This is a genomic window from Leifsonia lichenia, assembly GCF_054780215.1.
Window position 1 is genome coordinate 1 of sequence record NZ_BAAGWT010000003.1, and the last position, 114,958, is coordinate 114,958.

96 protein-coding genes, 1 tRNA gene, 1 pseudogene and 1 riboswitch (1 of these 99 cut by a window edge) are annotated in these 114,958 nt (G+C 69.8%); of the genes and pseudogenes, 55 read left to right on the forward strand and 43 right to left on the reverse strand.

All coding sequences use genetic code 11. From position 1 onward, the window contains the following. Positions 1–90 precede the first annotated feature (90 nt). Both ACYVGI_RS09805 and ACYVGI_RS09810 read right to left on the reverse strand, forming a co-directional pair. Positions 91–426, reverse strand: coding sequence for a hypothetical protein (locus ACYVGI_RS09805; protein ID WP_460632437.1), 336 nt, complete (start codon positions 424–426; stop codon positions 91–93). A 145-nt stretch (positions 427–571) separates the two neighbouring features. Beyond that, the gene (locus ACYVGI_RS09810; RefSeq protein ID WP_460632438.1) at positions 572–1,405 is read right to left on the reverse strand and encodes a DsbA family protein; all 834 of its coding nucleotides are present in this window, start codon (positions 1,403–1,405) and stop codon (positions 572–574) included. A gap of 191 nt (positions 1,406–1,596) precedes the next feature. On the opposite strand from ACYVGI_RS09810, the gene ACYVGI_RS09815 reads away from it, so the two are divergent. Continuing rightward, entirely contained in the window at positions 1,597–2,223 is a 627-nt protein-coding gene (locus ACYVGI_RS09815) for a class I SAM-dependent methyltransferase (RefSeq protein ID WP_402851263.1), read from the forward strand. On the opposite strand, the gene ACYVGI_RS09820 is transcribed toward ACYVGI_RS09815, so the two are convergent. After that, positions 2,224–2,982: a C40 family peptidase gene (locus ACYVGI_RS09820; protein ID WP_460632439.1), complete on the reverse strand. Its 759-nt coding sequence runs from the start codon at positions 2,980–2,982 to the stop codon at positions 2,224–2,226. A gap of 145 nt (positions 2,983–3,127) precedes the next feature. Further along, positions 3,128–4,561: an MFS transporter gene (locus ACYVGI_RS09825; RefSeq protein WP_460632440.1), complete on the reverse strand. Its 1,434-nt coding sequence runs from the start codon at positions 4,559–4,561 to the stop codon at positions 3,128–3,130. Between the two features lie 103 nt (positions 4,562–4,664). Here ACYVGI_RS09825 and ACYVGI_RS09830 point away from each other — a divergent pair, with 103 nt between their 5' ends. From ACYVGI_RS09830 to ACYVGI_RS09845, 4 genes are all read left to right on the forward strand, one after another. Then, positions 4,665–5,264, forward strand: a complete 600-nt coding sequence (locus ACYVGI_RS09830; protein WP_460632441.1) for a helix-turn-helix domain-containing protein — start codon at positions 4,665–4,667, stop codon at positions 5,262–5,264. After that, positions 5,261–6,523, forward strand: coding sequence for an MFS transporter (locus tag ACYVGI_RS09835; RefSeq protein WP_460632442.1), 1,263 nt, complete (start codon positions 5,261–5,263; stop codon positions 6,521–6,523). Before ACYVGI_RS09830 ends, ACYVGI_RS09835 begins: the two co-directional genes overlap by 4 nt. A 112-nt stretch (positions 6,524–6,635) precedes the next feature. Further along, on the forward strand, positions 6,636–10,361 hold the full coding sequence (locus ACYVGI_RS09840) for an AAA family ATPase (protein ID WP_460632443.1): 3,726 nt from the start codon (positions 6,636–6,638) through the stop codon (positions 10,359–10,361). A gap of 83 nt (positions 10,362–10,444) precedes the next feature. Then, a complete protein-coding gene (locus ACYVGI_RS09845) occupies positions 10,445–10,636 on the forward strand; it encodes a hypothetical protein (RefSeq protein ID WP_460632444.1) in 192 nt (63 codons plus the stop codon). A 14-nt stretch (positions 10,637–10,650) separates the two neighbouring features. Here ACYVGI_RS09845 and mscL read toward each other — a convergent pair whose 3' ends face one another. Genes mscL through ACYVGI_RS09860 form a run of 3 tightly spaced genes read right to left on the reverse strand, consistent with a single transcriptional unit; the run spans position 10,651 to position 12,075 of the window. After that, on the reverse strand, positions 10,651–11,079 hold the full coding sequence (mscL, locus tag ACYVGI_RS09850) for a large conductance mechanosensitive channel protein MscL (protein ID WP_460632445.1): 429 nt from the start codon (positions 11,077–11,079) through the stop codon (positions 10,651–10,653). 39 nt (positions 11,080–11,118) lie between these two features. Continuing rightward, on the reverse strand, positions 11,119–11,436 hold the full coding sequence (locus ACYVGI_RS09855) for an FmdB family zinc ribbon protein (RefSeq protein ID WP_460632446.1): 318 nt from the start codon (positions 11,434–11,436) through the stop codon (positions 11,119–11,121). 54 nt (positions 11,437–11,490) lie between these two features. Further along, positions 11,491–12,075, reverse strand: coding sequence for a 5-formyltetrahydrofolate cyclo-ligase (locus tag ACYVGI_RS09860; protein ID WP_460632447.1), 585 nt, complete (start codon positions 12,073–12,075; stop codon positions 11,491–11,493). Between the two features lie 58 nt (positions 12,076–12,133). Between ACYVGI_RS09860 and galU the strand changes: the two genes are divergently transcribed. From galU to ACYVGI_RS09885, 5 genes are all read left to right on the forward strand, one after another. Beyond that, positions 12,134–13,105 (forward strand): UTP--glucose-1-phosphate uridylyltransferase GalU, encoded by a 972-nt coding sequence (gene galU, locus ACYVGI_RS09865; RefSeq protein ID WP_460632448.1) that lies wholly within the window; start codon positions 12,134–12,136, stop codon positions 13,103–13,105. A gap of 22 nt (positions 13,106–13,127) precedes the next feature. After that, positions 13,128–13,790, forward strand: a complete 663-nt coding sequence (locus ACYVGI_RS09870; RefSeq protein WP_460632449.1) for a GNAT family N-acetyltransferase — start codon at positions 13,128–13,130, stop codon at positions 13,788–13,790. A 123-nt stretch (positions 13,791–13,913) separates the two neighbouring features. Continuing rightward, positions 13,914–15,011: a hypothetical protein gene (locus tag ACYVGI_RS09875; RefSeq protein ID WP_460632450.1), complete on the forward strand. Its 1,098-nt coding sequence runs from the start codon at positions 13,914–13,916 to the stop codon at positions 15,009–15,011. 52 nt (positions 15,012–15,063) lie between these two features. Beyond that, positions 15,064–15,139 (forward strand) — tRNA-Ala (locus ACYVGI_RS09880). Between the two features lie 343 nt (positions 15,140–15,482). Then, positions 15,483–16,406, forward strand: coding sequence for an FRG domain-containing protein (locus tag ACYVGI_RS09885; RefSeq protein ID WP_460632451.1), 924 nt, complete (start codon positions 15,483–15,485; stop codon positions 16,404–16,406). Between the two features lie 54 nt (positions 16,407–16,460). On the opposite strand, the gene ACYVGI_RS09890 is transcribed toward ACYVGI_RS09885, so the two are convergent. Next, entirely contained in the window at positions 16,461–17,078 is a 618-nt protein-coding gene (locus ACYVGI_RS09890) for a LysE/ArgO family amino acid transporter (protein ID WP_460632452.1), read from the reverse strand. A 71-nt stretch (positions 17,079–17,149) separates the two neighbouring features. On the opposite strand from ACYVGI_RS09890, the gene ACYVGI_RS09895 reads away from it, so the two are divergent. Next, a complete protein-coding gene (locus ACYVGI_RS09895; RefSeq protein ID WP_460632453.1) occupies positions 17,150–18,025 on the forward strand; it encodes a LysR family transcriptional regulator ArgP in 876 nt (291 codons plus the stop codon). Between the two features lie 106 nt (positions 18,026–18,131). On the opposite strand, the gene ACYVGI_RS09900 is transcribed toward ACYVGI_RS09895, so the two are convergent. Together ACYVGI_RS09900 and ACYVGI_RS09905 are read right to left on the reverse strand one after the other, a co-directional pair. Beyond that, positions 18,132–19,292, reverse strand: a complete 1,161-nt coding sequence (locus ACYVGI_RS09900) for an epoxide hydrolase family protein (protein WP_460632454.1) — start codon at positions 19,290–19,292, stop codon at positions 18,132–18,134. Between the two features lie 64 nt (positions 19,293–19,356). After that, positions 19,357–22,317, reverse strand: a complete 2,961-nt coding sequence (locus tag ACYVGI_RS09905) for an aminotransferase (RefSeq protein ID WP_460632455.1) — start codon at positions 22,315–22,317, stop codon at positions 19,357–19,359. A gap of 96 nt (positions 22,318–22,413) precedes the next feature. Here ACYVGI_RS09905 and ACYVGI_RS09910 point away from each other — a divergent pair, with 96 nt between their 5' ends. Beyond that, the gene (locus tag ACYVGI_RS09910; RefSeq protein WP_460632456.1) at positions 22,414–22,797 is read left to right on the forward strand and encodes a DUF3054 domain-containing protein; all 384 of its coding nucleotides are present in this window, start codon (positions 22,414–22,416) and stop codon (positions 22,795–22,797) included. A gap of 183 nt (positions 22,798–22,980) precedes the next feature. Here the strand turns inward: ACYVGI_RS09910 and ACYVGI_RS09915 are convergent, their stop codons facing one another. The 4 genes from ACYVGI_RS09915 to ACYVGI_RS09930 all read right to left on the reverse strand — a co-directional run bounded on the left by ACYVGI_RS09915 (position 22,981) and on the right by ACYVGI_RS09930 (position 27,431). Next, entirely contained in the window at positions 22,981–24,252 is a 1,272-nt protein-coding gene (locus ACYVGI_RS09915) for a DUF445 domain-containing protein (protein WP_460632457.1), read from the reverse strand. Further along, on the reverse strand, positions 24,249–25,361 hold the full coding sequence (locus tag ACYVGI_RS09920) for a M24 family metallopeptidase (RefSeq protein WP_460632458.1): 1,113 nt from the start codon (positions 25,359–25,361) through the stop codon (positions 24,249–24,251). The genes ACYVGI_RS09915 and ACYVGI_RS09920 overlap by 4 nt, the downstream gene beginning before the upstream one ends. Continuing rightward, positions 25,358–26,536, reverse strand: coding sequence for an acyl-CoA dehydrogenase family protein (locus ACYVGI_RS09925; protein ID WP_460632459.1), 1,179 nt, complete (start codon positions 26,534–26,536; stop codon positions 25,358–25,360). Before ACYVGI_RS09925 ends, ACYVGI_RS09920 begins: the two co-directional genes overlap by 4 nt. A gap of 139 nt (positions 26,537–26,675) precedes the next feature. Next, positions 26,676–27,431: an SDR family NAD(P)-dependent oxidoreductase gene (locus tag ACYVGI_RS09930; RefSeq protein ID WP_460632460.1), complete on the reverse strand. Its 756-nt coding sequence runs from the start codon at positions 27,429–27,431 to the stop codon at positions 26,676–26,678. Positions 27,432–27,491: 60 nt separating this feature from the next. Between ACYVGI_RS09930 and ACYVGI_RS09935 the strand changes: the two genes are divergently transcribed. Together ACYVGI_RS09935 and ACYVGI_RS09940 are read left to right on the forward strand one after the other, a co-directional pair. After that, positions 27,492–28,115 (forward strand): TetR/AcrR family transcriptional regulator, encoded by a 624-nt coding sequence (locus ACYVGI_RS09935; RefSeq protein WP_460632461.1) that lies wholly within the window; start codon positions 27,492–27,494, stop codon positions 28,113–28,115. A gap of 13 nt (positions 28,116–28,128) precedes the next feature. Further along, positions 28,129–28,923 (forward strand): alpha/beta fold hydrolase, encoded by a 795-nt coding sequence (locus ACYVGI_RS09940; RefSeq protein WP_460632462.1) that lies wholly within the window; start codon positions 28,129–28,131, stop codon positions 28,921–28,923. A 24-nt stretch (positions 28,924–28,947) separates the two neighbouring features. Here the strand turns inward: ACYVGI_RS09940 and ACYVGI_RS09945 are convergent, their stop codons facing one another. Beyond that, complete coding sequence (locus tag ACYVGI_RS09945) at positions 28,948–29,541, reverse strand: TetR/AcrR family transcriptional regulator (protein ID WP_460632463.1); 594 nt, start codon at positions 29,539–29,541, stop codon at positions 28,948–28,950. 101 nt (positions 29,542–29,642) lie between these two features. Between ACYVGI_RS09945 and ACYVGI_RS09950 the strand changes: the two genes are divergently transcribed. Together ACYVGI_RS09950 and ACYVGI_RS09955 are read left to right on the forward strand one after the other, a co-directional pair. Then, entirely contained in the window at positions 29,643–30,746 is a 1,104-nt protein-coding gene (locus ACYVGI_RS09950; protein ID WP_460632464.1) for an ABC transporter permease, read from the forward strand. Positions 30,747–30,837: 91 nt separating this feature from the next. Next, positions 30,838–31,821 carry an aldo/keto reductase gene (locus tag ACYVGI_RS09955; RefSeq protein ID WP_460632465.1) on the forward strand — a complete coding sequence of 328 codons (984 nt, stop codon included), beginning with the start codon at positions 30,838–30,840 and terminating at the stop codon, positions 31,819–31,821. 748 nt (positions 31,822–32,569) lie between these two features. Here the strand turns inward: ACYVGI_RS09955 and ACYVGI_RS09960 are convergent. Further along, entirely contained in the window at positions 32,570–33,781 is a 1,212-nt protein-coding gene (locus tag ACYVGI_RS09960) for an MFS transporter (protein WP_460632466.1), read from the reverse strand. A gap of 282 nt (positions 33,782–34,063) precedes the next feature. On the opposite strand from ACYVGI_RS09960, the gene ACYVGI_RS09965 reads away from it, so the two are divergent. Together ACYVGI_RS09965 and ACYVGI_RS09970 are read left to right on the forward strand one after the other, a co-directional pair. Next, the gene (locus ACYVGI_RS09965; protein WP_460632467.1) at positions 34,064–36,535 is read left to right on the forward strand and encodes a ribonucleoside-diphosphate reductase subunit alpha; all 2,472 of its coding nucleotides are present in this window, start codon (positions 34,064–34,066) and stop codon (positions 36,533–36,535) included. 110 nt (positions 36,536–36,645) lie between these two features. After that, a complete protein-coding gene (locus ACYVGI_RS09970) occupies positions 36,646–37,635 on the forward strand; it encodes a ribonucleotide-diphosphate reductase subunit beta (protein WP_460632468.1) in 990 nt (329 codons plus the stop codon). A gap of 74 nt (positions 37,636–37,709) precedes the next feature. On the opposite strand, the gene ACYVGI_RS09975 is transcribed toward ACYVGI_RS09970, so the two are convergent. Next, on the reverse strand, positions 37,710–38,696 hold the full coding sequence (locus ACYVGI_RS09975; RefSeq protein ID WP_460632469.1) for an AraC family transcriptional regulator: 987 nt from the start codon (positions 38,694–38,696) through the stop codon (positions 37,710–37,712). Between the two features lie 64 nt (positions 38,697–38,760). Between ACYVGI_RS09975 and ACYVGI_RS09980 the strand changes: the two genes are divergently transcribed. The 4 genes from ACYVGI_RS09980 (at position 38,761) to ACYVGI_RS09995 (ending at position 43,578) form a co-directional block, all read left to right on the forward strand. Then, positions 38,761–39,627, forward strand: coding sequence for a sulfurtransferase (locus ACYVGI_RS09980; RefSeq protein ID WP_460632470.1), 867 nt, complete (start codon positions 38,761–38,763; stop codon positions 39,625–39,627). An 87-nt stretch (positions 39,628–39,714) separates the two neighbouring features. Then, positions 39,715–40,752, forward strand: coding sequence for a PLP-dependent cysteine synthase family protein (locus ACYVGI_RS09985; protein ID WP_460632471.1), 1,038 nt, complete (start codon positions 39,715–39,717; stop codon positions 40,750–40,752). Positions 40,753–40,778: 26 nt separating this feature from the next. Further along, on the forward strand, positions 40,779–42,080 hold the full coding sequence (locus tag ACYVGI_RS09990; protein ID WP_460632472.1) for an NtaA/DmoA family FMN-dependent monooxygenase: 1,302 nt from the start codon (positions 40,779–40,781) through the stop codon (positions 42,078–42,080). Between the two features lie 13 nt (positions 42,081–42,093). Beyond that, positions 42,094–43,578, forward strand: coding sequence for an aromatic amino acid ammonia-lyase (locus tag ACYVGI_RS09995; RefSeq protein ID WP_460632473.1), 1,485 nt, complete (start codon positions 42,094–42,096; stop codon positions 43,576–43,578). Here ACYVGI_RS09995 and ACYVGI_RS10000 read toward each other — a convergent pair. Next, on the reverse strand, positions 43,551–44,057 hold the full coding sequence (locus ACYVGI_RS10000; RefSeq protein WP_460632474.1) for a GNAT family N-acetyltransferase: 507 nt from the start codon (positions 44,055–44,057) through the stop codon (positions 43,551–43,553). The genes ACYVGI_RS09995 and ACYVGI_RS10000 overlap by 28 nt on opposite strands. Positions 44,058–44,289: 232 nt before the next feature. Between ACYVGI_RS10000 and ACYVGI_RS10005 the strand changes: the two genes are divergently transcribed. Genes ACYVGI_RS10005 through ACYVGI_RS10015 form a run of 3 tightly spaced genes read left to right on the forward strand, consistent with a single transcriptional unit; the run spans position 44,290 to position 46,951 of the window. Then, entirely contained in the window at positions 44,290–45,189 is a 900-nt protein-coding gene (locus ACYVGI_RS10005; protein WP_460632475.1) for an ABC transporter substrate-binding protein, read from the forward strand. 5 nt (positions 45,190–45,194) lie between these two features. Beyond that, positions 45,195–46,178, forward strand: a complete 984-nt coding sequence (locus ACYVGI_RS10010; protein ID WP_460632476.1) for an amino acid ABC transporter permease — start codon at positions 45,195–45,197, stop codon at positions 46,176–46,178. Next, on the forward strand, positions 46,175–46,951 hold the full coding sequence (locus tag ACYVGI_RS10015) for an amino acid ABC transporter ATP-binding protein (protein WP_460632477.1): 777 nt from the start codon (positions 46,175–46,177) through the stop codon (positions 46,949–46,951). Before ACYVGI_RS10010 ends, ACYVGI_RS10015 begins: the two co-directional genes overlap by 4 nt. A 75-nt stretch (positions 46,952–47,026) precedes the next feature. On the opposite strand, the pseudogene hrpA reads toward ACYVGI_RS10015, so the two are convergent. After that, positions 47,027–50,899: pseudogene (gene hrpA, locus ACYVGI_RS10020) on the reverse strand (ATP-dependent RNA helicase HrpA); the annotation flags it as partial. 64 nt (positions 50,900–50,963) lie between these two features. Between hrpA and ACYVGI_RS10025 the strand changes: the two are divergent. The 3 genes from ACYVGI_RS10025 to ACYVGI_RS10035 all read left to right on the forward strand — a co-directional run bounded on the left by ACYVGI_RS10025 (position 50,964) and on the right by ACYVGI_RS10035 (position 54,224). Next, positions 50,964–51,593: a hypothetical protein gene (locus ACYVGI_RS10025; RefSeq protein ID WP_460632478.1), complete on the forward strand. Its 630-nt coding sequence runs from the start codon at positions 50,964–50,966 to the stop codon at positions 51,591–51,593. A 5-nt stretch (positions 51,594–51,598) separates the two neighbouring features. Beyond that, the gene (locus ACYVGI_RS10030) at positions 51,599–51,889 is read left to right on the forward strand and encodes a winged helix-turn-helix domain-containing protein (protein ID WP_434949071.1); all 291 of its coding nucleotides are present in this window, start codon (positions 51,599–51,601) and stop codon (positions 51,887–51,889) included. 754 nt (positions 51,890–52,643) lie between these two features. After that, positions 52,644–54,224, forward strand: a complete 1,581-nt coding sequence (locus ACYVGI_RS10035) for a long-chain-fatty-acid--CoA ligase (protein WP_460632479.1) — start codon at positions 52,644–52,646, stop codon at positions 54,222–54,224. Here the strand turns inward: ACYVGI_RS10035 and ACYVGI_RS10040 are convergent. From ACYVGI_RS10040 to ACYVGI_RS10050, 3 genes are all read right to left on the reverse strand, one after another. Next, positions 54,221–54,703, reverse strand: coding sequence for a hypothetical protein (locus ACYVGI_RS10040; protein WP_460632480.1), 483 nt, complete (start codon positions 54,701–54,703; stop codon positions 54,221–54,223). The genes ACYVGI_RS10035 and ACYVGI_RS10040 overlap by 4 nt on opposite strands. Positions 54,704–54,752: 49 nt before the next feature. After that, positions 54,753–55,163 (reverse strand): hypothetical protein, encoded by a 411-nt coding sequence (locus tag ACYVGI_RS10045; protein WP_460632481.1) that lies wholly within the window; start codon positions 55,161–55,163, stop codon positions 54,753–54,755. Between the two features lie 155 nt (positions 55,164–55,318). Then, a complete protein-coding gene (locus tag ACYVGI_RS10050) occupies positions 55,319–56,152 on the reverse strand; it encodes an aldo/keto reductase (RefSeq protein ID WP_460632482.1) in 834 nt (277 codons plus the stop codon). A 164-nt stretch (positions 56,153–56,316) separates the two neighbouring features. On the opposite strand from ACYVGI_RS10050, the gene msuE reads away from it, so the two are divergent. Both msuE and ACYVGI_RS10060 read left to right on the forward strand, forming a co-directional pair. Further along, a complete protein-coding gene (gene msuE, locus ACYVGI_RS10055) occupies positions 56,317–56,937 on the forward strand; it encodes an FMN reductase (RefSeq protein ID WP_460632483.1) in 621 nt (206 codons plus the stop codon). 46 nt (positions 56,938–56,983) lie between these two features. After that, entirely contained in the window at positions 56,984–58,378 is a 1,395-nt protein-coding gene (locus ACYVGI_RS10060) for an NtaA/DmoA family FMN-dependent monooxygenase (protein ID WP_460632484.1), read from the forward strand. 33 nt (positions 58,379–58,411) lie between these two features. Here ACYVGI_RS10060 and ACYVGI_RS10065 read toward each other — a convergent pair whose 3' ends face one another. Beyond that, positions 58,412–59,518: a fatty acid desaturase family protein gene (locus ACYVGI_RS10065; protein WP_460632485.1), complete on the reverse strand. Its 1,107-nt coding sequence runs from the start codon at positions 59,516–59,518 to the stop codon at positions 58,412–58,414. Positions 59,519–59,695: 177 nt separating this feature from the next. Between ACYVGI_RS10065 and ACYVGI_RS10070 the strand changes: the two genes are divergently transcribed. Continuing rightward, positions 59,696–61,549, forward strand: coding sequence for a thioredoxin domain-containing protein (locus ACYVGI_RS10070; protein WP_460632486.1), 1,854 nt, complete (start codon positions 59,696–59,698; stop codon positions 61,547–61,549). Between the two features lie 33 nt (positions 61,550–61,582). Here ACYVGI_RS10070 and ACYVGI_RS10075 read toward each other — a convergent pair whose 3' ends face one another. The 3 genes from ACYVGI_RS10075 to ACYVGI_RS10085 all read right to left on the reverse strand — a co-directional run bounded on the left by ACYVGI_RS10075 (position 61,583) and on the right by ACYVGI_RS10085 (position 63,288). Continuing rightward, on the reverse strand, positions 61,583–61,918 hold the full coding sequence (locus ACYVGI_RS10075; protein ID WP_460632487.1) for a hypothetical protein: 336 nt from the start codon (positions 61,916–61,918) through the stop codon (positions 61,583–61,585). Positions 61,919–62,056: 138 nt separating this feature from the next. Continuing rightward, the gene (locus tag ACYVGI_RS10080) at positions 62,057–62,947 is read right to left on the reverse strand and encodes an aminodeoxychorismate lyase (protein WP_460632488.1); all 891 of its coding nucleotides are present in this window, start codon (positions 62,945–62,947) and stop codon (positions 62,057–62,059) included. Between the two features lie 65 nt (positions 62,948–63,012). Continuing rightward, complete coding sequence (locus tag ACYVGI_RS10085; protein WP_460632489.1) at positions 63,013–63,288, reverse strand: acylphosphatase; 276 nt, start codon at positions 63,286–63,288, stop codon at positions 63,013–63,015. Between the two features lie 75 nt (positions 63,289–63,363). On the opposite strand from ACYVGI_RS10085, the gene ACYVGI_RS10090 reads away from it, so the two are divergent. After that, complete coding sequence (locus tag ACYVGI_RS10090; protein WP_460632490.1) at positions 63,364–64,983, forward strand: DUF7059 domain-containing protein; 1,620 nt, start codon at positions 63,364–63,366, stop codon at positions 64,981–64,983. A gap of 33 nt (positions 64,984–65,016) precedes the next feature. Here ACYVGI_RS10090 and ACYVGI_RS10095 read toward each other — a convergent pair whose 3' ends face one another. Then, positions 65,017–65,526: a metallophosphoesterase family protein gene (locus ACYVGI_RS10095; protein ID WP_460632491.1), complete on the reverse strand. Its 510-nt coding sequence runs from the start codon at positions 65,524–65,526 to the stop codon at positions 65,017–65,019. A gap of 116 nt (positions 65,527–65,642) precedes the next feature. On the opposite strand from ACYVGI_RS10095, the gene ACYVGI_RS10100 reads away from it, so the two are divergent. Beyond that, positions 65,643–66,674, forward strand: a complete 1,032-nt coding sequence (locus ACYVGI_RS10100) for an aldo/keto reductase (RefSeq protein ID WP_460632492.1) — start codon at positions 65,643–65,645, stop codon at positions 66,672–66,674. A 145-nt stretch (positions 66,675–66,819) separates the two neighbouring features. After that, positions 66,820–68,244 carry an MFS transporter gene (locus ACYVGI_RS10105; RefSeq protein ID WP_460632493.1) on the forward strand — a complete coding sequence of 475 codons (1,425 nt, stop codon included), beginning with the start codon at positions 66,820–66,822 and terminating at the stop codon, positions 68,242–68,244. Here the strand turns inward: ACYVGI_RS10105 and ACYVGI_RS10110 are convergent. Beyond that, positions 68,219–68,812, reverse strand: coding sequence for an NADPH-dependent FMN reductase (locus tag ACYVGI_RS10110; protein ID WP_460632494.1), 594 nt, complete (start codon positions 68,810–68,812; stop codon positions 68,219–68,221). The genes ACYVGI_RS10105 and ACYVGI_RS10110 overlap by 26 nt on opposite strands. 145 nt (positions 68,813–68,957) lie before the next feature. On the opposite strand from ACYVGI_RS10110, the gene ACYVGI_RS10115 reads away from it, so the two are divergent. Both ACYVGI_RS10115 and ACYVGI_RS10120 read left to right on the forward strand, forming a co-directional pair. Continuing rightward, a complete protein-coding gene (locus ACYVGI_RS10115; RefSeq protein WP_460632495.1) occupies positions 68,958–69,431 on the forward strand; it encodes a hypothetical protein in 474 nt (157 codons plus the stop codon). A gap of 146 nt (positions 69,432–69,577) precedes the next feature. Next, on the forward strand, positions 69,578–72,574 hold the full coding sequence (locus tag ACYVGI_RS10120) for a helix-turn-helix transcriptional regulator (protein WP_460632496.1): 2,997 nt from the start codon (positions 69,578–69,580) through the stop codon (positions 72,572–72,574). A 119-nt stretch (positions 72,575–72,693) separates the two neighbouring features. Here the strand turns inward: ACYVGI_RS10120 and ACYVGI_RS10125 are convergent, their stop codons facing one another. Further along, positions 72,694–73,179 carry a TraR/DksA family transcriptional regulator gene (locus ACYVGI_RS10125; RefSeq protein WP_460632497.1) on the reverse strand — a complete coding sequence of 162 codons (486 nt, stop codon included), beginning with the start codon at positions 73,177–73,179 and terminating at the stop codon, positions 72,694–72,696. Between the two features lie 96 nt (positions 73,180–73,275). On the opposite strand from ACYVGI_RS10125, the gene ACYVGI_RS10130 reads away from it, so the two are divergent. Further along, entirely contained in the window at positions 73,276–73,566 is a 291-nt protein-coding gene (locus ACYVGI_RS10130) for a hypothetical protein (RefSeq protein ID WP_460632498.1), read from the forward strand. Positions 73,567–73,641: 75 nt separating this feature from the next. Here the strand turns inward: ACYVGI_RS10130 and ACYVGI_RS10135 are convergent, their stop codons facing one another. From ACYVGI_RS10135 to ACYVGI_RS10145, 3 genes are all read right to left on the reverse strand, one after another. Beyond that, positions 73,642–74,130, reverse strand: a complete 489-nt coding sequence (locus tag ACYVGI_RS10135; RefSeq protein WP_460632499.1) for a glutathione peroxidase — start codon at positions 74,128–74,130, stop codon at positions 73,642–73,644. A 362-nt stretch (positions 74,131–74,492) separates the two neighbouring features. Next, a complete protein-coding gene (locus ACYVGI_RS10140) occupies positions 74,493–75,581 on the reverse strand; it encodes a sulfurtransferase (RefSeq protein ID WP_460632500.1) in 1,089 nt (362 codons plus the stop codon). Between the two features lie 165 nt (positions 75,582–75,746). Beyond that, entirely contained in the window at positions 75,747–77,132 is a 1,386-nt protein-coding gene (locus ACYVGI_RS10145) for an L-serine ammonia-lyase (protein ID WP_460632501.1), read from the reverse strand. Between the two features lie 145 nt (positions 77,133–77,277). Between ACYVGI_RS10145 and ACYVGI_RS10150 the strand changes: the two genes are divergently transcribed. The 6 genes from ACYVGI_RS10150 (at position 77,278) to ACYVGI_RS10175 (ending at position 82,269) form a co-directional block, all read left to right on the forward strand. After that, entirely contained in the window at positions 77,278–77,517 is a 240-nt protein-coding gene (locus ACYVGI_RS10150) for a helix-turn-helix domain-containing protein (protein WP_055895431.1), read from the forward strand. Beyond that, complete coding sequence (locus ACYVGI_RS10155; RefSeq protein ID WP_460632502.1) at positions 77,510–78,064, forward strand: Clp protease N-terminal domain-containing protein; 555 nt, start codon at positions 77,510–77,512, stop codon at positions 78,062–78,064. Before ACYVGI_RS10150 ends, ACYVGI_RS10155 begins: the two co-directional genes overlap by 8 nt. 185 nt (positions 78,065–78,249) lie before the next feature. After that, a complete protein-coding gene (locus ACYVGI_RS10160; protein ID WP_460632503.1) occupies positions 78,250–79,251 on the forward strand; it encodes an ATP-binding cassette domain-containing protein in 1,002 nt (333 codons plus the stop codon). After that, positions 79,248–80,066 carry an ABC transporter permease gene (locus ACYVGI_RS10165; protein ID WP_460632504.1) on the forward strand — a complete coding sequence of 273 codons (819 nt, stop codon included), beginning with the start codon at positions 79,248–79,250 and terminating at the stop codon, positions 80,064–80,066. Before ACYVGI_RS10160 ends, ACYVGI_RS10165 begins: the two co-directional genes overlap by 4 nt. A 74-nt stretch (positions 80,067–80,140) precedes the next feature. After that, a complete protein-coding gene (locus tag ACYVGI_RS10170; protein WP_460632505.1) occupies positions 80,141–80,653 on the forward strand; it encodes a PH domain-containing protein in 513 nt (170 codons plus the stop codon). Continuing rightward, a complete protein-coding gene (locus tag ACYVGI_RS10175; protein ID WP_460632506.1) occupies positions 80,650–82,269 on the forward strand; it encodes a PH domain-containing protein in 1,620 nt (539 codons plus the stop codon). Before ACYVGI_RS10170 ends, ACYVGI_RS10175 begins: the two co-directional genes overlap by 4 nt. 324 nt (positions 82,270–82,593) lie before the next feature. Here ACYVGI_RS10175 and ACYVGI_RS10180 read toward each other — a convergent pair whose 3' ends face one another. Beyond that, the gene (locus tag ACYVGI_RS10180) at positions 82,594–86,010 is read right to left on the reverse strand and encodes an ATP-binding protein (RefSeq protein WP_460632507.1); all 3,417 of its coding nucleotides are present in this window, start codon (positions 86,008–86,010) and stop codon (positions 82,594–82,596) included. Positions 86,011–86,108: 98 nt separating this feature from the next. On the opposite strand from ACYVGI_RS10180, the gene ACYVGI_RS10185 reads away from it, so the two are divergent. Further along, positions 86,109–86,693 carry a class I SAM-dependent methyltransferase gene (locus ACYVGI_RS10185; protein ID WP_460632508.1) on the forward strand — a complete coding sequence of 195 codons (585 nt, stop codon included), beginning with the start codon at positions 86,109–86,111 and terminating at the stop codon, positions 86,691–86,693. A gap of 171 nt (positions 86,694–86,864) precedes the next feature. Here the strand turns inward: ACYVGI_RS10185 and ACYVGI_RS10190 are convergent, their stop codons facing one another. Together ACYVGI_RS10190 and ACYVGI_RS10195 are read right to left on the reverse strand one after the other, a co-directional pair. Next, the gene (locus ACYVGI_RS10190) at positions 86,865–87,395 is read right to left on the reverse strand and encodes a CoA-binding protein (protein ID WP_460632573.1); all 531 of its coding nucleotides are present in this window, start codon (positions 87,393–87,395) and stop codon (positions 86,865–86,867) included. 95 nt (positions 87,396–87,490) lie between these two features. Further along, positions 87,491–88,789: an O-acetylhomoserine aminocarboxypropyltransferase/cysteine synthase family protein gene (locus ACYVGI_RS10195; RefSeq protein WP_460632509.1), complete on the reverse strand. Its 1,299-nt coding sequence runs from the start codon at positions 88,787–88,789 to the stop codon at positions 87,491–87,493. Between the two features lie 92 nt (positions 88,790–88,881). Further along, a riboswitch (guanidine-III (ykkC-III) riboswitch) is annotated at positions 88,882–88,947 on the forward strand. Between the two features lie 10 nt (positions 88,948–88,957). On the opposite strand from ACYVGI_RS10195, the gene ACYVGI_RS10200 reads away from it, so the two are divergent. Then, entirely contained in the window at positions 88,958–89,278 is a 321-nt protein-coding gene (locus tag ACYVGI_RS10200; protein WP_460632510.1) for a DMT family transporter, read from the forward strand. 85 nt (positions 89,279–89,363) lie between these two features. Here ACYVGI_RS10200 and ACYVGI_RS10205 read toward each other — a convergent pair whose 3' ends face one another. From ACYVGI_RS10205 to ACYVGI_RS10220, 4 genes are all read right to left on the reverse strand, one after another. Continuing rightward, a complete protein-coding gene (locus ACYVGI_RS10205) occupies positions 89,364–90,380 on the reverse strand; it encodes a YeiH family protein (RefSeq protein ID WP_460632511.1) in 1,017 nt (338 codons plus the stop codon). A 25-nt stretch (positions 90,381–90,405) separates the two neighbouring features. Beyond that, positions 90,406–92,181 carry a cell wall-binding repeat-containing protein gene (locus ACYVGI_RS10210; protein WP_460632512.1) on the reverse strand — a complete coding sequence of 592 codons (1,776 nt, stop codon included), beginning with the start codon at positions 92,179–92,181 and terminating at the stop codon, positions 90,406–90,408. Positions 92,182–92,260: 79 nt separating this feature from the next. Then, positions 92,261–93,850 (reverse strand): S53 family peptidase, encoded by a 1,590-nt coding sequence (locus ACYVGI_RS10215; protein WP_460632513.1) that lies wholly within the window; start codon positions 93,848–93,850, stop codon positions 92,261–92,263. Positions 93,851–93,893: 43 nt separating this feature from the next. Further along, positions 93,894–95,507 (reverse strand): dolichyl-phosphate-mannose--protein mannosyltransferase, encoded by a 1,614-nt coding sequence (locus tag ACYVGI_RS10220; RefSeq protein WP_460632514.1) that lies wholly within the window; start codon positions 95,505–95,507, stop codon positions 93,894–93,896. Positions 95,508–95,551: 44 nt separating this feature from the next. Between ACYVGI_RS10220 and rsmI the strand changes: the two genes are divergently transcribed. From rsmI to ACYVGI_RS10260, 8 genes are all read left to right on the forward strand, one after another. After that, positions 95,552–96,367, forward strand: coding sequence for a 16S rRNA (cytidine(1402)-2'-O)-methyltransferase (gene rsmI, locus ACYVGI_RS10225; protein ID WP_460632515.1), 816 nt, complete (start codon positions 95,552–95,554; stop codon positions 96,365–96,367). Between the two features lie 54 nt (positions 96,368–96,421). Then, positions 96,422–98,011 carry a methionine--tRNA ligase gene (metG, locus tag ACYVGI_RS10230; RefSeq protein WP_460632516.1) on the forward strand — a complete coding sequence of 530 codons (1,590 nt, stop codon included), beginning with the start codon at positions 96,422–96,424 and terminating at the stop codon, positions 98,009–98,011. Then, complete coding sequence (locus tag ACYVGI_RS10235) at positions 98,008–98,937, forward strand: TatD family hydrolase (protein WP_402851110.1); 930 nt, start codon at positions 98,008–98,010, stop codon at positions 98,935–98,937. Before metG ends, ACYVGI_RS10235 begins: the two co-directional genes overlap by 4 nt. Continuing rightward, on the forward strand, positions 98,934–99,782 hold the full coding sequence (gene rsmA / locus ACYVGI_RS10240; protein WP_460632517.1) for a 16S rRNA (adenine(1518)-N(6)/adenine(1519)-N(6))-dimethyltransferase RsmA: 849 nt from the start codon (positions 98,934–98,936) through the stop codon (positions 99,780–99,782). The genes ACYVGI_RS10235 and rsmA overlap by 4 nt, the downstream gene beginning before the upstream one ends. A gap of 31 nt (positions 99,783–99,813) precedes the next feature. Further along, positions 99,814–100,746 (forward strand): 4-(cytidine 5'-diphospho)-2-C-methyl-D-erythritol kinase, encoded by a 933-nt coding sequence (locus ACYVGI_RS10245; RefSeq protein WP_460632518.1) that lies wholly within the window; start codon positions 99,814–99,816, stop codon positions 100,744–100,746. 283 nt (positions 100,747–101,029) lie between these two features. Continuing rightward, positions 101,030–101,746, forward strand: coding sequence for an Ig-like domain-containing protein (locus ACYVGI_RS10250; RefSeq protein ID WP_460632519.1), 717 nt, complete (start codon positions 101,030–101,032; stop codon positions 101,744–101,746). Beyond that, complete coding sequence (locus ACYVGI_RS10255) at positions 101,737–102,744, forward strand: Ig-like domain-containing protein (RefSeq protein ID WP_460632520.1); 1,008 nt, start codon at positions 101,737–101,739, stop codon at positions 102,742–102,744. Before ACYVGI_RS10250 ends, ACYVGI_RS10255 begins: the two co-directional genes overlap by 10 nt. Positions 102,745–102,946: 202 nt before the next feature. After that, the gene (locus ACYVGI_RS10260) at positions 102,947–104,317 is read left to right on the forward strand and encodes an Ig-like domain-containing protein (RefSeq protein ID WP_460632521.1); all 1,371 of its coding nucleotides are present in this window, start codon (positions 102,947–102,949) and stop codon (positions 104,315–104,317) included. A gap of 60 nt (positions 104,318–104,377) precedes the next feature. Here the strand turns inward: ACYVGI_RS10260 and ACYVGI_RS10265 are convergent, their stop codons facing one another. Together ACYVGI_RS10265 and ACYVGI_RS10270 are read right to left on the reverse strand one after the other, a co-directional pair. Beyond that, the gene (locus tag ACYVGI_RS10265; protein WP_460632522.1) at positions 104,378–105,211 is read right to left on the reverse strand and encodes an undecaprenyl-diphosphate phosphatase; all 834 of its coding nucleotides are present in this window, start codon (positions 105,209–105,211) and stop codon (positions 104,378–104,380) included. A gap of 243 nt (positions 105,212–105,454) precedes the next feature. After that, positions 105,455–108,307 carry a helix-turn-helix transcriptional regulator gene (locus tag ACYVGI_RS10270; protein ID WP_460632523.1) on the reverse strand — a complete coding sequence of 951 codons (2,853 nt, stop codon included), beginning with the start codon at positions 108,305–108,307 and terminating at the stop codon, positions 105,455–105,457. A gap of 145 nt (positions 108,308–108,452) precedes the next feature. On the opposite strand from ACYVGI_RS10270, the gene ACYVGI_RS10275 reads away from it, so the two are divergent. Further along, on the forward strand, positions 108,453–110,297 hold the full coding sequence (locus ACYVGI_RS10275; RefSeq protein WP_460632524.1) for an ABC-F family ATP-binding cassette domain-containing protein: 1,845 nt from the start codon (positions 108,453–108,455) through the stop codon (positions 110,295–110,297). A gap of 95 nt (positions 110,298–110,392) precedes the next feature. Beyond that, entirely contained in the window at positions 110,393–112,027 is a 1,635-nt protein-coding gene (locus ACYVGI_RS10280) for an acyl-CoA dehydrogenase family protein (RefSeq protein ID WP_460632525.1), read from the forward strand. Positions 112,028–112,318: 291 nt separating this feature from the next. Here ACYVGI_RS10280 and ACYVGI_RS10285 read toward each other — a convergent pair whose 3' ends face one another. Together ACYVGI_RS10285 and ACYVGI_RS10290 are read right to left on the reverse strand one after the other, a co-directional pair. Beyond that, positions 112,319–114,811 (reverse strand): CDP-glycerol glycerophosphotransferase family protein, encoded by a 2,493-nt coding sequence (locus tag ACYVGI_RS10285; protein WP_460632526.1) that lies wholly within the window; start codon positions 114,809–114,811, stop codon positions 112,319–112,321. A gap of 58 nt (positions 114,812–114,869) precedes the next feature. Next, a protein-coding gene (locus tag ACYVGI_RS10290) for a MarR family winged helix-turn-helix transcriptional regulator (protein WP_460632527.1) crosses the window boundary here: on the reverse strand, positions 114,870–114,958 show its 3' portion. The gene runs 415 nt beyond the window's last position; the window shows 89 of its 504 coding nt (coding positions 416–504); the start codon falls outside the window, past its right edge; its stop codon occupies positions 114,870–114,872.

Sequence of the window (114,958 nt, forward strand, 5' to 3'; positions counted from 1 at the left end):
AGGGTTTTTCACCGCTAGAACGTCGTTTGCGGTGAAAAACCCTGGGCTCGATTGCTTCGGCGCGGGCGGGAACTGGCGGGGAGGCGCTGGTCAGGCGTCGGGGTCGGTGGCCGCGTCCGGAGCGTCGGGGTCCGCGTCCACGTCTGCGGGGGAGGCGTGCTCGTCGTAGACAGGGGAGGCCTCACCGGGGGAGCCGCCGGTCGGGCCCTCGTTGCCGTCGCCCGCGCCCGGCCAGACCGTCTCACCGGCGACCGCATCCGTGGTCACCAGGTCGTCGGCGAAGTCCGCGGCTGCGATCGGGTCGTTCGCCGCATAGTCGACGTCGCCGTCCGCAGGGTCGACCCACCCTGCCGTGTCGCGCGCGTCGGCGTCGCCGAGCAGGTCGTCGTCGAGGCCCTCGATGCCGTCGTCCGGGATGCGGTCCATGGTGGTTCCCTTCGCCGTCGGAGTGCTGGTGCTGGTGCTGCGAACGCTACACCGCCCCGCGGCAACCGAGAAGGCGGAGCAACCCGCCGCGGGAACGACGAAGCGCCCGGTCGGGATGACCGGGCGCTCCTGTCGTGCGGGTGTCCTACTTCTTGGGCGTCGGCGTCGGGAACGTCACGCTTCCGCTGCTGCCTGCGTCGTTGACCGCGGTCTGCACGAACGAGGCGAACGCGGTGGCGTCGGTGAAGCCGCCGGAGTATCGCTGGCCGTTCACGAACACGGTCGGCGTTCCGAAGCCGTTCGCACCGCGCAACTGCGGGTCGGCGACGGCCGAGGTCGTCCGGTTCGTGACGAACTTCGCGAAGCGCTGGTCGTTCACGCAGTCGGTGATCTGCTGGGACGACGCCCCAGCACCCTTGAACAGTTTCAGCATCTCCGCGTTCGTGAGCCCTGACCCTGTCTGTTCATCCGGTTGGTTGGCGAACAGCGCGCTGTTGACGTCGAAGAACTTGTCCGGCTGATAGTTCGCCACGCAGGACGCGGCGGCCGCAGCCCTGGTGGAGTACTTCTTGTTGGTCGACGAGTCGAGGATCGCGACAGGGTGGATCTCCAGGGTCGCCTGGCCGTCCGCCATCCACTTCTTCATCTGGTCGGAGTTCGTGGTCTCGAACTGGTCGCAGTACGGGCACTGGTAGTCGAGCCAGATCTGGATGTGCGCCGTCTTGCCGTCGAGGGTCTGCTTGGTGGGTGTCGGGTCTGCGCCCTTCGCGATCGCCGGCGTGGTCACCGCCTTGTCCGATGCCGTGAGCAGGATGCCGCCGCTGAGCATGTTCTTCGGGTTGGCGACGTTGTTGGCCGCGCTGACCCCGGCGAAGATGAACCCTCCGACGATGGCGAGCACCGCGACGATTCCGACGATCACGGAGCCCTGCACGATGATCTTGCGACGCTTGGCCTTTTTGGCGGCTTCTTCGCGCATGAGGCGAGCGTGTTCCCTCGCCTCTTCCCGGCGGTCGCGTTTATTCGGCCCCGAAGCGCCCCTGCCTGTTGCCATTCGGCTCAATCCCATCAACGGTGAACAGTTCCGAGACGATGTTATTGGCTGAATGCTTTGAAGGGGCTGTGCCGGTGCCGTACCGTTGCAGGGGTGCGAGACGAAGGTGGGCGACTGTGACGGCAGCGAAAGCTGAAGAGCCGGGAGGCTCCGGCAGCGGAACGGCCGGCCTCGAGTACGCCGAGCGCCTGCGCAGGCTCGACAACTCCTGGTGGAGGAGGACGCTGAACGTCCAGGCGCCGTACCGGTACAACATCCGGCACATGCACCTCGGCAGGGTGCTGGACATCGGATGCGGTCTGGGCCGCAACCTCGCGCACCTCGGCAACAACGGGGTCGGCGTCGACCACAACCCGGAGTCGATCGCCACCGCCCGCGCCCGCGGCCTGACGGCGTTCACGAGCGAGGAGTTCCCGCACACCGAGTACGCGGTGCCAGGCGCGTTCGACGCCGCCCTCGTCGCCCACGTGGTCGAGCACCTCGACCCCGATTTCGCCGTGGAGCTCATCCAGAGCTATCTGCCCTACATCCGCTCGGGCGGACAGGTGGCGTTCATCACACCGCAGGAGCGCGGATACGCCAGCGACTCGACCCACGTCACGTTCGTCGACTTCGACGGCCTGCGCGCCCTGAGCGTGAAGCTCGGCCTGACCCCGATCCGTCAGTACTCGTTCCCGTTCCCGCGCGCGGCAGGCAAGGCGTTCCCGTACAACGAGTTCGTGATGCTGGCGCGCAAGCCGTAGCTACGGCAACAACCGCGTGAAGTGGTGCGGGACCCCCTGCCACACCGTGGTGATCTCCACCGGCCTCCCCACCTCCGGTGCCTGGATGAGGACGCCGCCGCCCAGGTAGAGGCCGATGTGCTCCTCGTCGTCGAAGACGACCAGGTCGCCGGGCTGCGCGTCGGCCTCGCTGATGCGTGTGCCGGCGTCGTCTTGCAGGTGTACCAGGTGACCGAGCTGGATGCCCGCTGACGCGTACGCGACGAGGACCAGGCCGGAGCAGTCGATGCCGTCGTGGCTGGCGCCGTCGAGTACGTACGGGTCGCCGAGGTAGGTGAGGGCGGTCGCCACGATCTGCTGTCGGGGACCGGAGGCGGAGAGGGCTGCCGTGATCGCGGTCGCCGCCTGCTGGCCGGCCGCGCCTCCCTGCGCGGTGATGACGCCGGCGATGGCTCCGGCGACCGGGTCGTCCCTGTCGCGACGGCTGTCGGAGGCGTCCGTCGTCGCCGCCCCGACCGTCAGCGACTGCAGGTGCTGCTCCGCGGCGGCGACCAGCACAACGGGCGCCGCCTCCGCCGCGATGGCCGAGTTCGTCGGCATGGCGATGAGGGCCGTGCCGACGAGGGCGATGGATGCGGCGGACGCGGCCAGTGCGCTGGTCTTGGACGGAGCAGCGGCGTGCCGGTGGCGCACCGCGGGGCGGGGACGCGCATCCAGATCGGGGGTTTCTGCGCGGTGACGGCCGCGCTCACGCCTGCCTGTCGGGACTGCGGTGGGCATACGCTCCTCGGATTGTGCAGCCCCCGCGCACGTGGTCGGTGTGCTCGCCCCCGCGTTCCAGCCTAGGAAGCGCATCCTGAGCGGAACCGGTGGATGCGGGCGGTTTGCGCGCCCGATGTCTGACGGTCCTCTCAGACCGCCGCCGTCACGCCGCCGGCGTGAACGCGACGTCCTCCACGCGCGAGCGCGGCATCGACGCACCGGCCGCGATGGTGAGCGCCGCCACCACCGCCACCGACACGAACACGGCCGTGGCGGCCGCCTGCACCGTGCCTGGATCGTGCTCGCCACCGGTGGATCCGCTGATGATCGAGTTGGCGATCGCACCGAAGACGGCGACGCCCACGGCGCTGCCGATCGACCGTGCGAACATGTTGGTGCCGGTCACGACGCCGCGCTCGTTCCAGTCGACGCTGGACTGGGCGGCGATCAGCGTCGGCGTGGCGATCAGGCCCATCCCGAGTCCGACGATGAAGCAACTGATCGCGACGAACGCGACACTCGGATGCACAGACGTGGCCGCCAGGGTGATCGCGCCGATCAGCGCGATGCCGGAGCCGAGCAGCGCGGTGTTGCGGAAGCCGATGCGCAGATAGAACCGCCCGGACTGCGAGGCCGCGATCGGCCAGCCGATGGTGAGCGCCGCCACCGCGAGCCCGGAGATCAGCGGCGTGACGTGCACGGTCCCTTCGAGATACGTTGGCACGTACGAGGTGAGGCCGATGAGGATCGCGCCGACGCCCAGGGAGACGAGCGTGGTCGTCACGAGCAGGCGCCGCGAGAACACCCAGAGCGGCAGCACGGGCTCGGCGGCCCGGCGTTCCACGATCACGAACGCCACCAGGATGAGGCCGCCGACCACGAACGAGCCGATGCTCCACACGGAGTTCCACGCCCAGCCGGTCCCGCCCTCGAGCACGGCGAGGATGAGCAGCGTCATGCCGGAGGTGAGCAGGATCGAACCCGCGTAGTCGATGCGGTGCGTGCGGCGCTCGATCTTCTCGTGGAAGGTGCGCATCAGCATCCACCCGGCCAGGATGCACAGGGGCACGTTGACGAAGAAGATCCACCTCCACGTGGTGAACTCGGAGAACAGCCCGCCGAGCGTCGGGCCGACCACGGAGGAGATCGCCCAGACGCTCGCCAGGTAGCCCTGCGCTTTGGCGCGCTCGGCGACCGTGTAGATGTCACCGGCGATGGTGACGGCCATCGGCTGGATGGCGCCGGCGCCGAGACCTTGCACGGCGCGGAAGGCGATGAGGGCCGGCATACTCCAGGCGAACCCGCAGAGCACGGAGCCGACCAGGAACAGTCCGATGCCGATCAGGACGATGGGCTTTCGTCCGATGGTGTCGGACAGTTTGGCGTAGAGCGGCACGGACACCGCCTGGGCGAGCAGGTAGACGGAGAACAGCCAGGGGAACTGGGCGAAGCCGCCGAGGTCGGCCACGATCGACGGGACGGCGGTGGCCAGGATGGTCGAGTCGATGGCGACCAGACCGGTGGTCAGCATCAAGGCGATCAGGATGGGACCGCGCTCGGATCGGAACCCGATATTGGCTGTGGTGGTGCTCGACATCGTTCTCCAGCTCTGTGCGTGTAGTTAACCCTCTACAACAACACGTCGCCTGGTCAACCATTCCCGCTTGACGTGAAAGAGGAGGGCGCCGACAATGTGAAACATGTCTTTCACATCGAGTAGACCCGAGAACAGGCGGCAGATCACCGACGCCCGCGCGCTGCGCGCCCTCGCGCATCCCCTGCGGCTCGCCCTGCTCAACCACCTGATGGCCTTCGGCACCCAGACCGCCAGCCAGTGCGCGGAGGTCGTCGGCTCGACCGCATCCAACTGCAGCTACCACCTGCGCTCGCTGGCGCGCTTCGGTCTGGTCGAGTCCGTCGACCCGGAGGACGGTCGCGAGCGACCGTGGCGCTCCACCGCGACCGGCCTGCAGTTCGGCAGCACGGACGACCCGGCCGCCGCGCTCGGCGCCGACACCGTCGAGCGCGTCCTGGTCGAGAAGCAGATCGACGACGAGGCCGCGCTCACCCGCCGCGCCGTCGCCGGCCGCGACGCGCTGCCCGACGACTGGAAGGACGCCATGACGCTCTCCGGCTACGCCCTGCGCATGACGCCCCAGGAGCTCCGCGACCTCGGCGAACGACTGGATGCGCTCATCCGCCCCTACATCGGCCTCACCCGCGAGGACGCCCCGGAGGGCAGCGACGTCGTCGCCATGCACCTCAACGCATACCGCCACCCGGATGCGAGGACATCGTGACCGACACCAGGCCCACACCCGCCGAGGCGGGGGAGCGGAAGCGCTCGCCGCTTCTCCGTCGCGACTTCGCCCTGGTCTGGGCGAGCAGCTTCATCTCCGACACGGGCGACTGGCTGCTGATGATCGCGCTGCCGCTGTTCGCGTTCGCGGTCACCGGAAGCGCGCTCGGCGCATCCACCGTGTTCCTCGCCGAGCTCCTGCCGATGCTCGTGCTCGGCAGCTTCCTCGGCGTGCTCGTCGACCGCTGGGATCACCGCAGGACCATGATCGTCGCGAACCTGCTGCAGGGCGCTCTGCTGCTGCCCCTGCTGGCCGCGTCGGGCGACCGGATGTGGATCGTCTACGTCGTCGCCGCGCTCGAAGCCTGCCTCGGCGCGATCGTCAACCCCGCCAAGCAGGCGCTCGTGCCCCGCCTCGTCGACGAGGAGCAGCTCGGCCAGGGCAACGCGCTCATGGCGGTCAGCGACAACCTGGCGCGCCTCATCGGCTCCCCGCTCGGCGGCCTCGCATTCGTGCTGGTCGGTCTGCCGGGCGTGGTGGTGGTGGATGCGGTGAGCTACCTCGTGAGCGCCGGGATCGTCGCGCTCAGCCGGCCCCGCGCATCCACTGGAGACACGGACGCGCCGCTCCCGCGCGTGCACTTCCTCCGCCAGTGGCTCGACGGTCTCGTCACCATCCGGCGGGTGCGGCCGCTCGGCGCGGTGACCGCGATCACCACGCTCGGCCAGTTCGCGCAGGGCATCTTCCTGGTCCTCTTCATCGTGTACGTGACGAACCAGCTCGGGGCGAACGGCACAGAGGTCGGGCTGCTGCGCGGTGTGCAGGCGATCGGCGGGGTGCTCGGCGGCCTCCTCAGCGGCGTGCTGCTCCGCCGGTTCACGCCGCGCACGCTCGTCGGCGCCGGCTACCTCGTGTTCGGCGCCATCTCGCTCCTCACCTGGAACCTGTACCCGGTGACGACCGCCGTCGGCGTGTACATCGGACTGTTCATCGCGGTCGGAATCCCCGCGGTGGCGACCACCACCGGCATGATCACCATCGTGCAGCGCGTCACCCCGCCGGATGCGCTCGGCCGCGTGTTCGCGTCCGTCACCACGTTCGGCGGCGCTGCCCAGGGCGCCGGGCTGCTGGTGGCCGGTTTCCTCGCCGAACGCTTCGACGTCGTCGCCATCCTCAACGGGCAGGCGCTCGTCTATGTCGCCTGCGGGATGCTCGGCCTCACGCTGCTCGGGGAGAGGGGTCGTCGCAGCGAGGGGTAGCCTGGACCGTGCCCTTTAGCGCGAAACTCGCCCGTATTGCAAGGGGAATACTGGATTCAGCCCGTAGGGTGGCCGTGTGTGGCGACTGGACAGGAAGAACGAGGATGACGACATGATGTCGGACATTCCGGACGATGACGCCCTCAATCCGCAGAACACCACGTCACCGCACGCGATCAGCCTCGGTGACCCTGCTCTCGTGGCCGGCAACATCGCCGAGCCCGTGTGGCACAGGTGGCGTGAGGAGATCGCGGCCCTCGGCGGCGCATCCCCACTGCTGCATTTCGAGGACAGCCCGCGGACCCGCATCGAGCTGAGCTCGACGCATCCTGGCGGGCTCCCGCAGTTCATCACGGGCCAGTCGACGCTGCTGTCGAGCCTGATCCGCGACGAGCTCGCCCTGCGCACGGCGCGCGCCGCCGCCAACGCGATCACCGCGAAGGGCATCGAGTTGCGCTCGGTGCGCGGCATCGAGTCCGTGCACCTCGCGATCGGGCTCGCCCAGTGGCGGCACGGCGGCGAGGAGTACACGGCGCCGATTCTGCTGCGCCCGCTCGCGATCCGTCGCTACGGCCGCGACTTCGAGCTCAAGCTCAAAGGCCAGCCGTACCTGAACCCCGAGCTGGCGCGCGCGCTCGCAGAACAGTTCCAGATAACGCTCGACGCCGATGCGTTCGTCGCCCTCGCCCTGACCAACGGCGTGTTCAAGCCCCAGCCGGTGATCGACCGGCTGCGCGGCCTGACCTCGCACCTGCCCTGGTTCAACGTGCAACCCCGGCTCGTCGTCTCGTCGTTCGCCGACGTCGCCACCGCCATGCGCGCGGAGGCGGAGGACCTCGACACGGTCGTTCTGGATGCGCTGGCCGGCAACCCAACGGCACGCCGCACGGTCGAGAGCGCCTTCAATCCCGTGCAGCCGGTCCGCCAGGACGAGCGCCCGCCCGCCACGGACACCCTGCTGCTGGATGCGGACGAAGAGCAGGAGAACGTCGTCGCCCAGATCGCGGCCGGCAACTCCATCGTCGTCAAGACGCTGCCGGGCACGGGCGGAACGCAGACCATCGTCAACGCCATCGGCGCGCTGGTCGCCCAGCACAAGCGCGTGCTGGTCGTGACCCCTCGCCGGTCGAGCATCGAGGACATCACCCACCGGCTCACCCAGGTCGGCCTGCCCGGCCTCGCCGTGACGCCGCGCTCGCTGCGCCGCGACGTGATCCAGTCGATCGGCCGCAACGAGAAGGCCACCCAGCCGAAGGTCACCGACGTGGACGAGGCGCTGGTGCGCCTGCGCAAGGTGCTGCTCGACTACCGTTCAGCGCTGACCCGCCGCGACCCGGTGCTCAAGGTCTCGGTGCTGGACGCGCTCGGCGAGCTGTCCCGCCTGTCGCTGCTGCCCACCCCGCCGTCAACGACCGCCAGACTGGACCGCGCATCCATCGAGCTGCTGGCAGGCGACAGGCCGTCCGCCGCCGACGCGCTCATCCGCGCGGCCAGGCTGGGCGAGTTCCGCTACGGCCCCAACGACTCGCCCTGGTACGGCGCCTCCTTCGGCACGACCGCGGAGGGCAACGCAGCGCACGAGCTGGCGAAGAAGCTGAACCGCTCCGAGCTGCCGCGACTGATCGAGAGGGCGAAGAGCCTGATCGGCCAGACCAGGATGCGGCCGTTCGAGTCAATCTCCGAGCTCGGCGTCTACCTGCGCCTCCTCCTCGACGTGCGAGAGACGCTCGACAAGTTCCAGCCCGCGGTCTACGACCGGTCGATCGCGGAGCTCATCGCGGCCACCGCGACGCGCCGCGAATCCCCGTCGATGTCCGGCGCGAACCGCCGCCGCCTGCGCAAGCTGGCGCTGGAGTACGTGCGCCCCGGCGTGCACGTGACCGACCTCAACGAGAGCCTGCGGCGCATCCAGCAGCAGCGCATCCTGTGGCAGCGGTTCGCCGCGGCAGGTGTGGTGCCGGAGGTTCCGGTGGGCATCGCGGACGTGCAGGTCGCGTACCAGCGCGTCGCGGAAGACCTCGCGCGCCTCGACATCCCGCTGCGCCGCACCGGGACGCCGTACTCGCTGTCCGTGCTGCCGATCGACGAGCTCACCCGCCAGATCGCCGGCCTCGCCGCCGAGTCCGAAGTGCTCGCCAACCTGCAGGAGCGCACGGCGCTCCTCACCGAGCTGCGCGAGCGCAAGCTCGACCCGCTGCTCTCCGACCTGTCCCAGCGCCACGTTCCGGAGACGCAGGTCTCCGCCGAGCTCGAACTCGCCTGGTGGCAGTCCGTGCTGGAGTCGCTGCTCGCCTCCGACCGCGCCCTGCTCAACGGCAACACGGGCGTGCTCGACCGGCTCGAAGCCGACTTCCGGCTGGTGGACGAGGCGCACGCGTCCGCCACCGGCCAGCAGCTCGCGTGGATGCTGGCCGAGACCTGGAAGATCGGCATCGTCGACTGGCCGGACGAAGCGGCAGCACTCAAGAAGCTGCTGAAGAGCGACAGGACGACGGCCGCGACCCTCAACGAGGTCGCGCCGCACCTGGCGCGCCCGCTGGCGCCGGTCTGGCTGGTGTCGCCGTACGAGGTGACCTCGATCAGCCAGGATGTGGCGTTCGACGCGGTCCTGCTGGTAGACGCGGGCGCATCCCTGCTGTCGGAGAACGTGCCGGTGATCCGCCGCGCCCGCCAGATCGTGGCGTTCGGCGACCCGGTGACGCAGACCCCGTCGCCGTTCGACATCGGAGCCCACGAATACGGGACGACCGTCGACCAGGTGGATGTGGATGCTGCCCACGCGGGTTCGGCACTGGCCGAGCTCTCCGAACTGCTCCCCGTCTACACGCTCACCCGCAGCTACCGCGCCGGGGGAGAAGACCTCGCCGATCTGGTCAACCGCCGCTTCTACGGCGGGATGATCGACTCCCTGCCCTGGGCGGGAACCTACCTCGGTCACGGCAGCCTCACCCTCAACTACGTCACGGGCGGTCAGGGGATGCCCGACAGCGACACCGGCGCGGTGGAGAGCACGGACGCCGAGGTGTCGAAGGTGGTCGAGCTGGTGCTCGAGCACGCGACGGAGCGTCCCCGCGAATCCCTCATGGTCATCACGGCCAGCGATCGGCACGCAGTGCGGGTGAACCAGGCCGTTCTCGCGGCGTTCGCCAAGCGCACGGAGCTGGCCGACTTCATCCTGAAGGACAACGCGGAGCCGTTCACGGTCGTCACGCTGGAGCAGTCGGTGGCGCAGAGCCGCGACCGCGTCATCTTCTCGATCGGCTACGGCCGCACCCCGCACGGCCGCCTGCTCTCCAACTTCGGAGCGCTCGCGGAGCCGGGAGGAGAGCGCCTGCTCGCCGTCGGCATGACCCGCGCGCGCCGCGGCATGGACATCGTCTCCTGCTTCAAGCCGGAAGACATCGACGACACCAGGATGCGCCACGGCATGGCCGCGCTCGCCCAGGTCCTCGGCGAGGCGGACCAGATCCAGGCGGCCACGGCCCAGTACCTCAGCCACGACGCCGACCCGATGGTCCTCGACCTCGCCAAGCGCCTCACCAGGCGCGGTCTGGATGTGCAGCTCGGCTACCGGGGCAAGCTCGCCCTGGTCGCCTCCCACGCGGGCCGCGCCGTCGCGGTCGAGACCGACGACGACGTCAACAAGGGCAGCCTCCGCGAGTCGCTGCGCCTGCGCCCGGACGTCCTCCGCCGCCTCGGCTGGCACTACCTCCGCGTGCACAGCTTCGAACTGTTCGCCGACCCTGACGCGGTCGCCGCCCGCATCGCGCGCCTCATCGGCATCCACGAGCCGGACACGCAGACGGCGCCGATCGCCATCCCGGTGCAGCAGCCGTAGCCATCGAGCCCGCAGTTCTGCACCGTATTCGGGTCGTTTGCGGTGAAAAAGCCTGGGATCGATGGCGACGGTACCCTGGAGGGGTGAGCGAGACGAGCAGGCGGAAGCATCGGCGCGTGCAGGTGGGCGCCGCGCCGGGGAGCGACCCTGCGCCGCAGAGCGGGCAGGGCGGGCCTGCGCCGCAGCGCGCGGCCGAGGATACCGACCTGGCCTGGAACGGCGGATCGGACAGCAACGACGAGCGGCTGCGGCAGGACGTCCCGCCGCACTGGTGAGCGGCCGCTGAGCGCTACTCCGCGTGCTTGCCGGACGCGGACGGCGGTGCGGCCTGGGTCTGCAGCAGGTCGCGGATCTCGGTGAGGAGGTCGAGCTCGGTGATGGGTGCGTCCGGCTCGACGACGCCCTGATTGCGGAGCTTCTGCGCGCGGTTCTTCGCGAGGTTGATCGGGTAGACGAAGACGAAGTAGACGACGACCGCCACGATCAGGAACTGGATGATCGCGCCGACCACAGCGCCGAACTTGATGTGGGCGTCACCGATCACCAGCGTCATGGAGTTCTCCAGGCTGTCGGCGCTGAAGATCGCTCCGATGAGCGGGTTGAACACGTTGTTGACGATCGAGTTCACCACAGCGGTGAAGGCAGCACCGATGACGACGGCCACTGCCAGGTCGATCACGTTCCCGCGGAGGATGAACTCCTTGAATCCTTTGAGCATGGCCGGTCCTTTCGGTCTGTGGGTCAGGGTTCAGTGGGACTAACTGGACGACGTGGATGCGGCGGGCGCGCTCGACGAGCCGGAGCCCGACGAGGACGAGCCCGACGAGCCGGACCCCGACGATGAACTAGAGCCCGAGGATCCAGACGACGACCCGGACCCCGTGCTCGACGACTTCGTGCCGCGCGAGTCCGTGCGGTAGAAGCCCGACCCGTTGAACGTCACGCCGACCGCGCCGAACACCTTGCGCAGGCTGCCGCCGCAGGTGGGGCAGACGGTGAGCGCGTCGTCGGTGAACGCCTGCTGGATGTCGAAGGCGGTCCCGCAGTCGCGGCACGAGTACGAATAGGTGGGCATTGTGTCAGGCTCCGGAAAGGTCGGGGTGGCGGGCGGGTTCGCCCGGCGCTGCCGTCATGAGAATTGCACGATCCTGGTCGGGGTGACAGCACCGTCGACCGGCTGATCGTGTCGTTCGCGCGGGACGTCGTCGACGAGTTCGGCATCGAACAGCACAGCGTACACCGGGGGACATTTTTCCATGCTGCCGAGGGTCTTGTCGAAATAGCCCCTGCCCCAGCCCATCCGCATTCCGGAGGCGTCGACCGACGCGGCGGGGATGACGATGAGGTCGACGTCGTTGATCGCGATCGGCCCGAGCAGCTCGCCGACCGCCTCGGGCATCCCGAACAGGCCCTCGGTCTCCGTCTCTCCGTCGCCCGTCGTCCAGTCGAGCAGGCCGTCCTCGCGGGAGATCGGCAGCAGCACGCGGATGCCCTGGGCGTGCATCCAGTTGAGGAACGGGCGCGTGTCCGGCTCGATCGGCGTCGACAGGTAGCAGGCGACGGAGCGCGCGGACAGATCGGTGGCGAGATCGATGAGGTTGCGGGTGATGCCCGCCGTCGCCGCAGCACGCTCGGTGCTGGTGAGGTTCTGTCGTCGTTCGCGGAGTTCTGCGCGCAGAGCGCGCTTGCGATGGGCGGCAGTATCCGAATCCATACGCCAATCCTAGGAGATTGCATCCAGGGGTGCCTGGAATTGCCGATACCCTGAGCAGATGGCAACGCACGTCACCAAAGCAGTCATCCCAGCAGCGGGGCTCGGCACCCGCTTCCTTCCGGCCACCAAGGCGATGCCGAAGGAGATGCTCCCCGTCGTCGACAAGCCCGCCATCCAGTATGTGGTGGAGGAGGCGGTGGACGCCGGTCTGCACGACGTCCTCATGATCACCGGCCGCAACAAGAACGCGCTCGAGAACCACTTCGACCGCAACGCCGAACTCGAGGAGACGCTCACCAGGAAGGGCGACACCGACCGGCTCGAGAAGGTCAACTACTCCACAGCCCTCGCCGACATGCACTACGTGCGCCAGGGCGACCCCAAGGGTCTCGGCCACGCCGTGCTCCGGGCGAAGATGCACGTGGGCCGCGAACCGTTCGCCGTCCTTCTCGGCGACGACATCATCGACTCGCGCGACGAACTTCTCTCCAGGATGCTCGAGGTGCAGCAGGAGCGGAACACCACCGTCGTCGCGCTGCTCGAGGTCGACCCCAGCCAGATCCACCTCTACGGCGCCGCCGCCGTCGAGGAGACCGAGGACGACGATGTCGTCCGCATCACCGGGCTGGTCGAGAAGCCCGACCGCGAGCACGCGCCGTCGAACTACGCGATCATCGGCCGCTACGTGCTGCGCCCGGAGGTCTTCGACGTGCTGGAGAAGACTGAGCCGGGCAAGGGCGGCGAGATCCAGCTCACGGATGCGCTGCAGTCGATGGCGCAGGCGCCCGACTGGACCGGCGGCGTGTACGGCGTCGTCTTCCGCGGCCGCCGCTACGACACCGGCGACCGGCTCGACTACATCAAGGCGATCGTGCAGCTCGCCTCCGACCGCGAGGATCTCGGCCCCGACCTTCGCCCCTGGCTCCGCGAGTTCGCGGCCGGGCTCGAGGACGAGCCGGAGGAGATCCTGCCGGAGATGCCAGCGGAGCCGGCCGAACCCGTCGAAACCGTCGCCGACCCGGCCAACTAGCCGCACCACGAAGGAGAGGTCCGTGGCGATCGTCGTACCGTCACTCAGCGAGGGCAGGGTGGGGCTCAGGCCCATTCGCCTCCGCGACGCCCGCGGTCTGGAGCGTTCCCTGCTCGACAACCGGAGCTGGCTGCGCCAGTGGGAGGCGACCAGCCCGTACGCGCCGACGTCGTTCGACACCCGGTCGAGCATCCGGTCGCTGCTGGCGAACGCGCGGGCAGGGCACGGTCTGCCGTTCATCGTCGAGTACGACGGGCAGTTGGCCGGGCAGCTCAACGTGTCGTCGATCACCTACGGTTCGCTGTCGAGCGCGACCATCGGCTACTGGGTCTCCGAGGAGTTCGCCGGGCGCAACATCACGCCGACAGCGGTCGCCCTGGCCACGGACTACTGCTTCTATCAGCTCGGGCTGCACCGGATGGAGATCTGCATCCGGCCGGAGAACGGTCCGAGCCTGCGCGTGGTCGAGAAGCTCGGCTTCCGCTACGAGGGGCTGCGCCGCCGGTACATCCACATCAACGGCGACTGGCGGGATCACTTCTGCTTCGGGCTGGTCACGGAGGAGCTGACCCAGGGCGTCCTGCGCCGCTGGCTCGACGGCAACGCCCCGGTGGATGCGGCGACCATCCCGGCCGAGGACAGAGCGGCCGCCGCGATCCCCATCCCGATCGCACGACAGCACTGACGACACCGGGCCGGATGCGGCTGCGCTGAGTCGCCCCTGCATCCGGGCTGAGAGAACTCTCCATCGCGAACACACCCGGCGCGCTGCCGGGCTGCGGGACACGCCGCCCCCTACCGTAGAGGCATGACAGGGGACGTGATGGGCGGTGGGGTGGTCGTTGCCATCGCCGCTGCGCTGTGGCTGGCCTATCTCATCCCGGTGTGGCTGCGCAGGCGTGAGTATCTGGCGACCGAACGCAACGCGGTGCGGCTGCAGCAGACGCTGCGCATCCTCGCCGAGACGAGCGAGGTGCCGGAGCAGGTGCGCATGGAGGCGACGGCGCGCACGGTGGCAGAGCAGCAGCGCATCCTGAAGCGCGCAGAGCAGAAGAAGCTCACCGAGGCCCGCGCCGCCGCCGCTGCGCACGCTCGCCGCGAGCAGGCCATCGCGGAGGAGGAGCGCCGCGTCGCAGAGGAGGCGGAGGCTGCCGCTGCCGACGCCATCGCCCTCGAACGCGCCGCCCGGGCCGCAGCAGCCCAGCGCGCCCGCGTCCTCGCGGCAGCGACCGCGATCCCGAAGCTCTCGCCCCAGCGCCGCCGCAGGCTGCGCCGTTCGCGGGGTCTGAGCACGCTCGTCCTCGTCGCCGCCGTTGTCGGGGGAGTGATCGGCACGGTCTCGCTTGTCGCCACCGGCGCGTGGCTCACGCTCGCGGTCTCCGCCGTCGTCGGGGTCCTGGCCATCGGGATGCTCGTGCGTCTCGCCGGAGCGGAGCGCACGGCCGCGGTGTCGACCGTGGTGCCGCTCGCCGCGCCCATCGCACCCGCGCTCTACGACGACGCCAAGCACGACGTTCAGCAGGTCAGCCGGCCCCGTCAGGAGAGCTGGACCCCGCGCCCGCTGCCCAAGCCGCTTCACCTCTCCCGCGGAACCGTCGCGGCGACGGCCATGGCGTCGATGGATGCGGCCACCGCACTGCGCCGCTCTGCCGCCCTGGCCGAGGTCGAGCGCAAGGCGGCGGAGCGCGTCCCCGCTCCGTTGCCTCTGCGGCCGGTCGCGACGGTGGCCGCCGCCACGGCGCAGGCGGCGCCCGCCATGCAGACCGCTCACGCGGCTCCTTCGTCCGTCGCCGTTGCGCCGGCGCAGGAGCCCAGCCGGTACGCGGCCATGGGCCTCGTCGGCGACCTCGACAGCAACGCGATCGACCTCGACGCCGTGCTCCGCAGGCGACGCGCCGCAAGCTAGCCCCGATTCGATTTCGTCCCCCCTGGGATGATATTGTTTGGGAGCAGTTCACGGGGCTATGGCGCAGTTGGTAGCGCGCTTCGTTCGCATCGAAGAGGTCAGGAGTTCGAATCTCCTTAGCTCCACCACCACACGGGCCGCACTTCCTAGGAAGTGCGGCCCGTGTTCTTTTAGCGCCAGTTCGATTACATTCCTTGCTTGCGATATTTAAGGCGTAGGTTCTGCGCTGCGTGCAGGTCGCCGGCTTCTGAGTAGGGTGGCAGCGGCCCGGGTCCTGAGCTGGAGGCGATCGTAGCGCGAACTTTCAGGTCGCCCTAGTGTTGGCATCATCGCTCAAGAAGCGTCTGTGGAGGCGTAGCGCGAGATCGGTTTCGCGGGAGGACGTGTGGGATGAAGAGTCAGCCTCAACCTTGGCGGCATTCACGGGACTTTGCATCGCCGAGTTCGTACTTCGCCGAGACGGAATCGCTGGTGAACTCATTCGATGAACTCAACATTGTCGTGAGCGAAATCCAAAGTGCTCATCGGGGAAAACTGCTTTGGCGGGGGCAGGAGGATGCCAGATGGGGGCTTCACAGCTCACTTTTCAGGACGCTTGCCGAAAAACAAGGGGTCCAACTTGTCCGAGAGTTCCCGGGCGAAATAATGTACGTCGACAAGCAACAATTTCCAGACGAGGATGACCTAGTTGAGGCCGAGAGACGAACGCTAGAAATCGCGAGGAAAGACTGGAGATTTGATTCCCTCGCCGCCCTGGAGATTCTGGCGCGGGTGCAGCATCACGGCGGTCCAACTCGATTAATAGATTTCAGTTTCAATCCATATATTGCGGCTTGGTTTGCAACCGCGTCCGCCAACTCGACGGACGGAAGGCTCTTCGCCCTTGCGACTCATGGTCCGGCTCAGAATTCTTCCGAGCCGCAAGTCATGCTCGATGAAGAATGGGGAGGCCACAGGCTCCCATGGCACGACTGGCTGACCAAAGAGCGAAGAAACGACCACAACTGGGGAAACGGTTCCCTTAGGCGTTTCTGGGTGCCCCCGGTGTACGACAGCCGCATGCTTGCGCAGAATGCTGTGTTCATCGTCGAAGGGGTACCTATCAGCGGGATGCAAATTCAGTCGAGTTTCAGAAAGCGCAATAGTCCGAAGAGCAACGACAACTGGAGGATGGCAGATTTGGTTGCCTCCGGGTCCATCTACATGAAGTTACTCAAGCCCGACGAAGTCAATCAGAGCACGGCGCGAAACTTGGCGTCGACGTACACGGTGAGAATCAGCGCCGAGGGAAAGGAAAGTACTCGAGACCGTCTTCAGAATCTATTTGGCTATAGCGATTCGACGATCTATCCAGACATTGAGGGGCTGTGCAGACACTTGGCAGTGAATCTCTAGTCTCTTTGTCTGACCAGCGACAAGAGTGTCGCCGCTGCGCCGTCTCCCCGGCGCTCACACCACCAGCAGCACCGCCAGCACCACCATCAGCACCGCGATGCACCCGTCCAGGATGCGCCACGCGACGGGCCGCGCGAAGACCGGGGCGAGGTAGCGTGCGCCGAAGCCGAGCATTCCGAACCAGAGGATGCTGGCCGTCACCGCGCCCGCGCCGAACACCCAGCGGCCCGGGTCGCCGTGCGAGGCGCTGAGCGAGCCGAGCAGCAGCACGGTGTCGAGGTAGACGTGCGGGTTGAGCCAGGTGAGCGCGAGGCAGGTGCCGACCGCGGCAAGCAGGGAGGTCGCCGCGGCGCCGGTGCCGGCGTCGAGGCGCTCGGGGCGGAGCGCGCGGCGGGCGGCGAACAGCGCGTAGAGCAGAAGGAACGCGAAGCCCGCCCAGCGGATGATCTCCAGGGTGATGGGCGCGGAGCGGATGATCGCGCCGATCCCCGCCACGCCGGCCGCGATCAGCGCCGCGTCGCTCGCCACGCAGATCAGCACGATCGGGAGCACGTGCTCGCGCCGCAGCCCCTGCCGCAGCACGTAGGCGTTCTGCGCGCCGATCGCGATGATCAGCGAGGCTCCGGCGCCGAGGCCGGTCAGATAGACGGCGAAGGCGGAAGCGGGGGTCACACATCGAGACTAGGCATCGACGTGCGTGCAGGGAAGCTCATGATTCTTACCTTCCATTAGCATTGCTGTCGATGGATGCCAGCACCGATCAGCTCCGCACGCTCGCCGCGGTCGTCGACCACGGCACCTTCGACCGCGCCGCCGCCGCCCTGCACATCACGCCGTCCGCGGTCAGCCAGCGGATGCGCTCCCTCGAATCGCAGGTGGGCCGCGTGCTCGTCCGCCGCAGCAAGCCGATCGAGCCGACAGAGGCAGGCCGCGTCCTGCTCACCCTCGCGCGTCAGGTTGCGCTGCTGGAGAGCGAAGCAGTGGATGCGCTCGGCGGTGACGAGGCGGGCGCCGTCCCGCGCATCCCGCTGGTGGTCAACGCCGACTCCCTCGCGACCTGGGTGCTGCCCGCGCTCGCAGAGCTCGGCGACATCGCGTTCGACATCGTGCTCGACGACCAGGAGCACACCCTCGACCGGCTGCGGGACGGCACGGCGATGGCCGCGATCAGCTCCGACCGCGAGCCGGTGCAGGGCTGCACCGTCACCCGGCTGGGGGCGATGCGCTACCGGGCGGCGGCGAGCCCGGCGTTCGCGGCCCGCTGGCTGCCGGACGGCTGGACGGCGGAGGCGATGGCCGCCGCGCCGATGCTGGTGTTCGACCGGAAGGACGCCCTGCAGGACCGCTACCTCGCCGCTCACGCTCCTGGCGCGCATCCACCGCGTCACTACGTGCCTGCGTCGAGCGAGTTCGTGCGGGCGGCCGAGCTCGGGCTCGGCTGGGGGATGCTGCCCGACCTGCAGACCGCCGCGCAGCTCGCCTCGGGCGGCCTCGTGGTGCTCGACGATGCCGACCCGGTCGACGTGCCGTTGTTCTGGCACCAGTGGTCGCTGCAGTCCTCGACGCTCGCCGCTGTCGCATCCACGCTGGCCGCCGCCGCCGCTCGCGCTCTCCGGTAGCCCGCGACGGCACGCCGAGGCGGTAGGCGGCAGCAGGCAGGCGGCAGGCGGCAGGCGGCGGGCAGCAGGCGGCGGGCGGCAGGCAGCAGGCAGCGCCCCAGCCCGCTCAGGCGGTGGCGCGCACGATCTCGAAGAACGCGCGCATGTCGGCCGCGACGAGCTCCGGAGTCTGCTTGGCGGTGAAGTGACCGCCCGTCTGCAGGTCGTTCCAGAAGCGGATGTCGGTGTACGTGCGCTCGGCGTAGCTGCGCGGGAAGCCGCGTTCGCCGTACTGGATCGAGACGCCGACCGGCACGTGGATGCGCGGCATCGGCGGCTCCTGCGCGTCGTCGTAGTACGCGCGGAACGAGGTGCCGATGGACCCCGTGAACCAGTAGAGCGCGATGGTGGTGAGGAGTTCGTCCGTCGTCCACCAGGTGTGCACGTCGTCGGAGCCGCTCCACTCGCGGAACTTCTCCAGCAGCCAGGCGGCGAGCCCGGCCGGGGAGTCGGTGAGCCCGACGGCGAGGGTGTCCGGGCGCGTTGACTGCTGCGCCGAGTACGCGCTCGCCCTGGCCCACTTGCGGTCGAGCCACGCCACGAACGCCTGCTCGTCGTCGGTCAGATGGGCCGCGCGCTCCTTCGGCGGGAACGCTGCGTGCGTCGCGAACAGGCCGAGCACGGCGTCGGGGTGCAGGGCGGCGAGGCGGTCGCTGGTCCAGGTGCCGACATCCTCTCCGTAGGTGGCGTAGCGCTGGTAGCCGAGCACGTCGGTCATCAGCGTGTGCCAGCGTTCGGCGACGACGTCGGAGGTGAACGGCTCGGCCATCGGCGCGGAGAAACCGAATCCGGGAAGCGACGGCACGACCACGTCGAACGTCTGCCCGGAGCCGTCGTCGCTGCTGAGCAGGTGCGCCAGAGGCAACATCTCGATGAACGAGTACGGCCAGCCGTGGCTCAGCACGATCGGGATGGGGTCTGCAGCACCCGCGCTGCGCTGCCCGCGCAGGTGGGCGAAGTGCACCAGGTCGCCGCCGATCACGGAGGTGTACTGCGGCACCGCGTTCAGCCCGGCCTCGGCCGCTCGCCAGTCGTACCGGTCGCGCCACTCGTCCATCAGCGCGCGCAGGGTCGGGATGTCGACGCCGGCCGCCCAGGGTGCGGCGGGGGTCTGCGCCGGGTAGCGCGTGCGGTCCAGCCGCGCGTGCAAGTCGGCGAGGTCGTCGTCGGGCACGGCGATGCGGAACGGGACGGCCTCGGTGAACGAGACGGCGGGTGCGGCGGCCATGGGCCGAGCGTACGCCGAACCACCGACACGACCGCGGGCGGAGTCCCCGGCAGCGCTGCTGTCGTCAGAGCGTCGCCAGCACCAGGTCGAGCGCATCCACGAACCGGTCGGCGCTCTCTCGCGTGATGCACAGCGGCGGCTTGATCTTGAGCACGTTCTTGTGGTCTCCCGTCGGCTGCACCACGCACCCCTCCGCGAGCATCCTGTCGCAGATCGCCGCGGCCTCGGCCGTGGCCGGTTCGAGGGTCTCGCGGTCGCGCACGAGCTCGACGCCGAGGTACAGCCCGAGCCCGTGCACCGCCCCGATCAAGGCGTGGCGTTCGCCGAGCGCACGCAGCTGCGCGGCGAGGTGGTCGCCGACCTCGGCGGCGTTCCGCTGCAGCTCCTCATCGCGCATGATGTCGAGCACGGTCAGCCCGACCGTGGCGCTCACGGGGCTGCCGCCCGCGGACGAGAAGAAGCTGCCCTCCGCCGCGAACGAGTCGGCGATGGCCTTCGTCGTGATCACGGCACCGAGCGGGTGCCCGTTGCCCATCGCCTTGGCAACGGTGATGATGTCCGGCACCACGCCCTGCTGCTCCGAGCCCCAGAAGGAGTGCCCGAGCCTGCCGTAGCCCACCTGCACCTCGTCGGCGATGCACACGCCGCCGCGATGCCGGATGCGCTGGTACACGCCGTGCAGGTAGCCGTCCGGGAGCATGACACCGCCGGCGTTCCCGAACACCGGCTCCGCGATGAAGCCGGCGACGGTCTGCCCGGAGGCGTCGAGTGCGGCGAGGTCCGCATCCAGGTCGGCCAGGTATGCGGGGGCGGAGTCCGCTCCCCGGTGGCGGCCCCGGTAGGCGTGCGGCGAGGCCACCAGCCGCACCCAGTCCGGGCGCGTCTCCAGCGCGCGCGGGTTGTCGCCGATCGACGACGACACCGCGTCGGCACCGACCGTCCAGCCGTGGTAGGCCTCGGTGACCGCCAGGACGGTGCGGCGCCCGGTGTGCGTCTGCGCCAGCCGCAGCGCCAGGTCGACGGCCTCGCTTCCGCTGTTGACGAGGAACACCGTGTCGAGCGGTGCGGGGGCGAGCTCGGCCAGGCGCGCGGTGAAGCGCGCGAGTTCCTGGTAATGGAACCGCGAGTTCGTGTTGAGCAGCGCCCACTGGTCGCGCACGCCGGAGACGAGCCGCGGATGCGCGTGCCCCACCGCTGTCACGTTGTTCACCATGTCGATGTAGCTCTGCCCGTGCGTGTCGACGAGGTGGTGTCGCCAGCCGCGCTCGATCAGCGGCGGCTCCGCGAAGTAGTGCTCCTGCACGGTCGCGAACGTGTCGTCGCGCTGGGCGAGCGCGACCGCGGCGTCGCTCTCCGGCGCGGCGAGGTCGGCGCCGAACAGCGGAGACGGGTCGGGAGAGAGCTGCTCCCACAGCGATCGCGGGACGCTCGGGGTCACGAACGACGGAGGCCGTCGCCCGCGCACCCTGCTGAACTGCACGGTGAGGGTGACGGCCGCGCCGATCGCCTCTCCCGCCGTGACGTGCGCGGTGGTGAGCGGGCGGCTGAGACCGTCGAGCCACAGGTCGACGTCGTCACCGCGCAGCCGCCACGAGCCATCGACCAGGGCGAGCTCCCCGGCGAACGGGGCGGTCACGTCGACGCCGCCCGGCGCATCCAGGGTCACCGAGAGCGCACGGGTGGCGGACGCTGCACGCCGGTCGATGGATGCGCGGGTGAGGCGGTTCTCCGCGTAGCGGGTGACGGCGTGCCCGTGCTCGCGGCAGATGGCGGCGAGCACTCCGGCCTCTGCGGCGTCGTCGAGCCAGCGGCCGGCGTCGAGGGCGTGCGAGGTGACGGAGAGATCGGCGACGTGCCGCACCTCGGTGGCGAGCCCGACCAGTGGCGAGCCGGCGAGCGGAGCGGCGGTCAGGACCGGGGAGCCACCGGCCGCGTGCTCCAGCCGCCACCGCAGCGCCGCTTCGAACTCGGCGGCGTCGATGCGCCGCGCCACGTCGAAGGCGAGCCACTCGTGGGCGCGGTTCTCGTCCGCGTACCTGTTGTCGCCGTCGAGCGCGACCTGCTGCTCGCCGCTCACCACGAGCACGGCCCCGCGCAGCACGACGAGCGGCCAGAGCGCCGCGATGTCGGCGTCGTCGAGCGGAGACTCGGCAGCGAACGCCTCCACAACGTCGAGCACTGCCAGCGGATCGGCGGGCACGTGGTGCAGCGCGCTGGTGACTGTGGCGGCCAGCTCGCCCACCAGCCAGCCGTCTGCCACGTCGCCGAAATCGATCACCCCTGCGCTGCCTGCCCGGCCGCCGGCGTCCGCGCCGTCTGCGCCGTCTGCACCGTCCGCGCCGCCGTGGCCCGCGTCACCCGGCGCCAGCACGATGTTGTCGTCCGTCACGTCGCCGTGCACCGCCTGCACCCGCAGCCGCGTTCGCAGTGGGGCCAGGCTGGCGAGCGCCGCATCCACTGTCTCGCGCACCACGCGGCGTTTGGCGGGGTCGGCGACGTGGTCGAGGAGGAGGTCGACGACCTCGCCGCCGATCCGCGCATCCCACTGGGTGGTGCGCGCGAGCCCGGGGTGCCGGAGAGTGGCCAGTCCGGCAGCCACTGTGCCTGCGAGTGTGCCGAGAGTGCGCAGTTGCTCCGTGGACGGCTCTGCGACGCCGGTGAGTGGTTCGCCGTCGAGGTAGCCGAGCAGCCGGACGAGCAGCGAGACCCCGCGCACCTCGACCGCGACCAGGTCGCTGCCGTCCGTCGCCGTCAGCACCTCGGGGATGCGCACGCCCGACCCGGCGAGCGTCGCCATCGCCGCGTTCTGCGCGCGCAGCTCGTCGGCGGAGAACACCGGATTGGCGAGCTTCAGCACGTAGCGGGCCGTCCCCGTGTCGATGAGGAAGTTGCGGTCCTGCTGACTGCCGAGCTCGGTGACGGTGCCCGTCAGGCCGTAGTGCTCCGCGGCGATCGCGGCGGCGTCGTCGCCGGTCGCGTCTGGCCGTGGGAGCGACGGCTGGGCGAGGAAGTCGAAGTTCGGCACGGGGGACTCCAGGGCTCGGCGTCAGGGTGTCGACAGTCTACTGACGGCCAGGTGGCTACCAGCCAACGCACGGGTGTGCGCGCGTAGCATCAAGCCGTGAAATCCTGGAAGACTCCCCTGCTGGCGTTCGTCATCGACGCTGTGCTCGTGCTGGTCTTCGTGCTCATCGGACGCCGCAGCCACGGCGAGGCGGCGAGTCTCACCGGGATCGTCGACACATACTGGCCGTTCCTCGTCGGCCTCCTGGCCGGGTGGCTGGTGACCGTCGCGTGGCGTCGCCCGCTCGCGATCCTCTGGCCGGGCATCCCGGTCTGGCTGATGACCGTGGCGCTCGGGATGCTCATCCGCACCTCGGTGGGGCAGGGCATCGAACCGAGTTTCATCGTCGTCGCGACGGTCGTGCTCGGCGTGTTCCTCGTCGGATGGCGGCTCGTCGCCATCCCGCTCGTGCGGCGTCGCCGCCGCGCGCTCGCCCGCTGACGCTGCGCCGCCCCGCCGCGCCGTCGCCCCACGAGTCGTGTGAAAGGCGCGGTCGTGCGCGCTCCGACCGCGTCTTCGGCACGAGTCGTGCGACGTGCGGTCGCGCCGTCGCCCCACGAGTCGTGTGAAAGGCGCGGTCGTGCGCCCTCCGACCGCGCCTTCGGCACGAGTCGTGCGACGTGCTCAGCGCGGCAGAAGCGCCGTGGCGACGGTGAAAATGGCCACGCCCGCGAGCGCGCCGACGACGGTGCCGTTGATGCGGATGAACTGCAGGTCTTTCCCGACCTGCAGCTCGATCTTCTCCGTGGTCTCCTTCGGATCCCACGCGGTCACCGTGTCGCCGATCACGCTCGCGATGTCGTGCCGGTATGTGGCGACGAGGTGCACGGCCGCGTCGGTGAGCCACACGTTCACCTTGGCGCCCAGCTCCCGGTCCGAGGCGAGCCGCGCTCCCGCGTCCGCGAGCGCCGCCTCCGCGCGCTGCCGCAGCTCGCTCTGCGGGTCGGCCAGCGCATCCACTGCTGCGGTCTTGGCCGCCTGCCAGGCGGAGCCGGCCAGCTCGCGCACGCGCGGGTCGTCGAACGCGTGGTGCTTGGCCGCCTCGAGCTTCGCGATGGTGGCCTGGTCGTTCTGCAGACGGTCGACCAGCTCCACGAGATAGCCGTCGATGGCCACGCGCAGCTTGTGCTGCGGGTCGGAGCGCACGTCCGCGAGGAAGCGCCGGACCTCGGTGTACACCCGGTCGTCCACCAGCCGGTCGACGAACGACGGCAGCCAGGACGGCAGACGGGCGGAGACGAGGGCGCCGAACGCCTCCGGGTTGGCGGCGACCCAGTCGTCCAGCCGGTCCACGAGCAGGTCGACCGCCTCGTGGTGTCCGCCGGACTCCAGGATGCGCGCCCCGAGCCTGCCGATCGGCGGCGCCCACTCCGGCTCGATCAGGTGGGTGCGCACCACGGCCTCGATGGCGTCGCGCATCGTCTCGTCGTCGAGCATGGTCGCCAGCCCGCGCACCGCGGTCGACGCCTCGGCGACCACCCGCCGCGCATTCTCCGGTCTGGCCACCCAGGAGCCGAGCGCTCCCGCGATGTCGATGGAGCCGAGCTTGCCTGCGACCACCTCGTCCGACAGGAAGTTCGTCTCCACGAACTCGCCGAGGCTCGCGCCGATCTCGTCCTTGCGGTTCGGGATGATCGCGGTGTGCGGGATGCGCAGCCCGAGGGGATGCCGGAACAGCGCCGTCACCGCGAACCAGTCCGCCAGCGCTCCCACCATGCCGCCCTCGGCCGCCGCGCGCACGTAGCCGAGCCACGGGAACCTGCCCTGCAGTGTGAACGCGATCACGAAGATCACCGCCATCAGCACGAACAAGCCGGTCGCGATCAGCTTCATCCTGCGCAGCGCCCGCAGACGCTCCGTATCGGACGGGCTCAGGATGCGCGTGGCCGTGGTCACTGGACGATGTGCAGTTCTCGGCTGGTGTTGTTGAGTCGCTTCGCCCCGGACGCGGTGGCGACGACGATGTCCTCGATGCGCACGCCGAAGCGGCCGGGCAGGTAGATGCCCGGCTCGATCGAGAAGCACATCCCCTCCTCGATCGGGCGCTCCTCACCCTCGACCATGTACGGCGGCTCGTGCGTGGTCATCCCGATGCCGTGACCGACGCGGTGGATGAAGTAGTCTCCGTAGCCCGCATCCCGGATCACGGCCCTGGCCGCCCTGTCGATCTCCTGGCAGGCGACGCCGATCGCGACGGCCTCGAACGCCGCCTGCTGGGCGCGTTTCACCGTCTCGAACACCGTGCGTTCCTCGTCGGTCGGCTCGCCGACGTGGACGGTGCGGGTGGTGTCCGAGCCGTAGCCGTCCATGATGCCGCCGAAGTCGAGCACGACCATGTCACCGTGCTCGATGGTGCGGTCTCCCGCCTCGTGGTGCGGGTTCGCGCCGTTCGGGCCGCTGCCGACAACCGTGAAGTCGACCTGGGAGTGACCGTGCTCGCGCAGCAGTCTGGCGAGGTCGGCGGCGACCTCGTTCTCGGTGCGCCCGGCGAAGCGGACGGAGAGGATCTGCTCGAAGGTCGCGTCGGCGGCGGCGCCCGCTGCGGCGAGCCGGTCGATCTCGTCAGCGCCCTTCACCGCGCGGAGCATCGGCAGCGCGTGCGAGATGGACTCGAATCGCGCGTCGGGGAGCTTCTGCTGCAGCGCGAGCAGGTGCATCGCCCAGGCGGCGTCGGAGATGACGTAACGGCCGTTCGGCTTCAGGAGGGCGGCGGTCGGGACGTACTCGTCCGTGCCGTCCGACCAGTCGAAGATGCGGAAGGCGTCCGCCGCACGCGTCGCGGCGGCGCTGTCGTGCTCCAGGATCGGCACGATCATGGCGGGGTCGCCGTCGGAGGGGATCACCAGCAGGGTGATGCGCTCCGTGGTGGCGATCGGAAGATAGTCGGCGAAGTATGCGAGGTCGGGGCCAGGGGCGATCAGCAGACCGTCGAACCCCGCTGAGGCCGCGCTGCGGGCTCCCCGCTTCAGTCGCTCGGCGAAGTCGTCGGGAGAGAGCTGCTTCATTCGGTTCCTTTCGAGGGTGCCTCTGCCGGGCCGAGCCAGGCGTTCGCGACGGTGGAGTGCGCCGACTCGTCGTCGGATGGGTGGAAGATCCCGGCCAGCACGTCGCGGTACAGGCGACCGAGCTCGTTTCCGGCGAAGTACGTCGAGCCGCCGGAGACGCGGATGGCCTGGTCCACCACCTGCCGCGCGGTCTCGGTGGCACGCACCTTCATCCCGACCAGCTTCGGGAACCACTGGGCTCCGTGGTCGGCGAGCTGGTCCACATCCCGTGCGATGGCGTCGAGCTGGGGGAGCAGCGCGTCCTGGGCGATGGCGGCGTCGGCGACGCGCCACCGGATGTCCGGGTCGGCTGCGTAGCTGCGGCCGTCGTTCTTGAGGCTGGTGCGGCGGTGGGCGGCAGCGACGGCGAGGTCGAGCGCGCGGGCGCCGATGCCGGTGTAGACGGCGGCGAGCAGGATCTCGAAGTTGGCGAAGATGGCGAAGACCAGGGAGTCGGGGTTGGGGCCGGGGTCGAGGCGGCGCACGATGCGGTCGGCCGGTGAGACGGCGCCGTCGAGCACGGTCGTGTTCGACTGGCTGGCGCGCATCCCGATGGTGTCCCAGTCCTCTCGGATGGTGAATCCGCCGCCGTCGCGCTCGACGAAGCCGTAGACGATCTTGGGGGCGTCCGCGCTGGTGGTGTCGATGCCCATTGTGCCGAGCCGCGTCCAGGCGGGGGAGAGGGAGGTGAAGATCTTGGTGCCGTGGAAGCGGTACGAGCCGTCCGGCTGAGGACGCGCATCCGTCGTCGAGCCGAACAGCACGAGGTCGTTGCCCGCCTCGCTCAGGCCGAACGCGAACACCTCGCCGGCACCGGCCTCGCGCAGCACGAAGTCGAGGGAGGCGTCTCCACGGTCGTGCAGGACCTTGGCCACGCCGGTCCAGACCAGGTGCATGTTGACGGCGAGGGCGGTCGCAGGGGCGGCTCCGGCGAGACGGACCTGCTCGCGGGCGACCTGTTCGAGGCCGAGGCCGCCTCCGCCGAATCCGGCTGGAACCAGGGCCTTCAGGTATCCGGCGTCGACCAGTTCTGCGAAGTCGTCCGCGAAGAAGGCGTTCTCGGCGTCGTAGCCGGCTGCCCGGGAGCGGATGCGCTCCAGCAGCTCGTCGCTCAGCAACGGGATGTGCTCGGTCACGCTCCCCAGCCTACGGGAGGCCGCCCGGCGCCGCCCGGGCGGTCTCCGTCCGAACGGAGTTCCGGCCGAAGCCGGCCGGTCTCTCCGTCCGAACGGAGTTCCGCACGGCGCGTCGGCCGACTTCACCTTCGGACACCCCCTACTGAGCGGTGTAGCCGCCGTCGACCAGGTGGTAGCTGCCGGTGATGAAGCTGGCGGCGTCGGAGGCGAGGAACGCGACGAGGGCCGCGACCTCCTCCGGCTCGCCGAGGCGGCCGAGGGCGTGCTTCGACTCCAGGAAGTGGAGGGCGTCCGCATCCATCGCAGACTCGACGAGCGGGGTGCGGATGAAGCCGGGGCCGACCGCGGTGACGCGCACCTTCTGGTCGGCGTACTCGAGCGCGGCGTTCTGGGTGAGACCGAGCAGGGCGTGCTTGGCCGTGACGTACGCGGACGAGTTCGGGAAGCCGACGCTGCCGAGGATGGATGCCATGTTCACGATCGAACCGCCGCCGTTGGCCGCGATCGCGTCGAGCTGCGGGCGCAGCGAGTAGAACACTGCGTTGAGGTTGATCTCGATGACCTTCCGCCAGCTCTCCAGCGAGTAGTCGCCGACCTTGTTGGCCTCCCCGCCGATTCCCGCGTTGTTGACCGCGATGCGCAGTGGCGCCAGCTCGTTCGCTGCGGCGACGCTCGCGATGGCGAATTCGGGGTCGGTCACGTCTCCGATGAGCGCGGCGGCGGTGCCGCCTGCGGCCTGGATCTCGCCGACGACCGCGTTGGCGTTGGCCTCGTTGAGGTCGGTGACGAGCACGGCTGCGCCGCTCGCCGCCAGCGTGAGAGCGACCGCGCGTCCGATGCCGGAGCCTCCTCCCGTCACGATCGCGGAACGGCCTGCGACGTCGTACTGAGCCATGAGTGAATCTCCTTTCAGTTATCCGACACCTGTCGGATAACTCAATTGTACGATCGAAACATGGATGCACGCCAAGAGAAGACGATCGCGCGCTTGAGCGACGCCATCCTGGAGCTCGCCACCGAGCGTCCGGTGACCGAGATCACCGTCTCCGAGCTCGCCCGCACGGCCGGGGTGCACCGCTCGACCGTCTACACATACGCGCCGTCGCCCACCGAGCTCCTGCAGCAGGTGCTGCGTGGCGAGCTCGACGTGCTCCGCGCCGGCTACCTGCTCGACGTCGGCCCCGATGACGCGTTCGCCGCGGTCGTCGGCGTCACCCGCGCGGTGCTCGTGCACGTCGACGAACACGACGCGATCTACCGTCGCGGCCTTGGTCCGGACAGCGGCTCCGCCAGCCTGCACGCGATGCTGAGCGCGCACTTCCAGGGCTCCATCGAACTGCTGCTCGACCAGCACAGTCTCACCGTCCCCGCCGCGGACGCCGCCGAGCGCCGCATGATCGCGCGCTACCTGGCCGACGGCACCATCGGCGCGATCGACGCCTGGCTCGACAGCGAACGCCCGAGGGATGTGGATGCGCTGCTCGACGTGCTCGCCCGCGTCCGGCCGCCGTGGTGGCCGAACCGTGCGGAAGGAAGCGCGGCGGAGCGCCCTGCCGGGAGCGCCCCCGGACCGGTGTGAGAGGGTGGGGCGCATGGGGAGAGTCGCTGACGCGTTCGGTCGGATCTTCCGGCGCGCCCCGCTGCTGCACGTCGCGGGCGATGAGGGCACCGGCCCCGTCGTGGTGCTCGTGCACGGGATCGCCTCCTCCTCCGTCACCTTCCAGAACCTCGTGCCGCTGCTCGAACCGTCCCACCGGGTCATCTCCATCGACATCCTCGGCTTCGGTCGTTCGCCGACCCCGCCGGATGCGACGTACACGCTGGAGGAGCACGTCGACGCCCTGCACGCGACGCTGCGGTCGCTGAGGATCGCGCATCCGTTCGTCCTGGTCGGGCACTCCCTCGGCAGCCTGATCGTGGCGCGGTACGCGGCCGAGCATCCGGATGCGCTGACCAGGCTGGTGCTGGTCGGCCTGCCGATCTACGGCACCCCCGCCGAGATCGGGGACAGGAGGGTGCGCAGCAGGGTGAGCGCCTACCTGCGCGCCTACGAATTCCTGCGGAACAACAAGGAGTTCACGATCCGCAACGCCGGGATCCTGGCGCGGCTCCTGCCGATCAAGGGCGTCTTCGAGATCACCGAGAAGAACTGGTCGCCGTTCGTGCTCTCGCTTCAGAACTGCATCGAGTCGCAGACCGTCGTCAGCGATCTGGCGCGGGTGCGCGTTCCGGTGCAGGTGGTCTACGGCACTCTGGATGCGTTCATCGCGCCGGGCAGCCTCGCCGTGGTCGAGGCGATGCGGCACGTCACGATGCACAGGGTGGAGGCGAACGACCACATCATCCGCAAGCGCATGGCGCGCGTGGTGGCCGCCGCCTGCGGTTGACGCGGGCGAGGGGAGCGGCCCGCCTCAGGCGGGGCGGATGCTCGACGCGGCCGCGAGGTAAGCCTCGCCGTCGAAGCCGTCGAACAGGGTGGACTGCGTGACGTAGCCCTGCACGATCCCGACGTACAGTGACGCGTACCTCTCGGCGAGTCTCGCGGCCTCGTCAGCGTCCGCGCCGAGCGAGTGCGCGTACCAGGCTCGGAGGTAGTCGGTGAGCATCCCGCTCACGCGGACGCCGATGGCGTCCGTCATGGTGCGCAGCTCCGGTTCGTGCGCGACCTCGCCCCAGACCTGGACGAGCATCCCGAGGTCGCCGACCTGCGCCTTCATGCCGGTGAGCAGCAGCCCGATGATCTCGCCGGGGGAGGGGAGGGGTGAGTGTGCTCTGGCTTCGGCGAGCTCGAGGAAGCGGGCGTCGAGCACCTCCATGATCGCCAGGTGGATCAGCTCGCTCTTGCTGCTGTAGTGGCCATAGATGGCGCCGGCGGAGAGGCCGGACTCGGTGATGATGTCGGCCATGGACGTGCCCTGGAAGCCGTTCCTGGCGAAGCAGCGCAAGGCGGCCTGCGCGATCTCGTGGCGTCTGGCCGTGCGGTGGGCCTCGCTGACCTTCGGCATCGTCGGCTCGCTCTCCTTGGAAAAAAGAATGTTCGTTCTTGACAGTAGCCGATGCCTCGCTCACAATAAAGAACGAACATTCTTTTTATTTGGAGGTCATCGTGACCACACCCACCCAGCAGCAGCCCATCCGCATCCCGCACACCCCGTGGGGTCGGGCCATCGCCGTCGCCGTCGCGGCCGCCGTCATCGTCGGCGTCGTGCTCCTCGCCTTCGTCTGGCCCACCATGACCTCGTCGGTGAAAGACGTCCCCATCGCCATCGCGGGCGACAGTGCCCAGGTCGCCGCCGTGCGGACCACCCTCGACACGAACGCGCACGGGGTCTTCGACGTGACGACGGTGGACTCCCGCGCCGCGGCCGTCGACCGCATCCAGACCAGGGATGCGTACGGCGCCATCGTTCTGGGCGCTCAGCCGGAGGTGCTCACCGCGTCGGCCAACGGAGCGGCCGTCAGCCAGCTCCTCGGCCAGCTCGCCGGTCAGCTCCAGACGCAGGCGAACGCGCAGGCCGCCGCGGCAGTGCAGAAGGCCGTCGCCGCTGGCGCCGCGCCGCAGGGAACGGTCGCACCGGCCATCACGGTGAAGGTGACCGACGTCGTGCCGCTCGCTTCCACCGACGCACGCGGCCTCGGACTCACCGCCGCCTCATTCCCGCTCGTGCTCGGCGGGCTCGTCGGCGGCATCCTCATCTCGTTCCTGGTCGCCGGCAGTTGGCGGCGACTCGCAGCGGTGACCGCGTACGGTGTGGTCGGCGGACTCGGGATCGTCGCCATCATGCAGGGCTGGTTCGGCGTGCTGCAGGGCGACTACTGGCTCAACGCGCTCGCCGTCGGGCTGGCCATGTTCGCCACCGCATCCTTCATCGTCGGGATGAACGCGCTCATCGGCCGCGCCGGCATCGCCGTCGGCGGTGTGCTGACCATGCTGATCGGCAACCCGCTGTCCTCCGCTGCGCAGCCCATCCAGTTCATGGCGGCGCCGTGGGGTGCGATCGGGCAGTGGTTCGTGCCTGGGGCGTCGGCGACGCTGGTGCGCGATCTGTCCTACTTCCCGGATGCGGACACGCTGTTCCCCTGGCTGGTGCTGGTCGGCTGGAGCCTGGTCGGAGTGATCGCGATGATCGCCGGGCACTTCCGCAACCAGGAGGTCGTCGCGGCGGCGGTCCCCGAGCACCACGACGACCGCGTCCTCCAGCCCGCCTGACCTGTTTCGCCCACATCGAGTGGTCCCGAATTGCCGTTGCGGCCGGTGCCGCACGGCAATTCGGGACCACTCGTTCGCGTAGCCTGGCGGTATGCAACAGCGCACACTCGGCAAGACGGGCCGCACGGTCTCTGTCATCGGACTCGGCACCTGGCAGCTCGGAGCGGACTGGGGCGACGTCAGCGAGCAGGATGCGCTGGCCGTCCTCGACGCCGCGGTCGCGGAGGGTGTGACCTTCTTCGACACGGCGGACGTCTACGGCGACGGGCGCAGCGAACGCCTGATCGGCGCATACCGGGCGGCGCATCCCGAGGCTCCGCTGACGGTCGCGACCAAGATGGGCCGCCGTGAGGCCCAGGACCCGGACAACTTCACGCTGGCCAAGTTCCGCGAGTGGACGGACCGATCTCGCGCCAACCTGGGCGTCGACACGCTCGACCTGATGCAGTTGCACTGCCCGCCGACCCCGGTGTTCTCGACGGATGCGGTCTACGACGCCCTCGACACGCTCGTCGCAGACGGCGCGATCGCGAACTACGGCGTGAGCGTCGAGACCTGCGACGAGGCGCTCGCCGCGATCGCGCGGCCGGGCACGGCGACGGTGCAGATCATCCTCAACGCGTTCCGGCTCAAGCCGCTCGACGAGGTGCTTCCCGCGGCTCGCGAGGCAGGCGTCGGGATCATCGCGCGCGTTCCTCTCGCCTCCGGGCTGCTGAGCGGCCGGTACACGGCCGACACGGTGTTCGCCGCCGACGATCACCGCGCGTACAACCGCCACGGCGAGGCGTTCGACGTCGGCGAGACGTTCTCCGGCGTCGACTTCGACGAGGGCGTCGCCGCGGCCCGCGAGTTCGCGGCGCTGGTCCCGTCCGGTCTGACTCCCGCGCAGGCGGCGCTCGCCTGGGTGGCCCAGCAGGACGGCGTCTCCACCGTGATCCCGGGCGCCCGCTCGCCGGAGCAGGCGCGCGCCAACGCGGCAGCAGGCTCCGCCGCCCCGCTCGGCGCCCCATTCGAGGCCGCGGTCCGCGACATCTACGACCGCCGCTTCCGCGCCGTCGTGCACCCGCGCTGGTAGCGCGTCCGCTGCCACTCGCCGCTCGCACCGTCCCGCGGCCGCCGCTCGCGCCGTCCCGCCGCTTACCGCTCGCGCCGCCGCCCCGCCCCGCTGCCCCCGCGCCGCCGCTCCATAACGAAGGAGTTTCGGCCCGCACACGACCCGTTCTCTGTCCGGACGGAGTCTCGGACGGCGTGTCGTTTCGGTCTTCCTGCTGAACGAGCCGTTCTCCGTCCGGACGGAGTGCGCGGCGACACGCCGCGACGGCTCTCCGTTGCGACGGAGCTGTCGTCGTCTCGCGCGGCATACTCCTGCTGAACGAGCGGAGCTCCGTTCGGACGGAGTTCGTGGCGACACGCTGTGTCGGTTCTCCGTTGGGACGGAGTTGCTGTGGTGTTGTGCGGCGTTGTCCTGCTGAACGAGCGGAGCTCCGTTGGGACGGAGTTCGGGGCGAAACGCTGTGTCGGTTCTCCGTTGGGACGGAGTTGCTGTGGTGTCGTGCGGCATACTCCTGCTGAACGAGCCGTTCTCCGTTCGGACGGAGTTCGGGGCGACGCGCCGTGTCGGTTCTCCGTTGGGACGGAGTTGTCGTGGGCTCGTGCGGCGTGTCCTGCTGAACGAGCGGAGCTCCGTTGGGACGGAGTTCGCGGCGACGCGCCGTGTCGGTTCTCCGTTGGGACGGAGGTTCTGCCGCAACGTCCGGCGTTGGCTGGACGGAGAGGCCCGGGGGCGCGACGCGGCGCGGCCGCGGCCGGGCGGAACCGGCGCGTCAGGAGGGCTGGACGGGAACCGGCTCGGTGTCGGGGATGGGGGAGGCGTCGCGGCCGCGGAGGTCCGGGTGGATGCGGTGGGCCAGGGCGGGCACGATGAAGCCGACCAGGGCGAACGCGCCGGCCACCCAGAACGCGCCGACCGCTCCGCTGCCGTCGATGAGGAAGCCGGCCAGCGCGGAACCGAGGGCGGCGCCGATGAGCTGGCCGGTGCCCACCCAGCCGTACGCCTCTGCGGTGTCGGAGAACTTCACGCTCGCCGAAACGATCGCGAACAGCACGGCCAGGGCGGGTGCGATGCCGAGGCCGGCGACGATGAGCGTGAGCGAGAGGCCCCACCAGGAGCCGAGCATGAACGTGGAGATGACCACGCCGACGAAGACGATGAACATGCGTCGTGCCGTCGCCCAGGGTCCGATCGGGACGTGCCCGAACGCCAGGCCGCCGACGAGGGAGCCGAGTGACCAGATGGCAAGCACGATGCCGGCGAACGGCGAGCCTTCGCCGAAGTTCGCGACCACGCCCGCCTCGATCGCAGCGCACGAGCCGATCAGCAGGAAGCCGACCACCGTCGCCAGAAGCACGGGAGGACGGGCGAGCACCACGCCGAACCGGCGCTTGCTGCGCGGGATGCGCACCCTCCCGACCTCTGGCGAGGAAATGAACCACAGGCCGCCGAGCAGCATGATCGCCACGGACATCAGGATGCCCTGCACCGTGCCGATCTGGGTGGCGACGAACGTGATCGCGACGGGTCCTGCGATCCAGATGATCTCTTGCGCGGACGCGTCCAGCGAGAACAGCGGGGTGAGCTGACGGGAGTTGACCATCTTGGGGTAGATGGTGCGGACAGCGGGCTGGATGGGCGGCATACTGAGCCCGGCGAAGAACGCCACGCCCATCGTCACCGGGATGGGCATGACGAACACGCCGATCGCCGCGACGGCCGCCGCGCACAGGATGAGGGTGGTCCACAGCACCACGCGCATCCCGAGGATGCCCATCAGGCGGCTCGTCATCGGCCCTGCGATGGCCTGGCCGATGCTCATCGCGCCGAGCACGAGTCCGGCTGCGCCGTAGGAGTGGTGGACGTGCTCGATGTGCAGCAGGAAGGCGAGCGAGAGCATCCCGAACGGGAACCGGGCCAGAAGCTGGGCAGCGATGATGCGCGTGACGCCCGGCGTCTTGAGAAGGCTCGAATACGTGCTCACAAGAGGTCAAGTCTATCGGTGGGATGCGGTTCGCCAAGGGGGGAGACGGGCTGTGGAAAAGTGCATAAGTTATGCACACCTGTGGATGACACGCCCACTAGATATGGGGTTCGATAAATGTCGGTACCCCGCTATATAGTGGTCACACGCCGAAACGCACTGCGGGTCTCGCCCAGCGGATTTCGGTCGTGACAAGGGGTTTTGCGAGCGCGCCGTGCGCGCCCGCGGGGAACGCACAGACTTCGCCGCTCAGGCAGAGCGGCACAGTGAGAGGGAGAGAAAGTGGCAATCACGGTCGTGAAGCGCAACGGCGAGAGGGAGCCGTACGACGCGAACAAGATCAACCTGGCCATCGAGTCGGCCGCGCAGGGCCTCGACGAGAACATCACCTGGGTCACCCAGATCGCCAGCGAGCTCGAGCTGACGCTGTTCGACGGCATCACCACGCAGCAGCTCGACGAGGCCGTCATCCAGGTCGCGCTGCAGAACGTGAAGGACGACCCGGCGTTCGACACCGTGGCCGCCCGCCTCCTGCTCAAGACGATCTACAAGCGCGTCCTCGGCGACTACGAGGGCCACGACGAGCTCGTCGCACTGCACGCCAGCCACTTCCGTGCGTACATCGAGCGCGGCGTCTCCGAGCAGCTCCTCGAGCCCCGCTTCACCTCTCTCTTCGACCTCGACCGCCTCGCCGGCCACCTCGACCCGTCGCGCGACGGACTGCTCAAGTACATCGGCGTCGTCACCCTCAACAACCGCTACGGCATCAAGGCGCGCAACGGCGAGACCCTCGAGGTCCCGCAGTACTTCTGGATGCGCATCGCGATGGGCCTGTCCCTCAACGAGGCAGACCCCACCTCCCACGCCCTCGGGTTCTACGACAAGATGTCGAAGCTCGAATACCTCGCGGCGGGCTCCACTCTGGTGAACGCCGGAACCGCATACCCGCAGCTCTCCAACTGCTTCGTCATGGAGATGCAGGACGACATCGAGCACATCGCGAAGAGCGTCCGCGACGTCATGTGGCTCACCAAGGGCACCGGCGGCATCGGCCTCTCCGTCACCAAGCTGCGCGCCCAGGGCTCGCCCATCCGCTCCAACAACACCACCTCCACAGGCCCCATCCCGTTCATGCACACGATCGACTCCGTGCTGCGTGCGGTCAGCCGCGGTGGCAAGAAGTTCGGCGCCCTCTGCTTCTACATGGAGAACTGGCACATGGACTTCCCGGAGTTCCTCGACCTGCGTCAGAACTCCGGCGACCCGTACCGCCGCACCCGCACCGCCAACACCGCGGTCTGGATCAGCGACGAGTTCATGAAGCGCGTGCAGAACGACGGCGACTGGTACCTCTTCGACCCGCTGGAGGTCTCCGACCTCAACGAGCTGTACGGCAAGGAGTTCTCCGAGCGCTACGCGTTCTACGTGGGCGAGGCAGAGGCCGGCCGCCTGCACATGTTCAAGAAGATCAGCGCGCGCTCGCAGTTCAAGGACATCCTGATGAGCCTCCAGACCACCAGCCACCCGTGGCTGACCTGGAAGGACACCATCAACAACCGTGCCCTCAACAACAACACCGGCACCATCCACCTGTCCAACCTCTGCACGGAGATCACCCTCCCGCAGGACCGCGACAACGTCTCCGTCTGCAACCTGGCGTCGATCAACCTGTCGCGTCACCTGGTCGACGGCAAGATGGACTGGGCCCGCATCGAGGAAAGCGCCCGCAGCGCCGTCCGCCAGCTCGACAACCTGATCGACATCACGATCTCCAGCGTCGACGAGGCCGACTTCTCCAACAAGCAGAACCGTGCCATCGGGCTCGGCGTGATGGGCTTCACCGACATCGTCGAGCGGCTCGGCTTCAGCTACGAGAGCGAAGAGGCGTACGACCTGATCGACGAGATCATGGAGCACGTCTCGTACGCCGCCATCGACGAGAGCGCCGACCTGGCGAAGGAGCGCGGCGCGTACCCGAACTTCGACGGTTCGCGCTGGTCGCAGGGACTCGTCCCGTTCGACTCGATCGCCCTCACCGAGCAGGACCGCGGCGTGCCGATCAAGGTCAATCGCACCACGCGTCTCGACTGGGACAGCCTGCGCGAGAAGGTCAAGGGCGGGATGCGCAACGCGACCCTCATGGCCATCGCACCGACCGCATCCATCGGCCTCGTCGCCGGAACCACGCCCGGCTTCGACCCGCAGTTCTCGCAGATCTTCAGCCGCTCGACCTCGTCGGGCAAGTTCCTCGAGGTCAACCGCAACCTGGTCGAGGCGCTGCAGGCCCGCGGCCTGTGGGAGACCACGCGCGAGTCGATCCTGCGCTCGCAGGGCGACATCCAGAACGTGGCGGAGATCCCGGACGACCTGAAGGCGGCGTTCAAGACGAGCTTCCAGCTCTCGCCGTACGCGTTCCTCGAGGTCGCGGCCCGCGCTCAGAAGTGGATCGACCAGGCCATCAGTCGCAACATGTACCTGGAGACCAGGGACATCGGCGACATGATGGACATCTACTACGCAGCGTGGGAGCGTGGCGTCAAGACCACCTACTACCTGCACATGAAGCCCCGCCACCAGGCTGAGCAGTCGACCGTCAAGGTCAACAAGGCCGAGGAGATCTCGGGCGGCCGCAAGGGCTTCGCGACGGTCGGTGCCGGCGCACCTGCCGCATCCACGGAGAAGGCGGAAGCGCCGGCAGCACCTGCTCGCCGCGGTTTCGGCTTCGGCGGACTGTCGACGGGTGGTGAGAAGTAAATGAACACCACCAAGATCGAGGAGTACTACGTGCCGGTCGACCCGATGGACGACCTGCAGTGCGAGTCCTGCCAGTAGCCTGCTGACCCGAAAGAGAGAGAAGAAACACGATGCCGATTCTGGGAACGGGAATCGAAGAGGGCCTGCTGCTCAAGCCGGTGAAGTACAAGTGGGCGATGGACCTGTACGACCAGGCCGTTGCGAACACGTGGTTCCCGAACGAGATCCAGCTCGGTGAGGACATCGCCGACTTCAAGAAGATGACCGACGAGGAACGTCACGCCGTCACCTTCCTGATGAGCTACTTCAACCCGAACGAGCTCCTGGTGAACAAGGCGCTGGCCTTCGGCGTGTACCCCTACATCAACGCGGCCGAGGCGCACCTCTACCTCGCCAAGCAGATGTGGGAGGAGGCGAACCACTGCATGTCGTTCGAGTACGTCCTTGAGACGTTCCCGATCGACCGCGAGCAGGCGTACAACTCTCATGTGGACATCCCGTCGATGGCCCGCAAGGAGGAGTTCGAGGTCAGCTTCATCAAGCGGATGACCGAGCAGACCCTCGACATCACGACGACAGAGGGCAAGCAGGACTTCATCCGCAACCTGGTCGCGTACAACGTGATCCTCGAGGGGATCTGGTTCTACTCGGGCTTCATGGTGGCGCTGTCATTCCGTCAGCGGAACCTGCTGCGCAACTTCGGCTCTCTGATCGACTGGGTGGTGCGCGACGAGTCGCTGCACCTCAAGTTCGGCATCAACCTCATCCTGACCGTGCTCGAGGAGAACCCGGACCTGCAGACCCCGGAGTTCGCTGGTGAGATCCGTCAGATGATCCTGGATGCGGTGGCGATGGAGGAGGAGTACAACCGCGACCTTCTCCCCGGCGGCATCCTGGGCCTGAACGCGAACTACATCAACCAGTACGTCCGCTACCTCGCCGACCGCAGGCTCGAAGAGCTCGGCTTCGAGGCGGAGTACAAGGTCGCGAACCCGGCCAAGTGGATGGCGACGGCGAACGACACGCTCGAACTGGTGAACTTCTTCGAGTCCACCAACACCTCGTACGAGTCGAACGCGAAGGCGTCCACCGGACACTGAGGTCAGCACAGCGCGGAACGGCGTCAGGGGAGCGATCCTCTGGCGCCGTTTCCCTTTTCAGCGCCGTCCGTGGATCACCGAGTGCGTGCCGATCTTCGCAGCGTTTCGGACGGGGAGACGCCGAATTGCTCGCGGTAGCGGAGGGCGAACCGGCCGAAATGGTAGAAGCCCCACGCGGCGGCGATCCGGGAGACCGAGGTGAACTCCGGGTCGCCGCTGACGAGTTCGCGGTGCGCGCCGTCCATCCTGACCCGGATGAGGTAAGCGAACGGGCTCGTGCCGACGTGCTCCTTGAAACCGCGATTGAGGGCGCGAACGCTCGAACCGACGGAGGCGGCGATATCGGGAACCGTGATCGGCTCCTGCGCATTCTCGTCGATGAACCGGACGGCACGGCGGACGGCGGCCGGTGCCTGCGGGGCGGCAGGAGCATCCAGTGCTGTGCGGAACTGGTGGTCGGCGGCCAGCAGCAGTCCCGTCGACAGGACGCTCGATAGGTGCGAGGTGATCAGCGGACTGAGTGAGAGGGCACCGGAGCGGTCGAGGGCGTCGAACACCGCCCTCGCGTACGTGTACCACTCCGCCCCTCGGCCGGTGCGCAGGTCGAGGACGCGGGGGAACTCGATCAGGGCGGGGGCGTCGATGCCGAGGAGGCGCCCGAGGTCCGCTTCGAGGGGGCGCCGGTCGAACCAGACCATCGACAGGACGTCGTCCGCGACCGCCCAGCCGCGCACGTTCACGCTGTCGGTCGGGCCGCTGATGGTCGCGAGCTCCGGCGTCGAGGTGTATTCCACGGCGCCGGTGCGGACGTCGAGCACGGTGGCGCTCGGGACACTCACGGCATAGGTGTCGTCCACCCGGTCGATGTCGACAGAGACCTCGCAGCCGTAGCGGACCTGCCCGACGGTGGCCGTGCCGACGTGCGCGGCACGGAGGCTGTACGAGAACGACGCGTTCGCGTGCCGCGGGACGACGCGATGGTCGCTGAACAGCCGCGAACCGACCTCGATCGCCTCCTCGAGGTCGTTCGTATCGAAAGACTGAACCACAGAGTCCGTCATCTCCGACACCTCCGACGTGCTGGCACGAATGCTACTCCGTAAGGGATGCACGAAGATGGAGAGTATGACGCACCTCATCGATGCAGCCGCCCTCTCCGATGCGCTGGCCGCATCCCCGGCATCCACGGCATCCACTGCATCCACCGCCTCCGCGCCGCTCAGGGTGCTCGATGTGCGCTGGAGGCTCGGCGGTCCTCCCGGTCGCGACGAGTACGCGGCCGGCCACATTCCCGGAGCGGTATACGTCGACCTGGACACCGAGCTGGCCGGTCACGGGCTGCCGACGGACGGGCGCCATCCGTTGCCGTCGGTCGACGATTTCCGGGATGCGGTGCACCGCTGGGGATTGAACGACGGCGACGACGTGGTGGTCTACGACGACGTGTCCGGCACCTCGGCCGCTCGGGCCTGGTGGCTGCTGCGGCACGCGGGTTTCGGGAGCGTGCGCGTTCTCGACGGTGGTCTGGCCGCGTGGCGCGCCGCGGGCGGAGCGCTGGCGACGGACGCGAGCATCCCGGAGCGGGGGACGGCGACGGTCGCGTACGGTTCGATGCCCACGATCGACGCGGACGGCGCCGCGGCCATGCCGGCCGACGGGGTGCTGCTCGACGCGCGCGCCGCTGAACGGTTCCGCGGGGAGGTCGAGCCCGTCGACCCGCGCGCCGGTCACATCCCGGGCGCCGTGAGCGCTCCGACCGCGGACAACCTGGCCGCGGACGGCACGCTGCTCGGCGCCGATGCCCTCGCCGAACGCTTCGCCGCTCTCGGGGCGACGGCCCAGAAGCCCGTCGCGGTGTACTGCGGCTCCGGTGTGACGGCGGCGCACGAGATCCTCGCACTGGAGGTCGCCGGGGTGCGTGCGGCGCTCTACCCTGGGTCGTTCTCGGCGTGGTCGAACGACGACGAGCGTCCCGTCGCGACGGGCGTGTGACCTGCGGTGCGCGCGATGCTACGGCGTGTGACGTAACAGTCGGCAACAGCCGCCCACCGGCACGCGATGCGCGCCTAGTGTCTCTGCATGACCACCGTGGATGCGCACCAGACAGGCTCGCTCGTCGCGGCGCCCGCCGACACGCTGGCCGCGTCCGGTGAGGTGTTCGACTCCGTTGCGTCCCTCATCGGCAACACGCCGGTGGTGGAGTTGCGGTCCCTGACGCGCGGCCTCGCATCCCGGGTCTTCGTGAAGCTCGAAGGACGCAACCCCGGCGGTTCGTCCAAAGACCGCATCGCGCTGAACATGATCCGCACCGCCGAGGCGGACGGCTCGCTCGCGCCGGGCGGCACGATCGTCGAGGCGACGAGCGGCAACACCGGCATCGGGCTCGCCCTCATCGGCCGGCTGACCGGGCATCCGGTGGTCATCGTGCACGCGGGTGACATCTCCGACGAGAAGCGGACGGTTCTGAGCGCGTACGGCGCGCGGCTGGTCGTCGCCGACTGGGAGGCGGGTCCGGACGACCCGGCCAATCCGCGCGCGGTCGCCGACCGCATCGCGGCCCAGACGCCCGGCTCGTGGCGTCCTGCCCAGTTCGCGAACGCCGCGAACCCCGCCGCGCACTATCAGGGCACGGGCCCGGAGATCTGGCGGCAGACGGCGGGCACGGTCACGCACTTCGTCGCATCCATCGGCACCGGAGGCACTGTCAGCGGCACGGGACGCTACCTCAAGGATGTGAGCGCGGGCGCCGTGCGCGTGATCGGCGCGAACCCGGTGGGATCGACGTACGCCGGTGGCGCCCCCGGCCGCATCCTGGTCGACGGGGTCGGCTCCGCCTGGCCGCGGGAGTGGTGGCCGCACACGTTCGACTCCGATGTGCTCGACGAGGTGCAGACGGTCGACGACCGCGCGGTCTACGCGACCGTGCGCAGGCTCGCCGCCGAGGAAGCGCTGCTGCTCGGGCCGTCGTCCGGGCTGGCCGTGGCCGTCGCGCTGCGGGCAGCACAGGATGCACGGCCGGGGTCCGTCGTCGTCGCCATCGCCCCCGACGGCGGCATCAACTACCTCACGAAGGCGTTCGACCCCGGCTGGCTGGCCGCCGCCGGGCTCGGCGACTGACCGCTCGACACAGACAGAAAGCACCCATGAGTCTTCTCCACTTCGGCTGGTTCCTCGGCGCAGGCTTCGGCGTTCAAGGCTGGGGCGACCCCAGCTACGGCATCGGCTACGACTGGAAGCAGCCGCAGGTGTACCAGGACGCTGCTCGCGTGTTCGAGGCGAGCGGGTTCGACCTGTTCATCATCGAGGACGGCGTCGCCGTGCCGGACACCTACGGCGGCACGGCGGAGGTCAACCTGTCCGCCGCCCGCTTCGTGCCCAAGCACGACCCGCTGCCGCTCGTGCCGTACCTGCTCGGGGCGACGAGCAACCTCGGCATCGTGCCGACGCTCAGCGCCAGCTTCTACGAGCCGTTCACTGCCGCCCGGCTGCTGTCGACGCTGCAGCACTTCGCGGGAGGACGCCTCGGCTTCAACGTCGTCACCAGCGGCTCCGACCTGGCGGCACAGAACTACGGCCTCGACAAGCAGGTCGACCACGACCTCCGCTACGACAGGGCGGACGAGTGGGTGGATGTGGTCCGCAAGCTCTGGCGAAGCTGGGAGCCGGACGCCATCGTCGAGGACACGGAGCGCGGCGTGTTCGCCGACTTCCGCAAAGTGCACACGATCGACCACGACGGCCGGTTCTTCCAGGTGCGCGGCCCGCTCAACACGGCACCGGCCGCCGACGAACCGGTGATGGTGCAGGCGGGCGCCTCCGGCCGGGGCCGAGACTTCGCGGGCAAGAACTCGGACGTGGTGCTCGCGCTCGCCTCCACAGAGGAACGGATGCGGGAGTATCGCGACAGCATCCGCGAGGTCGCCGCATCCACAGGGCGCGACCCGGACTCGATCAAGGTGCTGTTCGTCGTCAACCCGATCGTCACGGCGAACGCGGAGGAGACCGCGAGCGTCAGGGCGGCCAGGGCGGAGCTCACGCAGGCGGCCATCGACGAGGCCTTGCAGTCCATCTCCTACCTGAGCGGCGTCGACTTCAAGACGTTCGACCTCGACGCGCCGCTGCCGGAGCTGAGCACGAACAGCAATCAGGGCACCCTCGACAACTTCGTGAAGTCCGCACCAGAAGGGTCGACGCTGCGCGAGATCCTGCAGACCAGAGCGCGCAAAGACGGCCTGGCGATCATCGGCACCGCCGATGAGATCGCAGACCACCTCGGCGAGCTCGGCGCTGCGGTGGGCGGCGACGGCTTCCTGTTCACCGGTCAGGTGCACCCCGCGAACGTGCACCGCACGCTCGACGCGCTCGTGCCCGCCCTCCGCCGCCGCGGGCTCATCCGCACGGAGTTCGGCGGAGCAGGGCTCCGGCAGAACCTGCTCGCGTTCTGACGGGGATGCTCTGATGGCGCGCGAGAGGATCAGGCTCACGTCGGCAGCGCCGACGACGGACGACATCGTCGCCATCGCGGACGGGGCGCAGGTGGAGTTCTCCGCCGAGGTGCTGGCCGTGCTGGCCGCCTCACGCGCGGTGGTCGACCGCGCCATCGAGGCCGGCGAGCCGGTCTACGGCCTCAACCGCAGACTCGGCGCGGGCCGGGATGCGGCGGTCGACCCGGCAGAGTTCGCAGAGTTCCAGCGGCGCACCATCGCCAACCACCGCGGCGGCACGGGGGAACCCTTGGCGGCGCGCGAGGTGCGCGCCGTGATCGCCGCGCGCCTCGCCGGGTTCACCCGCGGCGGCGCGGGGGTCCGGCCGGAGCTGGCGGAGACGTACGCCGCGCTGCTCGACGGCGGCGTGCATCCGGTGGTCCCGCGACGCGGATCGGTGGGGGCGGCCGACCTGACCGTGCTCGCCGAGATCGCGGCGGTGGTCACCGGAGACGGGTCGGTGCTCGGCGAGGGAGACAGTCCGCCGCGTCCTGCCGCCGAAGCGCTCGCCGCGGCAGGCCTCTCCCCGCTCGCTCTCGCCCCGCACGAGGGACTCGCCGTGCTGAGCGCGAACGCGTACAGCATCGGCGTCGGCGCGCTGACCGCCTCCGACGCGGCAGCGCTCGCCGAGGCCGCCGACCTGACCGTCGCGCTCTCGCTCGAAGCGGTCGGCGCGGCATCGCCCGCCGGCAACCTCAGCCCGTACAGCGCCGTCGTGGCCGACGCGAGAGGCGGGGCCGGTCAGCGGGCCTCAGCCGCCCGCATCCGGGATGCGGTCGCGGGCGGCGCCCTGGAACGCCCAGGACGCACGGTGAGCGTGCAGGACCCTCTGGCGTTCCGCACGGCCCCACAGCTCAACGGCGCGCTGCGCGAGGCCGTCGAGCGGCTGCGCGCCGAGCTGGACCTCGAACTCGCTGCGCGCAGCGAGAACCCGCTGGTCGACGTGCCGAGCGGCCGGATGGTGTCGGGCGGAAACTTCCAGGCGCTGCCGCTCGCACTCGCGTTCGAGAACCTGCGGCTGGTGCTCGCGCATGTCGCATCGGCGTCCGAGCGGCGGACGGCGGCGCACTCGCTCGCCCTCGCGCCGTCGCGCGCGGCGGGAGAGACGCGCATCCCCGGCCTGCTGCTCTACTCGGCTGCGGCGGCGGTCGCCGAGCTTCGCCAGCTCGCTGCCCCGGTGACGCTCGGCATCACCACGCTCTCCGGCGTCGAGGACCACGCGACGCTCGCGCCTGTCGCCCTCCAGCTCGCACAGCGCTCACTCGCGCTCACGAGCGAGGTGCTCGCCATCGAGGCGTTGCACGCGACCGACCTGCTCGGCGTCGCCGGCGCGACGGCGACGGCGACGGGAGAGGGAACGGGCCCGCTCCAGGCGTCCATCGCCGCGCTGATCGGCGACGATCTGCCCGCTGCCCGGCTCGTGGAGGCCGTTCAGAGCGTCTTGCGGAACGCCAGGTAGGAGACGACCTCCCAGTCGTCGTCGATGTCGAACAGCGGCTCGTAGCCGAGGGAGAGGTACAGCGCGACCGCCTCCGGCTGCCGGGCGCCGGTGGTCAGGACGATGTTCCGGATACCGCGCCGTGCCGCCTCCGCCTCCAGCTCGGCCATGACGCGCCTGGCGAGCCCGCGACGGCGGTACCCGGAGTGCGTCCAGACCCGCTTCACCTCGACGGTCGCGTCGTCCTCTCTCATGAACGCGCCGCCCGCCACGGGCTCCCCGTCCGCCAGCAGCAGGATGAACGTGCCCCCGTGTTCGGCGCTGAAGCGTTCGGCCGGGTAGCGGGACAGCTCGACGGAGGACGGGATGCCGTCGTTCATCCCGTAGCGCTCGTCGTACTCCCGCGACAGTTCTGCGACCAGGGGAGCGGCGAGGGCGTCGTCCGGGGTCGTCACGAGCACGACGGCGGAGGCGGCGATGTCGGCAGTGTGTTCGGTCACCAAACGACGATATCCCGGCGGGCACGTCTCGTGCATCACCGGTCCCGTCTTCGTCGTGGTTAAGTGTGTCAGACTGCGGATTCAGTGCAATAAATCCCGAAACCTGTACGAAATCTCCGTGAAAAACTGCGTCGCACGCGTGAATTAGTGTGAATGAACCGCCCCGCGGCTGAGGTATGCTCCCATCACCCGCACCTGCATCCCCTGCACAGGAAGAAGGACGAACACCATCATGCGCATCCGATCCGTGGCCTCCGTGGCCGCCATCGCCGCCGTGGCAGCGCTTGCGCTCAGCGGCTGTGTCGACAACTCCACTCCGGCCGACAGCAGCTCACCGTCGAGCGCGTCCGGCGTGAAGAAGGACGACGCCCTCGCCGGCCAGTTGCCCGCCGACATCAAGAAAGCCGGCGTGCTCACCGTCGGCATGGACAACACGTACCCGCCGAACGAGTACAAGGACGACAGCGGCCAGCCCGCCGGCTGGGAGGTCGAGCTGACCAACGCCATCGGCGCCAAGCTCGGACTCAAGATCAACTACGCCATCGCCAAGTTCGACAACATCATCCCGAGCATCGTCGGAGGCAAGGACGACTTCGGAATGTCGTCGTTCACCGACACGACCGAGCGTGAGAAGCAGGTCGACTTCGTGAACTACTACACCGCCGGCATCATGTGGGCGTCGGCCAAGGGCAAGACGATCGACCCCGACAATGCCTGCGGCCTCAAGGTCGCGGTTCAGGCCACCACCTACGAGGACACCGACGAGGTCCCCGCCAAGTCGAAGGCGTGCACGGACGCGGGCAAGCCCGCCATCCAGGCGCTGCGCTTCGACACGCAGGATGCGGCGACCAACGCCGTCGTCCTCGGCCAGGCAGACGCGCTCAGCGCCGACTCGCCCGTCACCCTGTACGCCATCTCGAAGTCCAGCGGCAAGCTGCAGGCGGCGGGCAAGGCCTTCGAGGTCGCCCCGTACGGTCTCCCGGTCGCCAAGGACTCCAAGTTCACGAAGGTGCTCCAGAAGACGGTCCAGTCCCTGATCGACGACGGCACCTACGGCAAGATCCTCGACAAGTGGGGCGTCTCCGACGGCGCCGTCACCACGGCCGACATCAACGCCGCCTCGAAGGGCTGAGTGACATGACCCTGGGCAACCAGGACCGGCCGGTGACGGGTTCCACCCCGTCGCCGGCCGGCGCACCGCCGTCGGAGCCGATCAAGGCGATCAAGCTCAAGCACCCGTGGCGGATCGTCTTCGCCGTCGTGCTCATCCTGCTGGTCGTCTGGTTCATCATCGACGCATCCCAGCGCGAGGCGTACGGCTGGCAGTACGTCGGCAAGTACATCTTCGACAAGCGCATCAGCGCCGCCGCGCTCGTCACCCTGCAGTTGACCGTCTACTCGATGATCATCGGCGTGATCCTCGGCCTCTGCCTCGCCGTGATGCGGCTGTCGCCGAACCCGGTGGTCAAGTCGATCGCCTGGCTCTACCTGTGGATCTTCCGCGGCACACCCGTCTACGTCCAACTGGTGTTCTGGGGCCTGTTCTCGTTGATCTACCCCAAGATCTTCCTCGGCGTGCCGTGGACGGACTGGGGCGTGACCTTCGACCTCGCGTTCATGCAGAATGCGTTCATCATCGCGATCATCGGTCTCGCGCTCAACGAGGCCGCATACATGGCCGAGATCGTGCGCGCCGGACTCCTGTCGGTCGACTCCGGCCAGGAGGAGGCCGCGACGGCGCTCGGGATGGGCTGGGGCCGCACGATGACCCGCATCGTCATCCCGCAGGCCATGCGCGTCATCATCCCGCCGACCGGCAACGAAGTGATCTCGATGCTGAAGACCACCTCGCTGGTGGCGGCCATCCCGCTGACCACCGACCTGTACGGCGTCGCACGGGACATCTCCGCCGTCACGTACACGCCCGTCCCGCTGCTGATCGTCGCATCGTGCTGGTACCTGCTCTTCACCTCCATCCTGATGGTGGGGCAGTACTTCCTCGAGCGCCGGTTCTCGCGCGGAGTGAACGCACGCAGGCCGGACCGCGGCGACGGAGCCGCGCTGACCGGCGCCGTTCCTGTCGCCGGCGCGCCCGGCAACGACCTGGGAGGTAAAGGATGAGCGACGGAACGGTAACCCCGATGGTCCTCGCCGACGGCGTCTCGAAGAGCTTCGGTTCGAACGAGGTGCTGAAAAGCATCTCGCTGTCGGTCAACCCCGGCGAGGTGCTGTGCATCGTCGGGCCGAGCGGCTCGGGCAAATCGACCTTCCTGCGCTGCATCAACCACCTCGAACGAGTGGATGCCGGACGCCTGTCCGTCGACGGCCAGTTGGTCGGCTACCGCCAGCACGGCGACAAGCTCTACGAGCTGAAGCCGAAGGAGGCGGCGAGGCAGCGCCGCGAGATCGGCATGGTGTTCCAGCGGTTCAACCTGTTCCCGCACATGACGGCGCTGGAGAACGTGATCGAGGCGCCGATCAGGGTCAAGGGCGTTCCGAAGGCGCAGGCCGTCGCACGCGCCCAGGAGCTGCTCACCAGGGTGGGCCTCGGCACCAAGGGCGACCACTACCCCGCGCACCTGTCCGGCGGTCAGCAGCAGCGCGTCGCCATCGCGCGGGCGCTGGCGATGGACCCGAAGCTGATGCTGTTCGACGAGCCCACCTCGGCGCTCGACCCCGAGCTCGTCGGCGAGGTGCTCGACGTGATGAAGGGGCTCGCCGCATCCGGTATGACCATGATCGTGGTCACGCACGAGATGGGCTTCGCTCGCGAGGTCGCCGACGAGCTGGTCTTCATGGACGGCGGCGTCGTCGTCGAGTCGGGAGACCCGCGCGAGGTCCTCGCCAACCCGCAGCACCAGCGCACCCAGGCCTTCCTCTCCAAGGTGCTCTGACCTCCGCAGCAATCGAGCCGGGACTTATGCACGCCCCACCCCGGCGTGTCGCGTGCATAAGTCCCGGCTCGATTTTTAGGTGCTGAGGATCTTGCGGAGACGCTGGATGGAGGCGGACTCGGCGGTGCCGAGGGACTGGGCGAACAGGCTCACGCGGAACTCTTCGAGCATCCACCTGGCGTGCACGATGTTCTCCGGCGAGTGCGGAGCGAGCGGGATGCGGCCCCCCGCCTCGGTGTAGAGCGCCACGGCGGTCTCCACCTGCGTCTGCCAGGCGCGGTCGCGGCCGGGGTTGACCGGCAGCGCGGCGATCCGCTGGCTGATGCCGTTCAGATAGCGGGGGAGGTGCTGCAGCTGTTCGAGGCCGGTCGCGGAGACGAACCCGGGGTAGACCAGGCCGGCGAGCTGCGCCTTCGCGTCGTTGAGCGCAGACAGGAACACCAGGCTGGTCGCCCCGCCGATGGCCTTCTCCGCTGCTCTGGCGGCGGTCAGGATGCGCGTGACCAGTGCGACGGTGCTGAACATCGAGTCCATCACGATGCCGGAGACGCGATCGCGGACAGCCTCGAACTCGGCCCGCATGAACACCTGGCCGTCCGGCTTCATCCGGTACAGCACACTGTCGATCACGGCGAGCAGGCAGTCGTCGAACAACGCCTTCGTGTTGGGGTACGGGCTCGCAGCGAGCGTCAGCTTCTCGTTGGCGGTGAGGTGCTGCTGCACGTACGCCACCGGAGACGGGATGCTCGCCAGCAGCAGGCGCCGCACCCCTCCCGGCATCGCCTTCGCCTGGTCGGCCGGTGTGCCCATCAGCCGGATGCTCACGCTGTCGCCGTCGTCGACCAGTGCCGGGTATGCACGGATCACGTTCTTCGACCCGCCAGGACCCTCCTGGGTGCTGTCGAGGAAGCGCGGCAGCTCGTCCATGTCCCACGTCGTGAGCCCGTTGCGCTCGATCGCGTTGGGTGTGCGCGACTCGGCGACGCGCGCCACCGAGTCCCGTGCGCGGGTGCGCAGGCGGTCCTGGAGTGCGGCCAGGTCTTTGCCTGACGCGATCGGACGGCCGCGCTCGCCGACCACCTGGAACGTCGGCGACAGGTGGGCGGGGATGCGCTCCCGCTCGAAATCGCTGCCGCTCACCCGCGAGCCCGTCATCCGGCTGATCGTCGCCGCGAGGGTGTCCGCGAGGGTCGCGGCGGGCTTCTCGCCGTCGTGGGCGTGCATCCCCGCTGTGCCACTCAGTTCGCCGAGCAGGCGGGATGCCCAGTCGGCGGCGGGCACGACCTGGCGGCGGATCGCCTTGGGGAGCGCCTTGATCATCGCGGTGACGAGGTCGTGCCGGAGGCCGGGAACCTGCCAGTCGAAGCCGTCTGGGAGCAGCCCGGCCAGGAGGGGGAGCGGCACCTGCACGGTCACGCCGTCGTCCTCCGCTCCCGGTTCGAAACGGTAGCGGAGGGTGAGCTGCTGGTCGCCCTGGCGCCAGACAGGGGGGAACGCGTCGTCGTCGACCGGCGCGGAGTCCGAATCCAGCAGCGCCTCCTGCGTCATTGTCAGCAGGTCGGGCGTCTCGTTCTTCGCCTTTCGCCACCAGCCCTCGAACGAGCGCGTCGAGACGACATCGGCAGGGATGCGCTTGTCGTAGAACTCGAACACGGCCTCGTCGTCGTTGAGGATGTCGCGGCGGCGGGTGCGCTCCTCCAGCTCGCGCAGTTCGGCTCGCAGTTTCCGGTTGGCGCGATCGAACGCCTGCGGGGAGTCCCACTCGCCCTCGACCAGGGCGTGCCGGATGAACAGCTCGCGCGACAGCTCCTGGTCGATGCGCGCATACTGCACCCGCCGGCGCGGGATGATCGGCACGCCGTACAGGGTGACCCTCTCGTACGCGACGACGGCGCCCTGCTTCTTCTCCCAGTGCGGTTCGCTGTAGCTGCGCTTGCAGAGGTCGCCGGCGATCGGCTCAGCCCAGGCGGGGTCGATGGATGCGTTCATCCGCGCGAACAGGCGGCTCGTCTCCACGAGCTCGGCGCTCATCAGGGCGTTCGGCTGCTTCTTGGCCAGGGTGGAGCCGGGGAAGATCACGAAGCGGGTCTGCCTGGCGCCGAGGTATTCGGAGGAGCGGGCTCCCCTGGCGCCGCCCTTGTTCCCCGAGGCGGCGAGGTCTTTCAGACCGATGTGCGAGAGCAGACCGGCGAGCAGCGACTTGTGGATCCCATCCGGGTTGACAGACGGCGACCCCATGGTGAGCCCGAGCGGCTTGGCGAGCTGGCGAAGCTGACGATAGACGTCCTGCCACTCGCGCACCCGCAGGAAGTTGAGGAACTCGGCCTTGCACATTCGGCGGAACGCGCTCGACGAGAGCTCCTTCTGCTTCTCCTCCAGGTAGTTCCAGAGGTTCAGCAGGGTGAGGAAGTCGCTGGTCGGATCGGCGAAGCGGGCGTGCTGCTCGTCGGCGGTGCCACGGCGCTCGACCGGGCGCTCGCGCGGATCCTGGATGGTGAGCCCGGCGACGATGGCCATGACCTCGCGGGAGGTGCTGTGGCGCTTCGACTCCACGACCATCCGGGCGAACCGGGGGTCGATGGGGAGCTGGGCGAGCTGGCGGCCCACCTTCGTGAGCGCGTTGTCGCCGTCCTTCGTCTTCGTCACGGCGCCGAGTTCCGCCAGCAGGTCCAGCCCGTCCTTGATGCCGCGGGAGTCCGGCGGGGTGAGGAACGGGAAGGCCGCGATGTCTCCGAGGCCGAGCGAGATCATCTGCAGGATGACCGCCGCGAGGTTGGTGCGGAGCACCTCCGGCTCGGTGAACTCCGGACGCTTCTCGAAGTCCTCCTGCGAGTACAGGCGGATCGCGATTCCGTCGCTGGTGCGGCCGGAGCGGCCGGAGCGCTGGTTGGCGCTCGCCTGCGAGATGGCCTCGATCGGGAGGCGCTGCACCTTGGCGCGCACGCTGTAGCGGCTGATGCGCGCGGTTCCCGCATCCACCACGTACTTGATGCCCGGCACGGTGAGGCTGGTCTCCGCGACGTTGGTGGCGAGCACGATGCGGCGACGGATGCCCGGCATGGTCGACGGCTGGAAGACCCGGTGCTGCTCGGCGGACGACAGGCGGCCGTAGAGGGGGAGGACCTCGGTGCCGGGCAGGTTGCGTCCGCGGACGGCGTCGGCAGCATCCCGGATCTCGTTCTCGCCGGACAGGAACACCAGCACATCGCCCGGCGCCTCGCGGGACAGCTCGTCGATGGCGTCGTTGATGCCCTGCAGGTAGTCGCGGTCGGCGGAGGGGACGGGATCGGCGTCCTCGTCGTCGCTGTCGTCGTCGGTCAGGGCGTCGGCGACGAGCGGACGGTAGCGCACCTCGACGGGGTACGTGCGGCCGGAGACCTCGACGATGGGTGCCGGGGTGCCATCCGCGGAGGCGAAGTGCGCGGCGAAGCTCTCCGGATCGATGGTCGCCGAGGTGATGATGACCTTGAGGTCCGGCCGCTTGGGCAGGAGCTGCTTGAGGTAGCCGAGCAGGAAGTCGATGTTGAGGCTGCGCTCGTGGGCCTCGTCGATGATGATCGTGTCGTACTTGCGGATCATCCTGTCGCGGTGGATCTCGTTGAGGAGGATGCCGTCGGTCATCAGCTTGATGCGGGTGTCGGACGAGACGCGGTCGGTGAACCGCACCTGGTAGCCGACGGTGGCGCCGACCTCCTCGCCGAGCTCCTCCGCGATGCGCTCTGCGATGGTGCGCGCGGCGAGCCTGCGGGGCTGGGTGTGGCCGATGTTCTTCCTGCCGAGTTCCAGGCAGATCTTCGGCAACTGCGTCGTCTTGCCCGACCCGGTCTCCCCGGCGACGATGACCACCTGGTTGTCGCGGATGGCGCGGGCGATGTCGTCCCGCTTTTGGCTGACCGGCAGCTCGGGAGGAAAGGTGATCGTGGCAGACATGAGCCTTCCATCCTCCCATGTTCTACGCGCAAACCCCCAGTTTCTATTGCGCTCACAAACTACTTTGTGTTACAAAGTGGATATGGACACACAATCTCAGCACGAGAAGTCCGAAGACCCGCGCAGCAGGCTCGACATCATCGACGACCAGCAGCGCCGCGTCGACCGCGACTTCGAACGTCCGGTGGTCTGGCTGTACGCAGTGTGGGGCTTCGCCTGGTTGATCGGCTACCTCGTGCTGTGGCTTGCGACAGGACCACTCAGCGGCACCATCCCCGGTCCGCTCGCCGGCATCGTCTTCGCCGTCCTCATCGTCGGCTCGATCGTCGCCTCCGCAGTCATCGGCTCCCGCATCGGCCGGGGGATGCGCGGACCGTCCACGTTCTCCGGCATCGTCTACGGCGTCTCCTGGAGCGCGTGCGCCATCGCGTTCGCCGCTCTCGGGATCGGTCTGGTGGTCAATGGGCTGTCCGACGACCTGTCCTCGCTCTACTTCCCGAGCGCGTACGCCCTCATGTGCGGAGCCCTCTACCTGGGCGGTGCGGCGATCTGGCAGGACAAGACCCAGCTCGTGATCGGCGTGGTCCTGCTCGCTCTCGGCGGGGCGGCACCGTTCGCCGGGGTGCCGTGGAACCTGCTCGTGATGGCGATCGTCGGCGGCGGGGCGTTCCTGGTCGGCGCGGCGGTCACCGTCGCGCGCGTGCGGAAGTGACCCAGGTGGACGAACTCGACCCGGTCATCCACCCGGCCGTGCGGCTCAAGATCACGGCGACGCTCGCGACCATGCCGCCGGGCGACAGCATGGCCTTCCCCCGCCTGCAGGAGCTTCTCGACCTCACCGCAGGCAACCTCTCCACCCACCTCCGCAAGCTCGAAGACGCGGGCTACCTGGAGGTCGAGAAGACGCACCGCGGCCGCACCCCGGTCACCTACCTGCGGCTGTCCCGCACCGGCCGCCGCGCGTTCGAGGACTACACCGCCGCGCTCCGCGCGCTGCTCGCGCCCTGACCCGCCGCGCCGCGCTCCGCGCGCCGCGCACGACTCGCGCGAAACGCGCGGTGTCGCGCGCTGTCAGCGCACTTTCTGCACGACTCGTGCCGTCGCGTCGCCGCACGACTCGTGCGAAACGCGCGGTGTCGCGCGCTGTCAGCGCACTTTCCGCACGACTCGTGCCGCCGTGCCGCGCGCCGCGCGCGGTTCGTGTGAAACGTGCGGTGTCGCGCGCTGTCAGCGCACTTTCCGCACGAGTCGTGCCGCCGTGCCGCCGCACGACTCGCGCGGTGCGGCGCGCTGTCGGCGCAGTCTCTGCACGACTCGTGCCGCCGTGCCGCCGCGCGGCTCGTGTGAAACGCGCGGTGTCGCGCGCTGTCAGCGCACTTTCTGCACGAGTCGTGCCGCCGCGCCGCGCGCCGTGCGCGGCTCGTGTGAAACGCGCGGTGTCGCGCGCTGTCAGCGCACTTTCCGCACGACTCGTGCCGCCGTTCCGTGCCGCGCCGCGCGGCTCGTGCGAAACGCGCGGTGTCGCGCGCTGTCAGCGCACTTTCCGCACGACTCGTGCCGCCCTGCCGCGGTGCCGCGCCGCGGCGCGGCTCGTGCGGAAGGTGCGGTGCGGGCGGGCGGGACCGCATCCGTTGCACGAGTCGTGCCGCCGCGGACACGCACGAACCGTGCGCGGATTCGCAGGGGATGCGCGGGGTTGCGGGAGTAGGTTTCGTAGCAACCCGAATGGGTTCTTTTGTCGATGGAGACAGGGAGCACACGCATGAGCCACGGTTTCGCCACGATGTCGGTCGCGAGCATCCTCGCAGAGACGGCACACCGGATGCCGGACAACGTCGCATTGATCTTCGGCGATCAGCAGATCGCATACGGCGAGCTCTGGGAGCAGACCCGCCGCTACGCCGGAGCGCTGCGCTCGCGCGGCATCGGGGAGGGGGACGCGGTCGCCCTGCTTCTGCCGAACGTGCCGGACTTCCCCCGCGCATACTACGCAGTGCTCGCCCTCGGCGCGGTCGTCGTGCCCGTGCACGCGCTGCTGAAGGCCGAGGAGATCGCCTACGTGCTGCAGGACAGCGGGGCGAAGCTGCTGATCTGCGCAGCGCCCCTGCTCGGCGAGGGCGCGAAGGGTGCAGCGCTCGCCGGGATCGAGACCCTGTCCGTGCTCGTGCCGGACGACAAGGCCGCCGAGCTGCCATTCGCCAGACTGGAGGACGAAGCACGGGATGCGCAGCCCGTCGACACCTACGTGCCCCGCGACCCACTCGACACCGCCACCATCCTCTACACGTCCGGCACCACCGGCAAGCCGAAGGGCGCGGAGGGCTGCCACTTCTCGCTCGTCGAGCAGGTGAACGTGCTGCTGGCCGGCACCCTCGACATCACTCCGGACGACCGCATCCTGGGCTGTCTGCCGCTGTTCCACACGTTCGGCCAGACCTGCGTGATGAATATGGGATTCCGTGCGGGCGCCGCGATCGTGCTCGTGCCGAAGTTCGACGGCGCGACGGCGCTCGCCCTCCTCAACGCCAACGCCTGCACGATCATGACCGGCGTGCCGACCATGTACATCGCCCTGCTCGAAGCGGCCAAATCGAACCAGGAGCGGCCGCCGCTGCGCTACGGGATGTCCGGTGGCGCCGCCATCCCCGTCGCCGTCATCGAGCGGATGAAGGAGGTGTACGGCATCGACGTGCACGAGGGCTACGGCCTCACCGAGACGTCGCCCGTCGCCTCGTTCAACCACCGCGGCCGCCCGACCAGGGTCGGCACGGTCGGAACGCCGATCTGGGGTGTGGATGTGGAGATCGCCGACGCCGAGGTCGACGACAGGATCGAGCTGCTTCCGCGCGGGGAGCTCGGCGAGATCGTGGTGCGCGGGCACAACCTGATGAAGGGCTACCTGCACCTGCCGGAGGCGAACGCGGAGGCGGTGGTCGACGGATGGTTCCGCACCGGCGATCTCGGGACGAAGAGCGACGACGACTACATCACGATCGTGGACCGCAAGAAGGACATGATCGTGCGCAACGGCTACAACGTGTACCCGCGCGAGGTCGAGGAGGTGCTGTCCACGCATCCGGCCGTCGCGATGGTCGCCGTGTTCGGCGTGAGCCACGAGACGCACGGCCAGGAGGTGATGGCCGTCGTCACGGTGATGCCGGGGATGAGTGCGGACGGCGACGACCTGGTCGCATTCGCGCAGGAGCACATCGCGGCATACAAGTATCCGCGGCGCGTGGAGATTCTGGAGGCGCTGCCGCTCGGGCCGAGCGGGAAGGTGCTGAAGCGCGAACTGGTGGCGCGGTTCGAGGCGGAGGAGGAGGCGGCCGCGGCCCGTTCTTAGTCGAGCGTGGACACCGTCGGGACCACCGAGTCGCTGAACACCTCGGGGACGCCGGGCTGGAAGTCGCCGGAGAGGTAGAGCCGCACACCCTTGGTCGGGCGTGCGGGGTCGGCGATCTCGGCCGCATCCCTGAGCGACTGGGAGAACCAGGCGTCGCCGAGCAGCGCGAGCGAGAACGCCAGCGCTTCCGCGTCGGTCGGCGCCGTGCTCTCCTCGTCGCGGGCGACGGCGCTCAGCTTGGTGGCGATCAGGGTGATCGGCTGCCCCTCGCTCGCACCGATGCAGGTGCAGGCGAACACGCAGAGAACGTCCGCGCGCTCGGGGGAGGCGACGGCGATGGGTTCCGTGGATTGCGGATGCCCGTCGGCGGTGGCCGCGTCGATCAGCGTGAACATCCGATCGCGCACCGCGGCGAACCGGTCGGCGTTCCCGGCCAGGAGGGCCTCGGCCAGTGCGTCGACCTGCTCGCGCGTCGTCATGCTGTCGACGCTAGCGCACAGGGAGGGCACCGATGGATGCGCCGACCCGTCACGGCGCAGTGTCGAGCATCCGCAGCCGGTAGGAGGAGTGGAGGTAGAACGCGGCGAGGGCGGCGTAGACCACGCACGCGACGGTGGGGACGAACGCGTCTGCCGGTTTCGAGGCGAGTGCGCCGAGCAGGGCGATTCCGGCGGCGACCGCGAGCCCTGCCCCGATCCAGAACCCGGCTGCCGGCCGGGCCGTCGCGCGCCACCAGACGCGCGGATCCTCCCTGTTCTCCTCGATCCCGCGGAAGGTGCGGACGCCGATGGTCACGTACGCGATGTTGAGGATCGCGACGATCAGGACGTCGATGGTCGCGTTGACGAGCTGCTGGAAGATGAACACGTTCAACACCAGCAGCAGCCCGTAGCCGCCGACGATGTAGATGATCTTCCCGGTGATCGTCACGATGCGCACACGGCGAGCCTACGGGTTCGTCGGATGGTCGGCTCGTCTCCGCGCCGTCGGACGGAGTTCGCGCGCGACACGCCGTCGCGAACTCCGTCCGGACGGAAGAACGGGCAGGGAGCGGCCGATTCTCCGTCCGAACGGAGTTCGCGTTGGAGACGGGGCTAGTTGACCTCGTTGGGGTGGGCGCTGACGCGGCCCTCGCGCTCCATCGAGGTGATGGCGGCGACCTCGTCGGCGGTGAGCTCGAAGTCGAAGACGTCGAAGTTCTCGGCCATCCGCTCGCGGCGGTTCGACTTGGGGAAGACGATGTTGCCGGTCTGCAGGTGCCAGCGGATGACGACCTGGGCGGGCGTCTTGCCGTGCGCTGCTGCGGGTGCGGCGACCTCGGGGGCGTCGAACAGCGGGTACTTGCCCTGGCCGAGCGGGCCCCAGGCCTCGATGTGGATGCCGTGCTCGCGGGCGAACGCGGTGACCTCGGGCTGCTGGTGCGCCGGGTGCAGCTCGATCTGGTTCACGGCGGGCACGATGTCCGTGTTGGCCAGCAGCTTCTCCAGGTGCGGGACGAGGAAGTTGGAGACGCCGATCGCCTTGGCGCGGCCGGTGGCGTAGATCTTCTCGAGCGACTTCCACGCCTCGACGAAGGTGTCCTTCTCCGGGGTGGGCCAGTGGATGAGGTACAGGTCCACATAGTCCAGGCCCAGCTTCTCCAGCGACTCGTCGAAGGCGGCCTGCGCATCCGTCTGGCGGTCGTTCCACAGCTTGGTGGTGACGAACAGCTCGTCGCGGGCGATGCCGGAGGAGGCGATGGCCTCGCCGACGCCGGTCTCGTTGCCGTAGATCGCCGCGGTGTCGATGTGGCGGTAGCCGACCTCGAGCGCGTCGGTGACGATCCGGGTGGTCTCCGTCGGCTCGACGCGGAAGACGCCGAAGCCGAGCTGCGGGATGTCGGTGCCGTTGTTCAGTTCCAGGGTGGGGATATTTGCGTTTGCAACCATTCCTCTACGGTAATCCCTGATGTTCTGCTGTTCCAACCGCCGTTGGTGATGGATTCAGCGGCGAGGGTTCTGAATCCCGCAGATGACGCCGTGTTGCGCCGCAGGTTTACGCCGCATGACGCCCGCCCTGGTGTTCCAGGATGCACGGGCTTAGCGTCGCAGGCATGTCTCAGCTCTCGTCGATCCCGTCGCCGTCGTCGCTTCCGTCCAGCCGCCCGTTGCGCGTGGTCGCCGTGTCCGGCAGCCTGCACACGCCGTCGAAGACCACGGCGCTCGTCGGCGAGATCCTGGCGTCGTTCGGCAGGGAGCTTCCGATCGACGCGCACCTCATCGCCGTCAACGAGATCGGGCCGGACTTCGCGGGCGCCCTGCGCAGGGACGAACTGCCGGATTCGGTGGAGAACGAGTTGCAGCGCATCGAGAGCGCCGACCTGCTGGTGGTCGCGAGCCCCGTGTACCGCGCATCCTTCACCGGGCTGTTCAAGCACCTGTTCGACTTCGTCGGCCAGTACGCGCTCGTCGACACCCCGGTGCTGCTCGCCGCGACGGGAGGCTCCGACCGGCACGCGCTGATCATCGAGCACCAGTTCCGGCCGCTGTTCGGGTTCTTCCAGGCCCTCACGCTCCCCATCGGGATCTACGCCAACGACTCCGACTTCACCAACGGGGCCGTCACGAGTCTCGATCTGCACGAGCGCATCGACCTGGCCGTCGCCCGCGCCATCCCGCTCATCCGCAGCAATGTGGCCGAGGCGGAGTCGATCGCCAAATACCTGGGACGCTGATGGCGGACGCCACGGGAGCCAGAGCGCGCCGCGAGGGCAGCGGCCGATGACCAGGCAGCTCATCCTCGGCGCCGTGTTCCGTGCGCTCGGCGCCTTCCCGTCCGGCTGGCGATACCCCGGAGCGCACAACGACCCGCTCCGCGACCCGGCGATCCTCCGACGCACGGCGCGCACCGCTGAGGCGGCGAAACTCGACTACCTCTTCTTCGGGGAGTGGCTGGCGACAGGCGCCGACCTCGAGTTCCGCGATCCCGACCTGCTGGCGCGCATCGACCCGCTGAGCGCCGTCTCCTACCTCGCGGGCATCACCAAGCGCATCGGTCTGATCGCGACGGCGAACACCGGATACTACGACCTGTTCACGCTGGCGCGGCAGACCGCATCCATCGACCGGCTGAGCGGTGGACGCGCGGGCATCAACCTCGTGACGGGCGCCGACCCCCGCGCGGCCGCCAATCACGGGCGCGACCCGCTGGGCGGAGCGGAGCCGCGCTACGACGAGGCCGACGAGTACCTGCGCGCGCTGAAGCTGCTCTGGGACAGTTGGGAGGACGACGCGTTCCTGCGCGACAGGGCGTCCGGCAGGCTGATCGACCCGGCGCTGCTGCACAGGACGGATGCGGTGGGAGCGCACATCCGCGTTGCGGGTCCGCTGACCGCTCCTCGCCCTGTGCAGGGCCATCCGCCGATCGTGCACGCCGGGGGCTCCTCGCGGGCCCGCCGTCTCGCGGGGGAGCTCGCCGACGTCTTCATCGTGGCCGTCTCCTCGATCGACGACGCAGCCGCCGTGCGCGCGGAGACCACCGCCAGGGCCGCGGCCGTCGGCCGGACGGACGGAGGGCCGCGCGTCGTCACGCCGATCCTCCCGGTCGTCGCGGAGACGACCGCCGAGGCGCAGGCGATCTACGACGAGCTCCTGCGGCTGGTGCCGCTCGCCGACGACCAGGCGGCGCAGGTGCCGGACTTCCCGGCGAACAGGACCATCAGGGCGCTGTCCGGCATCGTCGGGGTTCCGCTCGGGACGCCGTCGCTCGACGACGAGGTGCCGCTGCGCGTCGCCCGCCGCTTCACCGAGGGCGGGCAGCGGCTGCTCGAGGCCGTGCTGACCAGGACGGGCAGGCGGATCGGGGGCGAGCATCCCGTGACGTACCGGCAACTGCTGGCGGCGCACGCCGTGCCGGCTTCCGCTGTCGTCGGCTCTGGAACCGAGGTCGCCGACCACCTGGAGGCCTGGTTCGGCTCGGGCGCCGTCGACGGCTTCAACATCCTGCCGCCGTTCCTGTCCGGGCAGTTCGAGGCTTTCACGTCCCTGGTCGTGCCGGAGCTGCAGCGGCGAGGGCTGTTCCGCACCGAATACGACGGCACGACCCTCCGCGACCACCTCGGCCTCCCCAGGCCGGAGAACCTGCACGTCGCGGACGCGGCCAGGCGCACGGCGTGACGGGCCCGCATCCCGAGTGGATGCGCCGCGCCACTAGGTGTCGGTGATCGCCGCGCGCTGCTCCAGCAGCGGGCAGGCGAACGGGTCCTTCTCGCCCAGCCCCACCCTGTTGATGTAGCGCAGCACGATCCCGTACGACTCGCCGAGCCCCGTCTCCGTGTATCGGACGTCGTGCTCGATGCAGAACGCGCGGATCATCGGCGCGGCCCTCCGCAGGTGGATGCTCGGCATCGACGGGAAGAGGTGGTGCTCGATCTGGTAGTTCAGGCCGCCCATCAGGAAGTCGAGCGTCCTGCTGCCGCGGATGTCCCTGCTGGTCAGCACCTGCCTGCTCAGGAAGTCGAGGCGCGCGTCGTGCGGCACGATCGGCATCCCCTTGTGATTGGGGGCGAACGACATCCCCATGTACACGCCGAACAGCCCGAGCTGCACGCCGAGGAACGCGGCAGCGATGCCGGGGGACAGCACCCAGAACACGAGCGCGACGAAACCGATGATGCGCACGGAGAGGAACGCGATCTCCACGGGACGGCGCTTCACGGGTTCCCTGGCGAGCACCCTCCGCACGCTCGACGCGTGCAGCGACAGACCTTCGAGCACAAGGATGGGGAAGAAGAACCATCCCTGGTGGCTGATCACCCACACCCCTGCGCCGCCGAGGAAGCGCAGCGGCCTCCGCTCCGACGCTTGCGCGGGAGTGACGACGACGACCGGAAGGTCGATGTCGGGGTCGACGCCTTCACGGTTCGGGTTGGCGTGGTGGCGCGTGTGCTTGTGCTGCCACCAGCCGTAGCTCATGCCGACGAACAGGTCGCCGATGACCAGGCTCGCCCAGTCGTTCCAGCGGCCGGAGCGGAAGATCTGCCTGTGCGCCGCGTCGTGCCCGAGGAACGCGATCTGGGTGAAGATGAACGCGAACACCGCGGCGACGATCAACTGCCACCAGGTGTCGCCGATCAGGATGAACGCTGCGATGGCCGCGGACGTCGCGACCGGCACGGCGATGAGTCTGGCCCAGTAGTAGCCGTAGCGTCTGCGCATCAGGCCGGAGCTCTTGATGCTGGTGGCGAGGACGCCGTAGTCGCCCGCCTCGCCCGTGCGCGTCGCACCCGCCGGCGCTGCCACGATCCGTGCCGCCATGATGACCCCGTCCCTCGCTGGATGTGCGTGCCAGGGTCTGGGGTACAAGGTCAAGACTACGCGCGCCGATGCCGGTCGCATCCCCATTGACAGGCAACCGGAAGGCGTGCTTCATGGTGCGCACATCGCACCCCGCCCTACGCCCCGCGCGACGGTCGGCGGGGCTAGGGTGGCGGCATGGCGAACCGGCTCTCGGATGCGATCAGCCCCTATCTGCGCGCCCACGCGGACAACCCGGTCGACTGGTTCCCGTGGGGCGCCGAGGCGTTCGCCGAAGCGCGCAGACGGGATGTTCCCGTGCTCGTCTCCATCGGATACGCCACCTGCCACTGGTGCCACGTGATGGCCAGGGAGAGCTTCAGCGACCCCGGCCTCGCCGCGCGTCTCAACGAACGGTTCGTGGCGATCAAGGTGGACAGGGAGGAGCATCCAGACGTCGACGCGGGCTACCTGTCGGCCGCGAGCGCCTTCACCGGCAATCTCGGCTGGCCGCTGACCGTGTTCGCGACACCGGATGGGCGCGCCTTCTTCGCTGGGACGTACTTCCCTCCGCTGCCGATGGAGGGTCGGGCGTCGTTCCGGCAGGTGCTCGACGCGGTGTGGGATGCGTGGACAGAGCGCCGCACCGAGGTGGAGAGCAACGCGGCAGCCGTCGTCGCCGCGCTCGCCGCCGCGTCCACCGCGGCGACAGCCGTCTCCGAGCTGCCGGACGCCCGCGCGCTCGACGGTGCAGTGGATGCGCTCGCCGCGGCGGAGGACGAGCGGTTCGGCGGGTTCGGCACCGCGCCCAAGTTCCCCGTCGCTCCCGTGCTCGGCTTCCTGCTCGCCAGGCGCAGCGGCCGGCAGCTCGCCGCGCGCACCCTGCGGCTGATGGCGGAGTCGCCGCTGCGCGACAGCGTTGACGGCGGGTTCTTCCGCTACGCCACCCGCCGCGACTGGAGCGAGCCGCACTACGAGCGGATGCTCTACGACAACGCGCTGCTCCTGCGCTGCTACGCCACGGCCTGGCAGCAGACCGGCGCGGCCTGGGCGGAGTCCGCGGCGGACGGGATCGCCGCGTTCCTGCTCGGTGTGCTGCGGCGCCCGGAGGGCGGGTTCGCGTCGGCGCAGGACTCGGAGAGCACGATCGACGGGGCGCGGGTCGAGGGCGCGTACTACCGGCTTCCGGTCGCCGAACGGGCACGGCTCGAGCCCCCGCCGATCGACGCCAAAGTGCTCACCGGCTGGAACGGCTTCGCGATCGGGGCGCTCGCCAGGGCATCGTTCGTCTTCGACCGTCCGGCGTGGCTGGTCGCGGCGCGAACAGCGGCCGACGATCTGCTCGCCCGCCACCGCAGCGCAGAGGGGATGCTCGTCCGCGCCTCCCTCGGCGCCCGCGTCTCCGAGGCGGCGGCGACGCTCGAAGACTACGGCGGGTTCGCCTCCGGCCTGCTCGACCTCGCGCTCTCCTCCGGAGACGCAGCATATGCGACGGCGGCGCGCGACCTCATCGACCTGTGCATCGACGCGGCGGGGGACGCCGAGTGCGCGTTCGAGACGCCGGGCGGCGGCGACCCCGTGCTGCAGGGCAACGGCATGGCGATCCGCGTCGACCCGTCGGAGGGAGCGTACCCCTCCGGCCTGTCGTCGGCGGCGACGGCGGCGCACACCCTGTTCCTGCTGTCGGGGGAGCGTCGTTACGAGCGCGCGGCCCGCGAGGGGATGCGCGTGGTCGCCGCCCAGGCGGTCGCGACGCCGAGCGCGTTCGGCGCGGCGCTGGAGCTGATGGCGCGCCTGGCGGAAGAGCCGGAGCAACTCGTGGTCGTGCTGCCCGGCACCGTGGATGCGGACGGCACCGGCCTGCTCACAGCCGCGCGTCGCAGGGACACGGCGCTGACAGCGCTGGTCGCGGACGCGGGGGCCGGGGTGTTCGCGGCGGAGGGGTTCGAGCTGTTCGCGGGGCGTGCATCCACCGGGGGGAGGGCGACGGCGTATCTGTGCCACGACTTCGTCTGCGACCTGCCGGTGACGATGGCCGAGGCGCTGGGGTGAGAGCGTTGGGCTGAGCGCGTTGGGCTGTGCGCGCTACGCCCGTTCGAGCCTGTCCAGCAGCTCCCACACTGCCTCGCTCAGTTCGGGATGCGTGAGCGCGATCCTGCGCAGCACGTCGTACTCGAAGCGGGCGAACACGGCGCGCCCTGCCGAGGGGTGATGGGCGCGGGACTGCTCGGCGGCGAGGTCGAAGCGGTCGATCGCGCTCGCGCGCAGGCCGATCACGACCTGCTGGTCGACGCTCGGCAGGTCGGGGATGAACTGCCACGGGTCCTCGCCGGAGCGGCAGCGGTGCTCGATGATCGCGGAGAGCTCGTCGCGCGCCTGCTGGCGCAGCACTTCGATGCTCGTCGGAACCTGACCCGCCACGTACGTCCTCCCCTCCACAGCAGTGCGTACAGCCTAAGCGCAGCGCGGCCATCCCCGGAACTCGCCCGTAACGGTGGCGAAATGCCGGTCGCTGCCGCGAAATCAGCGGGTTTCGCGACAGTCGTGCGTCTCGTCCGCTCAGGTGGTGCGGGAGAGGAGGAACTCGTTCAGGGCCGCCGTCAGATCGGCGTCGACGGGGAAGGCATGACCGTCGAGAGCGGTGATGGGGGCGGCCTGGCGCACCGAGGAGACCAGCCAGAGCGCGTCGGCGCTGGTCAGTTCGTCTGCGGTGATCTCCTCGTAGACCGTCTCGAAGCCGCGCGCGGCGAAGAACTCGAAGACGCTCGCCTGTGTGGTGCCGGCCAGGATGCCCTGATCGGTCTGCGGGGTCCGCACCGTGTTGCCGGAGAGCAGGATGACGTTCGAGGTCGGTCCCTCCAGGGCGAAGCCGTCCGAGCTGACGAAGATCACGTCGTCCGCGCCCCGGCGCACCGCCTCGCGCTGCGCGGCGCGGTTGACGGCGTATGACAGCGTCTTCGCGCCCTGCAGGAGCCACGGCGACGTCTCGGCCACGTCGTGCCGGTAGCCGCGGTCGAGGGTGACCACCTGGATTCCGCGGCGGGCGGCGGCGAAGTCCTCGCCCGCATCCACGAAGATCCAGCCGCTCGGGGCTCCTGTCCCCTCAACGCCCCGCGAGTAGAGCAGCTTCGCGAACAGCTCTTCGTCGCCGCCGTTGCGCTGCAGATAGTCGGCGACCCCGGCCAGCACGGCGGAGCGCCACACGTCCCGGGCGGGGGCAGGCAGGTCGAGCAGTTCGGCCGAGCGCGCCAGCCGAGCGAGGTGCGGCTCGAGCGCCTGCGGGTGCCCCGCGATCACGGCGACCGTCTCGAAGACGCCGTCCCCACGGGTCACGCTCAGGTCGGTCACGCGCACCTGCGGCGCGTCGAAGTCGGCGAGCACGAAGCCCGCATCCCCGGTCTCCGGGGAGCCGGTCGGAGTGGTGATGGTCAGCAGCGTCGCACGGGTCATGCCCCCATTCTGTCCCTCGGGACGCTGCGCCCCTAGGTGCTGGCCACACAGGTTCTCCCTGATCGCTACAGGCTCTCCCGGATGCGGAACGCGTCGTCGCCATCCGGCGAGGCGTCCGACACGGTCACGTCGGTCACCTCGGAGCCGGGCGGTCCGGTGCGCAGCCAGGCGAGCATCCGCTCCACCTGCTCCTCGTCGCCCTCCACCTCGACCTCGACGCTGCCGTCCGCGCGGTTGCGGGCGAACCCTGCGACGCCCAGCCGATGGGCGGCCTCCCTGGCGCTCCACCGGAAACCGACGCCCTGCACGGACCCTGACACGATCGCTCTCTTGCGGACCATGCCCCCATTCTGCTCCGCCGCTGGGCGGAGCCGCGGCTGCGCGGGATGCGGCTGGGCGGGATGCTGCTGCGCGGGATGCGTTTGAATAGTCCGGTGACCGCATCCACCATCGCCTCCCTCCGCTCCGACCTCGCCGCCGCCGGGTACACGGTCTCCGCAGCGACAGCGCTCTGGGGGGCGGAGGCCGCAGACGCCCTGCATCGCGGCCAGCGCGTCCCGGCCGCTCGGGCGCTCGACGCGGGGCGGCGCCGCACGGGGACGACCCCGCTGGCGACGCTCGCCACCCTCTTCCTCCTCGGTCGTCCGGTGGATGCGGCCGACCTCGCGGCTGCGTTCCCCTCCCTCGGTGTCGACGGAGCGGTCGCGCTCGGTCTGGTCGGCCCTGCCAGCCCCATCGGCTCGCCCGGCGGCGGCCGCTACGCCGCTACGGTCGACCTGCGCCCGTACAGCTTCGTGGACGCGCACGGCCCTGCCGACTGGTGGATCGTCTCCGACCTCGGCGAGCTCGCCCTCGGCCACGCGCTGCCGGTCGACCACGTGCTGGGCGTCGGCGGCGCATCCACCACCCTCAGCGGGCTGATGCTGCAGAATCCCGTCGACCGCGTCCTCGACCTCGGCACCGGATGCGGCATCCAGGCCATGCACGCATCGCGCCACGCCAACCACGTCGTGGCCACCGACATCTCCGAGCGGGCGCTGGAGCTCGCGGCGCTGAATGTGGAGCTGAACGGGATCGACGGCGTCGAGTTCCGGCTCGGGAGCCTGTTCGAGCCGGTCGAGGGAGAGACCTTCGACCACATCGTGTCGAACCCGCCGTTCGTCATCACGCCGCGCGCGGAGGGCGTGCCGGAGTACGAGTACCGCGACGGCGGCATGGTGGGGGATGCGCTGGTCGAGGCTGTCGTGCGCTCGGCAGGGTCGTATCTCGCGCCAGGCGGGGTCGCGCAGTTCCTCGCCAACTGGGAGTACCGCGGGCCGGGTGACGGCGAAGGCGACGGCGACGGCGAGAGCGGAGGCGAGAGCGGCGGCGACGCGTTCGGCAGGGTCTCCGGCTGGATCGACGGGTCGGCGGTTCCGGTGGACGCCTGGGTGATCGAACGCGACGTCGAGGACGCCGCCCGCTACGCAGAGACCTGGATCCGCGACGGAGGCACCAGGCACGGCACAGACGCCTTCGACAGCCTCACCTCCGCCTGGCTCGACGACTTCGAGCAGCGGGACGTGCGCTCCGTCGGCTTCGGCTACGTGCTGCTGCGCCGCCCGATCACGGGAGAGACCACCCTGCGCAGACTGGAGCGCAGGCACGGAGCGCTCGGCTCCAACGAGGCGGGACTCGGCGTGCACCTCGGCGACAGTCTCGCCGCGCACGACTGGCAAACAGCGCTCGGCGACGGGGCGTTCGCAGCCCACCGGTACGCGGTGGCGGGGGATGTCACGGAGGAGCGGCACTTCTGGCCGGGCGACGAAGCGCCGACGGCGATGCTGCTGCGCCAGGGCGGCGGTTTCGGACGCACTGTTCAGGGCGACACCGGGCTGATCGCGCTGGTCGGGGCGTGCGACGGGGAGCTGAGCGTCGCGGCGATCGTCGCGGCGCTCGCGCAGTTGCTGGACGTGGATGAGGGGGCGCTGTCGGCGGAACTGGTGCCGGCGGTGCGGGCGCTGGTGGTGGACGGGTTCCTGGTGCCGGTGGAGTGAGTGCCGGTCGAGTGAGTGCCGCCGTGATCGCGCTCAGCGCTGTATCGCGACCAGCCGCACGTGATCGAGCGTCCCGTCGGCGACCGTCGCCGTCATGAACGTGCACTCCGGCTGCCGCCTGCGATCGGTGGGGGAGCCGGGGTTGAGGAGGCGGAGCCCGTTCGGCGCTGTCGTGTCCCACGGGATGTGGCTGTGGCCGAACACCAGCACGTCCGCGGCGGGGAAGGCCGCTTCGCAGCGCAGCTCGCGTCCGGCGGCCTGACCCGTCTCGTGGACGACCGAGAACCGGAGGCCGCCGAGTTCCGCTGTCGCGACCTCGGGGAGGCGCTCGCGCAGCACGCCGTGATCGTTGTTGCCGCAGACCGCGATCAGGCGCTTCGAGCGGGCCTCCAGCAGGTCGAGGGTTGCCGCATCCACCCAGTCTCCGGCGTGGATGACGACGTCGGCGTCGTCGATCGCGGCGAGGAGCTGCTGCGGGAGGGTGCGGGCGCGCGCCGGGACGTGGGTGTCGGAGACGAGGACGAGGCGGAGCGGCGCTGGCATACCTCCAGCGTGGCACGACCGGCGCCGATCCCTCCACAGGCTGCCGCTCTGACGACTTCTCCACGAGTCAACGGCAAACGGTTCGCAAACCCGTGCCGCGGTAATAGCGTCGAACCATGGAACTTCGCACTCTCGGAAACAGCGGCACGATCGTGTCGGAATTCGCCCTCGGAACGATGACGTTCGGCGCTGAAGCCGACGAACAGACCTCGCATCTCCTCATCGACACCTATCTGGATGCGGGCGGCAACTTCATCGACACGGCCGACGTCTACAGCGCCGGCACCTCGGAGACGATCATCGGCCGCTGGCTGGCGCAGAACCCAGGCCGCCGCGGCGAGGTCGTCATCGCCACCAAGGGCCGCTTCCCGATGGGAGAGGGGCCGAACGACATCGGCCTGTCCCGCACCCATCTCCGCGCGGCTCTCGACGCCTCTCTGTCCAGGCTCGGCGTCAACCACATCGACCTCTACCAGCTGCACGCGTGGGATGCGCTCACCCCGCTCGAGGAGACGCTCGGCTTCCTCGATCAGGCGGTGCGCGACGGCAAGATCTCCTACTACGGCTTCTCCAACTACCTCGGCTGGCAGCTCACCAAGGCGGTCCAGCTCGCACGCGCCAACGGCTGGGCCGCGCCGGTCACCCTGCAGCCGCAGTACAACCTGCTGGTGCGCGGGATCGAGCACGAGGTGGTTCCCGCCGCTCTGGATGCACGCATCGGCCTCCTGCCCTGGTCGCCTCTCGCCGGCGGCTGGCTCAGCGGCAAGTACACCCGAGACCAGAACCCCACGGGCGCCACCCGCCTCGGCGAAGACCCGAAGCGCGGCATGGAGGCGTGGGACAAGCGCAACGCCGACCCCCGCACCTGGGCGGTCATCGACGCGGTCGCCGCCGTCGCGAAGGAGACCGGCGCGTCCTCCTCGCAGGTCGCGCTCGCCTGGCTCGCCGACCGCCCCGCCGTCACCTCGGTGATCCTGGGCGCCCGCACGGTCGACCAGCTCACGGACAACCTCGCCGCCGCCGACGTCGCCCTCACCGGCGACCAGGTCGCCACCCTCACCGAGGCGAGCGCCCCGCGGACCGACGACTACCCGTACGGCGCCCCCGCCATCGCCCAGCGCCACCGCAAGCTCGAGGGCGGCCGGTGACCCGACCCGCCACCGTCACCCCCGTTCCCACGTCCCACCCTTCCGTTCGGCAGGAGAACCGGCCCCCACGGCCCGGTCTCTCCTTCCGGACGGAGAGGGCGGCGGCGTGTCGCGCGGGATCTCCGTCCGAACGGAGCGGCACCGCGTGAACGAGCGCAGGCAGCTCGCCCTGACCCTGTTGGTCGCAGGCACCTTCTTCATGGAGAACCTGGACGGCACGATCCTCGCGACCGCAGCCCCGACCATCGGGCGGGCGTACGGCATCGACTCGGCGACGGTCGGCGTCGCGATCACCGCCTACCTGGTGACGCTCGCCGTGCTCATCCCGATCTCGGGCTGGCTGACGCAGCGACTGGGCGCGCGCGTCGTGTTCACCGGCGCGATCGCCGTGTTCACGGTCGCGTCCGTGCTGTGCGCGGCGAGCACGGACCTCGTTCAGCTCACCGCGATGCGCGTGCTGCAGGGCGCTGGCGGGGCGATGATGGTGCCCGTCGGGCGGCTCGCCGTGCTCCGGGTCACCGAGAAGAAAGACCTGGTGCGGGCCATCGCGTGGCTGACCTGGCCGGCCCTCGCGGCCCCCATCGTCGCTCCGCTCGTCGGCGGGCTCCTCGTCACATACGCGAGCTGGCAGTGGATCTTCCTGCTGAACGTCCCGCTCGGCGTCGTCGCATTCATCGCGGCCGTCCGGCTGACCCCGCGCGAGACAGAACGGCAGCGCGTGCCGCTCGACTGGGCGGGCTTCGCCCTGACGTTCACGGGGGTCGGCGGCGTCGTCGTCTTCGGCGCGCTGCTCGCGGACCCCGGAGCGCCCGCCGTCGCGACCATCGCCGCAGGGGTGGCGGGTGCGCTGCTGACGGGGTGGGCCGTCCTGCACCTGCTTCGCACCGCGCATCCACTGCTCGACCTGCGGGCGTTCCGGATCGAAACGTTCCGGGTCACGCACGCCGGCGGCTCGCTGTTCCGGCTGACGATCTCGGCCGTCCCGTTCCTGCTGCCGCTGTTCTTCCAGGATGCGCTCGGCTGGTCGCCCGTTCACGCCGGTGCGATCGTGCTGACGCTGTTCGTCGGCAACCTCGTCATCAAACCGGCGACCACCCCGATGCTCGTGCGGTGGGGATTCAAACGGGTGCTCATCGTGTCCACCGCCGGCGCCGTGCTGAGTATGGTGCTCTCCGCGTTCATCGCGCCGCTGACGCCGGTGGCGCTGGTCGTCGCGCTGCTCGTGTTCAGCGGCATGACCCGCTCCACCGGCTTCACCGCATACAACACGATCGCGTTCGCGGATGTGCCGTCAGCGGAGATGACAGCGGCCAACACGCTCGCCTCTACGGTGCAGCAGATCGCCGCGGGTCTCGGAGTCGCGGTCGGAGCCGTCGCGCTGCGGTTCGGCGACCCGCTCGCCCAGCTCACCGGATTGCACGAGCCGGCCGGCGCGTACCGGGTCGCGTTCGTGCTCATCGCGCTCTTGGCGCTCGGATCCGTCGTCGAGGCCGTGCGACTGTCGCCCGGCGCAGGAGACAACATCCGCCCCGCTCCCCGCCGGGTCAGCGCGCCTTCGGCACCACGGTGAGGACGCGCTCGATGTACTCGAAGAACGCATCCATGTAGCTCTTCAGGAACGCCTCCGTCCCGGGGTCGGTGACGGTCCCGTCCTCCGTGATCAGTCCGGGCCGCAGCGTGATGTATGCCTCCGGCGCGTTCATCTGCGGCGCCTGCAGGAAGCTCAGCACGCTCCGGAGCTGCTGCTGGGCCACGGCGGTCCCGATGGCGCCGGGGGATGCGCCGATCACCGCCGTCGCCTTCCGCGCGATCACGTTCTCGCCGTGCGGGCGGCTCGCCCAGTCGATGGCGTTCTTGAGTGCGCCAGGGATGGACCTGTTGTACTCCGGGGTGACGAAGAGCAGGGCGTCCTGGGCGGCGATGCTCGCTTTGAAATCGAGCGCCACCTGCGGGAAGTGCCCGTCCAGATCCCTGTTGTAGAGGGGCAGCTCGCCGATCGCGATCTCAGTGAACGTCAGGTCGGCGGGGGCGAGAGAGATCAGCGCCTTCGCGAGCAGCCTGTTGATCGAGTGCGTCGAGAGACTGCCCACGAAATAGCCGACCCGATACGGCGGCGTGAGCTCGTTGATGGTTGCCATGACCCCAGCATCCACCCGCCGTCCGCCGCCTGTCGAGGACCACGGAGAACCGAAATAGGGCATCTTCCCGATGTCCGCCGACTGCCTTAGAGACCAGAGTCGAACCATCGAGAAAAGGTACGACAGCAGACAGGGGAAGACGACGATGCTGCTCGAAGAGTATGTGGCAGACAGGGTGCGGGCGTCCGAGACGGCGGCGCACATCAGGGAGCTGGAACTCCTGCGCGTGATCCGCACCGAGGGCGACGGACGGCGCAGCGGCGGGCCGGACGCCGGGCCGGATGCCGGGCCGGACGCCGGGCGACGCTCCGGCACGACGGGTGAGGCCAGGGTGACCGGCTGGTCTGCGCGTCGCGCCGCGGCGCGAGCACGGAAGGCCGAGCGGGTTGCGGCCGGGGCGTCGGCGGCTGCGCTTGTGCCTGCGGCGCCTGCGGCTGCGCTTGCGCCTGCGGCGGCTGTGGCTGCGCTTGCGCCTGCGGCGGCTGCGGCTGCGCTTGCGCCTGCGCCTGCGCTTGCGGCACAGCCGGACGCCATCCAGGACGCCGCCCAGATCACCCCGCCGCAGCACGAGGCCGAACACCGCCCGGCGGAGCGCGAACTCCAGCACACCGCTCGGTGATCCACGCCGCACAGAGCCCTCAGATCGGTGGTCGGCGAGCGGTCGCCAACGCGACGTCCGGCGGCCATGCCAACGCTGACTCCGCCCGTCGCGAACGCCCATCCGCGACCCCTCCGAATGTCGGTGGTCGATGGCAAGATCAGTTCATGCGATCACCGGCGTCGAGCGCTTCGTTGATCGGACGGGAGTCCGATCTCGTCGCGCTGCACGACGAGCTGGCAGCGGTCGCCGACGGGCAGCCGCGGGCGGTCGTCATCGGGGGAGAAGCGGGCATCGGCAAGTCGCGGCTGATCGCCGAATTCCTCGCCGACGCGGCCTCCACGGCCACAGTGCTCACCGGTCGCAGCGTCGATCTCGGCACCGATGGTGCGCCGTACGCTCCGTTCACCGCGATCCTCCGGCAGCTCATCGACGCCATCGGGCTGGATGCGGTCCTCGTCGCCGCCGGGCAGGGCGCCGGGGTGCTGTCCGTGCTGCTCCCCGAGCTGAGCTCGGCCGACGCCGTTCCGGCGCGCACCGGCGCCGAGCGTCTGTACGAGCTGGTCACCGTGCTGTTCGAGAACGTGTCGGCCGCGCATCCACTGGTCGTCGCCGTCGAAGACATCCACTGGGCAGACACGGCCACCCTGGAGCTGGTGCGGTTCGTCATCCGCATGATGGAGCGCGGGCGGTTCCTGCTGCTGCTGAGCTACCGCAGCGACGAGGTGCTGCGCGGTCACCCGCTGCGCTCCTACCTCCCAGAACTCGACCGCACCCGGCGCGCCACCCGCTGGGAGCTCGGTCGGCTGAGCCGAGCGCAAGTGGCGACGCAGGCGGAGCAGATCCTCGGCTGCACTCCGGATGCCGCGACCGTCGCCAGGGTCTACCAGCTCAGCGAGGGTGTGCCGTTCTTCGTCGAGGAACTGATCGGCATCGAGCACCTCGGCACGGGGGAGGACCTGCCGGAGACCCTTCGCGACCTGCTCCTCGCCCGCTACGAGCGGCTCACCGAGCAGGCGCAGCGACTCCTCCGGCTGCTCTCCGCCGGGGGCGTCTGCGTCGAACACGACCTTCTTGCCGCCGTGTTCGACGGAACCGCCGACGAGCTGGATGCCGCCGCCCGCGAGGCCGTCGTGGCACACGTGCTCGCCGCGGACACCACCGAGTACTCGTTCCGGCACGCACTCGTGCGAGAGGCCGTGCACGCCGACCTCCTGCCGGGAGAGCGCACCCGTTTCCACACGAGGTATGCGGTCGCCATCGAGCAAGCGGGAGGCTCGGCGAGTCAGATCTCGTATCACTGGATGGCGGCGCACGACGTGCGCAGAGCGTTCATCGCCTCGCTCGAGGCGATGGAGGAGTCCCGGCTCTCATACGCATACAGCGCGGCGGCCGCCATGGGCGACAGGGCGCTGGAGCTGTGGGACCGGGTCGACGGAGCGGAGGAGCTTGCAGGTCGCAGCCGCACGGAACTCCTGTCGCGCACCGCGTCAGCCCTGCGGAACGCCGGAGACAGCGAGCGCGCGCTCGCGCTCGTCAACGTCGCGCTGGACGACGCGGACGGCCTGAGCCCCGATCGCCATGCCCGCCTGCTGCGCGACAAGGCGCAGTATCTCGCCAACCTCAGCAGGCCGGGGTCGGTCGACCTGCTGCAGCAGGCTCTCGCCATCGCTCCGCACGATCCCGGCGACGGTCTGCGCGCCCAGTTGCTCGCCGAGGTCGCCGGCAGGCTGATGCTGGAGGCACGCTACGACGAAGCGATCCGCACCTCGACCCTGTCGATCACCGAGGCGGCGGACGAGGCGAGCGCCAGACGCTCGGTGGCGCACACCATCCGCGGAACCGTGCTCGTCAACGACGGCTCGATCGAGGAGGGACTTGCCGACCTCGACACCGCCAGGGTGCTCGCCGGAACGGACAGCGGGCCGCTCCTGCGGAACGCGGTCAACGCCTCCGACGTGATGAACCTGCTCGGCCGCTTCGACGACGCCGTGCGCATCGCCCAGGCCGGAGTCGAGCAGGCGAAGCTCCGCGGCGTCGAACGCACCTCCGGCGTGATGCTCGCTTCCAACACGGTCGAACCCCTCCTCGCTCTCGGCAGACTCGACCTCGCCGAGAACATGCTCGACCCCGCCCTCCAACTCGACCCGCCACCCGGTTTCCGTGTGCACCTGCAGCGCATGAAGCTCTGGCTCACACTCTGGCGCGGCGACCCGCAGCGCGCGGAAGAACTGCTGCGCCGCTGGCGAAAAGGGATGCTCGTCCAGGCCGAGATCGAGATGCAGTCCCGCCTCGGATTCGCCCGCGTCGCGGCCGAGATCGAGATCGCACGCGGAGACGCCGCAGCCGCCTGGCGAGACGCCAGCGTGGTGATCTCGGATGCGCGCCGCTCCATCCCGGCCTACGACCTGCCCCTGCTCGCCGCAGCGGCGCGCGCCCTCGCAGAACTCGTCGCGAGCGGAGCGGACGCCGGCTCGGGAAGCGTCGCTGCGGGTGGTGACGTTTCGGCGGGCGGGACTGTCCCCGCGTTCAGCGGCGGCGCAGGCGTCGATGGCAGCTCGTCCCCAGGAACCTCGGTGGTCGTGGAGGTCTCGGTGGCGGCGCGAGCGCTGCTCGACGTCCTCGCCGAACTCCGGGCGTGGCCCACCTATCCGGTGTGGGCGCCGCTGATCGAGGCGGAACTGGCCGGGGTCCTCAGCGATGCGCCAGCGCGGGCCGTCGCGGCGTGGGAGGTCGCCGTCGTCGCCGCGCGGGGTGCTGGCGCGCCTGCGCACCTCCGGCCGTACACGCAGCTCCGGCTCGCGCAGGCCAACGCCGTCGCCGGCGACCGGCCGGCGGCGGAGCACGCGGCCGCCGAGGCGCGGCAGGTCGCCGACGCTCTCGGATTCGGTCTGCTCGTGGACGCTGCCGACCAGCTCATCGCCTCCGCGGTGCCTGGACGGCATGTCACAGCGCGGGGCGCGGAACCGGTCCTCACCGACAGGGAGGCGCAGGTGCTCGCCCTCATCGAGCAGGGGCTCAGCAACAAGCAGATCGGCGAACGTCTCTACATCAGCGCCAAGACGGCGAGCGTGCACGTGTCGAGCATCCTCAGGAAGGTGGGGGCCTCATCCCGCACCGAAGCCGTCTACCGCGCAGCGCGGGCGAGTACCGGGCCGCGCTGACCCGCGCCGCGCTGACCCGGGCCGCACCGGTCCCGTCGTGATAATCCCGCCGTGATACCCCATAGTGCCGACCCCGCCGCGCCGCACCGGCGCCGCCGTGTCGTCTCTAGCGGGCGTGTCTAACTGTCGACGACCAGCGCGCAGCCGATGCACAGCTCGGCGGTCGGCCGGGCGCGAAGGCGGTCGACGCCGATCGGTGAGCCGCAGCGGGTGCACGAGCCGAACGTTCCCAGCCTGACGCGGTCGAGCGCCGCATCCACGGCCGTGATGTCGTCGCTCGTCTCGCCGCGGAGCGCCTGCAAGCGGCTCCACTCCGAGGAGAGGGTCGGGCCTTCCGGGTCGTGTTCGTCGTCGGCGGTCGCGTCGGAGCGGGCGGACAGCACGATGCCGAGCGATTCGGCGAGGCGCTCGGCTTCCGCCTGGTCGCCCCGTCGTCGCTCGCGCAGCAGGTCGACCAGTTCGTCGATCTGCTCGCGGGTGAGATCACCTGGCACCGGGACTTCCGCTCCGAGGCCGTGGCCACGGCCGCCGGGGCCGCGGTCCGGCGCATCCATGTCCTGCCCCCGCAGTCGCTGCTCGTTCACGTTCGTCGTCGTTCCATCCATTCGCATCATTGCGCCCCCATCACGCGGTTCGATCGAGGACAGGGTACGCCTCGACTGCCGGAAAATCGGGATGCGGCGCTCGCGTACTCTCGAAAGATGCCATCGTTCCGTGTCATCGTCGCTGTCGGCCTCCTCCGCCCCGGCGTTCGCCCGGACGCTGTCGTCCCCGCCGCAGCGGACGCGGTCGCCGAACTCGCCCTGGTGGAAGCGAGCAGCCTGGATGTGGTCTCCCGCGAGGCGCGCGTCACCGTGCGGTTCCTGGCCGACGACGTCGACCACGCCATCCCGATCGCCGAGCAAGCGATTGGCCGCATCCAGAGCCTCGCCGAGACGGGGCCGTGGAGGCTCACCGAGCGCGTGGGCGGCCGCTGGTTCCGCCGCGCCTGACGGCTGCCGAGGCCGGACGGGCCGCGCCAGCGCCGGTCGGGTGCCGGGCGGGTGCCGGGCGAGCGCCGGGGCGCGTCAGGCTGCTTCGGCCAGCGCGCCCTCGATGAGTCCCACGATCGCCGGGTCGTCCGGCTCGACGGTCGGGCGGAAGCGGTGCACCTCGCCGTTCGGGAGCACGACGAACTTCTCGAAGTTCCACTTGATCTTCCCGGCCTTGCCAGCCGCATCCGGGGTCTTGGTCAGCTCGGTGTACAGCGGGTGCTGCGACTTGCCGTTGACCTTGACCTTCTCCATCATCGGGAACGTGACGCCCCAGGTGGTCGAGCAGTACTCCTTGATCGCGTCGGTCGTGGACAGCTCCTGCAGGAACTGGTTGCTCGGGAAGCCGATGACCGTGAAACCGCGGTCGCCGTAGGTCTTCTGCAGCGCTTCGAGCTTCTCGTACTGGGGTGCGAGGCCGCAGCGGGATGCGACGTTCACGATCAGGACGACCTGACCGTCGTAGGCAGCGAGTGACGTGGATTCACCGTCGATGGTGGTGAGGGGGATGTCAGTGAGACTCATGATGCGAGCTTATGCACGCATACCGTTCGCACGAAGCGCGTTCGGCGAATCCGAAGCCTGGATTCAGGTTTGCATCCGCGCCCGGACGCAGGTGCTGATCGCCATGCCGTCGCGCTCACCGTTCGGACGGAGTTGCGGACCGACACGCCGGCGCATTCTCCGTCCGGACGGAGAACGTGCCGTTCTCGCCACACATCTCCTGCGGAGCGGGACGCGTCTGTCGCGCGCCCGGATCTCCGTTCGAAAGGAGAACTCGTCTCGCACCCTCCCGATCTCCGTTCGAACGGAGAAACAGACGGCGTGCCGGGCGGGAACTCCTGCTGGGCGGCGACGGCGGCGTGCCGCCCGGAGCCCCGCGGACGCTACGCCGCCGCCTCCGTCTCCGTCTCCGTCTCCGTCTCCGTCTCCGTCTCCGTCTCCGTCTCCGTCTCCGTCTCCGTCTCCGTCTCCGTCTCCGTCTCCGTCTCCAACGGAGCATCCGGGTCGGCCGACCACTCGTTGAGCGAGCTGTCGTAGAGCGACACGTCGTCCCGCCCGAGCACCGCGAGAGCGAGCGCGTCGGCCGCAGCGGCGATGCCGGCCGCGCAGTACGTGACGATGCGGGCATCGGAGGCGAGCACGTCCGCGAACGTCTCGCGCAGCGCAGACGCCGGCAGCAGCGCGTTGGTCTCGCGGGAGACGAGGCGTGCGGCCGGGGCGCTCACACTGCCGGGGATGCGGCCGAGCCTGCTGCGATTGCCGGTCTCGCCCGCGAACTCCTTCGGTGGCAGGCCGCAGACCAGCGTCGCATCCAGGGTGCCGTCGAGCATGGCGGCCACGTCGTCCTTCGACGCCCACGCGTCCGGTCGTTCGTCGGCGAGGAAGCCGTCGGTCGCGCGCGGTTCGACGTGCCCGCGTTCGAGCGGGCGCTCCTCCGCGTTCCACTTCACAGCGCCGCCGTCGAGCACGGCCACGTTCGTGTGCCCGAACGCGCGGAACAGCCACCACAGGCGCGACGCCCACTGACCCACCGATGCGTCGTACACCACGACGGTCGTGTCGCTGCCGACGCCGACCGCTTCCGCCGCCGCCTCGAACGCGGCAGCGCTCGGACGGGTGAACGGGTACGCGCCGCGCGGGTCGCTGAACGCGTCGATCAGGTCGGCGAACACGGCACCGGGGATGTGGCCGTCGACCAGATACTGGTCGAGACCGCTGATCGAGGCGGGCGAGCCGTCCGGCCGAGTGGATGCGACCACGGTCGCGTCGAGCACCACCAGGCTGTCGGAGCCCAGGTGATCGGCCAGCCACTGGGTGGAGACGAGCGGGCCGTCGAGGGCGGCGCCGAGCACGTTGGCGGCCGTCGCGTCAGAGCTGTCGTCTGAACGGCCGAACGGAATGTCGTCGAAGCCGGCGTCCGTACTGTCGCCGGTGGCGCCGACGGATGCGGTGGGTCGGGATGCGCGAGTCACGGCACAACGCTAACCAGCGGATGCGCATCCAGACACCCTCCCCGCAACGCGGCGTAACGGGCTCGTCGGCGTCCGAAAGCCGCCGATGCTCGCCCGCTCGGCGCACGCTAACGCCGTCGCCCGCGCACGCACGCCCGCGCACGAAGTCCCGCCGCACGGCCCCGCTCAGCACTCGATGACGTTGACCGCCAGGCCGCCTTCGCTCGTCTCCTTGTACTTCGTCGACATGTCGAGACCGGTCTGCCGCATCGTCTCGATCACCGTGTCGAGCGAGACCAGGTGCGAGCCGTCGCCGTGCAGGGCGAGGCGCGCCGCGGACACGGCCGTGGACGACGCGATCGCGTTGCGTTCGATGCACGGGATCTGCACCAGTCCGCCCACCGGGTCGCAGGTGAGGCCGAGGTGGTGCTCCATCGCGATCTCGGCCGCGTTCTCGACCTGGCGCGGCGTTCCGCCGAGCACGGCGCAGAGCGCTCCGGCCGCCATCGCGCAGGCCGAGCCGACCTCGGCCTGGCAGCCTCCCTCGGCGCCGGAGATGGACGCGTTCGCCTTGAACAGGGAGCCGATGGCCGTCGCAGTCAGCAGGTACTTCCGAATGCCGTCGGCCGAGGCCCCCGGCACGAAGCGCAGATAGTAGTGGGCGACAGCGGGAACGATCCCCGCGGCGCCGTTGGTGGGCGCGGTCACGACTCGGCCACCGGATGCGTTCTCCTCGTTGACCGCCAGCGCGAAAGCGTGCAGCCACTCGATCGACGTGTCGCGGCCGGGCTCGTCGCCGACGCACTCCAGGTGTTCCCGCATCGCCGCCGCCCGTCGTTTGACGCCGAGGCCGCCGGGGAGAATGCCGTCGCCCGCCAGGCCGTTCGCGACGCACTCCGCCATCGCCGACCAGATCAGGTCGAGGCGTTCGCGGGTGGCGTCCTCGCCGTGGATCGCCGCCTCGTTGCGTCGCGCCACGTCGCAGATCGGGATGTCGTGCGCCTCGCACAGCCGCAGAAGCTCTTCCGCTGTGTCGTACGGCAGGGGATGCGCGGCCCGCGCCGCGAGCTCCGCCTCCTCCCCGTCGCGCCGGATGAAGCCGCCGCCGATGGAGTAGTAGGTCTCTTCGAGCAGGGGGAACGCATCCACTGCGCCGTCGTCGCCGGTGCCCCAGGCGGTGATGGTGAGCGCGTTGGGGTGGCCGGGGAGGCGCGTGCGCGGCTCGAAGGCGATGTCGTCGCGGGCGATCGGGATGGCGCGGCGTCCGGCCAGCAGAAGCGTCGAGCCGTCGCCGAGTCCCGCCCAGACGCCGTGGACGTCCTCGGGACGGCAGGTCTCCGGTTCGAGCCCGGCCAGGCCGGCGAGCACCGCATCCGGGGTGCCGTGGCCGATTCCTGTGGAGCCGAGCGATCCGTAGAGGGTGCAGGTGACCTGGCTGACGCGATCGAGCAGACCGTCGGTGACGACGCGTTCGGCGAAGGTGCGGGCCGCCCGGAGGGGTCCGACGGTGTGCGAACTCGATGGACCGATGCCAACGGAGAAAAGGTCGAAGGCCGAGACGTACGCTGTCACTTCTTCAGTCTACGTCGCTCGGGATGCACGATTGCTGCGTTGTCGTGCGCTTCCGCGCACGGAACCGTCACGAGCGTCGAGCATCTGCGAGATCGACTAAGCAACTTAAGTTGACAAACGGGATTAAGCAACCTAAGTTGCTCTCATGGGACCCACACCGACACCAGCACCCATCGGCGGAGCAGCGGACGGACTCGCCTCCGTCGTCGCCCTCCGCGAACTCGCCGACCGGCTCGAAGACGCCGAAGTCGAGCGCGCACTGCGCGACGGCTGGACCTGGACCCAGATCGCCGACGCGCTCGGCGTCACCCGGCAGGCCGTGCACAAGAAGCACCTGCGCCGCGTCGCAGCGGCCGGGATCGAACTGAGGAGGCGCAATGCCTGAGAACAGCACACCCGACGACCCGAACCACGACCACGCGAACGAACGCGACGACGCGCAGGGCGATGCCGGCGACGCCACCCGCGACGATCGCCGCCTCTCCCGCTCACTGCGCGAAACGGTCACGCGGGCCGTCGAGGAGGCGCGGCTCCGCGGCGCCAGCCTCGTCGAGGCAGAGCACCTCCTGCTCGCCCTCTCCGTCACGGACGGCTCGAAAGCGCAACGCGCCCTCGCAGCGGCCGGACTCGACCACGCGGGAATCGAGGCGGCGCTGCGCGCGGAGCGGGAGGCGAGTCTGCGGGCGGCGGGCGTCGAGCCCGTTCCCGAGGAGCGCCTGACCGCGACGCCCCGCAGCTCCCGCCCGCGCTGGGGCACCACGGCCAGGGATGCGCTGGTCAGGGCACACAAGGTCGCCGCCCGCGGGCGCGACAGGCGAACCGCGGAGTCCGACCTGCTGGCCGGCATCCTCACCATCGAACTCGGCACGGTCCCGCGCGCGATCGTGCTCGCGGGCGTTGACAGGGCGGCGCTGCTGGCCGCCGCGGGCTGAGCCCGCGCGACCCGGCGCATCCCGGCGCATCCCGGCGCATCCCCGCACATCCCCGCGCATCCATCTGCATCCGGCGCGCTTACACGCCTGCCACACACGTGTAAGCGGCACGTAAGCGCTGTGTAAGCGCGCCCGTGGAACATCGTCACCATCAACTCGAATCCCATCCATCAGGAAGGATCACCATGACCACCAGCTCAGAGTGGGCGGTCGAAGCCCACGGGCTCGTCAAGGTCTTCGGCGACAACCGCGCGGTCGACGGCGTCGACCTCAGCGTCCGCGCCGGAACCGTCTACGGTGTGCTCGGCCCCAACGGCGCCGGCAAGACCACCACCATCTCCATGCTCGCCACGCTGCTCAAGCCGGATGCGGGCACCGCCACCATCTTCGGCCACGACGTCGCGCGAGAGCAGCAGGTCGTCCGCCAGCTCATCGGCGTGACCGCCCAGTTCGCGTCCGTCGACGAGCGTCTCTCCGCCACGGAGAACCTCGTCATCTTCTCCCGGCTGCTCGGTCTGAGCCGCTCGGAGGCGAAGCGCAAGTCCGCCGAGCTGCTCGAAGAGTTCGGTCTCACCGAGGCGGCCAAGCGCCCCATCGCCAAGTTCTCCGGCGGGATGCGTCGCCGCCTCGACCTCGCCGCCAGCCTGATCGCGCAGCCGCCGCTGATCTTCCTCGACGAGCCGACCACCGGCCTCGACCCGCGCACGCGCGCTCAGATGTGGGACACCATCCGTCGCCTGGTCGCCACCGGTTCCACCGTGCTGCTGACCACGCAGTACCTGGACGAGGCCGACCAGCTCGCCGACCGCATCGCCGTCATCGACCGCGGTCGCGTGGTCGCCGAGGGCACGGCCGACGAACTGAAGGCGTCCGTCGGCGAATCGTCGCTGCAGCTCCGCCTGGCCGACCCGTCCGACATGGAGGACGCACGCCGCGCCATCGGCACGGTGCTCGGCGTCGATGCCGTCGTGTCGCCGGAGGGATCGCGGATCACCGCTCCCATGCGCAACCCGGATGCGGTCACCGACCTGTTCGTGACGTTCCGCGAAGCGGGCATCCACCTCACCGAGATGTCCGTGCAGAAGCCGACGCTCGACGAGGTGTTCCTCACCCTCACCGGCCACGGCGTCGAAGAAGAGAAGTCCGGCGCAGCAGACGCCGCAGAAGCAGAAAGGGTCGACGCATGAGCGCCCTCACCGTCATCACACCGCCGTCAGAGCGGAAACTGAAGAACCACGTCAGCCTCACCCAGAGCCTCGCGAACTCGTTCACGATGGCGTACCGCGGCCTGCTGAAGATCAAGCGCACGCCGGAACAGTTGTTCGATGTGACGCTGCAGCCGATCATCTTCACAGTCATGTTCGCGTACCTGTTCGGTGGCGCCGTCGCCGGAAGCGTGCAGACCTATCTGCCCAACCTCATCCCGGGCATCCTGGTGCAGACCGTCATCACCACCTCGGTCGTCACCGGCGTCCAGCTCCGCGAGGACATGGACAAGGGCGTGTTCGACAGGTTCAAGTCGCTGCCGATCGCGCGCATCGCCCCGCTGGCCGGTGCGCTGCTCGCCGACACCCTCCGTTACGCCATCGCGACGACGATCACCTTCGTGGTCGGCTTCATCATGGGGTACCGTCCGGCTGGCGGCATCGGTTTCGTCATCCTCGCCGGGCTGCTCGTGATCGTGTCGTCCTGGGCGATCAGCTGGATCTTCGCCTTCTTCGGGGTGATCGCACGCACCGCGAGCTCGGTGCAGGGCATCTCCTTCATGGTGCTGTTCCCGCTCACGTTCCTGTCGAACGCCTATGTGCCGGTCGACTCGCTTCCGGACTGGCTGCGCTGGTTCGTCAACGTGAACCCGGTGTCTCACCTGGTGACCGCGGTGCGCGACCTCGCCAACAACGGCACCTTCGGCGCTGACGGCTGGCTCGCCCTCCTCGGAGCCGCGGTGATCGTCGCGGTGTTCGCCCCGCTCACCGTGCGCGCCTACATGCGGAAGGCGTAACATCCCGGACCTGTAGGCGGCAGTCCGCATCCCACCGCATCCAACCGCATCCCACTCTCAGAGAAGGACAGCCCATGAGCACCGTCGTCGGAAGCATCGCCGCGCTGGTCACGGAGCCGTCCGGTCGGCCGAGCACGCGCGCGGTCCGGTTCTGGGCGTGGGATGCGGCGGTCGGCTGGACGGTCTTCGCCGCGCTGCAACTGCTCTGGATGCTGCTGGCCGACGCCTGGACCCAGCCCCTGCATCTCGCGGGGCTGGGTCTCACGGTCGTCGCGGCCGCGGTGCACGTCGCGGTGATGCCGCGCTGGCGCTACCGCGTGCACCGCTGGGAGATCACGGAGGACGCGATCTTCGTGCGCTCCGGCTGGTTCACGCAGGAGACCAGGGTGGCGCCGATCGCCCGGCTCCAGACCGTCGACTCCCGCCGCGGGTTCCTGATGCGGATGATGGGCCTCACCTCGGTGACGATCACCACCGCGTCGTCTGCGGGCGCCCTCACCATCCACGCCCTCGACGACGCGGTCGCGCGCGAGGTCGTCGCGATCCTCGCGGAGGTCGCCCAGCACTCGGAGGGCGACGCGACATGAGCGCCGCCGACGAGCGCGGCGGGGACGACGCGGTTACCAGGGACGACGCGGTTACCAGGGATGACGCGGTTACCAGGGATGACGCGGTTACCAGGGACGACGCGGTTACCAGGGATGACGCGGTGGACCCGTCCACCGAACCATGGCGACGCCTCAACCCGCTCATGCTCCTCGTGCATCCACTGCGGGAGCTCATCCGGTACCTGCCCGTGCTGCTCATCGCGCTCGTGGCCGGGGCTGCGGGCGGCGAGCCGTGGTGGGCATACGTGCTCTCCGGGCTCGGTGTCGTCTTCGGCGTCCTGCGCTTCTTCACGACCACCTACCGCATCACGCCGACGCACGTGCAGGTGCGCAGCGGTGTGCTCAACCGGCGGACGCTGTCTGCGCCGAGGGACCGCATCCGGAGCGTGGATGTGGATGCGACCCTCCTGCACCGGATGTTCGGGCTGGCGATCGTCAAGGTCGGAACCGGTGCATCCCACGGGCAGGAGGAGCTCGCGCTGAACGCCGTCGCGCTGCGCGACCTGCCCGCCCTGCGCAGTGAGCTGCTGCGGCTGGCGCCACCGGACGCCGCCGCCGACGCTGCGCCGCCGGCCAACCTGAGCAGGTGGTCGCCGCGCTGGGTGCGGTATGCCCCGCTGACCCTGAGCGGTGTCGCGTCGATCGTCGCCGTCGTGTTCTTCGTGGTGCAGCTCAACTTCTTCGAAGGGGGTGTGCTCACCAGGCTGGCGGTGGTGCAGCAGGGGATCGGCTGGGTCACCCATCTGCCGCTGCTGGTGACGGCGCTGTGGGGGTCGATCGTCCTGGTGGTCCTCGCGTCTGCTGTGGCGATGGTGCGGTATGCGCTGTCCTACGGCGGGTTCAGCATCCACCGGGCGGGGTCGCACACACTGCACATCAGTCACGGACTGCTGCGCGCCAGGCAGATCACGCTCGACGAGACCCGCCTCCGCGGCGCGCAGCTCTCCGAGCCGCTGTCGCTGCGGCTGGCGGGAGCGGCGTCCGCCCACGCGATCATGACCGGCCTCGGCCGCCAGCGCGGCGGGGTCGCCCTGCTCGCACCGCCCGGGCCGCGCGAGGAGGCCGTGCGGATCGCCTCGGTGGTGCTCGGCGGGCGCGAACCGCTCGACGTCGAGCTGGTCACGCACGGCAGACGCGCCCACCGCAGGCGATACACCAGGGCTGCGTCGTTCGCCGGTGTGCTCGCGGCGGCGGCGCTGGTGCTGCAACTGCTCGGCGTCCTGTCTCCGCTGGTCTGGTGGGCGTTCGTGGTGATCGTCCCGGCGTCCGCCCTGCTCGCCGCCGATCGCTGGCGCGGCCTCGGACACGCGTTGCTGCCCGGCTGGCTGATCGCCAGGAGCGGTTCGCTGAACCGCAGGCGCGCTGTGCTCGCGACGGAGGGCATCATCGGCTGGACCGTGCGCCGCAGCTTCTTCCAGCGCAGGGCGGGGCTCTCCACCCTCATCGCGACGACCGCGGCGGGCAGGCACCGCGTCGTCATCCCGGACCTGCCCCAGGATGCGGTGTGGCCGCTCGTCGAGGCGATCAGCGTCCGCCACGAGGTGGCCGATGCTGCGCCGGCCGTGCCGGCTGCGCCTGTCGCCCCAAGCGCGTAGGCGCACGCTCCGTCCGAAAGGAGTTGGCGGCCGACACGCCGCCGCCAACTCCGTTCGGAAGGAGAATCCAGTTGATACGCGCGAAATCTCCGTCCGGACGGAGTCGGCCGGTGGCTTCCTCGCACTCCGTTCGGAAGGAGAAGGCGGCCCGAGCGCGCGGGAACTCCGTCTGGACGGAGCGGCGCGCCGCGGTGCGCGCGAAGTCTCCGTCCGGACGGAGTCGGCCGGGAGCTTCCTCGCACTCCGTTCGGAAGGAGAAGGCGACTTGAGCGCGCGGGAACTCCGTCCGGACGGAGATCGCCCGGCGAGAGCGCGGGCGCGCGCTCAGGCGCCGAAACGGAGCGAGCGCACCAGCTCGAACGCCTCGGCGCCTGCCGCGTCGCGCGAGAGGTCGGCCACGGACGCGAGGGCCGCATCCAACCGTTCGTCGCCCCACGCCGCGACGATCTCGGCGCGGAGGATGTCGCGGTGCAGGCTCGGCAGGTCCTGCCGGGCGTTCAGCCGGATGGCCAGCGCGTACAGGCGGAGCGCGGAGTCCACCCAGGCGACGTCGCGGCCGTCCGCGGTGCGCGGGTCGAGCATCCACCCGGCGAGACTTATCATCCCGCTGCCGACGACCGGCTTGTCGACGTATGACGACTGCAGCATATGGTTCACGAGCATCCGGCGGCGCAGCTCCCGAGCCAGCTCGGCCACCGCCTCCGTGCCCACGACCTCCGGCGCGCGCAGGCTGATGCGTTGCAGCGAGAGCACCGCCGCACCCGCGAGGATCACGAGCCACGGGTTGGTGAGCGCTTCCGAGCGGCCGAAGATGCCGACCGCGTCGCGGAACAGGCGCACCGCCTCGGCGTCGTCGCCCTCCGCGAGCGCGACCTCCGCCAGGCCCGCGTACGCCACGCCCAGATAGTCGACGTAGTCGAACCCGGTGTCGTCCTGGTCGCGCAGGTAGCGTTCCAGCAGGTCGCGGCCTCGGTCGAGGTCGCCGAGAGCCACCGAGTTGATGGCGATGATCCAGTCGATCTGCCGCACGTCGCCCACGGCCTGCAGTTCGCCGAAACCGGTCTGCGCACGCTCCGCCCACCGGATCGCTTCGGAGGGATGCGCGAGTTCGCTGTGCACCTGCGCGAGCGACTGAGCCGCGGATGCGGTGCTCCAGGTGTCCTCGGCGGCTCTCGCCTTGTCCCAGGCGCGCTGCGCACCCGTCATGGCCTCCTCCAGGTCGCCGGCGTTCTCGGCGAGCTGGGCGAGGAGAAGGTTCCCCATCGCGGCGAGGCCGGTGTCCGACGACTCCCGGTAGCGCTCCATCAGCGCGACGCTCGGCCCCGCCCGGCCGCCGAGCGCGACGGCGTTCGCGAGGGCGTCCAGCCGGCTGTCCGGCAGGGGGCCGTGACCGCGAGCGCGCTTCAGGCGCGTGATCGCGCGCAGCGACGTGCGCTGGTCGAGGAAGAGGAAGGTGCCCCCGATCATCGCGTACACCGCGACGGCGTCGATCCGTTCCGCTTCGTCGTGCGGTTCCCAGTCGCGCAGCGCGGCGAGGATGCCGGGCGCGAACGCGATCACTTCGGTGTGCGCGCTGCGCAGCGACCAGTAGTAGCCGAGCGTGGCGAACACCGCGACGATCGTTGTTCCGTCGTGCGCGTCGAGCGCGGTGCGCAGGATGGCGACCAGGTTGTCCTGCTCGGCCGTCACCCTGCGGAACTGGGCGACCTGTTCCCGTCCGTTCATCCGGCCGAGCGCATCCCGGGAGAAGCTGCGTGCCCAGTCCGCCATCCGCGTCTGCACCAGCGCGGTCTCTCCGGCTTCGGCGAGGGCGAGCTCGCCGAACTCGCGGACGGTCTCCAGCAGCCGGTAGCGCAGGATGCCGGTGGTCTCGTCCTCGGAGACGGTCACGAGCGACTGGTTCACCAGCGCCTCGAGGTCGTCCAGCACAGTGGATGCGTCATCGCCGGAGACGATGTCGGCCGCGTCGGCGCTGAACCCGTCCGGGAACCGGGACAGCCGTCGGAGCAGCACGCGCTCCGAGGTGCCGAGCAGGTTCCAGCTCCAGTCGATGACGGCGAGCAGGGTGCGGTGGCGCTCAGGCGCGGTGCGTTCGCCCCCGGTCAGCAGCGCGAACCGGTTGCCGAGGCGACGCGCGATCTCGTCGACCGACATCGACCGGATGCGGGCGGCGGCGAGCTCGATGGCGAGGGGGAGACCGTCGAGCCGTTCGCACAGGTCGGCGATGGTGTCGAGGGGGAGGACGACGCCGGGGCGCGCGGCGCGGGCTCGCTCGACGAAGAGGTCGACGGCCGGGCCGCGGTCGGCGTCGGCGCTGACGCCGCTGTCGACGCTGACACCGCGGCCGACGCTGACGCCGCGGCCGTTGCCGTTGCCCGCACCGTTGCCGTTGCCGTTGCCCGCGCCGTTGCCGTTGCCCGCGCCGACCGGATGCGCGGAGCGGCCGTGCGCATCCCGTGCCCTGCTGGACAGCGAGTCGAGCGGATACACATGCTCCGCGCCGATGGCGAGCGGCGAGCGGCTGGTCGCGAGCACCCGCACGGTGGCGACCGACTCGAGGATGTCGCTGATCCAGGCCGCTGCCGCGTCCACGATGTGCTCGCAGTTGTCCACGATCAGCAGCGTCTCGCGTTCGCCGAGCACGCCCAGGATGCGGGAGCGCAGGTCGACGCGCGCGCCGGGGTCGCCCGGACGGGTGGCCGCCGCTTCGCGGATGCCCAGGGTGGAGGCGAGGGCGAGCGTCACGTCGTCGCCGTCGCGGACGCTCGCGAGCTCGACGAAGACCACGGACGGCGTGTGCGCGGCGCGGTGACCGATCTCCTGCGCCAGCCGCGTCTTGCCGAGCCCACCTGCGCCGAGGATGGTGGTCAGGCGGGACGTGGCGATGAGGTCTTCCAGCGCGTCCAGGTCGTACTCGCGCCCGATCAGCGCGTTGGGTGCGGCGCGGAGGCCGATCCGCACACGCGCCCCTGCGGCCGGCGCGGGCGGCGTCTCGTTCTCGACGAGCAGGGTTGCGTTGAACGCGACGAGCTCCGACCCCGGCCGGGTGCCGAGGCGGTCGAGCATCGCCTCTTTCACCTCCGCGAAGACGCGCAGGGCGTCGGTGCGGCGGCCGGTGGCGTCGAGGGCGCGCATCCGCTCGAGCTGCACGGCCTCGTCGAGCGGGGAGGCGTCGGCGAGGCGTCGCAGGTCGCTGAGCGCGGCGTCCGGGTCGCCGAGCAGGCGCGAGGCGCGGGCGCGCAGCAGGAGCAGTTCGTCGTGCAGGGCGGCGGCGGTGCGGCCGAGCTCGTCGGCGAGCGGGGTCGCGCCGAGCTCGACGCCTGGCTCGCCGCGCCAGAGCGCGAGGGCCGCCCGCGTCTCGGCGGCGATGGCCACCGCATCCTGGTTCTTGTCCGCCTCGCGCGCCAGCTCCAGGTGGCGTCTGGCGAGGCCGAGGTCGGTCGCGCCGTCGTCGACGCCGAGCGCATACCCGCTCGGGGTCGACTCCAGCAGCCCGTCCGCAGTGATGGTGCGCACGCGGGACACGAGGGTCTGCAGGGCGGCGCGTTCCTGCCGGGGAGGCGTGTCGTCCCAGAGGTCGGAGACCAGGGACGGCACAGACAGCGAGCCGCGCGCGAGCACGAGTGCGACGATCAGGCTCTTGCCGAGGACGCCGGAGGGTTCGGCGAGTGCGCCCGACCGGTCCTCGACCAGCACGGGGCCGAGAATCGCGATCCGAGGGGACGACGGCCGAGACTCCACCTGCCGATAGTAGCGACAGCAGGCGACGTCCAGCCGCACGCGCGCGTAGGCTCAGGGCGAACACCCGTCTCGGAGCACCCGTCTCGGCGAGGAGGATCATGGCGTTCGACTGGTCGGAGTTCTACACGGCACAGGGCGGCAGGGGAGTGCGCGGCACGTTCCTCAGCGGCCTCGACGCGTGGCAGGGGGATGCGCCAGGCGACGCGATCGACCTCGGCTGCGGCGACGGTATCGAGACCAGGTTTCTCGCCGAGCACGGCTGGCGTGTGCTGGCGGTGGATGCGGATCCCGGCGTCGAGGAGCGCGTCGCCGCACAGCTCGGGCCGGATCTCGCCGACCTCGTCGACGTGCGCCGCGCGGGGTTCGAGACCCTCGGCGGGCTTCCGGCGAGCGACTTCGTCTACGCCGGGTTCGCCCTGCCGTTCTGCGACGCCACCCACTTCCCGTATCTCTGGGCCGACATCCGGGATGCGCTGCGCCCCGGCGCGGTGTTCGCCGGCCAGTTCTTCGGCCCGCACGATGAGTGGTTCGGCCGTCCACGGATGAATTTCCACGACCGCGCCGGCGTCGAGGGGATGCTCACCGGCCTCGACGTCCTGCAGCTCGCCGAGGAGGACCGCCGCGGCATGTCGTTCGAGGGCCCCAAGCACTGGCACGTCTTCCACGTCGTCGCTCGCGCCTGACCCGCCCCGCCGTCCCGCCCCGCCGCCCCGCCCCGCCGTCCCGACCCGCCCCCGACGCAATCGAGCCGGGACTTATGCACGCGACACGCCGAGCCCAGCCGTGCACAACTCCCGGCTCGATTGCGTCGGGGTCGGGGTCGGGGTCGGGAACGGGGTCGAGGGAAGACGCGGTCAGCGCAGGGTTTTGCGCGCGGTGATCTGGCCGGTGTCGAAGCCGAGGAGGTGCAGGCCGCCGTGGAAGCGGGCGTGCTCGATCTTGATGCAGCGGTCCATGACAACGGTGAGGCCCTTGGATTCGCCGTACTCGGCCGCCTCCTGGTTCCAGATCCCCAACTGAACCCAGACGGTGGGCGAGCCGACCGCGACGACCTCGTCGATGACCGCGGGCAGATCGCCTGGCTTGCGGAACACATCCACGATGTCGGGCACCTCGGGCAGTGAGGCGAGGTCGGGGTATGCCTTCTCGCCGAGGATGGTGTCGGCGTTCGGGTTCACGAAGTACACGCGATAGTCGGTGGACTGCTGCAGGTAGGTGCCGACGAAGTAGCTCGACCGCGCCGGGTTGGGGGAGGCGCCCACGATCGCGACCGACTTCGCCGCGCGCAGGATGCGCAGGCGCTCCTTCGCGTCCGGCCCCTCCCAGGTGCGCTGCGACTTGAGCAGCTTCGCCAGCGGCGAGCCGGACGGGACGGTGCAGCTCAGCCCGTTGACCAGTTGCACCTGCTCTGTCTCGACGGGCGCGGCACCAGCGGGCGCGGCACCCGCGGATGCGGTGGATGCGGATGCGTCTGCGATCGTCATGCGTTCGTCTCCTTCACGGCGATGGTGAGGGCCTGATCCAGATCGTAAATGATGTCGTCCACATCTTCGATGCCGACGCTGATGCGCACGACGCCGGGCAGCACGCCGGCGTCGTGGAGCTGCTGTTCGGTGAGCTGCGCGTGCGTGGTCGACGCGGGGTGGATCACGAGCGTCTTCGCGTCGCCGATGTTGGCGAGGTGGCTGGCCAGGTTCACAGACTCGATGAACTTCTGGCCCACCGCGCGGCCGCCCTTCACCACGAAGCTGAACACGCTGCCCGCGCCCTTCGGCAGGTACTTCTGGGCGCGGTCGTGGTGCGGGTGGGCGGGGAGTCCGGCCCAGAACACGGACTCGACGCGGGGGTCAGCATCCAGCCATTCGGCAACGGCGCGTGCGTTGTCGACGTGCGCCTGGATGCGGTACGGCAGCGTCTCGACGCCCTGCGCGAGCAGGAACGCGGAGTGCGGCGCGAGCGACGGTCCGATGTCGCGGAGCTGCTCGGCGCGGAGCCGGGTGAGGAAGGCGTATTCGGCGAAGTTGCCCGACCACTCCAGCCCGCCGTACGAGGGCACCGGCTGCCCGAACAGCGGGAACTTGTCGCTGTGCCAGTCGAACCTGCCGCTCTCCACGACGACGCCGCCGAGGGTGGTGCCGTGTCCGCCGAGGAACTTGGTGGCCGAGTGGATGACGATGTCTGCGCCCCACTCGATCGGCCGGTTGAGGTATGGCGTCGCGATGGTCGAGTCGATCACGAGGGGGATGCCTGCGGCGTGCGCCACCTCGGCGAGACCTTCGATGTCGGCGATCTCGCCGGACGGGTTCGCGATGGTCTCCGCGAACACCAGCTTGGTCTTGTCGGTGATCGCCGCGGCGTAGTCGGCCGGGTCGGCGCTCTGGACGAAGGTGGTCTCGACCCCGAAGCGGCGCAGCGTGACGTCGAGCTGTGTGATCGACCCTCCGTAGAGGTTGGCGGAGGCCACGATGTGGTCGCCGGCCCCTGCGAGGGATGCGAAGGTGATGTACTGCGCGCTCAGCCCGCTTGCCGTCGCGACGGCGCCGAGACCGCCCTCCAGGCTGGCGACCCTCTCCTCGAACGACGCGACGGTCGGGTTGGCGAGGCGCGAGTAGATGTTGCCGTACTTCTGCAGGGCGAAGCGGGCGGCGGCGTCCGCGGTGTCGTCGAAGACGAACGCACTGGTCTGGTAGATCGGGAGGGCGCGGGCGCCTGTCACCGGATCGGGGATGTTGCCCGCGTGAATCGCACGCGTGCGGAAGCCGTATTCGCGATCTGCCATGAGGCCAAGCTACCGGAGCGGGAGACGGGTGCGCGGGGCGGCGGCGTAACAGACCGCAACGGGCCGTCGAAAGCCGTTGTGATACACTTGTATTAGATCGCTTGATTCGCGATCCCGGACGACGGATCAGTACCCGGTGCGCGACAAGACTGGCCACGGGAGTGAATCATGTCGTGGATCGTGCTCATCATCTCTGGTGTTCTCGAGGCTGTCTGGGCCACTGCGCTCGGACTCTCCTCCGGCTTCACCAAGCTCTGGCCGTCGGTGATCTTCGGAGTGGCGCTGATCGCATCCATGGGCGGGCTGGCGTTCGCGATGCGCGACATCTCGACGGGCACCGCATACGCGGTCTGGGTCGGGATCGGCGCTGCCCTCACCGTGCTCTACGCGATGCTGTTCGGCGGCGAGGGCTTCTCCCTCGTGCGCGTGCTCCTCATCCTCGGTCTCGTCGCCTGCATCATCGGCCTCAAGCTGACCTCTTCCCACTGACCCAAGCCATCGAGCCCAGGCTTTTTCACCCTAAGACGCGCTTTTGAGGTGAAAAAGCCTGGGCTCGATGGCTGGCACGCCGAGGTCAGGAGAGGTGGACGGCGACGAGCGCGAGGGCCGCGATGAGCACCCAGGAGAGCAGCCCGACCGCGAGCGCTCGCCAGCCGGTGCCGAGGAGCGTGCGGAGGCGCACGGCGGTGCCGAGGCCGAACAGCGCCATAGCGAGCAGCGCGGTCTGGATGGTGTCCGCTCCGGACAGGACCGCATCCGGAAGCGGGACGAACGACGCCACCAGCACCGCCGCGATGAACCCGGCGACGAACAGCGGCACGATCGGCGGGCGCTTGGCAGCGGGGTCGCCTTCGACGTGACGGCGGCGCTCCACGACCGAGGCGACCGCCACCATCGGAGCCAGCATCAGCACGCGCGTCAGCTTCACCACCACGGCGACGGCCAGCGCGGCCGGTCCGGCGAGCTGAGCGGTCGCGACGACCTGCCCGACGTCGTGCACCCCTGCTCCCACCCAGTGCCCGAACTGCAGCGAGCTCAACCCCAGTGGATGCCACAGCACGGGCAGCACGAAGATCGCGAGCGTCCCGCACAGGGTCACCAGGGCGACCGGCGTCGCGGCCTCCTCGTCCTTCGACTTGACGACGCCGCTCATCGCTCCGATGGCCGACGCTCCGCAGATCGAGAACCCGGTCGCGATCAGCAGCGGCTGGTGTCCTGGCAGCCTGAACAGCCGGCCCAGCCACATCGTCCCCACGAACGTGACCAGCACGATGCCGACGGTGGTCAGGATGGTCAGCCAGCCCAGGTCGGCGATGTCGCCCAGGCTCAGCTTGAGTCCGAGCAGCACGACGCCGAGGCGCATGAACCGCTTGGCCGCCACCGACAGCCCGGGGGCGAGCCCACCCGTCACGGCGGGCCGCGCGAACGGCAGTTGTCCGACGACGATCCCGAGCACGACCGCGGCGGTCAGCAGCGGAACCGCGGGCACCAGCCAGTGGATGCCCCACGCGGCCAGCGCTGCAAGAGCGGCGGCCGCCACTCCGGGTATCCACCGTGGTGGCGTGCGGGTGGCGGCCGTCGGACTCTGCATTCCTCCTATTGTGGCCGAACGGCGGCTAGTGCTTCGCCCGCCCTGCCGTGATCGCCGCGTTCAGCTTCGCGGAGTCGAGCGTGATCGGCTTCGTGTCGGTCGACGTCGGCGCTGCGGCAGCGCCGAGCTGCGCGCTCGATCCGTACAGACCGGGCTGGCAGTACGTGATCCGGTGCTCGATGTCCATGCTCAGCACGCTCTTTCCGCCGACCCCCCAGTAGAGCGAAACACCCTGGAGGTTCGAGTCGGTGAACTCGCCGTACGGGATGCACTCTGGCACGGCGAGCAGGAGCGGCGATCCGCTCGCGCCGGCGATCGCGGAGATCGACAGGGCGTCGGGGAAGCCGAGCCCGCTCGCGACGAACGCGGTGTCGGCGAAGGGGAAGATCTCCTTGTTGACGGCCTGCGCCGTGCCGAACCTGTCGTTGCCTGCGAGGCGCAGCACGGTGGGGACGCCGAGCTTCTCCAGGTCGCGCTGGATGCCGGTCGACACCGAGTTGGCGCCGCCCGCGATGTAGATGCGCAGCGGAGAGAGGGAGGCGATCATCGACTTCGTCGCGGCGTCGAGGGAACCGGACCAGCCGTTGACGAGGAGCAGTGCGCCGCCCTGGTACCCGGCCGCCGAGCCGGCGACGAGCGCGTCGGGGAAGCTGTTGCCCGTCGCGATGAAGACGCTGTCGACGTGCTTGCCCGCGAAGGCGCCCGCGACGGCCCGTGAGGTGGCGAACCGGTCGTCTCCGGAGACCCTGGTGACGCTGGGGGCGAGCTTCTGCAACTGCGCGAACGCGGACGCTCCGACCGCAGCGAGCCCGCCGACGACGACAATCTTCGGCGGTGCGAGGGTCGTGATGGCGTTGACGACGCTGGCGGGGACGAAGTCCTGACGCGTCAGCAGCAGTGGCCCGCCGAGTCGCGCGGCCGCTGCGCTGGCGGCGAGCGCATCCGGGAAGTTCACGCCGTTCGCCACGTAGACGACGTTCGCCTGGCCGGCCGAGTACGAGCCGAGCGCGACCTGCACCGAGGTGTCGAAGCGGTCGGCCCCGGCGATGCGGCCGCTGTAGTACGACCAGGCGCCGACGGACCCGTCGATGCCGGTGATGTTCTGGCCTGCTGCCACGGTGATCGGTGTGGAGTCCCAGAGAGTGTCGGAGTTGTCGTAGTAGCTCGTGGAGAAGTTGGGCTGCGTGGCGTTCACGTCGGCGAACCGCACGACGTACTCGCCGGCGGCAAGGCCGGCGAGGGAGTATGCGCCGGAGCCGCTGAGCACGGGCGCCACCTCGTTGAACTGCTCGAACAGTCCCGTCGCCGGATTGAGCCGGTATGCGCGGATTCCGCCGGCCACCGTCGCTCCTGAGACCGTGCCGCTGATCGACCCGGCGACAGGCTGCGTCGCGGTCAGGCCGGAGACGTTCGCGTTCGTCACCGTCACGACCTGCGCGGAGTCCTCGAACGTGCTGCCGACCCAGGTTCCGGCGTTGACGCCGTCCTGCGTCGCCCGGAACTGCACGCGGTACCGACCGGGCGCGACGCCCGAAACGCTCCAGGTGCCGTTGGTCGCGTTGGCGGAGAGCGGCTGCCGCGGCGTGCTCCCCGTGAGGGGCTGCAGAAGCACGTACGACGACTCGTTCGTCGTCGTTCCACCGCCCGCGACGTCGTATGCGACAGTTCCGCTGACCGTGTATGTCGAGGCCGCCATCGCAGCGGTCGGGACGAGGGCGAGACCGGCGACGGTGAGCGCTGCCGCCACACCGCCGACGAAGAGGGTTCTGAGTGCGCGCCTGGGGCGCTGGTTTCGGGTCACGGGCAGAGCGTACTGGTCGGTCGGTCCGTACGCCTATGTCCCATTAGGGGTGTCTTGAGAGCGCGGTCACAGCGCGGCGTCACAGCGCGGCGAGCAACGCCGTCCCGTCCGGAACGCCCAGACCGGTGCACGCATCCCAGCCCGCTGTCGCCTGGAACGCTCCGTTGTCGCCGCTCGTGATGTCCCTGAACCCCGCGGCGACCTGCCCTTTCGCCACCGAGTCGTAGAGCGCGGGCTGAGCGAGGCCGAGGGGTTTGCCCGTCGACTGCACGATGCGGGCCACCAGTGCCGCCCAGAGCGGTGCGACAGCGCTCGTGCCTCCGATCACCAGTTCTTTGCCGTCGACGAGCACGCGGTAGCCGGTCTGCGGGTCGGCGACCGCCGAGACGTCCGGCACCCCGCGACCGCTCGGTCCGTTCGCGCTTCCACCCGCATCCACACCGCCCGCGCCGACGGGGACACCGACGTTCTTCTGCCAGCTCGGCTGCGCGAAGGCGGCGCTGACGCCACCGCCGGTCGCTCCGCCTCCCGTTCCGTTGTTCCACACCGTCTCCGACTGCACGACTCCGGTGGATGCGTCGGCGCTCAGCCTGGTGCCCCCGCAGGCCAGCGCGTGCGGAGACGACGCGGGGAAGTCGACGTGCGCCTTGCCGTCGGTCGCCCTGTCGCTGCTCCCGTCGTCGCCGGCCGCCGCGGTCACCGTCACCCCGAGCGCCGCGGCGTCGACGAGCGCCTGGTCGAACGCGGTGCGCGCCTGCGCCGTCCAGGCGTCCTCCGACTGGCCCCAACTGATGCTGATCGCCGCGGGCGTCGGGTCGGCGTGGGCGGCGGTGGTGACCGCATCCACGAATCCGGCGTCCGTATTGGGCGCGAAGTACACGACGATGTGCGCGCGCGGCGCGAGCGCCCCTGCCACCTCGATGTCGAGCATCACCTCGCCGTCCGCCCCGTTCGGGTCGGAACCCGGCTGATTCGCCGCCCCATCGACGCCGACCGCTGTCACGGTGGGGCCGGCGATCCCGAGCCCGGAGAAGTAGGTGTCGAGGTCGCTCTGCTCGAACCCTCCGCCGAGCTCGATGATCGCTATGGTCTGGCCGCTGCCGTCCGTGTCGGCGGGGAAGCGGTAGATCGCGCCGAGCTCCAGCGGCGTGTAGCTGGTGCTCACCGCCCGCGGCCGTGCCACCCGGAACAGCGCGCGCGCCTGCGGACGGTCGTCGAGCCCCAGAACGGCGGTCACGACTCCGTCGAGCGCGGCGGGGATGCTCAGCCCACCGGTGCGGCTGCGGTGCGTGAACTCCCGGTCGGCCGCATCCCGGGCCGTCGCCCGATCGAGGTCGGTGCCGAACACTCTGGCGACCAGCGCCGACGGTCCGGAGACGCGCACCCTGCGCTCTGCGGCGTTCGCGTCGACCACGGTGAGGCCGAGGCCTTCCAGCGTCGACGCGACCAGGTCCACGTCAGCAGTGGATGCGCCGTACGTCTTCGCGAAGTCCGCGCGGCTGACCGGCGTGATCAGAGCGTCGTCCGGCAGCTCGGTCTGCCGCCGCAGCACGAGCGTCGCCTCGACCGTCGTGGCAGGGTCGATCGCGGAGTGGGCGGTGACGCCGGGGGTCTCCGGCCGCTCACTGCCGGGCAGGGGGACGAGGTCGATCGGCTGGTTCGCATCCATACCCACGGTCTACCACCGGCCACCGACCGCGGACAGGGGCAGGTCAGACCCAGCTCGGCAGCCACATGTGGATCTGCCAATACCAGAACGGGATCTGCTGCGCGGTCCAGATCGGCCAGAAGAACACGCTCACCGCCGACGCCACCGCGAGGAACAGACCCACCCAGATGATCCCGCGCTTGCGGCGGTGCGACGGGTCGCTGCGCCTGCCGAGCACGATCCCGATCACAGCGGTCAGCCCGAGGATCAGGTAGGGCTCGAACGCGATGGCGTAGAACTCGAAGATCGTGCGGTTGATGTAGAGCAGCCACGGCAGATACCCGGCAGCGAGGCCGGTGAGGATGAGCCCAACCTGCCACTCCCGGTAGCGGATCACCCGGTAGACCAGGTAGAACGCCGCGGCCGCGGCCGCCCACCAGATCAGCGGGTTGCCGAGGGAGGTGATCGCCGACGAGCAGGCGCTGGCCGTGCATCCGTTCTCGCCGAGGTTCGAGCCGACGTAGTACATGCTGGTCGGCCGGATCATGAACAACCAGGTCAGCGGGTTGGCCTGGTATGGATGCGAGACGTGCAGGTTGATGCTGTAGCCGTACATCTCGGTCTGGTAATGCCAGAGGTTCTGCACCCACAGCGGCACCCAGGACAGCGCGCCCTTCCACTGCATGTGCGTCGACTCCGCCCAGTGCCGGTAGTACCCGCCGCTGGTGACGAGCCATCCCGTCCAGGTGGCGACGTAGCTGACCAGAGCGATCGGCACCATGAGGACGAACGTGGCAGGCGCCTGCTTGAGGATCGCCCCGCTGATGAAGAACGGCAGGCCGACACGGCGCCTGGCAAGGATGTCGACCACCACGGTGTACACCGCGAAGAACGCCAGGAAGTAGAAGCCGCTCCACTTCACTCCGGCGCACAATCCGGCGAGCACGCCTGCGGCGAGCAGCCACGGCCGCCACCACAGCACGGGCCCCCAGGCGGGGTCGCGCCCCGCCGCCCACGCCGCGTGAACCTTCTCCGCGAGCCGGGTGGCGTGCCACTGCCTGTCCAGCAGGATGCACCAGAACGCCAGCAGGGCGAGGAACATCACCGAGTTGTCGAGCAGGGCGACCCTGCTCATCACGATCGCGTGACCGTCGATGGCCAGCAGGAACCCGGCGACGGTGGCGAGGATGGTCGACCCGAACAGCTTGCGCGCGATCAGGAAGACGACCAGCACGGCCAGGATGCCCACGACGGCGGTCGAGATCCGCCAGCCGAAGGAGTCGCCGGCGCCGAACGCTGCGAGGCCGAGTGCGATCATCCACTTGCCGAGCGGTGGATGCGCGACGAACGACGGATCGGACGTGAAGATGCCGGTGTTGCCCGCGTTGAACTGCTGATCCGCCTTGTCCGGCCAGCTTCCCTCGTAGCCGAGGTGCATCAGCGAGTACGCGTCCTTCACGTAGAACGTCTCGTCGAAGACCAGTGCGTGCGGGAACCCCAGGTTCCAGAGGCGCAGCACGGCGGCGAGCAGCGTGACGGCGACCGGGGCGCCCCAATACCAGAGCTTCATCCGCAGCGGGGTGCGGAGCATCCGTGCCCACCAGTCGTCGAGCCTGGTTCCCGTCGGCTCCGCCGGAGGTGGCGCGATCGGGATGCCGATGGCGGGTGTCGAAGTCACCAGATCATGCTAGAGGGTGCGTCTATGGGTGACAGACTCGGAGCATGATCATCCTCGCGGCCACCCCCATCGGCAACCTCAAAGACGCGTCTCTGCGCCTGATCGAGGTGCTGGGCGCCGCCGCCGTGGTCGCGGCGGAGGACACCAGGGTGACCCAGCGCCTGCTCGCCGGGCTCGGCATCGAGAACCGGCCGCGCCTGATCGCGCTGCACGACCACAACGAGCGCGACAAGTCCGCCGAACTGGTGGAGCTGGCGCGCGAACAGGACGTGGTGGTGCTGTCGGATGCGGGGATGCCGACCGTCTCCGACCCCGGCTTCCACCTCGTCGAGGCTGCGGCGGCCGCCGGCGTCGGCGTCACGGCCATCCCCGGCCCGAGCGCGGTGGTGACGGCGCTCGCCGTGTCCGGGCTGCCCACCGACCGGTTCACTTTCGAGGGCTTCCTGCCGCGCAAGCAGGGGGAGCGGCTGAGCACGTTCCGCGCGCTCGCCTCCGAGCCGCGCACGATGGTGTTCTTCGAGTCGCCCAACCGGCTCGCCGCATCCATCGCCGATCTGGCGACGGTGCTCGGCGACGACAGGCGGGTGGTGGTGTGCCGCGAGCTGACCAAGCTGTTCGAAGAGGTCAAGCGCGGCACAGCGGCCGAGCTCGCGGCGTGGGCGGCGGAGGGCGTTCGCGGCGAGATCGCGGTCGTCGTCGCCGGAGCCGAGGCGCGGACGGTCGATCTGGAGACCGGCGTAACACAGGTGCTCGCGCTGGTCGCGGGCGGCGTGCGGCTCAAAGACGCGGCGGGAGAGGTCGCAGAGGCGACGGGGCTCGGCAAACGCGACCTCTACCAGGCGGCGCTCGACCGGAAGTGACCCCAGGCGGTAATACGCCAGGATGCGCCCCCGCGCGCCCGTAGGATGGTCACCATGTCCGACGGCTCTTCGTTCTACATCACCACGCCGATCTTCTACGTGAATGATGTCCCGCACATCGGGCACGCATACACGGAGGTCGCCGCTGACGTCCTTGCGCGCTGGCACAGGCAGGCCGGTGACGACACCTGGCTGCTGACCGGCACGGACGAGCACGGCCAGAAGATCCTGCGCACCGCCACCGCCAACGGCACCACCCCGCAGGAGTGGGCCGACCGCCTCGTCACGAACGAGTGGCTCCCGCTGCTGAAGACGATCGACATCGCGAACGACGACTTCATCCGCACCACGGACGAGCGGCACGAGAAGAACGTTCAGAAGTTCCTGCAGAAGCTCTATGACGACGGCTTCATCTACGCCGGGGAGTACGAGGCGCTGTACTGCGTCGGCTGCGAGGAGTTCAAGCCGCAGAGCGAGATCGTGGACGGCACGGGGGAGTACGAGGGCCAGAAGGTCTGCGCCATCCACTCGAAGCCACTTGAACTGCTGCAGGAGAAGAACTACTTCTTCCGGATGAGCCAGTTCGCCGACCAGCTCCTCGCGCTCTACGAGGAGCGCCCCGAGTTCGTTCAGCCGGAGTCGGCCCGCAACGAGGTCGTCTCGTTCGTGCGCCAGGGGCTCAGCGACCTGTCCATCTCGCGGTCCAGCTTCGACTGGGGCATCAAGGTGCCGTGGGACGAGACGCACGTGGTCTACGTGTGGTTCGACGCGCTCCTCAACTACGCCACCGCCGTCGGCTACGGCCAGGACGACGAGAACTTCGCCAGGCGCTGGCCCGCCACGCACATCGTCGGCAAAGACATCCTGCGCTTCCACGCGGTGATCTGGCCGGCCATGCTCCTCGCCGCGGGACTCGACGTGCCGCACCAGGTGTACGGCCACGGCTGGCTCCTTGTCGGCGGCGAGAAGATGTCCAAGTCCAAGCTGACCGGCATCGCGCCCACCCAGATCACCGACACGTTCGGATCGGACGCGTTCCGCTACTACTTCATGCGCGCCATCAGCTTCGGCCAGGACGGCTCGTTCAGCTGGGAAGACCTGTCGGCCCGCTACCAGGCCGAGCTCGCCAACGGGTTCGGGAACCTCGCATCCAGGGTCGTCGCGATGGTCTCGCGCTACTTCGAGGGAGTCGTGCCGCCCGCCGGTCGTTACGAGGACGCCGACTTCACCGTGCAGAAGACGGTCGCGGACGCCGCTTCCGCCGCCGACGCGGCCATCGAGAAGCTGGCGATCCACGACGCGCTCACCGCCGTCTGGACGATCGTCGACGAGCTCAACGGCTACATCACCGCCCAGGAGCCGTGGTCGCTCGCCAAGGACGAGACGCAGCGCGAACGCCTCGCCACGGTGCTATACACCGCCGCGGAGGGACTGCGCGCGCTGGCCGTGCTGCTGTCTCCCGTCATCCCGAAAGCCACGCTCAAACTCTGGGTGGCGCTCGGTGCGGAGGACGAGCTCGGCGGCCTCGACGAGCAGCCGCTGCGCACCGCGGGCGAGTGGGGTCAGCTTCCCGCCGGCACCACGGTCAACGGCCTCGAAGCGCTGTTCCCCCGGATCGACGCCGACGCGGTGCCCGGCGCATGACCGACCCGGCGTTCATCCGGCAGCGTCACGTCACGGATGGACGTGACCTGGAGTACCCGCCGCTGCCGGAGGCGCTGGTCGTCCCGGTCTACGACAACCACACCCACCTGGAGATCGCGGACGGCGACGAGCCGATGGACTACCGGGAGCAGCTTGACCGCGCGTCCAGCGTCGGCGTCCGCGGCGTCGTCCAGGTCGGCAACGACGTGGAGACCTCACGCTGGTCGGCCGACATGGCCGCCATCGAGCCCAGGATGCTCGCCGCCGTCGCCCTGCACCCGAACGACGCACCGGACTACGCCGAGCGCGGCGAGCTCGACGACGCGCTCGCGGTGATCGCCGAGCTGGCCGCCCGTCCACGGGTGCGCGCTGTCGGGGAGACGGGCCTCGACTTCTACCGCACGGAAGCCGGTCCGCGCCGCGACGCGCAGTTCCGCTCGTTCGAGGCGCACATCGAGATCGCCAAGCAGAACGACATCGCCATGCAGATCCACGACAGGGATGCGCACGCCGACGTCATCGCGACCCTCAAGCGGGTCGGCGCCCCCGAGCGCACCGTGTTCCACTGCTTCTCCGGCGACGCCGAGTTCGCCCAGCTCTGCGCGGACAACGGCTGGTACATGTCGTTCGCCGGCAACGTCACGTTCAAGAACGCCGAGAACCTCCGCGAGGCCCTGCGGGTCGCGCCGCGCTCGCTGATCATGGTCGAGACGGATGCGCCGTTCCTCACCCCGACGCCGTTCCGCGGAAGGCCGAACGCCCCATACCTCATCCCGCACACACTGCGCGCGATGGCGGAGACGATCGGCACGGACGCCTCGACGCTGGCCGCGCAGATCTGCTCGAACACCGAGCTGGTCTACGGCCGCTGGGACGCCGAGCCCGTCGCGTCGCCGCCGACCACGCCCATCGGGATCATCGCGTGACCGCCCTTCGCCTCCTCGGCCCCGCCGAGATCCGCGATCTGGCCGACCTGCTCGACGTCACGCCGACCAAGAAGCTCGGCCAGAACTTCGTGATCGACGGCAACACCGTCCGCCGCATCGTGCGCGTCGCGAAGGTGCAGCCGGGGGATGTGGTGGTCGAGGTCGGGCCGGGGCTCGGCTCGCTGACTCTCGGGTTGCTGGAGGCGGACGCGTCCGTCGTGGCCGTGGAGATCGACGGCAGGCTCGCCGAGCAACTGCCGACGACCGTCCGCACCATGGCGGAGCAGGTCGCGGACCGGCTCACCGTCGTGCACAAGGATGCGCTGCACGTCACCGAGCTGCCGCAGTCGCCGACGAGGCTCGTCGCGAACCTGCCGTACAACGTCTCCGTGCCCGTGCTGCTGCACTTCCTGGAGAATTTCCCCGGCATCCGGAGCGGCGTGGTGATGGTGCAGGCCGAGGTCGGTTTCCGCGTCGCGGCGGAGCCGGGGTCGAAGGTCTACGGCGCGCCCAGCGTGAAGGCGGCCTGGTACGGCTCCTGGCGCACCGCGGGCACGGTCAGCCGCCAGGTGTTCTGGCCGGTGCCGAACGTCGACTCCGTGCTCGTCGCCTTCGAGCGCCACGCGCAGGAGCCGGGGGACGAGGCGCTGCGAGCCCGCACGTTCGAGCTGGTGGATGCGGCCTTCCAGCAGCGCAGGAAGATGCTGCGGCAGGCTCTCGCGCCCGTCTACGGCGACTCGGCCACCGCATCCGCCGCCCTGGAGGCCGCCGGGCTGGCGCCGACGCTGCGGGGCGAGCAGCTCGGCATCGCCGACTTCGTCAGGCTCGCCACGGCGAGGGTCTAGCGCCTGGCTCATCCGCCTGTAGGTTGGGAGCATGACCACTCCGGCCATTGACGCAGTTCACGTGCGAGCCCCCGGCAAGATCAACGTGTTCATGCGCGTCGGGGCGGTGATGGACGACGGGTACCACGACGTCGCGACGGCGTATCAGGCCGTCTCCCTCTACGAGGATGTTCGCGCGTACCCCGACGACGACTTCTCCGTCACTTTCGGCGGCTCGATCGACACGTCCGGCCTTCCGACGGACGGCACCAACCTGGCGATCAAGGCGGCGAAGCTGCTGGCGAGGAAGACCGGATACACCGGCGGTGTGCGCCTCGAGATCGACAAGCACGTCCCGATCGCGGGCGGGATGGGCGGGGGCTCGGCGGACGCCGCAGCAACGCTCGTCGCCTGCGACGCCCTGTGGGGCACAGAGGCGAGCAAGGAGGACCTGCACGCCATCGCCGCCAGGCTCGGCGCCGACGTGCCGTTCGCCCTGGTCGGCGGAACGGCGATCGGCACGGGCAGGGGAGACCGGCTGAGCCCGGCGCTCGCCACCGGCCAGTTCCACTGGGTGCTCGCCCTTCCGGACAGCCAGCTCAGCACGCCGGCCGTCTACAGCGAGCTCGACCGGCATCGCGAGCGCCACTCCAGAGACATCGCGCCCGCCCAGTTCACGCCGACGGTCGACACCGCCGTGCTGCAGGCACTGCGCGCCGGTGACCCGGCCATGCTCGCCGAGTCGCTGACGAACGACCTGCAGGCTCCGGCCATCCATCTGGCGCCCGAGATCGGCGATGTGCTCGAACTCGGCGAGATGAACGGCGCACTCGCCGGGATCGTGTCCGGCTCGGGGCCGACTGTCGCGTTCCTGACGGCGGACCTCGACAGCGCGCTCGACCTGCAGATCGCCCTGAGCGCCGCTCGGCTGACGGCGGTGCGGGCGACCGGGCCGGTGCACGGGGCGCGGATTCTGGCCGACTAGCTCTGCGACGTGGTGGCGCTCCATGTGAGTGTCATGAGAATTCCACACCTTCGCAACCAGAATATCGAATTCAAGTATTGACGTGTGCAATAGTGGATGCGTTGCACGGGGCCGCCGAATCGCGGCGTGCGACAGCGAGGGCTCCGTCCCCATGGCCTCGCTTGCTACCCCAGGCGCGACCGACCGTCGTCGGCGCGCCGAACGCCTGTAGCGGACCCGACCCGCTGCAGGTTTCGAAAGGACTCGCAGCCTCATGCGAAGAATCACTCAGAAACCCCGAAGAATGCAGAAAGTGGTCCGGGTGGCTCGGGTCGGTGTCGCCGCCGGCTCGGTGGCGGTCGTCTCCGCGTGCGGCACCTCGCTCGCCGGCCCGGCGACGGCGGCGACGGGCACAGCGCCCGCGGTTGTCACCAGCCCCGTTGACGGAAGTCTCGTCGTCACGGCCAAGCCGACCGTGGCGGGACTCAGCTCGGCGTCCGCCTCGGTGACCGTGAACGTCGACGGAAGCAGATACTGCACGTCCACCGACGCGCTCGGTTACTTCTCCTGCTCACCGTCGAACTCCGCGAAAGGGCTCGAACTGGGCGGCCACACGCTGCAGACCGTCTCCGGGCCGTTCGCGACGACGACCTCCTTCACGTACATGCCCCCGAGCGTGATCCCGCCGCTTGTCATCACCAGACCGGACGCTCTCACGTCACTGAAGACACCGGTGTTCGTCGGCACGGGCATGCCCGAAGCCGTCGTCGGGCTGGCGGACGCCGACACTGGCCAGTTCTGGGGCGAGGCGACAGTCGATGCCGATGGGAACTGGTCGCTGACGGTGCCCGACCTCCCGCAGAGCCGATTCATCGTCGCGGCCGTGACATACAGTTACCGCGGCGGCCTCGTGAGCACGACCGCATCCCACCCGTACTTCTACGTTCCGGGCGAGCCCGCAGCGGTCGAGGCGGCGCGGGTGGCGGTGACCACGCCGACGAGCGGGCTGTCGTGCCGGTAGCGTGTCCCGCGTTCTCCGGAACCGGTGAGCCTGGCGCATCCATCGTCGTCTCCGATCAGGGCGGCGCCGAGCTCGCATCGACGACGGTCAGAGGGGGCGGCTCGTGGAGCGTCGCCTCCGCCGTCGCCGTCGACGTCGCCGACGGCGACGTGACAGCGACGGTCACGCAGACGGCGGGTGACGCCGTGAGCACGGCCACCGTCGCGTTCTCCGTCTCCACGGCCGTCGAGACCGCACCGCTCGTCGTCTCGTCGCCGATCGCGGGAGCGACCGTGGACACCCGCACCCCCGTCTACGCGGGAACCGGGCACCCGGGCGCGCTGGTCGAGGTCAGAGGCTCGACGGGCCGAGTGCTGGGCAGCACGACGGTCGCGGAGGACGGGACCTGGTCCGTGGCCTCGGCCATCGAGCTGCCGGACGGCGGGTACCTCGGATCGGTGGAGCACACGTTCGGCGGCGCATCCACCGTCGCCGCATTGTCATACTCGGTCGCGGTCGCCCCCGCGGTCGCCCCCGCGATCCCTACCCGGCCGTTCGTCGTGACGTCACCGGCCGTCAGCCAGGTCATCGGCTCCCCGGTCCCCGTCTTCTCCGGGACCGGAACACCGGGAGCCGTGGTCGAGATCCGCGGTAGCAGCGGACGCCTCGTCGCAACGACGACCGTGGATGCGGACGGCGCGTGGTCGGCGACCTCGACGCTCACCCTGCTCCCCATCGACTCGGGATTCTCCGTCACCAGCCCGGCGTCCGGCGCTGAGGTCGACGGTCCCCGCCCCGTCTACACCGGATTCAGCGAACCGGGCGCGACGGTGAAGATCGTCGGAAGCACCACCCGCATCGTCGCCACGGCGGTGGCGGACATGAACGGCTCCTGGACAGCGCACGCCGCGTTCGACCTCATCCCCGGCCGCTACATCGGCACGGCCGTCGAGGTCGTCGACGGTGAGACGGTGGGTGTCCTCACGATGGAGTACTTCGTGAAGGAGGGCGGCAGGTAGACCCGAGAGATGCCAGCGACTGTCGCAGCCTGCATGGGGCGCGGGGCGGTCGCTGGCATCTCGTTATATCGGCCGAGTGATGAAAGACTGGCCGCGAGAAATATCATCACAAATGTGCAACTGTGGATGCGCGTGAGGGTCCTCGCGCATGATCGGTCCGTTGTGTTTCCTAGCGCAGCGGTGTTGAAGGAAGCGCATAAGTATGAGACGAAGAAGTTATCGGTCGGCGCTGCGCGTCACCCGCGCGGCTGCGGTCGCGGCCGCAGTACTGCTGCTCCCGGTGACCGGGGTCGCCATCGCTGACTCGGCCTCGGCCGAGCCAGCGCACGGAATCGTCGAAGAGCCCACGCCGGTCGAAACAGAAACGGAGCCCGGTGCCGAGGTCGGTGTGACCGGCACGTGGGACATCAACACGTTCGCACAGCCTCCGGCGCCTCTGTTCGCCGCGCTTGTCGCCGTGATAGCTCCCGCTGCGGGCGAGGTCATCGAAACGCGCACGCCTGTGTTCTCAGGTACTGGTGAGCCCGGTTTGCTCGTCCAGATCGAGGTGAAAGCGACGGCCACCATCGTCGGGAAGGCGCGCGTCGACGAGGACGGGAGATGGGCGGTCGCTTCCAACGTCCGACTTGCGGATGGCTTACACGAACTCGTGGCTCGGCAACTCCACCACGACTACTACGACCACAGCTCAGCGGATCTCACCTTCACGGTCGTCGCCGCTCCGAACGAGCCTGCTCCGGATGAGCGGGACCAGTTTGATTTCTCTGTCGAAAGCCCGATGACGGGAAGCGTAATCACTGACGTGACCACGGTCTTTCGTGGTCATTCGCAAGCGGGCTACAGGATCGAGCTAGAGGATAAGGCCACCAAACGCACGCTCGCGGCTGCGTATGCGGACGCGGACGGCCGCTGGCTCATCGAGATCCGGCTCGAGGTCGGATTTCACGAGGTGCGGGTCGTCCAGATGCCTGCGTGGGATTGGCCAACGGTCGGCGACGGTTACGTGCTCTCGTTCACCGTGGATTCAGCCCAGAGCCGCCCGCTGACGGTCACGACACCGGACATCGCGACTGCGTTTCCGACGCGCACACCGACCTTCAGCGGTACCGGCACGCCTGGCTCCACGATCGAGATCAGAGGTCCGCTCACGCGGACTTCGTTCATCGAGCCAACCGTCGTTGACTCCGACGGCAATTGGGCAGCGACCTCGGCCCTGACTCTCCCCATCGGTGGATACATCGCCGAGGTGCGAGCATCGGATGCCAGTTCTCCAGCGATCCAGATTCGGTTCTGGGTAGGCCAACCCCCGCGAATGGAGTGTCCGGCATACGGCGAAACCGTGGAAGGCCCGCGCCCGACGTATTCCGGAACGGCGTTCGCTGGTGCGATGGTCGAGATCCGTGGCAACTCGGGCAAGCTTGTTGCTTCCGCAACGGCGGATGCGAACGGCGTGTGGTCGACGGCAGCGGACTTCGACCTCGTTCCTGGTCACTACATCGTGAAGATCGCGCAGTCTGTCGGTGGCGTCGACATGGGGCGCGGCTTCTGGGACGTTCACTACTACGTCGCGTAGTGCGGATGCCGTGGTGCCGGTAACTGCCACCGCTTGTTCGCGACGCGGTTGCCGGCGCCCTCACGTCGCCGAGATCACCCCGGTCAGCAGCAGCACGGCCACCAGCACCGCGAGTCCCACCCGATACCAGATGAACACCGTGATCGGGTGCCGCGTCACCAGCCGCAGCAGCCACGCGATGCTCACGTATGCGACGATCAGGCTCACAATGGTGGCCACGATCGTCGGGAGCCAGCCAACGCTCGCACTGATCGCGCTCGCCTGCGTGATGCCCTCGTACCCGCCGGCCGCGACCAGGGCGGGGATGGCGAGGAAGAACGACAGGCGCGTCGCCGCCACGCGGTCGAGGCCGCGGAACAGGCCGGCGCTGATGGTCGCGCCGGAGCGGGAGACGCCGGGGATGAGGGCGATCACCTGGAAGACGCCGATGGCGACCGCATCCATGACGTTGGTCGACTCTTCGCCGCGGTCTTGGCGTCCGACGCGCTCGGCGGCCCACATCACGATGCTCCACAGGATCAGCGCCGCGACCACCACCCACAGGTTGCGCAGTCCACCGGAGATGAGGTCTTTGGCGACCAGGCCGACGATCGCGATGGGGATGGAGCCGATGATCACGTACCAGCCCATCCGGTAGTCGTGGCCCCGCGCATCCCGGTTGAACAGGCCGCGCGCCCAGGCGACGACGATGCGCACGATGTCTTTCCAGAAGTAGATGATCGCCGCGAGGATGGCGCCGACCTGGATGATCGCGGTGAAGGCTGTCACGCCCTGGTCGTCGATCTTCAGTCCGAGGAGTTTCTCGACGATGGTCAGGTGGCCCGTGCTCGACACGGGAAGGAACTCGGTGATGCCTTCGACGATGCCGAGGATCAGCGCTTGCAGCAGGTTCATCCGACCGCCTCTCGATTCAGGATGCGGATTCCAGCATGTCGGTATGGCGGCAAGAAGTCTCTGAGAATCGCGCGAAGCGAGGGCATTTCTACCCCAGGATGCCCATGACACAGGCGCAAGTCGGGTGTTGAGACGATTCGTTGATGGATCGTATCCAAGCGCCCCATGCGGTCGGGCATCCCGGGGTGTGATCCCAAAATACCGAGGCCGTCAGGCGGGCTCATAACCGTGACGGGAAAACCGTCAAGTATTGACGGGGCGGTGCCGGGAGCGGTTCGCGCGCACGCTCCTGGAGGCGAGACTGAGCTTTCTCAGGTCGCGCCGAGAGGACAGTTCCAGCTTGGCCAGGATGTTCCGAACGTGGAAGTTGACCGTGGTCACCGACACGTACAGCCGCTCCGCGATCTCCTTGTTCGTCATGCCGGCAGCGAGCGCGTACGCGACCTGCCGCTCCCTGGTGGTCAGTGGTGCGAACGGGTCGGATGGGGCGTCCTCCGCGGCGCCCCCGCTGACCGTCAGCTCTTCCAGCAGTCGAGCGCACCGCGCCAGATATCCGGATGCGCCGACCCGCCTGAACGTCTCGGCCGCCTGTTCGAGCAGCGCCGTCGCGCGCGGCTGATCGGTGCCGAGCGCGGTGAGCAGCCGTCCGGCCTCCGCCGCCGCGACAGCCTGCGGGAACGGAAAACGCGCGGCCGACGGATCGTCGAGCGACGCGAGGTGTGCATCCAGCGCCTCCTGCGGCTTGCCCTCTGCCTCCAGCACGCGGCCCTCCAGCCAGCCGAGCGACCCGTAGTACGGCCGCCACATCCCTGGGGCCCGGCAGCGGGCGAGGGCGGCGCGTGCCTCCTCCGCGCGGCCGAGCGCTGCCAGCGCATCCACCCGGTAGGTCAGCCAGCCGAGAGTGGATGCGCGGGTCGCCACGGCCTCCGCCTCCTCCGTGACGGCGAGTTGCGCCTCCCGGTCGCCGAGGGCACGGGCGAGTTCGGCGCGGGCGATGAACGGGAGGTCGCTGTCGTACGAGCCCGCGATGCTGAGCTTCGCCTGCGCCGCCGACCGGAGCCGCTCGTCGACGGCCGCCGACTCGCCACGACCGGCGCGCACCAGCGTGGAGGCCCAGAGGGCGATCGGCCAGCCGGACAGGTCGGTCTCGTCGAGGGCGAGCGCCACGGCTGCGTCCGCCAGGGTGACCGACTCGTCCCACTCTCCGACCAGGAAGAGGACGTGGGCGTAGATCGTGCGGGCGAAACCGGCTGTCCAGCTCGACGGGAAGCGCTTGAGCAGCTCGTTCGCGCGGGCGAGGTCGTCGCGGGCGCGGTCGACGTCTCCGCCGAGGACGAAGACGCGGGCGCGGGAGACGAAGGCGTCGACGGCGGAGGGGGAGGCGGCGTCGACCAGGAGCTCGTCGAGCTCGGCGACGAGCGGCCCGACGAGGTCGGGACGCACGTGCCCGGCCGCGGTGAGCGCCCAGCCGAGCAGGCGCAGCAGGTAGTCGCGCGGCTGCGCCAGCCAGCGCAGTGCGGGGTCCGAGACCTCGGACGGGTCGTCCGGCGCCGCCGCGATGAGGCGCCGGCCGATCTCCAGGTGGTCGAAGACGCCGGGGAAGTCGCGGGTCGCCATCAGCACCTTCGGCATCGCCTCTGCGACGTGCGCCCGGATCGCCCGCTCGTCCGGTGTGCTCGCCTCGCTGCCTTCGAGCGCCAGCGCGATCGTGAGCGCGCCGGGGATGTCGCCGGTGAGCGTTCGCAGCTCCAGCAGGATCAGGTCGCGCGCCTCCGACGGCGGCAGGGCCTCGATGGCGGGCGCCAGGTCGAAGATGCGTTCGTGCATCCTGGTCCGCAGTGCGAGCAGCCCGATCTCCAGCAGGGCGCGGTCGTGCTCGGCGCCGGGGGCCGCCAGGTGCACGGCCGAGCGGGCGTAGCTCATCGCCTGGTCGGCCTGGTTGCGGTCGGCGGCCGTGCGGCTGGCTTCGAGGAGTTCGGCGACCAGGGTCGGGTCGGCGATGTCGGCCGCCTCCACCCTGTGACGGAGGGCGCGGTGCCCGGTGAGCACGTCGGCGGCGACCCGGTGGATGGCCACCCGGCGTTCCATGCTCAGCTCGCCGGAGAGGGCGTCGGCGAGGATGGCGTGCGCAGGCTCGACCCAGACGACGCCGTCGCGTTCGGAGGACAGCACCAGCCCGCGGGACACCGCGCCTGCCGCATCCACCCGGGTGCCGAGGCGCGCGGCGATGGTGCCGAACACCGGAAGCGGGAGCGGGTCGCGCAGCACGGCGATGATCTCCGCCGCCTGCCGCACGGACGGGTCCGCACCCTCGAGCGCCGAGGCGACCGCCGTGGAGAGCGGGGTGATGGCGGCGGCGGGGAGGTCCCAGCCGGCGGGGTGCAGCGCTGCCGCGAACGTCTCGCGGAGCTGACCGAGCAGCACGCTGAGCAGCAGCGGCGAGCCCTGGGTGGCCTCGGTGAGCCTGGTCGCGGTGCGCCGGGACACGGCGTGGCCGAGGATGTGCCTGGCGAGCTCCTGCGTGTCCGCGACGGCCAGCGGCGCGAGCTCGATGCGTGCGTGGTTGACCGTGGAGGATGCGACGTCCTCGAACAGCGCCACGACACTGCCGGGAAGCGGACGCGACGCCGCAGTGAACAGGAAGCCCTGGTCGGACAGCCTGCGCACCACGAACCGCAGCGCCCGCGCCGACGCCTCGTCCACCCACTGCGCGTCGTCGACGATCAGGCAGACAGGGCGGCCGACCCCGTCGACCGCGTCGAGCAGCAGGCGGCCGACCGTCAGCGGGTCGTCGGACTGCTCCGGCTGCCGGATGCGCGTGCCGCTGACCGCGTTGAGCCCGCGGACCAGGGTCTCCACCGTCGAGTAGCTGAGGTCGGACTCGAACGAGTCTGCGTGCACGCGCAGGACGGTCCAGCCGTCGAGCCGCTCGGCGACGTCGGCCAGGAGCGCCGTCTTGCCGAGGCCGGCCTCGCCGGTGACGAGCAGCGCGCCGCCCTTGCCGAGCGCGCGGTGGGCGACGAGCAGCATCGTCTCGCGTTCCCTGTCGCGGCCGAACAGCGGCTTCGCATCCGGGCTCGAGGCGTCCTCTGTCACGTCGTTCCCCATCCCGACCGGTCGTGCGCCGTGAGCGGGTAAGTACATACGGGCGGACCGGTCTCAGCGATCTTCGCACAGTGGCGGACCGACCGGGATCACCCGTCCTGGGGGCGAACGCCCGGCCGGTAGGCTGGAAACCCTCATGGCACACCTCCTCGGCGCTGAGTCGCTGCACCTCGAATACCCGACACGCGTGATCTTCGACAGCGTCACGATCGGCATCAACGAGGGCGACCGCATCGGCATCGTCGGCCGCAACGGCGACGGCAAGTCCACCCTGCTCTCGCTGCTCGCCGGGCGCATCCAGCCGGATGCTGGCCGAGTCACCCGCCGCCGCGACGTCACGGTCGGGATGCTCGACCAGGGCGACGAACTCGACCAGAGCCTCACGGTCGGCCAGGCCATCGTCGGCGATCAGGAGGAGCACGTCTGGGCGGGCGACGCCCGCGTCAGGGACGTGCTCGCCGGGCTGGTCTCCGACATCCGCTGGGAGGCGACCGTCGCCGAGCTCTCCGGAGGTCAGCGACGCCGGGTGGCGCTCGCCGCGCTGCTGGTGCACGACCACGACATCCTGTTCCTCGACGAGCCGACCAACCACCTCGACATCGAGGGCGTCGCCTGGCTGGCGGCGCACCTGAAGACCCGCTGGCCGGCCACCTCGGGCGGTCTGGTGGTCGTCACCCACGACCGCTGGTTCCTCGACGAGGTGTCCACGGCGACGTGGGAGGTGCACGACCGGTTGATCGAGCCGTTCGAGGGTGGATACGCCGCATACATCCTGCAGCGCGTCGAGCGAGACCGGATGGCGGCGGTCGTCGAGAACAAGCGCCAGAACCTGATGCGCAAGGAGCTCGCCTGGCTGCGCCGCGGCGCTCCCGCCCGCACGTCGAAGCCGAAGTTCCGAATGGATGCGGCCGCCGAGCTGATCGCGGACGAACCGCCCGTGCGCAACCCGGTCGAGCTCAGCCAGATGGCCACCGCCCGCCTCGGCAAAGACGTGGTCGACCTCCTCGACACCACCGTGATCTACCCGCCGAAGACCGTGCTGCGGGACATCGAGTGGCGCATCGCACCCGGCGAGCGCACGGGCATCCTCGGTGTGAACGGCGCAGGCAAGTCCACACTGCTCGGCCTGATCGCCGGAACGGTCGAGCCGACCTCCGGCCGGGTCAAGCGCGGCAAGACCGTGCAGATCGCGACCCTGACGCAGCAGCTCTCCGAGCTGGACGACGTGATGGAGGACCGGGTCAGCGAGGTCATCGCCGGCAAGCGCACGACCTACGTCGCGGGCGGCAAAGAGATGACGCCAGGTCAGCTCCTGGAACGCCTCGGCTTCACCAACGCGCAGCTCTCCACGCCGGTCAAAGACCTGTCGGGCGGTCAGAAGCGCCGGCTGCAGCTCCTGCTCATCCTGCTGGACGAGCCCAACGTGCTCATCCTCGACGAGCCGACCAACGACCTCGACACCGACATGCTCGCCGCGATGGAAGACCTCCTCGACTCCTGGCCGGGGACGCTCATCGTCGTCTCGCACGACCGGTACCTGATCGAGCGCGTCACCGACCAGCAGTACGCGGTGATGGATGCGTCCCTGCGGCATCTGCCCGGCGGCGTCGACGAGTACCTGCGGCTGCGGAAGGGCCAGCTCGCGACCGGGGGACCGGCGGCGACCACCGGTGGGGCCGGGGGCGCATCGGGTGGCGGCGCATCGGGTGGCGGCGCATCGGGTGGCCCGGCCTCCGCATCCACTGTGCCCGCGCTCTCCGGAGCAGCGTTGCGCGCCGCGGAGAAGGAGGTCTCCTCCATCGACCGCCGTCTCGGCAAACTGGCCGACCAGGTCGCGGCGACGCATGAACGCCTCGCCCAGCACGACCAGTCCGACTACGAGGGCATCGGCGTCATCTCCAACGAGCTGCGCGCGCTCGAAGACGAGATCGCCACCCTGGAAACCCGCTGGCTGGAACTCTCCGAACACCTCGAGTCCTAACCACCAACGAGTGGTCCCGAATTGCCGTGCACCCGCCTGAGCGCACGGCAATTCGGGACCACTCGTCGAGGGCGACCCGCGGGTAGGCTCGCCGCATGGCAACGCACGCCGTCACCAACCAGCCGCCGCCGCGAGTCGATCTGGACGAGTTCGCCGCGAACCTCCCGCTCGCCGAGGGGGTCGACCGCCACGACGCCGGGTGGGCGCGCGCCGGCCTGGCAGCGGTCGGACGCCTCGTCGGCAGTGCCGGATTCCAGCGCGACGCCGAGAGGGCGAACGTGCACGAGCCTGAACTGCACGCGTTCGACCGCTGGGGCAACCGCATCGACGAGGTGGAGTACGACCCGTCGTATCACCGCGTGCTCGGCGAGGCTGTCGCAGCGGGGGCGCACACCTCCGCGTTCGCCGAGCCGCGTCCCGGCGCGAACGTCGCCCGCGCGGCCACTTTCATGCTGTTCGCGCAGGTGGAGGCCGGGCACGCGTGTCCGGTGTCGATGACGCACGCCGCTGTACCCGCCATCGTCGCGTCCGCCTCGCCGGAGCTCGCCGCCACCTGGCTTCCTCGTCTGCTCAGCCGCGAATACGACCCTGCCATCGCAGCCCGTAAGAGCTCGGCCCTGTTCGGGATGGCGATGACGGAGAAGCAGGGCGGCTCCGACGTGCGCGCCAACACCACCATGGCCGTGCCGGACGGCGACGGCCGCCACCTGCTCACCGGCCACAAGTGGTTCTGCTCCGCGCCGATGTCGGACGCGTTCCTCGTGCTGGCGCAGACCGCATCCGGCCTGAGCTGCTTCCTGGTGCCCAGGGCGCTCGACGACGGCAGCCGCAATGTTTTCGCCATCCAGCGCCTCAAGGACAAGCTCGGCAACCGCTCCAACGCCTCCAGCGAGATCGAGTTCGACGGCACGGTCGGCCACCTGCTCGGGGAAGAGGGACGCGGCGTCCGCACCATCCTGGAGATGGTGAACCGCACACGCCTGGACTGCATCCTGGGCAGCGCCGCCGGGATGCGGCAGGCCGTGGCCGAGGCCGCCTGGCACGTCCGGCACCGCTCGGCGTTCGGCGCTCGCCTGATCGACCAGCCGGCGATGGCCGCGGTCGTCGCCGACCTCGCGCTGGAGTCGGAGGCGGCGACCGCTGTCGCCCTGCGGCTCGCCCGCGCCCACGACGACGACGCGACGGACGCCGAGCGCGCGTTCCGCCGCCTCGCGACGGCTGTCACCAAGTACTGGGTCTGCAAGCGCGGCCCCGGCCACGCGTACGAGGCGATGGAGTGCCTCGGCGGCAACGGATACACCGAGGCGTTCCCGCTCGCTCGCCGCTACCGGGAGCAGCCGGTGATGGCCATCTGGGAGGGCTCAGGCAACGTGATCGCGCTGGATGTGCTGCGCGCGCTCCAGCGCGAACCGGAGACGCTGGAGGCGTTCGACGGCGAACTCGCGGCGGCCCGCGGCGTGCATCCCGGGTTCGACGCGCACCACGACGCCCTGCGCGCGACCGTCGCCGAGCTGTCGCGCACCGACCCTCGGGATGCGCAGACCGCCGTCCGCCCGCTCGTCGCCTCCCTGGCGCTCGCGCTGCAGGCGTCGCTCCTGCTGCGGCACGCACCGGATGCGGTGGGCCCGGCCTTCGTGGACGCGCGCCTCGGCGCCGCCCGCGGCGCGCTCTACGGCGAGCTGCCGCCCGCCGCCCGCGCCGCGATCCCGACGCTCATCGCGCGCGCCTGACGGCGCCCACTTCGCGGCACGCGGCTGTCGGCGCGCACGCCTCGTGCGAAACGTGCGGTGCCGCCGCCCGCGACCGCACCGTTCGCACGACTCGTGCGGACCGCATCCACGCGGCCTCGTGCGAAACGTGCGGTGCCGCCGCCCGCGACCGCGCCTTTCGCACGACTCGTGCGGTGCCGCCGCCCGCGACCGCACCTTTCGCACGACTCGTGCGGACCGCATCCACGCGGCCTCGTGCGAAACGTGCGGTGCCGCCGCCCGCGACCGCACTTTTCGCACGACTCGTGCGGCCTACTCGGCGCCGATCGCGGCGTAGAACTGCGAGACGGCCTTGCGGTTATAAGCCGCGTAGTCGAACGCGCCCGTCGGAACGTCTCCGGCGAGAAACGCCCGCAGACCGTCCGCGACACCGGCGTCGCTCTGCGGCACCACCAGCCCGCTGCCAGCCGGCAGCGCGTTCTTGGCCGACGCGAACTCCACCGTGACGATCGGCAGCCCGAGCACGAGCGCCTCCAGGATCACCATCGGCTGTCCCTCGTAGTCGCTCGACAGCACGAAGCAGTCCGCCGCCGCCATGATCGCGTGCGGGTTGCGCTGCATCCCGGTGAGGAACACCGCGTCGCTGAGCCCCAGGCTCTCGATGAGAGCGGACAGGTCGTCGAACAGGGGACCTGCGCCGACGATGACGAGCCGGGTGGCAGGATGCGCGGCGTGCACCTCAGCGAACGCCCGGATGAGGCGCGCCTGGTTCTTCTCCGGCGACAGCCTGCCGACGTTGACGAACGTGGTCACGTCGTCCTGCGACAGCAGCGCGTTCGCCCACGGCGGGTTCGTGCCGGTCTCCTCGTCGAACGTCAGCTCGTGCAGGTCGGCCTGCGCGTTCTCCAGGATGTGCTCGGCGTCGACGGTGTTCAGCGCCGAGGTGAACTTCTCCGGTCTGGCGTACTCGGCCAGGCCGGCGCGGTTGATGTCCGACAGGGTCGGCGACACCGACACGAGGTGGTCGTACTGCTCGTAGAGCGTGAAGAGCTGGGTGAGGCTGTGCAGCATCTTCTTCTCGCCGCCGACCTCGCGGTGGGCGTCGGACGCCAGATCGTTGTGCAGCCAGATCGAGCGCTCGGCCTCGGGGGAGTGCAGCAGCAGGGTCGCCCAGAACGGCCCGTAGCCGGAGAAGTCGACCACGTAGTCGAAGACGCTCTCACCGAAGCAGCGCGACCACTCGTCGTTCCACAGCCGGTTCTGCGACGGGATGTTCGCGTGCTCCGCGATCCGACCGCGGCGGAAGTCGAGGTGCCTGGCGAGGTGCCACAGCTTGGCGCCGTTCATGCCGCCGACGCGCGGGAACTGGCGCACCGCCGGGTGGATCTGCTTCTGCTTGCCGATGGTGGCGTTCGACCTGCTCTGCGCGAAGAACGCAGACACGTCGTAGCGGTCGTGGTCGAGGTTGTTGAGCAGGTTGAGCGCCGACGTTGTGATGCCGTTGGGGCGCATCCCGCCGAGGTACAGCAGGAGCTTGGTGCGGCCGTCGTCCGCGAGGTCCGTGCGCAGCCGGTAGCCCTCCCTGACGCCCCGGAACACGATGTCGACGACGCGCTTCGACGCCTGGCCGTCCTCGTACGGGGTGAACCGGCGCTGAGCGGCGAGGTAGCGGTCGCGCCACTCCTCCGGCACCGCATCCCCGTTCCCGGCGATGGCGGCGAGGTCGTCGCCGATTTCGCGGGCCGACATCCTGGCGGGCCCTGGCCACTCGTCCTGATCGAAGTAGAGGCCGCGGGTGCCCGCGTAGTCGGCGATGTCCGGCGTGAAGAACAGGATGGGCCTGCCGGTCTGCAGGAAGTCGAAGTAGATGCTCGAATAGTCGGTGATGAGGGCGTCCGTCACGCCGAGCACGGAGTTCGTGGGGATCTCGTTCGGGACGAGCAGGCGCTTCAGCTCCGGCCGGAGCCTGGCGAGCTTGTGCACGCTCTGGTGCGTCTTCAGCAGCACGGCGTACCTGCTGGTGTCGATGCGTTCCTCGATGCCGGCGATGTGTTCGAGGATCTCGTCGATGTCGTCGGTGGGCCGCCCGAACGACGCGCCTTTCCAAGTGGGCGCGAACAGCACGACCTTCCTGTCGCCGAGCGGAACGCCGGCCTCGACCAACTGCCGACGGGTGGATGCACGCCCAGCGTCGTCCAGGAACTGCCTGTCGATCCGCGGGTAGCCCTCCTCGACCAGCGTCCCCCGGTAGATGCCAGTGAGCTTGTACCCCGTCTGGTACATCTGCTCCGCCATGAACGTGTTGGCCGCGAGCAGGTAGTCGGCCTGCACGAAGTTGCGCACGATGTTGGCGGTGGCGAGCGCGCCGTCCTCGATGTCGTAGCCCATGCGCTTGAGCGGCGTGCCGTGCCAGGTGTTCAGGTACACCTGGCCGTCGCGCTTGCCGAAGTCGGGAGGAAAGGTGGCGTTGTTGACCAGGTACTGGCTGGTGGCGAGCGCGCGGTAGTACGCGGCGGAGCCGTACTTGACGAAGCTGACCCGCGGGTTCCCGGCGAACTCGTCGACGGCGGCCTTGTACTGGGTGAGGTCGGACAGCGCCCAGATGTGCGTGAGGTGGGCGAGGTCGGGGGCGGCGAGCAGCTCGCGGAAGATCGCCTCAGGGTTGTCGAGCATCCCGTTGCCGGAGAAGGACTCGTAGAAGACGGACCCGATCACGATCGGCTGCCGACGCCAGTGTGCGTGGATCTCGAAACGGGCGGCGCGCTTGACCCTGGAGGGCAGGCGTTTCAGGCGGGAGAGTCTCATCGCCCCCGAGTTTATGAGAGGGGCATAACAGTCTCCTGAGAGCGGGCGATGCGTCCGCCTAGGACTCCTCGTCGAACCCGAGCGACAGCTTCCGCAGCAGCGACGCCAGCCGTTCCTGCTCGCTCGCGGAGAGTCCTGCGAGCAGGT

Bases quoted from the DNA above. Each gene is read 5' to 3' on its own strand.
- ACYVGI_RS09985 (WP_460632471.1), top strand. From the start codon at position 39,715: ATGACCACCGTGGATGCGCACCAGACAGGCTCGCTCGTCGCGGCGCCC.
- ACYVGI_RS10260 (WP_460632521.1), top strand. From the start codon at position 102,947: ATGAGACGAAGAAGTTATCGGTCGGCGCTGCGCGTCACCCGCGCGGCT.
- ACYVGI_RS09990 (WP_460632472.1), top strand. From the start codon at position 40,779: ATGAGTCTTCTCCACTTCGGCTGGTTCCTCGGCGCAGGCTTCGGCGTT.
- ACYVGI_RS10050 (WP_460632482.1), bottom strand. From the start codon at position 56,152: ATGGTTGCAAACGCAAATATCCCCACCCTGGAACTGAACAACGGCACC.
- ACYVGI_RS10070 (WP_460632486.1), top strand. From the start codon at position 59,696: ATGGCGAACCGGCTCTCGGATGCGATCAGCCCCTATCTGCGCGCCCAC.
- ACYVGI_RS10170 (WP_460632505.1), top strand. From the start codon at position 80,141: ATGAGCACCGTCGTCGGAAGCATCGCCGCGCTGGTCACGGAGCCGTCC.
- ACYVGI_RS10275 (WP_460632524.1), top strand. From the start codon at position 108,453: ATGGCACACCTCCTCGGCGCTGAGTCGCTGCACCTCGAATACCCGACA.
- ACYVGI_RS10215 (WP_460632513.1), bottom strand. From the start codon at position 93,850: ATGGATGCGAACCAGCCGATCGACCTCGTCCCCCTGCCCGGCAGTGAG.
- ACYVGI_RS09860 (WP_460632447.1), bottom strand. From the start codon at position 12,075: ATGGATTCGGATACTGCCGCCCATCGCAAGCGCGCTCTGCGCGCAGAA.
- ACYVGI_RS09945 (WP_460632463.1), bottom strand. From the start codon at position 29,541: ATGCCGAAGGTCAGCGAGGCCCACCGCACGGCCAGACGCCACGAGATC.
- ACYVGI_RS10065 (WP_460632485.1), bottom strand. From the start codon at position 59,518: ATGGCGGCACGGATCGTGGCAGCGCCGGCGGGTGCGACGCGCACGGGC.
- ACYVGI_RS09810 (WP_460632438.1), bottom strand. From the start codon at position 1,405: ATGCGCGAAGAAGCCGCCAAAAAGGCCAAGCGTCGCAAGATCATCGTG.
- ACYVGI_RS10110 (WP_460632494.1), bottom strand. From the start codon at position 68,812: ATGGCAACCATCAACGAGCTCACGCCGCCGTATCGGGTCGGCTATTTC.
- ACYVGI_RS10185 (WP_460632508.1), top strand. From the start codon at position 86,109: ATGGCGTTCGACTGGTCGGAGTTCTACACGGCACAGGGCGGCAGGGGA.
- ACYVGI_RS09980 (WP_460632470.1), top strand. From the start codon at position 38,761: ATGACGCACCTCATCGATGCAGCCGCCCTCTCCGATGCGCTGGCCGCA.
- ACYVGI_RS10195 (WP_460632509.1), bottom strand. From the start codon at position 88,789: ATGGCAGATCGCGAATACGGCTTCCGCACGCGTGCGATTCACGCGGGC.
- ACYVGI_RS10010 (WP_460632476.1), top strand. From the start codon at position 45,195: ATGACCCTGGGCAACCAGGACCGGCCGGTGACGGGTTCCACCCCGTCG.
- ACYVGI_RS10090 (WP_460632490.1), top strand. From the start codon at position 63,364: ATGCGTTTGAATAGTCCGGTGACCGCATCCACCATCGCCTCCCTCCGC.
- ACYVGI_RS09970 (WP_460632468.1), top strand. From the start codon at position 36,646: ATGCCGATTCTGGGAACGGGAATCGAAGAGGGCCTGCTGCTCAAGCCG.
- ACYVGI_RS10035 (WP_460632479.1), top strand. From the start codon at position 52,644: ATGAGCCACGGTTTCGCCACGATGTCGGTCGCGAGCATCCTCGCAGAG.
- ACYVGI_RS09900 (WP_460632454.1), bottom strand. From the start codon at position 19,292: ATGGCCGCCGCACCCGCCGTCTCGTTCACCGAGGCCGTCCCGTTCCGC.
- ACYVGI_RS09935 (WP_460632461.1), top strand. From the start codon at position 27,492: ATGGATGCACGCCAAGAGAAGACGATCGCGCGCTTGAGCGACGCCATC.
- ACYVGI_RS10165 (WP_460632504.1), top strand. From the start codon at position 79,248: ATGAGCGCCCTCACCGTCATCACACCGCCGTCAGAGCGGAAACTGAAG.
- ACYVGI_RS10245 (WP_460632518.1), top strand. From the start codon at position 99,814: ATGACCACTCCGGCCATTGACGCAGTTCACGTGCGAGCCCCCGGCAAG.
- ACYVGI_RS10120 (WP_460632496.1), top strand. From the start codon at position 69,578: ATGCGATCACCGGCGTCGAGCGCTTCGTTGATCGGACGGGAGTCCGAT.
- ACYVGI_RS10280 (WP_460632525.1), top strand. From the start codon at position 110,393: ATGGCAACGCACGCCGTCACCAACCAGCCGCCGCCGCGAGTCGATCTG.
- ACYVGI_RS10155 (WP_460632502.1), top strand. From the start codon at position 77,510: ATGCCTGAGAACAGCACACCCGACGACCCGAACCACGACCACGCGAAC.
- mscL (WP_460632445.1), bottom strand. From the start codon at position 11,079: ATGCTCAAAGGATTCAAGGAGTTCATCCTCCGCGGGAACGTGATCGAC.
- ACYVGI_RS10015 (WP_460632477.1), top strand. From the start codon at position 46,175: ATGAGCGACGGAACGGTAACCCCGATGGTCCTCGCCGACGGCGTCTCG.
- ACYVGI_RS10285 (WP_460632526.1), bottom strand. From the start codon at position 114,811: ATGAGACTCTCCCGCCTGAAACGCCTGCCCTCCAGGGTCAAGCGCGCC.
- ACYVGI_RS09830 (WP_460632441.1), top strand. From the start codon at position 4,665: ATGTCTTTCACATCGAGTAGACCCGAGAACAGGCGGCAGATCACCGAC.
- ACYVGI_RS10125 (WP_460632497.1), bottom strand. From the start codon at position 73,179: ATGGATGGAACGACGACGAACGTGAACGAGCAGCGACTGCGGGGGCAG.
- ACYVGI_RS10095 (WP_460632491.1), bottom strand. From the start codon at position 65,526: ATGCCAGCGCCGCTCCGCCTCGTCCTCGTCTCCGACACCCACGTCCCG.
- ACYVGI_RS10250 (WP_460632519.1), top strand. From the start codon at position 101,030: ATGCAGAAAGTGGTCCGGGTGGCTCGGGTCGGTGTCGCCGCCGGCTCG.
- ACYVGI_RS10085 (WP_460632489.1), bottom strand. From the start codon at position 63,288: ATGGTCCGCAAGAGAGCGATCGTGTCAGGGTCCGTGCAGGGCGTCGGT.
- ACYVGI_RS10080 (WP_460632488.1), bottom strand. From the start codon at position 62,947: ATGACCCGTGCGACGCTGCTGACCATCACCACTCCGACCGGCTCCCCG.
- rsmI (WP_460632515.1), top strand. From the start codon at position 95,552: ATGATCATCCTCGCGGCCACCCCCATCGGCAACCTCAAAGACGCGTCT.
- ACYVGI_RS10175 (WP_460632506.1), top strand. From the start codon at position 80,650: ATGAGCGCCGCCGACGAGCGCGGCGGGGACGACGCGGTTACCAGGGAC.
- ACYVGI_RS10025 (WP_460632478.1), top strand. From the start codon at position 50,964: ATGGACACACAATCTCAGCACGAGAAGTCCGAAGACCCGCGCAGCAGG.
- ACYVGI_RS09825 (WP_460632440.1), bottom strand. From the start codon at position 4,561: ATGTCGAGCACCACCACAGCCAATATCGGGTTCCGATCCGAGCGCGGT.
- ACYVGI_RS09995 (WP_460632473.1), top strand. From the start codon at position 42,094: ATGGCGCGCGAGAGGATCAGGCTCACGTCGGCAGCGCCGACGACGGAC.
- ACYVGI_RS10235 (WP_402851110.1), top strand. From the start codon at position 98,008: ATGACCGACCCGGCGTTCATCCGGCAGCGTCACGTCACGGATGGACGT.
- ACYVGI_RS09955 (WP_460632465.1), top strand. From the start codon at position 30,838: ATGCAACAGCGCACACTCGGCAAGACGGGCCGCACGGTCTCTGTCATC.
- ACYVGI_RS10005 (WP_460632475.1), top strand. From the start codon at position 44,290: ATGCGCATCCGATCCGTGGCCTCCGTGGCCGCCATCGCCGCCGTGGCA.
- metG (WP_460632516.1), top strand. From the start codon at position 96,422: ATGTCCGACGGCTCTTCGTTCTACATCACCACGCCGATCTTCTACGTG.
- ACYVGI_RS10150 (WP_055895431.1), top strand. From the start codon at position 77,278: ATGGGACCCACACCGACACCAGCACCCATCGGCGGAGCAGCGGACGGA.
- ACYVGI_RS10265 (WP_460632522.1), bottom strand. From the start codon at position 105,211: ATGAACCTGCTGCAAGCGCTGATCCTCGGCATCGTCGAAGGCATCACC.
- ACYVGI_RS10160 (WP_460632503.1), top strand. From the start codon at position 78,250: ATGACCACCAGCTCAGAGTGGGCGGTCGAAGCCCACGGGCTCGTCAAG.
- msuE (WP_460632483.1), top strand. From the start codon at position 56,317: ATGTCTCAGCTCTCGTCGATCCCGTCGCCGTCGTCGCTTCCGTCCAGC.
- ACYVGI_RS10135 (WP_460632499.1), bottom strand. From the start codon at position 74,130: ATGAGTCTCACTGACATCCCCCTCACCACCATCGACGGTGAATCCACG.
- ACYVGI_RS09820 (WP_460632439.1), bottom strand. From the start codon at position 2,982: ATGCCCACCGCAGTCCCGACAGGCAGGCGTGAGCGCGGCCGTCACCGC.
- ACYVGI_RS10040 (WP_460632480.1), bottom strand. From the start codon at position 54,703: ATGACGACGCGCGAGCAGGTCGACGCACTGGCCGAGGCCCTCCTGGCC.
- ACYVGI_RS10060 (WP_460632484.1), top strand. From the start codon at position 56,984: ATGACCAGGCAGCTCATCCTCGGCGCCGTGTTCCGTGCGCTCGGCGCC.
- ACYVGI_RS10100 (WP_460632492.1), top strand. From the start codon at position 65,643: ATGGAACTTCGCACTCTCGGAAACAGCGGCACGATCGTGTCGGAATTC.
- ACYVGI_RS09840 (WP_460632443.1), top strand. From the start codon at position 6,636: ATGATGTCGGACATTCCGGACGATGACGCCCTCAATCCGCAGAACACC.
- ACYVGI_RS09920 (WP_460632458.1), bottom strand. From the start codon at position 25,361: ATGAAGCAGCTCTCTCCCGACGACTTCGCCGAGCGACTGAAGCGGGGA.
- ACYVGI_RS10200 (WP_460632510.1), top strand. From the start codon at position 88,958: ATGTCGTGGATCGTGCTCATCATCTCTGGTGTTCTCGAGGCTGTCTGG.
- ACYVGI_RS09975 (WP_460632469.1), bottom strand. From the start codon at position 38,696: ATGACGGACTCTGTGGTTCAGTCTTTCGATACGAACGACCTCGAGGAG.
- ACYVGI_RS09940 (WP_460632462.1), top strand. From the start codon at position 28,129: ATGGGGAGAGTCGCTGACGCGTTCGGTCGGATCTTCCGGCGCGCCCCG.
- ACYVGI_RS09855 (WP_460632446.1), bottom strand. From the start codon at position 11,436: ATGCCCACCTATTCGTACTCGTGCCGCGACTGCGGGACCGCCTTCGAC.
- ACYVGI_RS10130 (WP_460632498.1), top strand. From the start codon at position 73,276: ATGCCATCGTTCCGTGTCATCGTCGCTGTCGGCCTCCTCCGCCCCGGC.
- ACYVGI_RS09930 (WP_460632460.1), bottom strand. From the start codon at position 27,431: ATGGCTCAGTACGACGTCGCAGGCCGTTCCGCGATCGTGACGGGAGGA.
- ACYVGI_RS09895 (WP_460632453.1), top strand. From the start codon at position 17,150: ATGGATGCCAGCACCGATCAGCTCCGCACGCTCGCCGCGGTCGTCGAC.
- galU (WP_460632448.1), top strand. From the start codon at position 12,134: ATGGCAACGCACGTCACCAAAGCAGTCATCCCAGCAGCGGGGCTCGGC.
- ACYVGI_RS09875 (WP_460632450.1), top strand. From the start codon at position 13,914: ATGACAGGGGACGTGATGGGCGGTGGGGTGGTCGTTGCCATCGCCGCT.
- ACYVGI_RS10115 (WP_460632495.1), top strand. From the start codon at position 68,958: ATGCTGCTCGAAGAGTATGTGGCAGACAGGGTGCGGGCGTCCGAGACG.
- ACYVGI_RS09805 (WP_460632437.1), bottom strand. From the start codon at position 426: ATGGACCGCATCCCGGACGACGGCATCGAGGGCCTCGACGACGACCTG.
- ACYVGI_RS10205 (WP_460632511.1), bottom strand. From the start codon at position 90,380: ATGCAGAGTCCGACGGCCGCCACCCGCACGCCACCACGGTGGATACCC.